The sequence below is a fragment of the Nocardia sp. NPDC102475 genome, from assembly GCF_055584605.1.
In genome coordinates this window covers 1-115343 of record NZ_JBVJLS010000003.1, presented here as the reverse complement: position 1 = coordinate 115343, position 115343 = coordinate 1, and the positions used below count along the sequence as shown (strand labels likewise).

The window sequence follows — 115343 nt, the reverse complement described above, 5'->3', positions numbered from 1 at the left end:
CCTCCCGACGTTCGGTGAGCGTCGTGCCGCCCCAGATCCGAGGACCGGCATCGTCAGCTGATTCCTGGCCTTTTTGCACCCGCCCACACTAATGCCTGGCCGTAATGACCGGCTCAGTGCTGGGCCACACCGATCGGGGATCAGCCGCCGCGTTCGAGTGCGAATCCGGCATCGCGCCAGGCGACGATTCCGCCGCCGAGGCTGCTGGCGTCGAAGCCCTCCTGGCGGGCGATGGCGGCGAAGCGCAGCGATAGTTCGCCGACCGGACAGACGAAGACCAGCGGGCGCGATCGGGAGAACGGGACGCCGTGGGTGAACATATCGTCGAGTTGGTCGTCGCGGATATTGATCGCGCCCGGCACATGGCCGATGCGATAGGCCATCGCGCCGCGGGTGTCCACGATGGTGGGCCGGGCGGTGCGGTCCAGTTCGGCCAATTCCTGCGGGGACACGGCCGGTGTCGCGGCGAGTTCGGCGGGGGTGGGTGCGCGGCGGCGATCGGCGCGGTCGAAGAGTTCCGGCCTGCGCTTCTTGATATAGGACAGGTACGGCTCGAGCCGATCACAGACGATGAAGACCGCAACGACGGGTTCGTTCGATGAAAGTGCGTGCTCACCAAGGGTTTCCAGCGCGGCGGCATAGCTCGCTCCGCTGGTCGGACCGGCCAGGATGCCGTACCCGGTGGCCAGCGCCAGGGTGGCGTCCACGGCGCGGGTGGAATCGATGGTGACGATGCGGTCGTAGAAATCGGGTTGGAACAGCCCGACATCCCACATCTCGCTCTCCGAGCGGATACCGGGTATGAAGTCCGACCGATCGGAAACCACGGCGATACAACGCAATTCGGGATTGTGCTTGCGCAGATAGGTCGCGGTCCCACGGGTGGAGCCGGTGGTGCCGAGCCCGCCGATCAGATAGTCGACGCGGGTGATGTCGTCGGCGGCCAGATCCTCATGGATCTCGCGGCCGGTGCCGTGGTGATGCGCCTCGATATTCTTCTCATTGGTGTACTGCGAGGCGTGATAGTAGGCACCCGGCTCCTTGGCCATGGTCGCCTCGATCACCGAATACACATCGTTCGGTGTGGTCGGATCCGGGCATTCGGACAGCCCGGGCAACTCCACGATCTCGGTGCCGAAGAGTTGCAGCAGATCTCGCACCTCGGCGACCTTGATCCGATTGGTCACCGCGCGCAGGCCGATGCCGTGTATCGCGCCGAGAATGCGCAGCGCCTTGGCGGTATTGCCGCTCGAAGCCTCGATGAGTGTCTGCCCGCCCGCGCGGATCTCGTCGAGATCGTCGCGGATCATGCCCCAGGCCACCCGGTCCTTGACCGAGCCGAAAGGATTGTGCGACTCCAGCTTGGCGTACAGCTCGACATTGGCCAGGCCGTGTACGGCCGGATCGAGGCGCAGCAGCGGCGTATTGCCGATCAGCTCGGTGATATGGTCGTAGCGCATTACGGCGCTCCGGAGGGTCGGCGCGGCAGCGGACGACGCGGGCCGCGCGGGGGAGTGCGGCGCGGTGGCGGCAGACCGACGGGTATGACCGGTTCGTAATCGGTATCGCGATAGACCTGGAAACTGTCCGCACGGTGCACGACAGCGAGTTTCGCGGGCAGTGCGTGCATCGACGCCGAGGCCGCGGACAGGTCCATGTGGTAGGCGCCGGTATTCGGGAACACCACCAGATCGCCCTGGCGCGGGCACTCGGGCAGCCACACCTTGTGATTGGTGATCAGATCGCGCTCCAGGCACAGGCGTCCGGCGAAATACACACCGACCGGCCCGGATTCGACGACCGGACGCAAGGTCGGCATGGGGTCGGCGGCACTGCGCAGCGGCGTCACGCCATCGCCTGGGACGGCGTTGCGGACAGGAGCGGTGCTCGGCATATGCGCGACACTCGGCAGGATCACCGGATCGACCATGACCTCCTGATCCGCCGGGGTCACCTGATCCCGGCTCAGATCCAGGTTCACCAGCACCGTGCCATCGGCGAGTTCCTTGACGAACTCCACCCGTGACACTGTCACCCCCGCATGATCGACCAGCGCCTTACCCGGCTCCAACCAGATATCGAGCATATTGTCACCGGCCACCTGGGCCATCGTGCGGCCACCGTGGCGCTCCAGCGCAGCGCCGAGCAGATCGTTCAACATCGCCGTCGCGGGCACCGTGTTCGCGTACTTGTGGAAGACCGGAATCCCGTGCACCGCACCGTCATCCACGTGATAGCCGAAGGTATTGTTCGACCAGCTCATCGATTCGCCACGACCGAGCAGCGATTCGCGCAGCGCCCGCACATACCCGTCGAAGCGGTCCGCATCGGCGGTGAACACCTGTCGGAAGCCGCCACCGATATTGAGCACCGATGGGCCGAGTCCGCAGTCGTAGGCGCGCTCGACCAGCTCGAGGCAGGCGTCGATGGCCCGGATGCGTTCCGCGGCGTCACCGGAGTCGATATGAAAGGCGAAGCCGAGGAACGCGATTCGCCGACGATTGGCCGACAGTAGATCCAGGGCCTGGTCTACATGGGCCAGCGGCACACCGAACCGGCTCACCGCCGTCTCGTCGAAACCGGAAACCCGCAGCAGCACCGGAACTCTCGCGCGGTCTCCGGCCAATTCGGTGATCCGCCGCAGCTCCCACAGATTGTCGACATTGATGGTGACGCCGCAGTCGATCAGATCACGCAGGAACGCTTCACCTTTCGGCCCGGTCACCTCGATCCGCATCGGGCCGAATCCGGCCCCGATGGCACTGGCCAACTCCTGCGGAGAAGCGACATCGATGGCGATACCGGCATGTTCGGCGGTTCGCGCCAAGGCACGGGATTGATTCACCTTGTGCGCGTAGCAGATTCGGTAGCGCGCGCCCCTGCTGTCGAGTACGGCGCGCAACCGCTTCAGGTTCTCCGCGTAGACCTGCGGAAACACCAGGTGGGTCGGTGATCCGAAGCGAATCAGCGTCTCCTCGACGGCATCGCGGGTATCGAGAAAGGCGCGTACCAGCGGATGGATCTTCGCGGGTAGCGCCGGTAGCGGTGCCGTCATACGACGGTTTCCGTGGGCTGGGACCGTGGCGACGCCAATGCGGTTCGCGCCGGTTTCTCGGCCACCGGGTTGTAGCCGCCGTCGCGGATCGACTCGAAGGCGCGGGCTCGATTGCGCGGACTGCGGAATTCGGCGACCACCCGTTTACTGGGCAGATCGATCTCGATCACCTTGATGCCCATCGTCTCCAGCACCCCGGTGATCGTGCGGACACAGTGCTGACAGCTCATATCCGGCACATAGAAGATCCGATCCTCGGCGCTGGCAGGCGCGTCGGCGGTCAGTTCGTCCAGTTCCGCACTCACCTCGGTGACCCGGATCCGCTCGGCGAGCTGTTCGAAGATCTCGACGAACTTGTCCACCACCAGCGGCAACAGGTTGTAGTGCGCGCCGCCGAGGTGATGGGGCATGGCGGCCAGGCAGGAAGGTCGGGTATTGGCGGGCAGCAGCGCGTACTGGCGGGAGATGAGATCGAGATCGTCGTGGTATTTCGCGATGGCCGCGTCGACGCTCAGGCCCTCGGCCCGGGTCGCTCGCCTCATCACCGTGTGCGCGTCCTCGATGGTGGTGTCCTTCATCGCGCGCAGTGTCGCCACCGTGTCGGCGGTATAGCGCACCGTGCCGTCCGGTTGGGCGGCCAGCGTCACCGGGATCATGCCGCGCCGGTAGGTGGAGGCCTGCAGTTCCCAGAACCAGCGGGTGGCGACCGCCGAGAAGATGCCGGAATTGTGTATGCCCCTGGCGAATTCGGCCGCACTGCGATATTGCGTCTGCCGCGCCAGCAGTGCGTGCTGGGCCAGTGCGCGTCCGGTGGCCTCGATGCCGACGCGGAAGATTTCGATCGGATCGTGATCGGTGGTGGTCCCGTCGAGCACCGCGTGTTCGCGCGGGCCGAGGCCGTCGACCCGCTGTGTCAGTGCGGAATTCGCGGCGAGGGCGTGCCACAGCACCAGCACGGCTTCGCGCATGGCGATGGGTACCAGCGGCCCGAGGCCGTCGGCGCGGAAGTGTCCGGTATTGGGGACGCCGTCGCTATCGGTCCAGGCGATGCGGTGCGTCGCGCTGGTGACCTGCGCGGGCTGGCACGGCCGCATGAACTGCTGCAGGTACAGCCGCTGCGAATAGGTGAGGTGGCTGTCGGGCTCGGGACGCAGTGCGGCGCAGGTGTATTCGATATGTCGACTCGACGGGACCGCGATCGGAGTGGCGAACAATCCGGGTTGGGCCAGGCCTGCCAGCACCCGGGACGCCGCCCGCCGGTCATAGCGCGGGGTGTCGTCCATTTTCATGTGACCTCCTCGGCAATCGTCTTGACGCAGGTCGCGAACCGGTCGATCTCCTCGACGGTGTTGTAGATGTGCGTGCTGACCCGTACCGAGTCCGTGGCGTCGTCGCCAGCCCGGGGTGAGCAGTGTAAGCCGGTGCGGACCAGAAAACCCAACTCGCTCAATACGAATCCGAGATCGGTCGTGGAAATGCCTGCGAGCGTGAAGGACACGATGCCGTAGCCGATCGCGCAGGGCGCATGCGCCGGACCGGGCAGGAACTCCAGCCCGGGCACCGGACGCAGATTGTCGATGAGCCGCAGCGTCAATTCGCGATTGTGCGCGGCGATCACACCGACATCCAGCGATTCCAGCACCTCCAGTGCGCTGCCGAGAGCCAGGATGCCCGGAATGTTCTGCGTGCCGCCCTCGAGCAGTTCCGGCATGCCGGTCGAGGTCAATCCGGCGTCGGTGAGGTCGACCCCGGTATTGCCACCGGGAAGGAAGGGCAGCAGCCGATCGTGAACTCTGCGGTGGCAGTACAGGATTCCGGTGCCGGGTGCGCCGAACATCTTGTGCGCGGCGAAGATCGCGAAGTCGGCGCCGAGTTCGGTCACATCCAGCGGCATATGCCCACCGCTCTGACTGCAGTCGAAGCACAGCAGAATCCGGGGATCGAGTTTGCCGCGCAACTCCTCGAGCGTGGTGAGTCCGCCGAAGACGTGGTGCAGATGGCTGGTGGTGATCAGCCGGGTGCGCGGCCCGACCTTGTCCAGGATGTCCGCGGTATCGGCTTCGCCGAGTTCGGTCGCCCGGTAGGGGACCAGTTCGATGCGCCGGCCGAAGCGCGCGAGCACCTGGCGCAGATGGTGCCACGGATGCACATTCGAGGCGTGATCGCGCGGGTTGTAGAGGATTTCGTCGCCGTCATCGAGTTCGGCCAGCCCCCAGGACAATGCGACGGCATTGAGCGCCGCGGTCGCGCCGCCGGTGAAGACCACCTCCGCGGGCGATTCGGCGCCGATGAAAGTGGCCATGCGATCCCGGACCCGGGCCAGGCGGGTGGTCAGGTTGGTAGCCCACGGGTAGGTTCCGCGACCGGCGTTGGCGGTACGCGAGGTGTGATAGCGGTGGATGGTCTCGATGACCGGCAGCGGCTTCTGCGTGGTGGCCGCGCTGTCCAGATAGGTCTCCGTGGATTCGGCCAGCGCCGGAAAGAGTTCGCGCACGGTCGCGAGGGGCGACGGCGCCGGAATCCGCGGTGCGGACCGGGTGGTGGCCGGTCGGGCTAGGTGCGTCCTGGACGCAGATGACCGCAAGGTGGCGCTCCCTCCGAGAACCGCGCTGGACGCCACCAACGATACGCACTTTCGGTGACGGCTTCGAAGGATTCTCGTAGCCAACGTCTTTCGACAAGTCGCAGCTACCAACGGTCCTGTCGCGGATATCCGCGACAGTTCAGTACTGCCCCTGTACGTACTCCACCAGATGCTGGCGTTCGGTGGCCAGTTCGGAGATCGCGCTCTTGACCACATCGCCGATGCTGACGATGCCGATCAGGCGGCCGTCGCGGACCACGGGCAGGTGCCGGACGCGGTGCTCGGTCATGGTGCCGCGCAGTCCGTCGACCAGGTCGTCGGGTGCGCAGGTGCGCACATCGACGGTCATGATCTCCGAGACCGGCGTATCCAGCAGCCCGGCGCCACGCGCGTGCAGACTGCGCACCACATCGCGCTCGGAGACAATGCCGACGATCCGGTTGCCGTCCGGCGATACCACCACCGCCCCGATATTGTGCTCGGCGAGCGTGCCGAGCAGGGTCCGTACCGTAGTCTCGGGCGCGACGGTCGCCACGTCGCTGCCCTTCCTGTGCAAGATCTCCGCTATTCGCATAATCCACCATCCAGAGGTCGCAGCACTACTAGGATGACGCCTTTGTGATCTCGTGACCAGCACAAATCCGCATCAGGCTGCAATCTACAGCCGTCGGGCGACGCTGCGGTCCAGATCGCGCGCGAGCAGGGCGATGGCGGCCTGTGAAATGCCTGCCGAGGTGGCCAGATCGATCGAGGTCAGCTGGGCGATGCGGCGTAGCCGGTAATCGACGGTATTCGGGTGGACATAGAGCTGGCGCGCGGTGAGCTGGCGATTCATATCGTTGCCCAGGTAGGCGCGCATGGTGTCGAACAGTTCGGGATGGGCGTCGAGCGGATCGAGAATGGTCGCGATGCGCCGAGTGGCCGGCCCGCCCCGAGTGAGCTGGTACTCCACGGCCAGGTCGGCCATCTGGTAGAGGCCAGGATTGCGTCCGCCGACCCGCACCAGATTGAGTAGTTCGTGGGCCTGATCGGCGGCGTCGGGTATCTGATCGGTCTCGCTGGTGACCAGCGTGGCAGTGAGCGCGACCTCGGCGGATTCGGCAAGCAGTTGCAGTGTTTCGGCGGTCAGGACCGGCGCATCGTCCTCGATCGGGACCAGTAGCGTGCCGCCCTTTGTGCTCAGCAGAGCGAGCACCCGGGATTTGAAGGCGGTGGCCAGTTCCGATTGCAGGCGGCGCAGTTTTCTGCGGGCGGCGACATGGCTGTCGACGCGTGGATCGCGCTCGTCCGGATGCTCGGGAATCGATAGCGCGACCACCTGGTACGAATCTGCGATCGGAATGCCGGCCTGGCGGGCGAGTGCGGAACTGCCGCGACCGCTCAGCAGCGCCGAAGCCAGCGTCTGCGTCGCGGTCTGGTGTTCGCGCGCGACGAGATGCTGTTCCTCGACGTAGGCGTCCGAAACCGCCGCGGTGATCGCCTCCAGGAGTTCGAGCATGAGGTCGGTGGCGACCAGCAGTTCATCGATATCGTCGGCCTTGGCGCGCGCGGTCACCAGCCCGAACGCGATGCGCAGGCCCTCGTGGTAGGCGCGCAGGATGGTGCCCAGCGGCACGGCCTCGCGGGCCCATTGCGCCGCCGCCTCCCTGACCTCGCCGAGCTGTTCCTCGCCGGGAACCGTGCGCTTATCGAACATTTCGGCGGCCAATGCCAGGCAGCTGCGGGTCAGCTTGGTGACATCGTCGCGTAGCTGCTCGCCGGGCAGCGTGCGACACGGCGCCATACAGGTCGCGAAGTAACCGACCATGCGCGAGGCGACGCGGTCGGTATTGAGTAGGGGAATCGACGCGGGCTGGCCGCCGATCTCTAGGACAGGGTCCGTCGGGTCGACGGACAGATCCAGCGCGGAGAAGGTCATACGCGTCGCTCCAGTGCCACATCGGACGTGATAGATCTGCGCCCGAATCGTTGCATCACTATACGAAATGGTTATGAACCAGGGAAGACTACGCGAAATCTATTGCGGCGCGGCAACGTTGTGCATTGCCCACATCCGGGCCATGTGCCGTGGTGGGAAGCTCCAGCGCTCGGCGCGAACTATCGAGAATCCGTGACCAGCCGTCTTAACGTTGGCCTCGGCCCGGCGTTTGCGTGCGATCGGCCTGCGCCGTCGCGCCGCGGGTCCAGACGCGACGGTGCACGACGTCACCCGCCAGGACGGCTGCGATCAGGACATGCCCGATCAGCTGACGACGATGTACTCGCCGCGCACGGTATCCATTGCGCTGCAAGCACTCGACCCGTCCGTACATCCGAACCTGTTGTGCGCCTTGAACGCCCGGTCCGTGGGCGGGGCGACCGAATTTAGGCCGCGCCTTGTTGATTCCGCAGGTCGGAATCGATTACTACTGCGCCGCTACGGATTTCGCGTTCGATCGCGATGGCGGCGTAGTGCTGGCCGCTGGCGCGCAGCTCGGCGATGCGCCGCTGCAATGCGTCGGTGCCGTAGGCCGCGGCGATATCGGCGATCCCGAGTCGACCGGCAGCGCGTGGTGGATTCATGCGAATGCCCCCTGTGGCTCTGGCGCCGAGAGATCCCGGTGGCGACAGCGGCACGGGCTCTCGGGTGCGAAACTCCCTTGTCGCGCATGAGTTTAGAGCCGCGTGTCGTGCAGATGCAAGTACATCTGTACGAACATCACTGCGTGCGAAGCGATTTGGGGCCGCGTTGGTGGAGCCGTTGGGGTCGAACGTTATTCGTCGTCCAGTCCGGCGGAGAGGTAGGCCGCGGCGGCAAGCCACTGGCGGCACTGCGGGCCGTGCACCTCGTGCAGGTGCAGGATCTCGCGGGCCTGCCGATAGGTGAGGCCGCGCGGTTCGACACCGCAATCGAGTGGCGCGTACTCCGGCGCCGAGCTTTGCCGCAGGGTGTCGATCCCGGATCCGCCGGCGATCGTGGCCCCGCGCGGAGTTCGGAATGGCGTACTCATCTCGACCGCCCCTCGCGTCTGCGGATGGGGAGGTGGATGTGGTGACGCCGGCGCGAACTCCCTGCGTACCTCCCCGATTCTGGTTCCGAGTTTAGGCCGTCGGCACTTACAGATGCAAGTACATTTGCACGAACGACCAACAGAAATATGAACGGCGGTCTTCGACCGGGTGGCCGATGACCGCCGTTGTGCCGCTTGCGCTTCAGGGCTTGCGCGCGACCGCGCCGTAGGCGGAGATCGGCCGGACCTCGCCGACCTCGGCGGCATCGGTGCGCCACTGGGTGATCGATACGCATCCGGGCTCGACCAGTTCCAAACCGTCGAATACGGCACGGATTTCGGCCTGGGGTCGGGGAACATAGGGTACGCCGCCGGTTCCGGTGTAGTTCTCACACAGCGTCACGTACTCCTTGCTGTCGTCGGTGCCGTCCCACATGACCAGGAAGCTGCCCGACGGCACTGCGGCGAGCACCGTGCGCACGATGCGCAGCAGCTCGTCGTAGGACTTGGCGTGGCCGAGGACGCCCATGAACATCACGCCGATCGGCTCGTTGAAATTGAGCACGTTGCGGGCGTCGGCGATGATCTGCTCCGGATCGTGGTAATCGCAATCGACGTAAGTGGTTACGCCCTCGGGGGTGGTGCTGGTGAGCAACGCCCGCGCCATGGTGAGGACCAGAGGATCGTTGTCGACATAGACGACCTTCGAGTCGGGCGCGACGCCCTGGGCGACCTCGTGGGTGTTCTGCATGGTCGGCAGGCCGGTGCCGATATCGAGAAACTGGCGGATGCCCTCCTCGCCCGCCAGGTAACGGACCGCGCGAATGAGGAACTGACGCGACTGCACGGCCATGGTGGTGATGTCCGGATCCACCTGGACGCCGGCATCACCGGCGATACGGTCGATTTCGTAATAGTCCTTACCGCCCATCCAGTAGTTCCAGATGCGCGCGGAATGCGGGATGTCGGTCCGGATGAGCGGGGTTTGATCGTCGGACATGGGGCTGGACTCCTCGGCGAGCTGATTAACGGTGAACCGGACTGCTCAGGCGGCGGGTGTCGCGATTGGCTGGCACGGCCGATGTGCACTGTGACAGTACAAGATTCGCGTCGGCTCGACCTGCGGGATCGAGGAGTCGATCACGCATTTCGGGCACGTCGCGCGCGGCCGCGTACAGCACTCGCGTAACGCGTTGAACAGGGGTCACGAAGGGGACCGGCAGGTCTGAATTCTTTTGTGCCGCATAGGGGAGCTTCGTGCTATCTTGCAGATGTAGGTGCAAATGCAAGAACGTTTGAGCGCACATCTGCAAAGCCGCTCGAGCGTACATCTCACACTGGAAGCAGCCGAGGAGTGGGGAAGATGTTCGACACCGGTACACCCAAGATCAAAGGCACCTGGCGTAAGAGCTCGTTCAGCGGTCCGTCGGGCGGTAACTGCGTCGAGGTCGCCGAGGCGTCGGATGGTTCGATCGCCGTTCGCAATTCACGCGACCCGGAAGGTGGCATCCTGTTCTACACTCGACCGGAGATCGACGCGTTCGTGCGCGGCGCGAAGGCCGGGGAGTTCGACGACCTGACTAGCTGAGCGGTAACATAGGCGATCGGTGCGGTGTGTTTTCAAACGTGGTATTTGTGACACACTGTGGTCAAACCCGAGTATCGGAGATGACTTCATGATCGCAGAACCCGATGACGACGGTCGTGTGCAATCGGTTGTAGTGGAACGTGGTCCGACCGTATTGCGGATCGCGCTGGGCGGGCAGTTGCGTGACCTGCGGGTGAAGAATGGCATCACCCGTGAGGCCGCAGGTGACGCCATCCGCGGTTCACACGCCAAGATCAGTCGTCTCGAGTTGGGTCGCACGGGATTCAAGGAACGCGATATCCGCGACCTGCTGACCCTCTACGGCGTCACCGACGCCGAGGAGCGGGAGCGTTTCCTGGATCTGGCCAGGCAGGCGAACGAACCAGGCTGGTGGCACCGCTACAGCGATCTGCTGCCGTCCTGGTTCGGCACCTATCTCGGCTTGGAGCAGGCCGCGACCAAGATCCGTACCTACGAGGCGCACCTGGTGCCCGGGTTGCTGCAGACGCCCGAATATGCCAGGGCCGTAATGTCACTCGGGTACGAGGATGCCGATATGGACCGCCGCGTGCAGGTCCGCATCCGCCGGCAGGAGGTGCTGCGTCGAGCCGAGCCGCCGATCATCTGGGCGATCATCGACGAGGCCGCGCTGCATCGGCCGGTCGGTGGGTCGCGGGTGCACCGCGAGCAGATGGAACACCTCATCGAGCTGGCGGAACTCCCGAATGTCACGGTGCAGGTCCTGCCGTACTCGGCAGGCGAACACGCCGCTGCGGGTAGCTCGTTCAGCATCTTGCGTTTCGCCGAGACCGAGCTGCCCGACATCGTCTATCTCGAACATCTGACCAGTGCGCTGTACCTGGATCGGAAACAGGATCTGGCGCTGTACCTCTCGGTCATGGACCGCCTGAGTGTGCAAGCCGAGGCGCCAGGCGAGTCGCTGAAGATCCTCGCCGAGTACGCCAAGAACGCCTGAATATCGCTATCGACCCGGCTTGTTCGGGTCGATAGTGCGTGTTTCGGCTGCGAACGCGTCCACCGCGGCGAGATCGAAATCGCCGTGGTCGCTGCCGAGTCCGCGGGCGACCAGTGCGGCGACCGCATTTCCGAGGATCGCGGCGGCACGCAGATTTCGGCCCAGTGCGATCGCACGGATGAAACCGGCGGAGAAGGCATCACCGCACCCGGTGGTGTCGACGACGTCGACGGCGAACGCGGGAATGTCCTGATAGTTGTCCGGGCCGACGAGTAGGGTGCCGTCGGCGCCCCGCGTAACCGCCAGGATGCAAGCGCCCGCGTCCTTCAGCACCTCGCAACCCGCCACCAGGTCGGTGGTGCCGGTGAAGCCGAGCACCTGTTCGTCATTCGGGAGGAAGTAGTCGGTATGCGGGAGGACTTCGGCGATGGCGTCGAGGCTACCGAGTGCGCCGGGCGCGATCAGATCGACCGAGGTGCTGACGCCATTGTCCTTGGCGTGGCGCAGGATTCGCGCCGCAGTTGCCGCACCGATCAGTTCCGGACCGCCGAGGTGCAGATGGTCGGCGGCGGCGATCGCGGCCCAATCGACATCGTCGAGGGTGTAGAACGGGTTGGCGCCCAACAGATGCAGGCTGGGACGCGCACCATTGGGACGGACCGGCAGCACCGACGACGAGGTCGGCTGATCTTCCTTGCGCACCACCAGTTTCGTATCGATGCCGGCCTTGGCGAGCAGCTCGAGCAGGATATCCCCGGAGGTGTCCGCGCCGATCGCACCCGCGGTCCGCACGCTCGCGCCGAGTTTGGCCAGTGTCAGCGCGGTACCCGCGGCCGTACCCGCCGCGGTGATGCGGATGTCCTCGACCAGCGCGGTCTGCTGCCCGTCCGGTATGGTCGCGACGGGTCGGACGAGGATATCCAAAACATGTGCCCCCAAAGCGATTACGTTCATTCGGTGTCCTTCTCCAGCGGTTTGCGAGTGCCGTATCCGGTGCGCAGTGCCACCTCGACGACCGCGGCTTGCTGCTGTTCGGTGAGTTCGCGCGGCCTGCCGATCGTCATCGCGTCCAGATACAGCGCGCAGGCCCATTCCAGCAGCAGTGCGGATTCGACGGCCTGGTTCAGCGATGCGCCGATGGTGACCGCACCGTGATTGGCCAGCAACGCGGACTGCCTGCCCTGCAACGCCGTTCGCACCGCATCCGCGAGTTCGACCGTGCCGAAGGGATGAAACGGGGCGACCCTCGTCGCACCGCCGAGCAGCAGCTGCTGGTAATGGATGACCGGCAGTTCGTCGAGCACACAGGCGATGGCCGTCGCCTTGGGCGCATGGGTGTGCACCACCGCCTGCGTGGCGTAGGTGCGATAGATATCGAGATGCAGACCCAATTCGGAGGTGGGCGCGTAGCGTCCCGCGACCACCTGACCCGCCAGGTCGACCACCGTGACATCGTCGGCGATGACCTCCGCCAGCACCGCGCCGGTGGCCGTGACGGCGACCAGATCACCGCAGCGCAGGCTCACATTGCCCGCGGTGCCGATCAGCAGCCCCTGTGCGGCCAGGCGCTGACAGACCGCCGCTACCTCAGCGCGTTCGGTTGGTGCGATGGTGGTCATCCGGATACTCTACCCAAACCTGAATATGATTCACATTACGTTCGGAGGTAATCCGTGCCGATCCGTGCACTACCCGAGGCGGGCCTGCGTCGCGTGCCGATTCAGGCGCGCAGCCGGGAGCGGTTGGCGCGGGTGCTCGAGGTGGCCGATCGCCTGATCGCCACGGAGGGCGTCGAGGCGCTGACCATGATCAGAGTGGCTGCGGAGGCACGGATTTCGGTCGGCTCGCTGTATCAGTACCTCCCGGATCGCGAGGCCGTCATCGAAACCCTCGCCGCCGCGTATATCGAGCAATTGGAGGCCAAGGCGGCCCTGCTGCTCGAGCTCGCGCGCACCGAGCGCTGGGCCGATCCGATCGGCGTGCTGGTGGACGCGTTCGCCCAGGTCTACCGGGACGAGCCCGGCTTCCGAGCGCTGTGGTTCGGCAAGGATTTCAACGAGGCCGCCCGGGCCGCCGATCGCGAGCACAAACGCCGGATGGCGGTGACGCTGCGGGAGGTCATGCTCGCCCAGGGCGCCGTCGCCGATATCGAAGGACTCGATATCGCCTGCCGCGCCGCCCATCTCATGGGCGATGCGGTCCTACAGGAGGCATTCCGATCCGATCCCGACGGTGACCCGAATCTGTTGCGCGAGGCCAAGGTCGCACTGCGGGCCTATACGGCACAGTGGGCATCGCCGACCGAGACGTAACGCAATTCGGTTGCGCTGCTACATCATTGGACGCAGTAGCCGGTGCTTGCCGGTCACTGCTTGATGAAGCTGGAGGCGATGCGCCAGAAGGTGGCCGGTTGCAGGGTTTCGAGGTCCCAGTCGTCGGCCATCGCGTGCGCGGTGGTGACGATCCGGTCGATATCGAAATCATGTCGAGTGGCCGCACCGGTTGACTCGACGGCATCGATGACGAAAGCGACTGCGGTTTCTCGCGAGTACGCGGTACTGCGCTGTCCGCTTCGGGTCGACGGTGTGCTCATAGTTGTTATACCGTTCGCTGGCTGGTCGGCCAGTGCGGCTTCGGCGATTCCGAGCCGGCCGCCGTGAAGTGGTTGGTCCATTCGAACGCCCCTGACGTCTGGCGGCAGCAAACCCCTGGCGACATCGGCCCTTGGTTCACCCACGCGGCCTCCCCTGGTTGTCCCCTGTAATGCCTTGCGGGACTGAGTTTAGGTCGGTGTGCCTTTCATTTGCAAGCACATCTGCACGATCGATTGTGCCTTCGCAGTTGGGTTTTCGCACCTGCTAATCATCCGCGAACCGGCGCGGATGCGGGGGCTAATTCGGCGCGATCTATTTCGCATTGATCACGACATCGGTGCTGTAGTGAACCTGAGTGCCCGGCTCCACATATCGGTCGGCCGCGCAGCGCCAGGCCAGGAAATGCTCGGTGAAACGGTGCGCTTCGGCGGCCTCCTCATCGATATAGACCTGGTAGAGGAAAAACCGGTGCGGATCAACCCGGTCGGCGCACACATCGAATCGCAGGCAACCGGGTTCCTCGCGCACCGATGCCGCGGCACTGCGACTGACCACATCGAGGAATTCACCGCGGGATCCGGGTCGCAGCTTCAGGGAAGTGATACGGCTGAACACGGTTATGTTCTCCAATCTAGCGGCGAAAAATGTCAATCGGTAACTGCGGCACCGCCTTCGGCGATCGGCTGGCTACCGATATTCGAGACCGCGCGCGTTACCGGAATGTCGCCTGTGATGAGCTCCAAAGTGGTGTGCGTGGTCTGTGGCGCGTGCAGAATTTCGGCGAGGACGGCGGCGACGTCGGCCCGAGGGATGCTGCCGAAGGGCAGTGGCGGCGTGCTCAGCAAGACCCGGCCGGTCGCGGCGGTATCGAGCAGCCGGCCGGGGCGCAGGATCGTCCAATCGAGATCGCGGGCGCGCAGATCTTCCTCGGCCTGGGTCTTGGCGTCGAGATAGGCGGCCCAGACCTCGTCGGTGCCTGGGGCGGGCGGCTTACCAGCGCCCATCGTGGAGATCTGCACGAACCGCCGGACACCGGCCGCCTCGGCGGCATCGGCCAACAGCACCGAACCGCCCTTGTCCACCGTGTACTTGCGGGCCGCCCCGCTGCCCGCACCGGCGCCCGCGGCGAAAATCACCGCATCGGAACCCTTTACGACGGTGGCGAGCTCGGCCACCGTGCCGTGCTCGAGGTCGAAGACGACCGGTCGTGCGCCGGTGGCGGCTACCTCGTCCGCATGGTCGGCATTGCGGATCAGGCTCACGACCTCGTCGCCGCGCCCGCTGAGTATTTCGCCGAGCAGTAGTGCGATCTTCCCGTGTCCGCCTGCGATGACGACGCGCATATGGGGTGTCCTTTCAGGCCGTAGCGATTGCTTGCAGATCGCTCGAAATGGTCAGCGTTCGGGTCCTCCGGGGTTACACGATGCCTGGACGGTGGCCTGATAGCCCACGGCCGGACGCCAGGGTTCCAGATTCCAGCTCTCCTTGTTGGGCTGCACCATGCGGGCCCAGACCCAGTGACAGACGAACTGGTCGCGCATACCGGGCGTATCGGCGTCGGGGGAGTGCGTGAGCACCTCCTGCCACGCCCGTTCTTCGGTATCGGGGAAGGCTTCGCGCCGCCCGGCCTCGGTGGGGTAGACCTTCAGGCGTGCACCGTCGACGCCCTCGGTCCAGGTGGTGTGGTCGATGAGCGGCATATCGGCGTAGGGATCGACGCTCGGCAGCGCGGCAAGGGCAGTGGTGGATACGGCTGCGGCCGTGGGTGTCGTCGTGGTTGTGGTTACGGCCGACGGTGCCTCGTCTGAGCCGCACGCCGCGGCGGCAGGGACCAGCGCACCGCAGCACAGCAGCACCGCACCCCACCGTGCCCATTCGGTATTCCGCTGGGTCAACGTCGATCCTCCCGGATGGTGTCCACCATCCGAGAGTAGTCATCCTGCGGCGGCGCAACAGCCATACCGGGATGTGGCCGCCCAGTTTTTACAGCAGCGAGGGTTTACGGCAGCGACGCCGCAGGCACGGTCAGTGCCACAGCGAGCGGCACGGCAGTCGGCGCAGTCCCGGTCGCACCTTGCTGTCGACCGTCACGGTGAGCCCGGCGTCGAGCGCGGCCGAGGTGAATTCCCAGGCCTCGGTTCGGGTGGCGGCGTACTCGAGCACGAGTGCGTCCTCGGCGGTCGGACCGTCGAAGTAGACGGTGACCCGGCGCGTCGGTGGATCCTGGATATCCATCGGATACACCGAGTTTCGCTCGGGGGAATCCGTTCCAGATTTCACAGTGCCGTCCATGCCACCGTCTCCTTCCGACCCGACTTGCCGCGTCGATAGGTCTGACGGTAGGTCGCGCACCATGGTGCGGAACATGGTCCGGCCGATGAGCTGGACATGTCACAGACACGACACCTCGCGATCGGAGACAGTCACGAAGGCGCCGGTCCGCCGACCACGGTTCGAGCGGCCGAGAGTTGTGATTTCTCAAAACATTTCGCTTGCCCGTTGCCTTCACGACAATCGCCGTCGACTATGTTCCCAACGTTGGACCAAACTCTCTCCCGGAGGCAATACGTCGATGAGACAGGCCCTGCGTAGACCGATGCGCGCAGTCGGCGCCGTGATTCGAGCGACCGGCAAACAGTCGCTGGCCATGACGATCGGTCTGCTGATGGTGCTGACGGCGGCTGGCGCCGCCCACACCACACCTCTGTATCCCGCCCCTGATCCCGACCCTTTTTACGCAAACCCGCCCGATCTGGCGGATAAGAAACCCGGTGATGTGATCGCGACGCGGGTGATGCCCCCGCTGGCGATCTTCCCGGATACCACCGTCACCGTCGTGCGCTTCCGTTCCACCAGCTCCGAAGGTCAGCCGATCGCGGCGACCACCACGGTGCTCACTCCGAAGGCACACGCCCCAGACGGCCCCTTGCTCTCCTATCAGCACATCATCAACGGGCTCGGTGCTGAGTGCTCGGTATCGCGTGTTCTCTACACCGGTGATCCGAACCTCATCGTCCGGGAGGCGCCGGGCTGGAATGTGCTGCTCTCGCGCGGCTGGAGTGTCGCACTGCCGGACCACCTCGGCCCGAATTTCGCCTACGGCGCGGCCAAATTGGGCGGCATGATCACCCTCGACGGCATCCGGGCGGTGAAGCAGGTCGCCGAATTGCAGGTGCGGAAGAGCCCGGTCTCGATGGTCGGGTACTCCGGAGGCGGCATGGCTACCGCATGGGCGGCCGCGCTGGCGCCGAAGTACGCGCCGGACGTGGAGATCGCCGGGGCCGCGATGGGCGGTGTGCCGATGAATCTGGTGACCATGCTGGAGACCCTCGGCCTCAACTCGCATCCGGTCTTCGGGCTCGCCCTGGCGGCCGGACTCGGCCTGGAGCGGGAGTATCCCGACCGCTTCCCGCTCAGCGACCAACTCAACGAGCGCGGCCTCGCCGCACGGACCGCGATCGCCAATAGCTGCACCAATGACATCCTGGCCGCTGGCGCGGGGCGCGGGGCGCTGGACTTCGCGAAGTCGACCTCGATGATGAACGATGCCACCGCACGCGCGGTGGTCGAGGAGAACAGCCTCGAACTCTACGACGGCGTGCCGAAAACGCCGATCTTCGAATGGCATTCGCCGATCGACGGACTCATTCCCGTCGATGCGGTGGTGAATACCGATAAGCGCTGGTGCGCGGCCGGGGCGCGGGTGCAGTCCGAGCAGATCCCGGTACCCGACCATCTCACCGCCGCGGTCCTGGGCATTCCGGCGGCGCTGAATTGGTTGGACGCGCGATTCCGAGGGGAGGTAGCGCCGAGCAACTGTTGAGAATCGGTGACCGAGCCGGATCCGAGTTGCTGGACAAGCGGATTCGGCTCGGATTGTTGCGATTCGGCGACGTGACACACACAACTCGGGCACGGCGGGGTATCCGCGCGAGTTCCCTCGGTTAGCCTGACTTTCTGGCCTCGGCACTCAGGGGCATTTCGGGGGTCGAAGGCACCAAAAAACCCGGGCGCCAGGGAAACCCGACGTCGCACCCTGGGGCGTGTGCCAATGAAGTGCCTGCGTGTCATCATTTTCGTGCTGTTGCTTGTGTGTCCGGTCGCGGTGGGGGAGGCGTCGGCCGAACCACCGCCCGCTGTTCCCGGCCTGCCCGCGTTGCCGATTCCGGCCGATGCCGGTTCGATACTGCCGGATCTGCAGCAGTGGATCGATAGCGTCATCCCGCCCCCACCGATCGCTGTCGGGCCGCATTTCACCGGTCCGATGCAGGAGGCAACCACCCTGTCCCCGGCGCTGGCCGCCCTGCGCCAGGCTTCGGCGCCGAGCGCCATCGGTGATCCGGCCTTCGACATATGGCCGGAGAATCTGGACGATTACGCGCCCGGCGAGCTCGTGGAGGTGCGCGATGTCAGCGCGACGGCCGCACCGCTGGTGTTGGTGCCGATTCGGCAGGCGCTGCTGCTGAAATACCGCACCACCGATTCGCGCGGCGCGGCCTCGTATGCCACTGCGACATTGATCATTCCGGCCACCGCATGGCCCGGTCCGGGCAGCCGACCGGTCGTGGTGAACAACCTCCCGATCGATGCGCTGGGCCGGGACTGCACCCCCGGCTACACCTTCTCGCACGGTTGGTCACGCAATACCAGCATCACCGACTTCCTTCCGCCCACAACGCAATTGGCGGCATTGCGCGGATACGCGGTGCTGATTCCGGATCACGAGGGACCGTGGATGGCCTACGCGGAGCCCTACGTCGCCGGACATGCCGTGCTCGATGCCATCCGCGCGGTGCGTGGATTGCGTCCCGGCGAATTCGGCGACAGCCGATTCGGTATGACCGGATACTCCGGCGGCGCCATCGCCACCAAGGGGGCGGTGAAGCTGATCGACAGCTACGCCCCGGAATTGGCCGGATCGATCGTCGGTGCCGCGCTCGGCGGGGTACCCGCCGACTACGAAATCCTCGGGCGCAGCATGAACGGCAACCTCGCCTCGGGGGTCTTCCTGGCCGCGACCTTCGGCGTCGGCCGGGAGCGTCCGGAGATCCTGGCCAGTATGAACAACCTGGCGCAGTGGGCGGCGACATCGCCGCTGAAAGACCTGTGCGGCAGCGTATTCGGTGCGGTCGGGTTGTTGATGCTGCCGATCGATATCGCCGCCAAGATTCCGGATCCGCTGCACTCCGAGGTCGCCACCGAGATCTATGACGTGACGCGCATGACGGGCATGAAGTCCGCGACACCGCTCTACATCTACAACGGTGAGCAGGAATTCTGGATTCCGGCCGAGGGCGCGCGCAACCTCTACCAGGAGCAGTGCGGCCTCGGTGTCTCGGCGGTGTATCGCAGCGTCCTCGGTGAACACATCATCGCAGGCGGGCTCGGCTATCCGGACGCGATGATCTGGCTGGATCAGCGCCTGCAGGGAGTGCCGGCGCCCGATGAATGTTGAGAGATTTATGGCGATCAGCTATTGGTGTTGCAACTCGCACCCGGGTCGCGATTTATGACACGTGACGGTTTTGAGTGGATCTGAACAAGCTAGCGCAATGGTGGGGCGCCACTATCGGATGTCCGACCATTACGAGGTCGGGCGCGAGAAGGTCCGCGAATTCGCCCGTGCGGTTCGCGGCGTCCATCCTGCGCACTATTACGAGGAGGCGGCGTGGGAGCTCGGCTACGACGGGCTCGTCGCACCGCCCACCTTCTCCGCGATCATCTGGCTGCTGCTCCAGCGCAAGATGTTCGATTCGGTGCTGACCGGCTACGACATCAGCCAGGTGCTGCATACCGAGCAGAGCATCCGGGCGCACCGGCCGCTCGTCGCCGGTGATCAACTGCGCTGCGACACCTGTGTCGAATCGTTCCGGCAGTTCGGCGACATGGACTTCATGGTCATCCGGAGTCTGCTCACCAACCAGTACAAGGAACTGCTGCAGACCGCGCACACCACCGTGGTGGCCCACACCGGCGCCGACGTCGCCACCGAACTGGTCACTGCGGTCGACGGCGTCATCATGAGCGGCGAGGCGCTGAGCCAACGGCAGGACGCCACCCGGCGGCCGGAGCATGCGTTGGACGGCGGTGTCGTCGAATGCTTCGACGAGATGTTGCCCGAGGACGGTGTGGACGAGCCACCGGTGCGGGTGCCGTGCGGCATCGAGTTCGACGAGGTGCAGGTCGGTACCGAACTGCCCGCCCGCGTCGTACCGCTCTCGCGCGGTGATCTGGTGAATTACGCTGGGGTATCGGGTGATTCGAATCCGATCCACTTCAGCGAGCATGTCGCGGTCGCCGCGGGACTGCCCGGTGTGGTCTCGCACGGCCTGCTGACCATGGGTCTGGGCGCGAGCTATCTCACCGACTGGCTCGGCGATCCGGCCGCGATCACCGAATACGGTGTGCGGTTCGCCGGATTCGCCCCGGTCTCGGCGACCCGGCAGTGCGAGATCGAATTCCGCGGGCGGGTCAAGGCATTGGATCCGGATCGCCGTGCGGCGACCATCGCGCTCACCGCGATCTGCGACGGTCGCAAGCTGTTCGGCCGGGCCAGTGCGGAGGTGCTGCTGCGCTGAACCGGAGCTGGGCCGAAGACATTGGGGAATGTCCTTGCAGATGTACGAATACTTGTGGAAATAGGGCATTTTGGATCTAGAGAGTCGCGGCTATTTCATGGCAGACTCATCGAATGCGTGCTTCGGAAGTGCGACATTCATTTTCCGGCAAGAACCCTGCTGCCGACGGTGGACCGACCGTGCTGCGGATGATGCTCGGCGGCCGGATGCGACGGTTGCGCGAGACTTGTGACATCTCCCGCGAGGATGCGGGCGAGGCGATCCGCGGCTCGCACTCCAAGATCAGCCGACTCGAATTGGGGCGCACCGGTTTCCGGGAACGCGATCTACTCGATCTGCTTACGCTCTACGGGGTCACCGACCCGGAAGAGCGCGAGGAGTTCAGGGAGCTCGCGCGCCAGGCCAACGCCTCGGGCTGGTGGCATCGCGACAGCGATTGGTTGCCGAAGTGGTTCGACACTTATCTCGGACTAGAGCAGGCCGCAAAGCTGATTCGCGGCTATGAGCCGAGGGCGGTACCGGAACTGCTGCAGACCGCGGACTATGCGCGGGCATTGCTGGCCATGGCGCATCCGGCCGAATCGGCGGAGGGGATCGCACGGCGGGTCGCGCTGCGGCTGCGCCGTCAAGAGATCTTGCGTCGCCCGCATCCGCCGCAGCTGTGGCTGATCGTCGAGGAGGCCGCGCTGCGCCGACCGATCGGCGGGTCGACGGTATGGCGGGCCCAGCTCGAGTATTTGCTGCGCATCGCCGAGGAGCCGCACATCACCGTGCAGGTGCTGCCCGATCATGTCGGTGGTCCGGCGTTGGCCGACGGTGCGTTCACCATGTTGCGCTTCGCCGAAGCCGATCTCCCCGACATCGTCTATCTGCAGCAACTCACCAGTGCGCTGTATCTGGACAAGACCGCCGACCTCGACGCGTATCGCGCGGTGGCCAATCAACTATCGGTGCATGCCGCGCCACCGGAGTACACCCCGGGGTTGCTGCGCGCCCTGTGCGATCGGCATCCGGAGACGCTCGATCACCCGGCCGCGCCCGGCGATTCGCGGTGATACGCCGAAAACAATAAGCGGGACAATCGAACTCGGCGTGGTGCGCTGCCATGCCGGGTTCGTCAAGTGCGTACGGTGTGATGCCGGGTCTCATACGATAGGAACCGCACAGGTCCCGTGGACGAAGGTGTTGACATGACCGACGATGCTGCGCCCCCGACTCGGCTCGATCGGGAAATCGATCAGAGCAAACCGAGTATCGCCAGGGTCTATGACTATCTGCTCGGCGGTAAGGACAACTACCTGGTCGACCAGGAGATCGGTGATCACTTCAAGCTGAACCTGCCCGGTTCGGTGGCGATCGCCTTCACCAGCAGGCAGGCGCTGATCCGCGGGGTGCGCGATATGGCCCGCGCGGGGATGCGGCAGTTCATCGACTTCGGCAGCGGTCTGCCGACCGCCGACAATGTGCATCAGGTCGCGAAGCGGCACACCGCCGACGCCCGGGTGGTCTACGTCGACAACGATCCGATCGTGCTCGCGCACGGTCGCGCGCTGCTGGCTACCGATAGGAACACCACGGTGATCCAGGCCGACGCCCGCGATCCCAAATCGATCCGCGATCATCCGGATGTTGTGCGGCTGATCGATTTCGACCAGCCCGTCGGCGTCATCTTCAGTTCGATCCTGCACCACTTCAACGACGACGAGGACCCGGCCGCCGTGGTGCGCTTCTGGAACGACCAGATTCCTTCCGGCAGTCACATACTGATCACGCACTTCCGATCCGGGCACAATCCGGAGACCACCGCGGCCGAACAGAAGCTGCAGGCCACCTTCGGGCGCGGCCGCTGGCGCGATACCGAGGAGATTCGCGACCTCTTCGGCGACCTCGAAGTCCTCGAACCCGATATCGTCCCGTCGGCGCAGTGGCGACCGGATGTGGCCGCCGGTGACGCGGCGTCGGTCGGCAGCTCCGGGCGCGAGCTCACCGTCTGGGAGCAGCTCATCGTCACCGCGCTGGCACGGAAGCCCTGATACGAATCACACCGAACTAATGTCCCAGTGAGACAATAGGGCGTAGACTGCGGATATGGGTATCGACGACGCGGTCGACCTCGACGGCCGCCGGCTGCGCACGCTGCGCAGTCGCGCGGCAATGTCGCGCGCCGCATTCGACCTGCTCAACGAGCGTGGGTTGGGTTCGGTGGCCGTCGAGGACATCGCGGAGCGCGCCGGGGTCACCCGGCGGACCTTCAGTCGTCATTTCTCCTCCATCGAGGATGCCGTACTCGGTGAAATCGACCAGGACGTGCACCTGTTCAACGAGGCGCTGTGCCGCCGCCCGGTGGGCGAGTCGCCGCTGGTCGCCTACCGCAATGCCTTGCACGACTGGCTGGCCACCGAACACACCGGTGCGAAGGCGGCGCGCCTGGCCCGACGCTGGGCGCTGTTCCAACTCTTCGAGGCGGAACCGACACTGGCCGCGGGCTATCAGCGCATCCGGCTCGACGGGCAGCGCGAATCCGTGCGGATCATCGCCGCCAGACTCGATGTCGATCCCGCGGTGGACCGGCGTCCGGAGGCGGCCGTCGCGGCCGGGACCGGACTGCTCATCGCAGCACTACAGGTCTGGGGCGCGGGCTCGGACACCGACGGACTCCCCGATCTCATCGACACATTCTTCGACACCCTTAACGGGCTGACAGCTGAATTCCAGAGCGAGGTGTCATCGTCATGACCGCAGCAACCGGGTCACCCAGCGTTGTCCGCCGTACCTGCCGCAGGGTCGGCCTGGATCGAAATCCGATGCGCCGCCGCGAGGATCGCCTGCAACTGGTGGTCGCCGCGGTGCTCACGCTGTTGTTCCTGATCATCGCCCCGCTGCTGTCGATGGCGGTCGGCGGCCGGATCTACCAGACCGAAGACCGCATTGCGCGGGCCGAGGCGGCGCAGTTACACGAGGTCGACGCGACCGTGCTCGAGGTCGGCAAAGCGCCGCTCTACGCGCCCATCACTCCGGCCCGGGTGCAATGGCGCGACGCCGACGGTGTCACGCATACCAGCGACTACCAGGCCACCGGAGTGATGAAAGCCGGTGCCACGGTGAAGATTTGGCTCGACGGCTCGGGCAAGGTCACCGAGCCGCCGTCGGACACCCGGGCACTGAGCAAGGCATTGCTGATCACCACCGGCATGGTCTTCGGGATCGCGGTCTGCTTCGGCTGCGGCTACGCACTGCTGCGCCGCGCGCTCGATCGGCGCAGGGCCCGCTTGTGGGAGACCGAATGGGCCACGGTGGAACGCATGTGGGGCAACCACGGGACGCGTCCGGATCAGGCCTAGTTTCAAGTGCGGCGCGCCCACCGGAGTGGGTAGGGACACCCTCGGTGGGCACGCCGCGTACCCGGCCGTCGTGCGGCGAACACGGGTCGGGCACGGATGACGTTATGGCACAGCGGTATCGGGCCGCGTGGCGAGCGAACGAACATCTGACATCACACGACCGATACCCGTTTGTGCTGTGACACAACACAAACGGGCCGACGACTAGACCGGGAAGAGGCTGTGCTTGCGCGGGTTGTGCTTCCTGACCGCGCCCTTCTCGCGCAGCAGGCGCAGCGCCCTGCGGATCTCGAGCCGGGTCTGCGACGGTTCGACGACGGCATCGATGTAGCCGCGTTCGGCCGCGGTCCACGGAGTGGCGACGGTGGCGTTGTAGAAGTCGATCATCTGCTGGCGCACGGTGGCGCGCTGGTCGGGCGGGGTCGCCTCCAGCTGCCTGCGGCCGATGATGCCGACCATGCTCTCGGCGCCCATGACCGCGATCTGTGCCGTCGGCCAGGCCAGCGCCAGGTCCGCGCCCAGCGGTTTGCAGCCCATCACCGCATAGCCGCCGCCGTAGGCCTTGCGTGTCACGATCGAGACGATCGGCACCGTGGCCTCGATGACCGCTCGGAAGAACCGGCCGCCGCGCTTGATGACGCCGTTGCGTTCCTCTTCGAGACCGGGCAGCACACCCGGGGTGTCGACGACGAAGATCAGCGGCAGGCCGAAGGCGTCGCACAGCCGGATGAAATATGCCGCCTTATCCGAGCACAGTCCGTCCAGCGCACCGCCGAGTACCTGCGGCTGATTGGCGACCACGCCCACACTGCGACCGTCGACCCTGGCGAATCCGGTGATCAAGTTCTGGGCGGTACCAGCGCTGATCTCGTGGAAATCGCCGTCGTCGAAGATGCGCAGCAGCACCTCGTGCATGTCGTAACCGGACCGGTCGGAATCCGGAATGATCGAGTTCAGCTCGAGGTCGTGTGACGTGGTTTCGGGTTCCAGTCCCGGATTCACCACCGGAGCCTGTTCGAGGCAGCTCGACGGCAGGTAGCTCAGATAGCTGCGGACCCAGTCGAAGGCGGCCTGCTCATCGGCGGCGACATGGTGCACCGTCCCATTGGCCTGCAGGGCGGCGGCGCCACCGAGATCATCGGCGCTGACCACCTCGCCCGTCACGCCCTTGATCACCTCCGGACCGGTGACGAACATGTACGACTTCTCGGTCGCGACCAGCACATCCATATTGATCGGGCCGTATACCGAACCGGCCGCGCATTTACCGAGCATGACCGCGATCATCGGCACGAAGCCGGACAGATCCTCCTGGCGTCGGCACATCAGCGCGTACCAGGCCAGCGAGGTCACCGCCTCCTGGATGCGGGCGCCGCCGGAATCGTTGATCGACACCACCGGGCAGGCGTTCTCCTGCGCGAATTCCATTGCGGCGGCGACCTTTCGGCCGAACATCTCGCCGACCGAACCGCCGTGCACGGTCTGGTCGTGGGCGATGACGACGACCGGCCGGCCGTCGATGTAGCCGCGGCCGGTCACCACACCGTCGCCGTACATGCCGTCGGTGCTGCCCGGCTGTCGAACCAGCGCCCCCATTTCCACGAAGGAGCCCTGGTCCAGCAGCATGCGCACGCGCTCGCGCGCACTTGGTATGCCCTTGTTCTTGCGTTTCGCGATGCCGGTCTCGCCAGCGGGTTCCTCGGCGAGCTCCAGGATGTCCCGGAGTTCCTCGAGCTTTTCTCGCGTTCCGCTCATATGGGGTATGCCATCCTTCGAACTAGTCGCCTGTACTGTCCGGGTCCACCGAACGGTACAAGGCGCTCGATGCTATCGGGTGGAGGACCCGCAGCACAGGGACTCAACTTTAGTCATGGGACGGCTCACCGGTCCGCTGGGTATGCCGTCCTCGGTGCCGTCGGTGGATCGTCGCCGGGCGTTACAGCCGTCGCACCGAAGTGTCGCACCCGCGTCAGTGTCCCCGTGGAGCACCCGGTCACGCCGACTATATCCGGTCATCCTAATGACCGGAAATATTGGACCGAGAATCGCTGCACTGCTTGTGATTTCGCCCAAGCTGGTCGGCATGGTGTGATGACTTTCCTAATTACCGGACCGGGTATGCGATTTCGGTCCGAACTCCACTAACCTTTCGAAGTCATGGCGGGCAAACAGGCTGGTTCGGGCAGCAAGAGCCTGGAATCGAAACTGGTCGAACATTTGACTTTTCAGGCCCGGCGCACGCGGCGCGGAGATCTCGGTACTATCACGCGCACCTGTTTGGCGGAGGCCGCGCAAGTGCTGGAACCGCAGTTGGTTCCGGCCCCTGAGCAGCCTGAGATGATCACCGGATCGGCCGCGCGGTGGGCCCGTGAGGGCGTGGCGCTGGAAACCGTGCTGGACGCCTATCACGACGGAGTGCGCGTGGGGCTGGAATTCCTCGCCGAACAGGCAGCGGATGAGGATGCCGATCAGGTGGCGGCCGCGGCCGGATTGATCGTGCGCGTGCTGGAAATGGTGACGACGGCGACGTCCACGGCCTATCTGGACGAACACCGCCAGGTCGCCCGCGAACAGCAGACCGCCGCGCAGACGCTGGTATCGGCGCTGCTCAGCGGGCACGGCGTCGCACGGCTGGCCGGTCGCGCCGGTATCAGCGTCGCCGCGTCTTATCAGGTCGTCGCCCTCGCGATTCCCGCACATCCGGACGAGCGAAGACGCGGTCTCGGTGCGCCGTCCGCGGCCCGCCGGAAGTTGCGCCGGGTCCAGGCGGCGCTGGCGATGCCGCTCGGTTCCCGGGCACTGTCGCTGTTGTCCGATGAGGGCGGCACGGTCCTGGTGCCGATCGACGAGGTATCCGCGATAACACCGCTCGCGCTCACTCCAGAGGTGCTCGATCTGGTCAGCGAGGCCGCCGAGGTACCGCTGACCGCGGTGGTGGCCTCCGGGGAGACCGCGCGGATTCCCGAATTGGCCGGCTCGGCACAGGAACGGCTCGCCCGACTTCTCGCCGAAGGCCGGGCGCCGGGGCTCTATCGGCTGGCCGATCTGCCGGGTTGTGACGGTTTCCAGCCAGGTCGTCGAGCTGTCGTCACCTCGCCCAATGATCGACGAATCACCCGTACGGCCTGAACGAGCCCGCTTATCGTCGATTCAGGGGTGAACAAAGGAGCACGTGTGACGACCACGTTGACCGACCTCGACATCTTGCGCGAACTGGAGCCCGTCGCCGAACGTCATCTCGACGAGCATCTGCGCAAGGCCAAGGCGTGGCACCCACACGATTATGTGCCGTGGGACGACGGCCGGAATTTCGCCGCCATGGGCGGTATCGATTGGGACCCGGAACAATCTCTGCTGTCGGAGGTCGCGCGGACCGCCATGGTGACCAACTTGCTCACCGAGGACAATCTGCCCTCCTATCACCGGGAGATCTCGGAGTCGTTCTCAGTGGACGGTGTCTGGGGCACCTGGGTCGGGCGCTGGACCGCGGAGGAAAACCGCCATGCGATCGTCATGCGCGATTATCTGGTGGTCACTCGTGCGGTGGATCCGGTGGCCCTGGAGCAGGCCAGAATGGCACATATGACGACGGGTGTCGCGAAACCGGAGAAGGGACCGCAGTTCCTGCGTTCGGTCGCATATGTGACATTGCAGGAGCTGGCGACCAGAATAAGTCACAGAAATACCGGCGCTGCCTGTAATGAGCCCATCGCCGAGCGTATGCTGCAACGGATTGCCGCCGACGAGAACCTGCATATGATCTTCTATCGCAACCTCAGTGCCGCCGCCCTCGACCTCGCACCCGACGAGGCCATGCGTGCGGTCACCGATATCGTCACGCGGTTCCAGATGCCCGGACTCACCCAGCCCAACTTCCGCCGAAACGCGGTGGTACTGGCCAAGAACGGCATCTACGACTTGCGCCAGCATCTGGATGTCGTACTGCGGCCGGTGTTGCGCGCCTGGAATGTCTTCGAGCGCACCGATCTGTCCGACGACGGCGAGCGCGCCCGCGACGAGCTCGGCGCCTACCTCGACGAATTGTCCGTCAAGGCAACACGTTTCGAGGAGCAGCGCGACCGGGCCGCGGCCAGACAGGCAGAGCGGGCCGCCGTCGTACTATGAGTTTTCGAGCACCGATCACCGCGGCGGCGATGGCCCTCATCGCCGCGCTGGCGACCGTGCCCGCGCTCGCGGATCCGCCCGCCGTCGATCCGGCCATGACGCGGACCGGAACGATCAGCATCGAGACGGTCGGGCCGCGGCACGAACGTTTCGCCATCGCCTCGGCCGCCATGCGCCGCGTCATTACGGTGGATGTGTTGCACGGCAGCGGTTCCGGACCGCGTCCGCTGCTGTATCTGCTCGATGGCGTCGATGGCGAGGCGGTCTCGGGGTGGCTGACCAAGGGGCGGGCGGCGGAGTTCTTCGCGGATAAACCGGTCGATGTGGTGTTGACCAGCGGCGGCACCGGGAGCATGTACAGCGATTGGCTGTGGCGCGACGCCACCCTCGGGGTCAACCGCTGGGAAACCTTTCTCACCGCCGAGCTGCCGCCGATTATCGAGTCGTATCTGAAAACCGATGAGCGGCGGGCGATCGCGGGTGTGTCCATGGGTGCGCAAGCGGCCATGATGCTGGCCCAGCGGAATCCAGGGCGCTACCGTGCGGTCGCGGGAATGAGTGGATGTTATTCCACCGCAGACGATCTGGGCCGGGCGGTCACCACGATCACCGTCGCGTCGCGCGGTGGCAATGTCGAAAACCTCTGGGGCCCACCCGGATCGCCGGAGTGGAGTGCGCACGACAGCCTGCTCGGCGCTCCGCAGCTGCGCGGCACCTCGATTTACCTTTCCGCGGCGACCGGCCTGCCGACCGATGCCGACCTTGTTGCGGTATCGCGCGCGTCCGACCTCGGCGAAGCCTTGAAAACGGCGGGCGGGGGTTTGGCCCTCGAAGCCGGTGCGCGCTCGTGTACCGAACGCTTCGCGGCACGACTGGCCGAGCTGAATATCCCGGCCACCGTCGACTACGCCCCGATGGGTATGCACACCTGGCCCGACTTCGAGGCCCAACTGCCGCGGGCCTGGCGCGTGCTGGCACCGGCGCTGGGTCTGCCCGACCCGCACTGATTCACTCGACACTCTGAGCTGGTGAGGCTTGTCTCGGGGGGCGCGTCGGTAGGGTTGGGGGAAATCGACGGAGGGGAGCTTCGATGCTGGAAGTTGCGCACCTGATGCGCCGTTTCGGGGACAAGGTGGCGGTGGACGACGTGTCGTTTCCGGTGCTGCCGGGGACACTGACCGGATTCGTCGGCGGCAATGGCGCGGGTAAGACCACGACGATGCGAATGATCATGGGGGTGCTGGCCATTCACGGCGGGGAGGTCAGGTGGCGGGGGCGGCCGGTGACCGTCGCGGATCGGCGTTCGTTCGGTTATATGCCCGAGGAACGCGGGCTGTATCCGAAGCAGCCGGTACTCGATCAGCTCGTCTATCTCGCGCGGCTGCGCGGACGATCCGTCGCCGAAGCCAAGCGGCATGCGGCCGACCTGCTGGACCGATTCGCGCTCGGGGATCGCGGGAAGGACAAGCTGGAGTCGCTTTCGCTCGGTAATCAGCAGCGGGTGCAGATCGCGGCGGCGGTGATCGCCGAGTCGGATGTGCTGATACTCGACGAACCGTTCTCCGGTCTGGATCCCGTTGCCGTCGATTCGATGGCGGAACTGCTGCGGGAGTACGCGGCACAGGGTGTGCCGGTGCTGTTCTCCTCGCATCAGCTCGATCTGGTGGAGCGGTTGTGCGATCAGTTGGTGATCCTGGCGGCCGGTCGAGTGGTCGGGCAGGGTGCGGTCGAGGAGTTGCGTGCGACGGGTGGGACGCGCTACCGGTTGGTGCTCGGCGGAGATTCCGGGTGGCTCGGTGAGTTCGCCGGGGCGAGCGTGTTCGAGCGCAATGGATCGGGTGTGCTGTTGGAACTGACCGGTGCGACAACCGATGAATTGCTGACCGAGGCATTGGCGCATGGTTCGGTGCGGGAGTTCGCCGAGGTGCGGCCGTCGGTGGCGGAGATCTATCGGGAGGTGACGGCATGAGCGTGAGCGAGGAATCCGTGCCGCGCGGGGTGTGGCGGATCGTCACCGAGCGTGAGGTCGTGGTGAAGCTACGCGACCGGAACTTTCTGATCTCCACCGTTATCACCATCGTTGCGATTGTCGCGTCGCTGGCCATCAGCGGATTCGTGAGCAGTCGCACCGACAAGGTCGAGGTGGCGATCACGGGTGCGGGTGCGGATCAGATCGTTACGACCGCGAACAGTCTTGCCGAAAGCGCCGATAAAAACGTCATTTTCACGGGGCATCCGGAGTCCGATGTGGGCGCCGTGGAGCGGCAGGTGCGTGACGACGCGGTCGATGTCGGGTTGATTCCCGCTGGGTCGGGCGAGTGGCGGCTGGTCGGTAAAGCGGGGCAGGACGATAATGCCGCGACATATCTGACGGCCGCGGTCCGGCAGATTACGGTGCAGCGCAATGCGATTTCCGCGGGTACATCGATGGAGGCGCTGAGTCGCGGTAGCGTGGTCGCGTACGATCTGCTCGATCCATCTGCCGTTGATCCCGGTCTGGCGAAGGTGGTGTCCTTCGTCTTCGCATTCCTGTTCTATATGGCCTCGTTCCTGTTCGGCATGTCGATCGCCCAGAGCGTGGTCGAGGAGAAGCAGAACCGCATCGTGGAAATCCTCGCCAGCGCGATTCCGTTGCGGCAGTTGTTGATCGGGAAGGTGATCGGCAATACGATCATGGCCTTCGGGCAGCTCGCGCTCTTCGTCGGCGCCGGGTTGGTCGGTTTGACGGTTACCGGCAAGGGGATCAGGTCGGCGAAATCGCCGGTGCCGCAGGCTGGTTCATCGTCTTCTTCGTCGTCGGTTTCCTGGCCCTCGCCAGCCTGTGGGCGGTCGCCGGTTCGCTCGCGACCCGCAGTGAGGACATCCAATCCACCGCGACACCGCTCTCGCTGCTCATCATGCTGGTGCTGTTCGCCGGGATCTTCCTCTCCGGTACCGCTCGAGTGGTCGCGTCCTATGTGCCCGTGCTGTCCATCGTCACCATGCCCGCCCGCCTGGCCGAAGGCACCGCATCCTGGTGGGAGCCGCTGATAGCGCTGGCCCTCATGGCGGTCGCGACCTACGGCATCGTCGTGATCGCGGAAAAGATCTACCGCCGCTCCCTGATGCAAACCCAAGGGCGACTGACGATCCGACAGGCGCTGAAGGTGGAGGACTAACCGGGAAGCGTCGTCGTGGTGGCACAGGCACTGTCGCGCAGGAGCTTCGGTGTGGTGTCGAGTGGAATGTCGTACCAAAGATCGAGTTCCAGCCGGTTCCCGGCACCGATGGTCACCTCGGTCGGTTGACGTTTGATGGCCATCGCATCGTTGCTGACCGGATGTGCGGTGCCCGCTGCGTCGTCGAGTTGATAGTCGGTGGTGCGGGTCGTATGGAATGTGTTGTCGGCGTTGGCAATCGCCACTCGAACGCGAACGAGCTGCCCCTTGGGCAGCCATTCGGCATGTGTGCCGAAGATATAGCCGTGCCCGGGCTCGACAACGAGCGCGGTGATTTCCAACTTGGTGCAATCCGCCGGTGTGCGGACGTATTCCGTGGTCGTAACGGTTGTTGCGCTCGGCGTCGGTGTCGGGTCGGTACAGGCTGCGAGTGGGAGAAACAGGAGCGAAAGCAACCGACGCATCCGTCTCATGCTAGGGCCCGACCGGGGGTGACGTGCCCGTATTGTGCACCGGAACTGACGGGAGTGCCCAGGAGTGCGGATCAGGTTCGGGGGCCGGTGATTTCGAGTTCTCGGAGGGTGGGATGGGGGGTTGGGGTTGTGAGTTCCAGGCGTATGTAGCGGGTTGATAGGGGAGTGGGGAGAGTGCCGGTGGTCGGGTCGGGGGTGATCGGGGTCCAGGTCTGATTGTCGAGGGAGGTGGTGAATGTGGTTGGGGTGGGGGCGGTCCAGTGCGGGAGGATTCGGGCGATATGGGTTTCCTGGCCCAGGTCGACGGTGAGGGTGGCGTTGGGAGCGTTGGGGGACCAGCTGGTGGCGGGGGTGCCGTCTACGGCGGCTTCGGCGTATTTGCCGGGTTCGTCGGAGCTGGTGGTGACCGGTTTGCAGCGGGCCAGGTTGTCGGTGGGAGCGCGGTCCGGGCGGCGGGTCGGGACGGTCAGTTCACTGTCGAGGCGGTGGGTTTCGGTATCGGTTCGGACCTGTAGCGGTTGTCCGTCGGTCAAGGTCAGTTCGGTTTTATCGGGGCCGATGGTGGCGTCGAAAGTTCGGCCCTGCCAGTGGATTCCACGGATGGTGAGGCCGTCGGGGAGTTCGGGCGGAAGGGTTGGGTCGATCCGGAGTTCGTCGGTGTCGAAGCGCAGGCCGAGCAGGCCGTTGGTGAAGGTCTGCAGGAAGCCGCCTGCCGCGGTGACGAATGTGAAGGCGGGCGCACCGGCGAGTGGGTCCTTCGCTCCGACCTTGGCGCCGCGGGCCTCGGCGAACTGGCCGAAGGGGGCGCGGACGAACGGGCGCGCGGCGCGCTCGAGGAAGGTGTCGGTGACGCAGCCGGGGACGCCGATTGTCGCCGCGTCGATGGCGTGCACCGAATCGGTCATCGCAGGACCGTCGGGATCGGTTCGCTCCGAATAATATTCGAGCACATTGGCCGCGACGTCCGGCGGCATCGGCCAGTCCAGGGGATAGATCAGTAGCACGGTGTCGGCCTGTTTGATGGGAGTGCCTGTATAGCCGTCGAATTGGACGAAGATCCGTTGATTGCGATCGAACGGCATGCGCAGCCCATCGGCGATCGCGGTCCACTCGGGCCGGTGCGGTTTGCCCAGAATCTCCGCCGCGCGGGTGGCATTGCGCAGGGCGAGGGCGGCGACAGCATTTGTGTAGACCGAGTCGTCAACCCCGTTGCTGTACTCGTCGGGACCCGCGACATTGCGAATCGAGTAGCTGCCGTCATCGTTGCGCGTCACCCGCGAGGCCCAGAATTCGGCGAGCGCGCGCAGCACTGGCCAGCCGCGTTCGCGCAGATAGCCGGTATCGCCGGTGGCCTCGTAGTACTGCCAGGCCGCCAGGGACGTATCGCCTTGCAGATGGATCTGGGTCAGGCAGTGCGGCGGATCCCAGCTGTGGCATTCGTCGAGATCGCCATGGCTCGCACTGGTCCACGGATAGAAAGCGCCGCGGTAGCCGAGCCGCTGGGCGTTGGCCTGAGCGGCGGGCAATGTCCGAAAGCGGTAGTCCACCACCGTTTTCGCCAATTCCGGTGCGAACTGTAGCAATCCGGGGAAGATCCAGATATCCGCATCCCAGAACACCGCGCCGCCATAGTTGTCGCTGCTGAGCCCGACCGGCGAAATGCTGTTGTCCTGTTGGGAGTTCGTGCTCGAATACAGCGAATACAGCGCACCGCGCGTCCAGGTCTGCACATCGGGTTGACCGGGCACCTCGATGTCACCGCGCCACCGCGCCCGCCAGGCCGCGGATGTTTCCGCGAGCAGGTTCGCCCACCCTGTCCGCACGGCCCGCTGTGCCGACTCGAGCGCGGTCGCCGCCGGATCGGGAGAGGTACGGGTGGTGTCGACCCCGACGAACTTCGTCAACTGATACGTGCCGCCGTCGCGCACCGGAAACCGGACATCCTGGCGCGCACTGAGCTCGCGGCCTAGTGGCATCGGCTGAATCGCGTTCGAAGCGATACCCGCCCCTGGCCGCAGCACAGAGACGATATCGCCGCCGACATCGGTGCCGTCAGCACGGAAGCCGACCCGAATCGTGTCGTCATCGCGAGCGCCCACCTCGGACCGGCCGACCCGACGCGCACCCGCGCCGTCGACGAGATCGGAGACGACCATCTCGCCCGACCAGTGCGGCAGCACCGTGACGTGCACCGCGCCGACATGCTGATCTGCCTGGTCGGTGAGCACGTCGTAGACCAGATCGGTGGCCTTGCCATCGGGCGCGCTCCAGGTCAGCCGGGTCCGCACCAGTCCACAGCGCAGGTGCAGCGTTTGCGTGAAGTTCGAGATCTGAGCAGCGGGTGTGGTCGGCGAGTAGGTGTGCTCGCCGACACCGACCAGCAATCCGGACCAGTTCGGAATGGCCGCCGCGACCTCGCGATTGTCGGCCACACCCGGAGTGTGCGCATAGAGGCCGGCGACGAAAGCGCCATCGTATGCGGGCGTGTAGAGCGGCCAGCCGGTCGTCTCATCGGTCGCGGTGTATCCCATGCCGCGCGGCGGCACACGCAATCCGAGATAGCCGTTCCCGACGAACGGATGTGCATCGATCGGCACGTCCACCTGATCGTTCGACGGCGCCCAGCCGGGAGCCGACGCCGATGGATCATCCGGACACGCACCACTGGCAACTCGATCGGTGTGACGCACCGCGACCAGCACCGCTGTTGCCGCCAGCATGATGACCGCCGCTAGCGCGATACCCAACAGAATGGTGGTGCGGCGGCTCACACGTTGGAACAACTGGCCGATCCGGGACATTCGCGCCTCCACGTCGAGCTCGACGTTCGTGCCGAGCCGCGATACGCGTCGACGACCGCAGGACCGGCTACCGGGTTACGCAGGTGTGATTTCCATTGTTCCATCCACAACGATCCGCGCGGTGGAATGCGGCGGGGCCCGGGGTGTTGACACAGATATGACTTCGGGACTCGATGAGGTGCGGTTTTCGATTCTGGATCGCTCGCGCGTCCGACGCGGACAGAGCCACCCGGAGGCACTGCGGGAGACCGTGGAGTTCGCGCGCTCGGCCGAGGATTGGGGATATCACCGGTTCTGGGTCTCGGAGCACCACAGCGTGCCCGGCGTCGCGGGCTCGGCGCCAACCGTGCTGGCCGCGGCCACCGCTGCGGTGACTTCGCGGATTCGAATCGGGACCGGCGGGGTGATGCTGCCGAACCATCAGCCATTGGTCGTGGCCGAGCAATTCGGTGTCCTGGAATCGCTGTACCCGGGGCGGATCGATATGGGGCTCGGGCGCTCGGTGGGTTTCACCGATGGGGTGCGACGGGAGCTCGGACACGGCAAGAGCGATGCCGACGATTTCGATCAGCAGCTCACCGATGTTCTCGAATACTTCACGCGCGGCAAGTCGGGTGTGCACGCTTGGCCTGCGGAGGGGTTACGGGTACCCGCATTCCTGCTGGCCACCGGCTCCGGTGCGGAGCGGGCTGCGCGTTTCGGCTTGCCGCTGGTCATCGCCTCGATCGCCGGAACGGACCGCATGGTCGAGGCAATCGACCGCTATCGCGCGGGATTCCATCCAACGCCCTGGGGATCCGAACCGTATGTCGTCGTATCCGGCGCGGTGGTGATCGCCGATTCGACCGAGGAAGCCCATCGGCTATTGCTGTCCGAGGCGTGGTCGAGCGCGTATTCCCGTACGCGCGGTGAGTTTCCGGTGCTGATTCCACCCGCGGAGATCGAATCCATGACGATGACCGACCGGGAACGCCGGATCTTCGACGAGGCGCTGCGCGACCACATCCACGGCACCGAGGACGAGGTCGCGCAGGCATTGGAAGCCTTGGTCACACGCACCGGCGCGGACGAAATCCTGGTCCACACCAGCACTTACGACCGCGCCGCGCGGCTGGACTCACATCGTAGACTCGCGCGGTTGACCGGACTTCAATCCCGCTTCGGGAATAGGACTTCCGCGGCGGCGTAGCCGAAAAGCCTACGGCCGTGCGACCTTGCGTCCAGTGCGACCGTGGCCTTACGGCGCTGCGAATCGAGTGAGGTTATCCGACCACGGAATTCGATGGCGCTGGCCTGTAGCGGCGGAATGTGCAGATAGTGCGTGTAATGCGCGAACTGGGCGCGGAATCGGGTGGCGGCCGCCGGGTCACCGAGCCAGCCACCGAGGTATCCGGCGGCCAGGCCGAGTTCGAGCATGCCGGGGGCGGCGATGGTCGGCAGACCGGTCGCGTTGGCGGCCTGCTCACTGAACAGCACCGGATTGGTATCACCGGTCACCCCGGCATAATTGACCAGGTCACCGCGCGACAGATGTACGACCCGGGCCGGCAACTCCGTACCGACCGAAAGAGAGTCGAAATCGACCGTGGTTCGCGGTGCGCGGGACGAGATCGGTGCCACGATCCCGTCGCCGTCGCCCGGAACAACGACGCCGGGCGTCCCCGGCGCATCAGGGGAGTGCATGGCGATCCGGCCGATCCGCTCCGCCGATCCCGCGCTCTCGGGCCCGGTGCGCGCCAGCAGAGCCGTCGACCCGGTCTGCACCACGTCGCCGTGCTGATCGGTCAATACGCTCTTGACCGCGAGCACGTCGTAATCGGCGAAATGCCGGAATGATTCGAAATAGACATCACAGGTGATCCGGTCGCCGTCGACCAGCGGCCTGCCGATATCGAGCACCTGGTCCGCGTGCAGAATCCGGTGCGAATCGTAGCCGGTGAGGTGGGTATCGAGTATTTCGCGATGGACCCGGAGCAGGATTATCGAGGCGAATGTGGGCGGGGCGATCAAACCGTCGAAGCCGAGCTGCGCGGCCGCCTCCTCACTCCAATGTGCGGGGTGGAAATCCTGTATCGCGCGGGCGAATTCACGGATCTTTTCCCGTCCGACCTCGTAGCTGATGGCGGATCGATATCGGTGGTCGACTAATGCGCGGGCCTGGTCGGCTGGGGCGGTGGCGGCATCGACGGCGCTCTCGTTCATATTCGCTCCTGTGTTGCGGGATGTGGTGCGGCTCAAGATCTCGGCCCGAACTCCCAAACGAGCGGCGGTACCTTTTCGGGAGTGACCGTGGCGACGACGGGTATTCCGGTATCGCCGAAAAGCGCTGCGGCCCGGTCGATATGGTCGGCGGAGGTCACCACGACAGCGTCGCGCATGCCGATATCGTGCAAGATCCGAGCGGTACGTTCGGCATTCTGGGCGGTCGACGCCGCCTCGGCCTCGATATGGACGCGCTCGGCCGGGATACCGTGTCCGATAAGCCAATCCGCCATCGCCTGCGCCTCGGTGACTCCGTTGCGCGGATTACCGCCGGTCACGATGATCGGTGACAGCGGAGCCAGCAGGGCCTGGACATATCCGGCGTGCAGTCGACTGATCAACTCCGGTTGCATTTCGCCGTCGGGGAGCAGTCCGTACCCGAGTACCACGATCGCGGTCTGCGGTCCGCGGAAGCCCAGCGTCCGTGCCGAGGGTGTGGGTTCGGTTGGCGGCCAACCGAACAGCATTCCCTGCGGCTGCTCGGCCGAGCAGCCCACATTCGCGATCGCAGGCGGGCTGTGCAGCAATGCCGCCGCCGTCGCGGTGCCGACCAGGGTCCCCGCGGTGATCCGCGTGATGCCGCGGCCGAAGCGGACGGTGGATTCGATCGGATCGAACATGGCAGCTCCACTCATTAGCCGTCGGGTGGCCGCCGACGGCGGGAAAGGTGGAACCATAGTCGTCCGAAATATGCAGAATTCCTCGTGATCCGTTGGTGATCTGGAGAATTCACCGAATTGGAGCGCGCGAATTGTGGCCGTCACTGCGGCACCGGAAAACCGTGATTGTGCCGCAACCCTAACGGAGACAAAGCCGTTTGGTGAGGTATCCAGTTACCTTGCCGTCCCATGGGTTTCACCGATACCCGGCTTTAGCGTTGGCGCAGTTTCAGTGCCGTCGACCGACATACCTCGGCGCTGCGACTCGAACGCTGTCGTTCTCCAGGAAGGCATGTCATGAAACCAAGTAGATGCGGTCGGTCGGTCAGCGCCGCGGTGATGATGGGCGTCTCGGTGCTCGCCATGAGTGTGACCGGGGTCGCGGCCAATGCGAATCCCGATCCGGCGCCCACGGAGCAGACTCTGGCCGACTACATCGCCGCGGGCCGGAAAGCGGCGCCGGTCGCCGATTCCGGCAGTGCGGGCAGTTCGGGTTCGGCCTGCACCTCGGGCAGCGGTGCGGGATCGGGCAACGGCTCCGGTGATTGCTACGGCGGCTCCGGCAGCAGCTCCGGGTCCTCGGGTGGATACGCCAGTGACACACAGGGTTACGGCCCGCCGATGACATCGTGGCTGGCCGCCTTCGGCTACGGCCTGCTGAATCCCGATGCCGCACCGCCCGGCACCAACGACTGGAACTGCAAGCCGACCGCCGAACATCCGCGCCCCGTGATCGCACTGCACGGCACATGGATGAACGCCTACAACGGATTTGCCTATATGGGCCAGCCGCTGAAGGATGCGGGCTTCTGCGTCTTCACCTTCAACTACGGTCGCTCGAACCTGCTGGAAGGCGGCGGTCTCGGCTCGGTGCTACCCGGTGTGATGGGCACCGGTTACATCCAGGATTCGGCCAAACAGGTCGCGGCCTTCGTCGATCGAGTGCTGGCCGCGACCGGCGCGTCCGAGGTCGATATCGTCGCCCACTCCCAGGGCGGTTCGATGGCCAACTGGTACACCAAGTTCGAGGGTGGTGCCGCCAAGGTGAAGAATCTGGTCACCTTCGGCGCCACCCACCACGGCACCAGCCTCGACGGCATCGGCGCATTGGGCCGGGCCATCAATAACTTCGGTATCGACATTCTCGGCTTCATCGAGATCTTCGTCGGTCATGCCGGCATCCAGCAGACCATCGGCTCGGATTTCGTGAACCAGCTCAACGCCAAGGGCGACACCATCCCCGGCGTCGACTACACCGTGGTCGGAACTCGCTACGACGAGGTCACCAACCCCTACGACCTGACCTTCCTGAAGGCGGGGCCAGGCGTGACCGTCCACAACATCACCCTGCAGGACGGTTGCGAACAGGACCTCTCCGACCATCTGACGATCATGTACTCGCCCCGCGCCCTGTCGATCGCGCTCAACGCGCTCGACCCGGCCGCCCATCCGAATCTGGAATGCGCCTTCAACCCGTGGCTGATCGGCGGTGGCGGCAAACTGTGACACCCGAGTAGACGTGCGCCGCAGCCGGACAGGACGAACCCTGACTCCCCGAGCCTGTTCGGCGGGTGCGCCCACCGCCGTGCGACCCCGTACCGGTGAAACGGATTCCTACCCCGCCTTCTGTTTCCCGGTTGGTGTAGGCGCGTGGCGGCGTGCCCACCGAGCCGATTCCGCACGATCGGCTCGGTGGGCATTCGGATGTCCGGACCCGGTGGCAGTAATCGTTCGGCGAACTCCAGGACACCCGCGGGAGATGCTGGTTCACTACAAGGAAGAAGTGTGATCGGCATCACCTCTGGTGGGATCGGTACGCCCACCTGCGACCGCTGGCAATCGACGAGTGAACGGAGATATTGATGCCTGTTCGAAGCACACCTTGGTCCGAAGGCACCCCGTGTTGGGTCGACTGCCAGGTCGACGACACGGTGAAGGCGAGCGAGTTCTACGCCGATCTGTTCGGCTGGACCATCGAGAGCGGCGGGGACGAGGCCGGCGGATACCTGATGGGGATGAAGGGCGGGCAGGCTGTCGCGGGGATCGGCCCCAAACCACAGGCCGGAATGCCCTCGGTGTGGACGACCTACCTCGCCGCCGACAATGCCGACGCGATCGCCGAGAAGGTGGGCGCGGCCGGTGGCCAAGTGGTTATGCCCCCGTTCGACGTGCTCGACGCCGGGCGCATGTTCATCGGAATCGACACCGTCGGCGCGGCATTCGGCATCTGGCAGGCCCGTGCGCACAACGGCGCCGCCGTCCACAACGAGCACGGCGCCTACTGCTGGAATGAGCTGCACACCCGGCAGCTCGACACCGCGAAGAAGTTCTACGCCGATGTCTTCGGTTTCACCTACACCGATGTCGGCGACGGCAAGAACATGATCTACGCGATGTTCACCCCGCGCGGCGGCGAACAGCCCGCAGGCGGCATGAACGACGACACCGTGATGCCGGGCGAACCCATGCCCAGCTACTGGCTGACCTGGTTCCAGTTCGACGACGTCGACGCCGGGTTGGCGCGGGCCGGCGAGCTCGGCGCGATGGTGCTGATGCCCGCCTCCGACTCGCCTGCCGGCCGGATGGCGATGGTCTCGGCGCCACAGGGCGAGGTGTTCGGAATCATCGACACCAACGTGCGGGTGGGGGAGATGCCGCAGTAAGCGACCGTCGCCGAACGTCTAACGAAATATTTGGGCGTCGCGCTTGGTGTGGGAGGCGATCGGTGTGGTTTCCATGCGTTCGATGCCGTCCAGTGTGGTGATCCGCTCGGTGAGGTAGGCATACAGCTCTGCGGAGTTGCGGAAGACCGCGATCACGATCAGATTGTGCTCGCCGGTGGTGGCGCCGATGAATGCTGCCGCGAAGTCGGAAGCCAAGGCTGTCGCCACAGTCTGGAGCTGATGCGGAACTACGCTCATCCAGATCACGCAGGAGACGGTGAAACCGAATGCGGCGGGGTCGATTTCGACGCTGAACCGCAGGATCCCGGCGCGTCGAAGCTCGTCGAGTCGACGCCGGATCGCTGTCTCGGACCAGCCGATGCGGCGGGCGAGGTCGGGGTAGGAGGTACGGCCGTCGAGCGATAGGGCGGCGAGTAGCCGGTGGTCGAGCTCGGTCAGCGATAGCGACTGTGTCGCGGCGGTATCCGGTGGTTGCAGTGCCTCGATTTGCGCGGTGGTCAGCGCGGAGGTGCGGCCGCGCCAGCGGCGTTGCATGAAGTGGTGCAGGAGCCGGTGTGCGGAGATATCGACGACATCGCCATGTCGGGCGAGTCCGGCCAGCGGTGCCGGGCCGTCGTCGGGAATGCGGAAGATGCACACGATTTCGGTACCGCTGTCCACCACCGTCACCCAGGCGGTGTCCGGTCGCTGGGCGAGGGCGCGCGCCAGCGTGCCGGCGGCACTGGCTCGTACCGTGATTCGGACGATCCACTCGGCGGTAGCGATCGGCCCCGGGGCCGCGACGCCGGTGACTCGGACGAGTCCGTCGGCGCGCAGACGGCCGTATCGACGGGCCACTGTGCGCGAGGAAACCCCCAGTACCTGGGCGATGGTGCTGTACGCGGCGCGGCCGTCGATCTGTAGTGCATGCAGCAGTTGCAGGTCGAGATCGTCGAGGGTGTCCGAATCCACCCGATCAGGGTAGATAGGCGTCCGAAAACGGCGTCGACCGCCCGATAAGCGGTCTACGGCGCTGTGGTCCAGCAGGCTCGTTCGCATGAACGACGACATGGGCCAGCAGTACATCGGAGCCATCCACCACACCGGTCTCAAGGGCAGTGACTTCGATGCGATGACGAGTAGATACCGGTCCTTCGGATTCACCTTGACCCCGCGGTCGCGGCACCTGATGAGCCAGCGGCCGGGTGAGCCGGCGATTCTGGGTTGCACCGCCAACGAATGCGCCGTGTTCGGCGACTCGTACATCGAATTGTTCGGCATCGTCGATGCCGCCGCGCCGGACCCGTGGCACGCGAAGCGGCTGCCGGATGGATTCCGGATTCTCAATCTGGAGACCGATGACGCCGCCGCGGTCAGCACGCGGCTCATCGACGCCGGGCTGCCCGCTTCCGGTGTGCTCGAGCTGGAACGTGACGTGGACACCGAGGACGGCGTGCGGACCATGCGCGCCCGCACGGTGCACATCGACCCGCGCAGCACGTCCGAGGGTCTGCTCGGCATCTCCCAGCACCTGACCCGCGAATATGTGCACCAGCCACGGTATCTCGACCATCCGAACGGGGCGCGCGGGATCGCGGCGGTGACGATCGTGGCCGCCGACACCGAGTTCGACGAGATCGTCGACACCTACCGTCGCATCGTCGCGGTCGATCCGACCACCGAGGGTTCGTTGACGGTGTTGGCGCACAAAGAGGTTCGACTGGAATTCGTTCGGATGTCGGACGCCGGCAGGCTGCTGCCCGGTGAGCCGGTGCCTGCGCCGTCGTACTTCGCGGCGATGACCATCCGGGTCGATGATGTCGAGCACGCGCGTCGGATTGTGGAAAGCACTGGTACGCCGACTCGCACCACTGCGACGGGGTTCTTTGTGTCCGCGCGCGACGCATACGGCGCCGGACTGACATTCGTCGCGCCATGATCGTCGAGACTGCCACGGGGAAGGTCAGGGGGAGTGCCGACGGTGCGGTAACCGCATTCCGCGGCATCCCTTTCGCGACTGCCGAGCGTTTCGGCGCTCCGCGCGCTCCGGAGCCGTGGCCGGGCATCCGCGACAGCGTCGAGAGCGGCCCGGCCGCACCGCAGTTGGCGTCACGGCTGGAGAGCGTCATGGGTCGGTTCACGGTTGCCCAGGCTGAAGACTGTCTGTCGCTGAATGTTTGGGCACCGGCCGGGTCCGGTCATCCGGTGCTGGTTTTCCTGCACGGCGGCGGATTCACCAGCGGCTCGGGCGGATTGGCCTGGTACGACGGTGCGGAGCTGGCCGAGCACGGCGACATCGTGGTCGTGACGATCAACTATCGACTCGGTGTGCTCGGATATCTGTGCCTGCCCGGGGTGAGCGAAGGCAATCTCGGATTGCTCGACCAAATGGCCGCACTGGAGTGGGTGCGGGACAACATCGCCGCGTTCGGCGGGGATCCGGCGCAGGTCACTGTTGCCGGGCAATCCGGCGGGGCGCTCTCGATTCTCGCGATGCCGGCCGGAACCGCCGGACTTTTCCGGCGTGCGATCCTGCAGAGCACCCCTGCCGGTATACCGCCCGCGTCGCCCGAGGACGCGGTGGCTGCCGGGCGAATGCTGTTGAGCGAGTTGGGTCTTGCGCCGGAGGAACAACGGCGATTGTTCGACCTTCCGGTGGCCGAGCTGCTCTCGGCGCAGTATGCGGTCGCGGCGCGCGTCGGTGGTGCGGTTCCGCCGTATCAACTGGTCGGCGACGGTGTTCTCGTCAGCGACGACTTGGTGCGATCGGTCTCCGCTTCGGGCATCGAGGTCCTGCTGGGAACGACAAAGGACGAGGCGGCGGCGATGGTCGCCGACGCAGCCGACACCGTGACCCACCGACTGTTCCGTGCTCCTACCTTGCGTTTGGCGGAAACCCTTGCCGCGCATGGAAATGCCGTATGGCTCTACCGGTTCGACTGGCATCCCGCAGCCAGCCCATTCGGCGCTTGTCACTGCCTGGACCTGCCGTTTCTGCTCGGGAATGCGGCAGCGTGGGCGCACGCACCGATGCTCATGGGCGAGCGACCGCAGGCCCTGGTCGAGGACGTGCGCGAGCGCTGGATCGGCTTCATCCGCCACGGCGACCCCGGCTGGTCCCGCGCCACCGAACACCACATAAACACCTGACGAGTTCCTGCCGAAGGACACGACATGACCGCCCTGCAATGGCATCGCCCACTGATGCTGCTCGCCATCGCGATGGCACTGCTTGTTTTCTTCTCGATCGGGGGGCTGATCGTCGACGATCGCGTCCTGACCGGACTACCGATCTGGGCCAAGGCGGTGAAATTCGCGCTCTCGGTGCTGATCTACGCGGTGACCTGGGCCTGGCTGATCGCCCAGCTCACCCGCTGGCGGCGGGTCGCCTGGTGGGCGGGCACGGTGGCGGCCGTCGGCCTCGGTGTGGAACTGGCCGTCATCGTGATCCAGATCGTGCGCGGCACCACCAGCCACTTCAACTTCACCACTCCGCTCAATGCGGCGCTGTGGGACACCATGGGGCTGTCCATAATCGTGGTGTGGGTCGCGACGCTGGTCGTATCGCTGGTCTTGTTCCGCAACCCGACGCCGGATCCCGCACGCAACGCGGCGATCCGCTACGGCGCCGCACTGTCGCTGATCGGCGCGGCACTGGGGATGCTCATGGTGATGCCGACCCCGGCCCAACGCGAGACCGGCAGCGCCATCCAAGGCGCGCACACCGTCGGCCTCCCCGACGGCGGACCGGGCCTGCCGATCCTCGGCTGGAGCGCCGCCGGTGGTGATCTACGTATCCCGCATTTTGTCGGAATGCATGCGGTGCAACTGCTTCCGCTGGTCGTCATCGCACTGGAACTCGGTGCCCGCCGAATCCCTGCCTTGCAATCGGCCCGATCCAGAGCAGCGCTCGTGACTGTCGCGGCAGCAACCTTCGGCGGCCTGCTCGCCGTGCTGACCTGGCAGGCGCTGCGCGGACAATCCGTGGTGCATCCGGACGCACCGACACTGCTGGCACTCGCCGTAATCGCCACTGCTGCAACCGGATCGGCCGCGATGATCATTCGGCGGCGACCGCGGTCCACGCATCCGTCGCCCGATCCGATGACCGCGATCGGAGCGACTCGATGACCCGTGCGCTATTCGACATCACCTTCTGGCTCGCCGCGCCCTTCTGGGCACTGATGATCCTGGCGCCGCGGTGGCACCGAACGCCGACCATCGTCGCGTCACCGCTGATCTGCGCACCGCCGCTGCTGATCTACGCGACGCTGGTGCTACCGGAGTTCGGGCCGTTTCTGTCCGCTCTTGCCAACCCGAATCTGCCTGGGCTGCAAACGATTCTCGCAAGCCGTACGGGCGCGGCCGCGGCGTGGGCGCACTTCGTCGGATTCGATCTGTTCCTCGGCCGCTGGATCTACTTCGACAGCCGCGAACGCGGCATCCATCCCGTGCCGATCGGCGCACTGCTGCTGTTCACGATCTTGTTCGCGCCGCTCGGCGTACTCGGCTACCTGATCATCCGATTCCTCCCGGCATACCGACCGATACCAAACCAACCCACCCATGCGGAGACATAAATGGAAATCCTGATCTTTCTGCTGATCGTGCTGCTCGGGCTGCGCCTGGCGGGTGTACTGGGAGCCACTCGATTCACCGACTGGCCGACGTGCGCGGCGTATGCGCTCGCGGCGATGCTGGTGCTCACCGGCACAACGCATTTCCTTCCCGACAGCCTCGCGAGCGGACCCGCTCCCACTCACGGTGATCTGCTGCCGATGGTGCCGCCATTCGTGCCGTTTCCGAGTTTCATGGTGTATCTGACCGGTGTGCTGGAACTGCTCGGCGCGCTCGGTCTCGTCCGCACCAGAACCCGTCGACCCGCCGGGATCGGCTTGGCCGCACTGTTCATCACCCTGCTGCCCGCCAACATCTACGCCGCCGTATCCGACATCCCGTTCAACGGTGCGCCCGCATCCCCGCTGTGGATTCGGATCCCTGAACAGGTGCTCTACATCGCCGTGGCGCTGTGGGCGGCCGGGCTGTACAGCCGGAGCCGTGCCGAACTCGTCGACGTGGCAGTGGAACACTGACCGGTATTGCCACACTGAACGTCGGGTCTTTGTGCTGGCCAGGGCAATATCGGATGCCGAGAATCGCGGGTTGTGCCGTATCCCTAGGGGTGTCGGACGCATTCGTGAGGTGTCCAGATCCGGCCGATGTCTGCGGAACATCGTTCTTCTCCGGTTCTAACGTTGGCGCAGTTTCTGTGCCGTTGACGAGCACAAACGTGCGCGTCGACGAACGTCAGGGTTCTGGAGGAAGTGAAAAATGAAACGAAGTTCCGCCGGACGAACGGCTGCGTCGGTTGCCGATTCGGGCCGACCGAGGGGTGAAATACGTTGCCGCCGTTGGGTGCACGCGTTCGCCGCGCTGGCTGCGGTGTTCACTGTAGTTGCGGTGCCGTCGGTCGCGAACGCCGACGCGCCGTCCTCGATCACCGGGTCGTGGGCCGAGGATGATCGTACGGTGCAGCTGCGGGTGTATTCCGCTGCTATGCGGCAGGACATCATGGTGAAGGTGTTGCGTCCGGCGGATCGGTCGTCGCCGCGGCCGACGTTGTATCTGCTGAATGGTGGTGGGGGTGGGCAGGACAGCGCGACCTGGCAGAAGAACACCGATGTGCTGGAGTTCCTCGCCGACAAAGACGTGAATGTGGTTCAGCCGGTGGGTGGCAAGTGGAGCTACTACACCGACTGGCGTGCGCCGGATCCGAAACTCGGTCTGTACAAATGGAAGACGTTCCTGACCGAGGAGTTGCCTCCGCTGATCGATGCCGAACTGGGAACCACCGGTGTCAATGCCATCGCGGGACTGTCCACCTCGGGCACCTCGGTTTTGCAGTTGCCGATCGCGAAACCCGCTCTGTATCAGGCGGTTGCGGCTTACAGCGGTTGCGCCCAGATCAGTGATCCGATCGGGCAGCAGTTCGTGAAGCTCGCGGTAGAGGGCTGGGGTGGGGGCGATACGGTGAATATGTATGGGCCGCCGAATGATCCGATGTGGGCGGCCAACGACCCATACCTACATGCCGAGCAGTTGCGCGGCATCCACCTGTTCATCTCGACGGGGACGGGTGTGCCTGGCATGTATGACCGCTACAACGGCGGTCACATGCAGCCCGGGCCGCGCGGGTTCTTCAATCAGCTGGTGATCGGCGGTGTCATCGAATCCGCGGTGAACTGGTGCACCCAGAACCTGCGCACCGAATTGGATCAGCTGGGGATCCCCGCCACCTACGACTTCCAGCCCACCGGGACACACTCGTGGGGCTATTGGCAAGAGGCGCTGAAGACTTCGTGGCCTGTGCTGGCGGAGGGGCTCGGCATTCCCTCCTGAGAGTGAAAGGCCCGCCCGATGATCGTCCGGCGGGCCTTTCACTATCAGGTGCGTGTCAGCTGCGATACGTGCGCGCGACCAAGGCGGAGCGCAGATACCAGAGCCCGGACGGCTGTGACGGATCGAAGCCGGTGAGTTGTCCGATGCGCTTGAGTCGGTAGTCGACAGTATTGGTGTGCACGTGCAGCACCCGGGCGGTGCGCTGGCGGTTGAGGTTATTGCCGATGTGGCGTTGCAGGGTCTCCAGCAGTTCGGGGTGTTCGTCCAGCGGATCCAGCAGCGAACCGAGGTATTCACGGCCCGGGCCCGGCCGGGTGAGCTGGTATTCGAGGGCGAGTTCGTCGAAGCGGTAGAGCCCGGCCACGGCCTGCAACCGCTGCACCATGTCCAGGAGTTCGTGCGCCTGGTCGGCGGCGTTCGGAATCTGTTCGGGCGTGGCCACCACCATGGTCGCCGTAATGCCGACCTGTGCGGCGTGCGAGAGCCTGGTCACCACCGCGTCGAACTCGTCGTTGTCGAATTGGGCCGAGGGGATCAGCACGGTGCCGCCGTCCACACTCAGCAGCGACAGTGCGCTCGCGCCGCATTGCGTGGCGAGTTCGGCCTGGAGCCGACGCAACTTGCGCCGGGCCACCACCTGGGCGTCGAGCATTGGGTTGTGCTCGTCGCGATGCGGTGGAATGGCAACGGCGAGAACGTCGTACGACTCCGCGATGGCGATACCGCATTCGCGCGCCATGGTCGAAGTGCTGTGCCCGCCCAGCAGCGCGGAGGTGAGGGTGTGCACGGCGGTGTGGTGCTCGCTGACGACGGCGCGCAGTTCGCGGATGTAGGCCACCGAGATCGCCGAGGTGAGCTTGTCGAGCAATTCGACGACCATCTTGGCGCCGTCGACGAGATTGTCGTAGTCCTTGATCGTCGCACTGGAAACCACCAGCTCGAGGCCCATCTGGAAGCCCTCGTGGATGGAATGCAGGATGGTGTCGATCGGCACGCCCTCGCGGGCCCAGCCCGCGGCATGGTCCTCGAGCCGCTGCACCTTCTCCGGGATGTCCTTGCCGTCGAGCATGCTGACCGCGATCTCGAGGCAGACGCGGGTGCTGGCGGTGAAGTCGCCGGTAATGGCTTCCCCCGGCATCGTCGCGCACGGGATGACGTTGTCCACGAAGTGGCCGACCATCTGCCGGGACAGCGCGCGGACGTCCTTGAGCGGGGACGACATCGGCTTGCCCGAAAGGGTCAGGGTCGGCCTGGTCGAGTGGTCGACGGACATTGGCGACTCCTTTTTGGCCACGGGTGTAGCTGTGTGGAGCATTCACAGTAACTGCCAGGGGTGGCATGTGGACAGGTTCGCTTGGTTCTGTGAGAGTGCGCTATCCGGGTGGTCGGGCGCTTGTGACCGGTCACAGCGCTTCAGAGGAGCTACCGGCGGGTAATGAGAGCCGTCACATCCGCCGCCGGGACCAGAAGTTAGCCGAGAGTTCGGGCGGTGCGTATGTCCGGCCGCACGACGTAAAAACGCCGTTACGCGACTTTGCATTCGACGCGGAATGTGTTAGCGCTCAATACAAAACAAAAGTACCGATAGGTCGGTTCGGAAACTCTGCTGTCCGCTCAGTGAACCGGGTATGAACAGCGCATTTATTGACAAATGATCCCGCGCTGCCACCGATGGTCGAATTGACGAATTGTCTGTGACCGTGAATCGTGGAATGAATTGTCTCAGACGCTGCTTCGTCACACCCCCTTTTCGGTGGGTGTAGCCGAGTTCTGTGCATGCCGACGAGCCGCATTAGCGAAATAGTTGCTGAAAGTTCGAACCGGCTCTGAGTCGCGGCTATTCACATTGCCAGTCGTAAATCATCGGTGTACAGATGTGTGCATGCACCGCTGTGATTGCTAACAGTTGTGCGCATGGACGAGATATTGGACGTGACAGTCCTGATTGCCGTATCGGAGGGCAAGTGATCGCAGTCTCGGCTGACGCTGGATTCCGCACTGAGCAGCCAAGATTAATGGTTTTCGCGACGGAGTCGATGTTCTGTACCCGCGTCGCGCGAGCAGCGGACGCGGCAGGTTCGAGCGCGCGGGAGGACGTGCGATGACCGGGTTGAACGATGTCGGAACACGGGTGTGCGAACTCTTTTCGCGGGGGTTACAGGTGCCGTCGATCGATGTGAATACGCCGTTGCTGGATTATGGCTTGGACTCGGTCCGCTCAGCGGAACTCGTCATAGAACTCGAGCGCGCGTTCGGGATCGAGATCTCCGATGCGGAGGCTGCGACACTGTACACCGCGCGTGACGTAATCGACTGTGTGGTCGCAAAGTCTGCCGCCGACCGGCACTCTGGTATTGGGGCATAGATCATGTCGGCAGGTGTTCTGTTTTCGGAACAAATAAATTCCTCCGCCATTGTTTCCGAAGACGAATTATTCGATGATTTCGCCCGGCACAACCGTCCCGGACTGGCCCGGCTGCTACGTGCGTGCCACCTGGATGTCGTGTATGCGGGTGCCGAAAGTGACTATCTGATCCGGTCGGACGGGACCCGGGTATTGGATCTTGTCGGCGGTTTCGGTGCGGCGCTGTTCGGGCACAACCATCCGGCGCTGGTGCGGGTGGCGACGGCCCGGCTGAATCAGCAGACGCCGTTCGTCTCCCAGGGCAGTGTCCGGCCCGGGGCTGCGCGACTAGCCCGAAGGCTTTCCGAAGCGGTGGCCGCCGAGAGCGGTCGCGAGTACGTGGTGACGTTCGGGTCCACCGGCGCCGATGCGGTGGAGGCGGCGATCCGGCATGCGGCGGTGGCGCACGCCCGTGTCCTCGCCGATCTCGAGACCGAACTGCGGCGCACCCTGCGCCGGGTTCGGCGCGACGGCCTGCACGATGTTCGCCCGATTGCCATGGGCGACAACGGTTCCGACGACGACGGCGGCCCGGTCGCGGAGATGCTCACCGAATCGCTGCGCGAGGTCGACGAATTGCGCCAGCGTGGACCGATTTTCGTCTCGCTGACCGGTGCCTTCCACGGCAAGACCGCCGGCGCGTTCGCCCTGACCGAGCACGCCGATACGCCGGCGGACCTGGTGGTGCCCGGTCCGGAGCGGCGCAGGCTCGACACCTGGGAACCGGACGCGGTGACGAATGCGTTCGCCGATGAACTGCGTCCGGTATGCCGGATCACCTTCGACGGCACGGGTCGGCCGGTGCGGTCATGGACCAGGATTTCGCCGATCGCCGCGGTATTCGCCGAGCCGATCCAGGGCGAGGGCGGGGTCCGCGAGGTTCCGGCCGCGACACTGCGGGCATTGCGGGAGTTGGCCGATCGGCACACGGCGGCCCTGGTATTCGACGAGATCCAGTCGGGCATGGGGCGCACCGGAACCTTCCTCGCCGCATCGCCGTCGCAGGTGAGCGCGGACTACTACCTGCTCTCGAAATCGCTGGGCGGCGGGCTGGTGAAGATCTCGGCCCTGCTGGTCGACCGGCAACGCTCGATCGCCGACTTCGGCCGGTACCACACCTCGACCTTCGCCGATGACGATCTGTCCTGCGCGGTCGCCGCCGCCGCACTGGACCTGCTGCGGGACAACCAGATCCGCATCCGCGATACCGGTGCGCGGCTGCGCTCCCGGCTCGACGCGGTGGCACGGCGCTGGCCCAGGGAGATCCTCGCCGTGCGGGGCCGCGGGCTGCTGCAGGGCATCGAACTGTCGCCACCGGAACCGACATCCGCGCTGCTGCGCGAAATATGCGATCCGGAGCTGTTCGGATACGTGGTGGCGGGGTATCTGCTGCACGTCCACCGGATTCGGATGCTGCCAACGCTTTCCGCGCCGACCACACTGCGCATCCAGCCCTCGGCCTTCCTCGCCGACGCGGAGCTGGATCGACTGACGGCAGCGCTCGACGATCTCGCCGCACTGCTGCACCGCGGCGACTACGTCCGGTTGCTCGCTCACTTGGCCGCACCGGTCACCACGAATTGGCCGGTGCCGGAACGCCGATCACCATCGCGGCGGCGCACCCGAGACGTCGCCCGCGATTGGAACGCTCCGACCAGAGTGGTGTTCCTGGCCAATCTGCCCGATGCCGCGGATCTGCGCAGATTCGCACCAGAGCTGGCCGAATGGTCCGATGGCCAATTCGCCGCACTGTTCGAACGGCTGCGCGGGGTGGCCGAACCCTTCGAACTGACCAGACAGCTCGTCACGTCGCCGACCGGCGCCACGGTCGAGGTATGTCTGATCGCGGTGCCGATTTCGGCCGAGCAGACCATCGAATGCCAGCGCGCCGGACATCGCGCCTGGCTGCGTGATCTGGTGCTGGAGGCGGTGGAGCAGGCAATCGCACTGGGCGCCAGCGTAATCGGGCTCGGCGGGTACACGTCCATCGTCACCGATGCCTCCCGTGATGTCGTGGAGGACACCGTCAAGGTGACCTCCGGCAATTCGCTCACCGCGGCCTGCGCCTACGAGGTGGTTCGAGCCGAACTCGCAAGTCTCGAACCGGGGCAGCGCCAGGTCGGCATACTCGGCGCGCTCGGCAACATCGGTGCGGTGATGGCGGAACTGCTTGCGCCGCTCGCGGATTCGGTGACCCTGGTCGGGCGCGCCGGATCGGCGTCCCGGCTCGAGCGGGTGGCCGCGGGCCTGCCCGGTGCGGTGACGGTCAGTGAGGACCTGACCGCCCTGCGTACCTGTCGCATCGTCCTCACCGCCACGAATTCGGCCGTGCCAGTGGTCACCGCCGATGTACTGGCCGACGACCATCCGGTGCTCGTGGTCGATCTCGCGGTCCCCGGCGATGTGGATCCTGCGGTGTCCCGGCAACCGAATGTCACCCTGGTCTCCGGCGGGCGCATGGCGCTGCCGCTGGGCCAGACACCCCCGTTTCCCGAAACCGGGCTGCCCGCCGGGGTCGTCTACGCGTGTATGGCCGAAACCGTTCTGCTCGGTTTCGAACCGCGCACGGCGAGTCCGTCCTACGGCGGCCTGACCGCGGCGGGCGTGCGCGCCGCCCGCGACCTGGCCGCTCGTCACGACGTGCGCCCGGTTCTGCTTCCGACAGGAGCTCCAACTGTGCTAGAAACTCCCACCGCAGCCACCCCCGTCCCGATGTACCTCGGCGCGGCCGATTTCGCAGCGGACCGCGCCGGTGGCAAGGCGGGCACCCTGCACGAATTGATCGTGGCCGGCTTCGAGGTGCCGCCCGGATTCGTCGTCACGGCCGATCTCGACCTGGCCGAGGTGTCCGACGAGGATCTGACCGGCTGGGTACGGGCGCTGGGCGGCTTCCCGGTCGCCGCGCGTTCGAGTGGTGTGCTCGAAGACCTCGACGACGCGAGTTTTGCCGGTCAGTACGAGTCGTACCTCGATATCACCGATGTCACGGCCCTGCGCGAACATATCGAGCAGTGCCGAGAATCGGTGCACAACGAGCGAGTTCGCACCTATCTGGCCCGGCGCGGCTATCACGAGGCCGGTGCTTCGGTCGCCGTTCTGGTGCAGCGGATGGTCGACGCGCGTTGTGCCGGTGTCGGTTTCAGCCTCGATGCGCTCACCGGCATCGAGGACCACGCGGTCGTCGAAGCCTGCCGGGGACTCGGCGAACGACTCGTCTCCGGACATGTCACACCGACCAGGTACACGCTGCGACTGTTCGACGGCACCGTGGTCGAGCGGGATGCGGGCGATGAGGATGTCGAGCTGAATGCCACCGCCACAGCCGAACTCGCCGCCCTCATGGTCGCGGTGCAGGCGCACCGGCACCGCCCGCAGGACATCGAATGGGCCATCGACGGCGACGGGAAACTGTGGCTGCTACAGGCGCGAGCCATTACCGCGATCAGCTGGCGCACCGATATCGACCAGTTCTCCGACGCGGATCTGCGCGACGGCGGCGTCTCGGCGCGGGTCTGCACACCGATGATGTTCTCGTTGTACGACAACGCCTTCCAGTACTCGATGCAGCAGTTCTTCGAACGGTTGAAGCTCACCGAACCCGGCGCGGAACCGGACTGGATGGCCATGTACTACGGCCGCGCCTACTGGAATGTCAGCGCGGTGAAGAAGTGCTTCTTCCGCATTCCCGGCTTCGACGAGCAGCATTTCGACGACGACCTCGGTGTGCTCAACGACTACGGGCCCGACGGTCCGCACCGCACCCCGACGAATGCCAAGACCATTGCCAGGGCGCTGCCCGCGGCGCTGGCCGTGCAGAAGAGCTACCGGGATCAACTCGCGGTGGTCGATGCGTTCGCGGCGGAGTGGCCCGCGAAATACGCGGTGTGGCGCGAGCGCGTACGCGAACTGCCGCACACCGATGAGGCCACCTTCGTCGCGGATCTGGCGGACTGCCTGCTCACCTTCCACGCCGCCACCGAGCGCACCTACTTCACCACCATCTACAACAACTCCAGCGTCCAGACCGACTTCAAGCAACTGCTCGACAAGGTGGATGCCGCGACCGACGGGACCACCTCGGCCATCGACTTGATGGGCGGGCTCGCCGATATCAGCCATATGCAGTTGCAGCGCGGCATCGTCGAATTGCACCGGGTGGCAGGCGATCACGGCCTGGACAGTCCCGAATGGGCCAAGGCGCTCGATGCCTTCCTCGACGAGCAGGGCTTCCACGCCGACGCGGAACTGGATCTCACCAGCCCGCGCTGGTCGGAGGCGCCGGAGCGGGTGCGCTCGATGATCGCGGTCATGCTCGAACACGGCACCGCGCCCGCGGATCCCGATGTGACGCTGGTGGATCAGCGCAAACGCTACGAAAACGAACTCGCCGCGGTGCGCACGCGGGTGCGGGCCAAGCCGCTGGCGCGGGTGAAACACGCCAAGGCATTGGATAAGCAGATCGAGCGGATGCGCCGGTATCTCGTTGCGCGCGAACGCATGCGGGAGTTTTCCTCGCAGTGCTACGCCATTGTGCGCGCATATGTCGTGGAGGCCGGGGTGCGCCTGACTGCGGCGGACACGCTCGAGCAGGCCGATGACGTGTTCCAGCTGTCGATCCACGAGCTGTGTGATCTCGCGGCCGGGCGGGTGGATATCTCGACGCTCGCACCGCAGATCGCTTATCGGCGTGCGGTTTACGCGGGCTACCGGGATCTCGTGCCACCGCATGAGCTGGGTGGTGGTGTCACCGTGGGCGCGGTTCGCGAGATCGGCGACGGTGATCTGACCGGGCTGGGTTGCAGTCCGGGCATTGCGGAGGGCACCGCTCGGGTGATCACTTCGCTGGCCGATATCGACCAGCTGCGCGAGGGCGACATCCTCGTCACCCGGTTCACCGATCCGGGGTGGACGCCTGCCCTCGGGCTGGTAGCAGCGGTGGTGACCGAGGTTGGCGGGATGCTCTCGCATGCGGCGGTCATCGGGCGCGAGTACGGAATTCCGGCGGTGCTGAATGTCGCGGGTGCGACGACGGCGGTCCGCTCGGGACAGCGGATCCGGGTCGATGGCGGTGCGGGGGTCATCAGCGTGCTGGAGACTGCGGTCTCGTCCGAGCCGGTTGCGCCGCCGTCCGGTTCGGACAACGGGCAGGGATTCGATGTCGTCACAGATCCCGAGCGGTCGCGGGAGCGTCTGCGGCCGGTCCTTGACGAGCGCCCGGTTCTTGACGAGCGCCCGGTTCTTGACGAGCGCCCGGTTCTTGACGAGCGGCAGGTCCCTGACGAGCGGCAGGTCCCCGACGAGCGGCAGGTCCCCGACGAGCGCCCGGTCCCCGACGAGCGGCAGGTCCCCGACGAGCGGCAGGTCCCCGACGAGCGGCAGGTCCCCGACGAGCGGCAGGTCCCCGACAAGCGCCCGGTCCCCGACAAGCGGCAGGTCCCCGACGAGCTGCCGATCAGCGAGCCGAATGAGCCCATCCCGCCGAAACCTGCAGTGCCATTGCGCCCCACCCAACCCAAGCAACCGCCCCCGGAGCACCCACGCCCGGCGGCCGCCAGAACGGATGAACCACTGACCACACGCAAACGCCTGATCTGCATCGCCGGTGCCGACGGATCGGGCAAGACCACCCAGGTGGCCCGCATCGCCGCGGAATTCGAGGCGCAGGGCCAAAGCGTTGCCGCCATGACCATTTGGGACGCATTCCTGGATCCGAAGGTCTCCTCGAAGCTGCCGTGGCGCAGTCCGTCCGAGATCTACGGCTATCTGAAACTGCTGTCCCCGCTGAGTCGCGCGCACTTCCTGTTCCACGCCATGCAGCTGTCCTTCGACCTCGCCGCCGAACGCGGCCCGGACATCCTGCTGGCAAATGCCTACTGGTACAAGTACTTCGCCACCGAGGTCGCACATGGCGGCGATCCGGCGGTGCTGCGCAAGCTGGCTTCGGGTTTCCCGGAACCCGATCGCACCTTCTACCTCGCGGTGAGTCCGCAGGATGCGTTGGGGCGCAAGCAGTTGCGCAGCGACTACGAGAGCGGCTATGGCGACGAGGAGACCTTCCTGGCCTTCCAGCGGCGCAGTCACGATGCGCTGGAGGTTCTGTCGGAGGAGTTCGGCTGGATCCGCTTGGACGGCACCGACACACCCGCCGACATCACGAAAGCTGTGCTGGCCCAACTGCGGGAGGACGACCGGTGACCCGTCGCGTCGCGATTGTCGGTATCGACGGTGCAGGCAAGTCCTCGGTCATGGCACGGTTGCGCGAATTGGCACCGGGCACAGGTTCTTTCGCCTCGATGACCTGCCCGGACTTCCACAACACCCGCAATGTGCCGCTGACGGACCTGTCCGAGCAGCTCAAGGCCTTCAGCGTCGGATGCGATGAAATCGGCAGCCTGGAAATGAAGGCCACCGCGATGTATCTGCAGATGACGCTGTTCGGTCCGGTGGAGCGGCTCATCCTGAGCACCTGGTCACCGGATGTGCTGGTATTCGAACGGCATCCGCTGATCGAATTGCTGGTCTACGGACCCCTGTATGTCGCGCTGGCCCGCCCGGAATGGAACGGTCACGATCGCGCCGACGAGATCGCGGCCGTGCTGGAGCGCCACCGGCCGGGCACCTTCGACGACATCCTCACTTGGCAGCGGTCGGAATCCACGCGTCTGGGCAGTTCCCCGGATATCTGGGAGCTGCTGTCGGAGATCGCGGATCTGGTGCGCCGGGATGTGACCGAATCCGTCCCCGGCTTCGCCGACCGCTTTCGCACGACATTGCCCGACGCGGTGCTCTGGCTGGACGCACCGCCGGAACAGGCCGCGGCACGGTGTGCGGAACGTTCGGGGAACGGGCCGAAGGAGGCCCATGAAACGGCAGAGCGGCTCGGAGCCCTGCGTGACGGATATCTACGGGTGCGCGACACCCTCGCGGTGGCCTTCCCCGAAGTGGGATTCCACCGCATCGACACCGGCGACGGCGTCGATCTCGAGGAGTCGGTCCGCGCCTGCGTGACGGAAGGGAAGTTACTCGGGTGAGTACACAGGCAGGTACCCCGGCCACCGAGATCGAGGCGCGGGTGCGCGCCGTTGTCGGTGAGGTGCTGTGGGTTTCGGCAGACGAGATCGACGCGTCCGCACAATTGATCGACTACGGACTGGATTCGCCGACCGCGATCGAGCTGACCATTCAGCTGGAGCAGGCATTCGGCATCGTCATACCGGAAGACGCCGCGGCACAGTTGAATACGGTCGGCGAGATCGTGCGGTACGTGCGGGGTGAGCAGTGACTGAATTGGTTCCCCAGCATCCGACGATCGTGCATGCGCTACTGGCCGACGCCGAGCGTGGTGCATCGGCGCCATCCACGATTTTCGTTCCGGAGCGCGGCGACGCCGACGGTGAAATCGCCTGGCGGCACGACGATCTCGCGGCCGCTGCCGGACGCACCGCCGCCGCGCTGGCCGCCGAGGGGGTCGGGCCGGGAGATCGGGTGATGCTCTGTCTGCCCACCTCCCCGGAGTTCGTCACGGCGTTCTTCGGTGCGCTGATGCTCGGCGCGGTGCCGACCGCGGTGGCGACGCCGGGCGGGTTCGGTTCGGCGGATATCTTCCGCGACAAGTTCACTCGGCTGCTCGGCTATCTGGAACCCGCTGCGGTTGTCGCGACGCGGTCGGTGCTCGCAGGGGGAGCACTGCCGGAAACCGTGGCCGCCATCGATGGCGATGTGCTGCACGCCTGGGCCTGTTCGCCGGACGCGCCGACGCTGGCGCCCAGACTTCCCGAACCGGGAGATCTGGCGTTCATCCAGGCGACCTCCGGTTCGACGGGAACACCGAAAGGTGTGCAGATCACCCACGCGAATCTGGCCGCCAACTGCGAACAGATCGCACAGGCCGCCGCGATGGGCGCGGGCGACACCTGGGTCGGCTGGCTGCCGCTGCACCACGATATGGGGCTGATCGGCGGATTCCTGACGCCGGTATTCCGTGGCATCGATGCGGTGCTCATGCCGCCGAGCCGATTCCTGCGCAGTCCGGGGGATTGGCTGCGTGCGGTCAGCCGATACCGCGGAACATATACGGCGGCACCGAATTTCGCATACGGATATGCGGCCGCCCGGGTTACCGACGCCGAACTCGATGGCGTCGATCTGTCGAGCTGGCGGTTCCTGTTCTGCGGCGCGGAGCCGATCCATCCGCCGACCGTGCAGAGTTTCGTCGACCGGTTCGCGGCCTGGGGACTGCCGAAGGATGCGTTGGTGCCCTGCTACGGAATGGCCGAGGCATCCCTCGCGGTCACCGTGAATCGCCCGCACGCGCCGGTCGCCTACGACTCGGTGTCGCGCCGGGCGCTCACCGGAAACGGTGTGGCCCTGGACATTCCGGAAGACGACCTCGATGTGATGCATATCGTCGACTGCGGCGCACCGCTGCCCGGTACCGAGGTACGCATTGTCGACGAGGACGGCGCGGTGTGCGGTTCGGACGTGGTCGGCCGCATCCAATTCCGCGGCCCATCGATGACCATCGGTTACTTCCGGCTGCCCGAAGAGACCGCGGCCGCCACTCGGGACGGCTGGTGGGATACCGGCGATATCGGCTACCTGCGCGAGGGCAGGCTGCGCATCACCGGCAGGCATAAGGACCTGATCATCATCCGCGGCGCGAACTACCTGCCCACCGATTTCGAGCTGGCCGCACAGGAAGTCGCGGGTGTGCGCCTCGGTGGTGTCGCGGCGGTCGGTCATGCCGATACCCGAGGGCTCTCGGAGGAGTTGCATCTCATTGTCGAATCCGGTGCGGAGGCGACCGAACACGATGCGTTGCGCCGAGCGGTGCGGGTCGCGGTGAGCAAGCGCACCGGTGTGCTGCCCGCCGGGGTTCGGGTGGTGCCGCCGCGCAGCATTCCGAAGACCACGAGCGGCAAGGTGCAGCGCGCTGAGGCCAGGCGGCTTTTCCTGGCCGAGGACGATCTGGTCGGGGCCGGAGGCGCGGCATGAGTGTGCAGCCGAAGTTCCGTGGCCGCAGGCTCGGCGGTCCGGCGCTGCGACATCCACTGGGTGCGTATCCGGATTACCGCGCCGACCCGCTCGCGCTGTTCTACGAGCAGGCCGTCGCGCACGGCGGCAGCGTCCGGCTGCGGCTGGTGCATCAGCAGATGCATCTGCTGGTCGAGCCGGAGCACATCAATCAGGTGCTGGTCACCAATGCGGCCAAGTACGAGAAGGGGATCAGCTATCAGAGCCTGAACTACTTGCTCGGCCCCGGACTCCTGACCAGCGGCGGCGAACTCTGGAAACGTCAGCGCGCCTTGATCAAACCCGCATTCTCCCGCCGTCACGTCGACACCGAGATTCCGCTCATGCTCGAGTGCGGACAGCGGATGCTCGATCGTCTCGATGCCTACGCCGCGACGGGCACGGTCTTCGACCTGGTCCCCGAGGTGATGGGTGTCGCGGCCGATGTGGTGTGCCGCGCGGTCATGGGCTCCGATATCGACGGTGTCCTGCCCCAGATCGAAGACGATGTGCGCGAGGGTGTTTCGTGGGTGATGCGGCATATGGCCGCACCCATCCAAGTCCCGCCGAATGTGCCGACCCCGGCCAATCGCCGCTTCCAGGGGGTTCGCGAACGACTACATCGCGTGGTGGACAGTGTCATCCAGCGTCACCGAGAAGCGGATGCCGAAGCGACGTCCCTGCTGGCCCGATTGCTCGCGGCCCGCGATGATGCCGGGCACGCCATGGATGACGCGCAACTGCGTCACGAGGTGCTCACCTTCCTGCTCGCCGGACACGAGACCACCGGCGGCGCGATGGCGTGGACCATCTACGAGTTGGCCCACAACCCGGCGGTGCTCGCGCGGGTACGCGACGAGATCGATATCGCCCTCGCGCTGACCGGCGGCGTCGACCGGGCCCTGCCAGCACTGGAGCTGACCGGGCGCGCGATCGACGAGGCCATGCGTCTGCACCCACCCGCGTGGGCATTCAGCCGGACCGCCGTGGAACCGGACAGCTTCGACCGCTTCGATCTGCAACCGGGCGCGATCGTGGTGATCAGCCCGTTCGTGAACCATCGCTTCCCCGAATTCTGGGATTCACCACTGACCTTCGATCCGGAGCGGTTCACCAAGGAGCAGACCAAGGCGCGCCCGCCGTACCGCTACTTCCCGTTCGGCTGGGGCGCACATCTGTGCGTCGGCCAGCATATGGCGCTGATGGAGGTACGGGTGGGCATCGCAATGCTGTTGGCGCGCTACGACATCGAACTCGTCAACGGGATGCGGGTGCGGGAGAACCCGGAGATCTCCAATACCCCCGATCCGGTACTCGTGCGGCTCACCCGGCGTGCGTCCGCGGTGCCGTCGGCCACGACCATGCAGGAGGCCGCGCAATGACCGGAACGACCGTCAGCGATACCGCACTGGCCGCCGATGTGACGATGGCGCCGCAAGTGGGCGCCAAGGCCGCGAATCTCGGCAGGCTCGTCGCGGCCGGCTACCGGGTGCCACCGTTCGTGGTGCTGAGTGCCGCCGCGTGTGCGCGCATCCTCGAACCGATCCGCGGATCCATCGCCGACGCGCTGGATTCGCTCGATCACACCCATCCGGCGTCGTTGCGTGCGGTGTCGGAGGAGATCCGCACGATCATCGGTGCTCAGCCGATCCCAGCGGATATCAGCACCGAGCTGGGCGTGCAGGTGCGCGAAATCGCTGAGCGCACAGCACAATCCGGTGCTCGCCTGGCTGTGCGTTCGTCGGTGAGCGGCGAGGATTCGGCGACGGACTCCTTCGCGGGCCAACTGGATACCCTGCTGAATGTCGCCCCGGCGGACGTATCGGCGGCGGTGCTGGAAGTGCTCGCCTCGGCCTACTCGGAGCGGTCACTTTTCTACCGAGCACATCGTGGACTGGACAATACCGAGATCGACTGCGCAGTCCTGGTTCAGGTGCTGATCGACGGTGCGGTCTCCGGTGTCGCCTTCAGCTGCAACCCGCAGACCGGCGACCCGGGCGAGGCCGTCGTCTCGGCGGCTCTCGGCCTGGGCGAAGGTGTGGTCGCCGGAACCGTGGAGTGCGATACCTACTTCGTCGACACCGCCGCGCGCACGATCGTTTCCCGTTCGGTGGCCGAGAAGCAGAGCCGGGTCGTGGTCGCGGCCGATGGTTCCGGCACGGTAATCGAGCAGATCGCCGCAGTCACCGATCAGACACTCACCGACACGCAGGTGGTCGAACTCGTCGATACCGCAACAGGATTGGCCGAGGCTTTCGGCGCGCCACAGGATGTCGAATGGGCCTATGACGCCCAGGGCGTGCTGTACCTGCTCCAAGCCCGCCCGATCACCGCGACCGGTGCCCGCGAAACTGTTTTCGACAATGTGAATGTCGCGGAGTCCTATCCCGGCCTGTCCAGCCCGCTGACCTTTTCGATCCTGCGGAATGCCTATGAGCAGGTGTTCCGGGCATGTCACAAGGATTTCGGCGCAACCGACGCCATCGTCGACCGCAATGCCGCGAGTCTGTACCCCTATTTGGTCGGTACCGCGCACGGCCGCATCTACTACAACATCAGCAACTGGTACCGGCTGTTCCTGCAGATCCCCGGCATGGAGTTCGCCATCGAAGGCTGGGAGGCGGCACTCAATATCGAGAACCGCTATCAGCGCCCGGCCGCGCCGAAACACGGGCTGGCACGGGCGAAGATGTATCTGCTGCGCTTGCGTATCGCCGCCATCATCACCGTTGGCTGGCTGCGGCTGCCGCGGCGGCTGCGCGCGTTCTTCACCGAACTCCAGGCCTTCACCGCCGATCTGGACCACCGGCTCGACCCGGAAACACCGGAGCGGGAACGTGATCCGGAAGCGCTACTGGAGTGGATGGAACGCTGCCTGCACGAACTCGTCCCCGCCTACGCGGTGCAGATCTTCAATGACTTTCTGGCCCAGCAGATGTTCCACGTCGTGGGTCTGCTGCTGGAACGCGAAGGCCTCACCGAAACAGCCGCCATCACTTTGCGCAATGAATTGTTCTGCGGCGAAGAAGGTGTCGACAGTGTCGACCCGGTCCGCTCGGTGCTCGCACTGACCGCGACGGTCCGGGCGGATGCCGGGCTGCGTGAGCTGTTCGAGGGGCCGCTGGAACCGCACGAAGTGTGGAAAGCCCTGGTACAAACGGAATTCGCCGATTTCCGCGGTGCATGCCTGCGGCATATCGCCCTGTTCGGCGACCGTACCGTCGATGAGCTCAAGCTGGAAACCGATCCGCTGGGCGAACATCCGGAGCGACTGGTTCCAATGCTGCGCAACTACCTGCGTGGCGGTCAGAACATCGACGAAATGGCGGCGCGCGAGAAGCAGATCCGCCGCGACGCGGAGCGCACCGCGGCGAGGCTGTTCCGTGGAAAGCTCCCACAACGCTTGGCATTCCGGTTCGCACTCGGCCGGGCGCGCGAGCATGTGAAACAGCGCGAGAATATGCGGCTGGGTCGCAGCCGCTCGTTCGGCCTGGTCAAACGGGTATTCCGAGAATACGGCAGGCAGATGTACGCGGCCGGACTGCTCGAGGATCCGCGCGATATCTTTTGGCTCACCTACGAGGAGATCGCGGCCCTTACCCGGGGCACCGCGGTCGATACCGATGCGGCGCGCACGGTCGCCACACGCAAGCGCGATCACGAGCGGTGGCGCACCGAGCAACTGCCGTCGAGGATCGTCACGGCCGGAATCGCGGCCGTCGGCATCAACGATCCGGCCTTCGACCACCCGGCTCCCGTCGGCGATTCCGGAAGTGTGCTGCACGGAATCGGTTGCGCGCCGGGCCGAGTCGAAGCTCCGGCACTGGTGTTGACCACCCCGGAACCGGATGTGGTGGTCGACGGTCAGATCCTCGTCGCAGCCAGTACCGATCCCGGTTGGGTCTTCCTGATGGTGGCCGCCGGGGGATTGGTCAGCGAGAAGGGCAGCCCGCTCTCCCATACCGCCATTATCGGCCGTGAACTCGGCATTCCCACCGTCGTCGGCGTTGCGGGCGTCACCCAGCTGGTCGCCAGCGGGGATGTGCTGATTCTCGACGGCAGGGCCGGAACCGCAACCATCGTTCAGGAACACAGCTCATGACATCCACCGCAGCCGCACCGCACGAGACCGCGCACGGCGAGAACTTCAGCCTCGAGCACTACCTCGATCCCGCCGCGCACACCTTCGAACAGCGCTTCGAGGAATTCCGGCCATACGTCGCGAACGCGCGCGGCACCGGATTCGTCCTCCGTGAGATCACCGGGCCGGCGGGTCCGGTCGTACAGGTCCGCGATCCCGACGGCGACGCGGTCCGCGACCTGATCATGTTGGGGTCGAACAACTACCTCGGCCTCGGCAACGAACCGGAGATCGTCGAAGCCGCCATCCGGGCCGTGCGCGAATTCGGTGTGGGCCACGGCGGACCGCCACTGCTGAACGGCACCACTTCGGTGCACCGGCGGCTGGAGGAACGCCTCGCCGAGACCAAGGGCTGCGAATCCGCGCTGGTGTTCTCCTCCGGCTACGCCGCCAATGTGGGCTGGGTGACCGGCCTGCTGCGCAAGGGCGACATCCTGCTCTACGACGAGCAGAGCCATGCCAGCCTCTATGACGGCATCCAACTCGGACGGGTCCGCTCGATGGCCTTCGAGCACAACGATCTTCGGCATCTACGGCACCGGCTCATGCAGATCCGCTGGCGCAATCCGGGCGCGAATATCGTGGTCGCCGTCGAGGGCGTGTATTCGATGGACGGCGATATCGCACCGCTGCCGGAGATTCGGGCGCTGTGCGATTCGTTCGGAGCCTGGCTGGCCATCGACGACGCGCACGGCACCGGTGTGCTCGGCGCGCACGGCCACGGCACCGCCGAATATTTCGGCATGGGGGCCGGATCGGTCGAGCTGTACATGGGCACCTTCTCGAAGGTGTTCGCCACCACCGGCGGTTTCGTGGCCGGGTCGAAGGATCTGGTGGACACGCTGCGGTTCTTCGCACGCTCGTACATGTTCTCGGCCTCGCTGGCCCCGGCGGTCGTCGCCTCGGTACTCGCCGCCATCGATTTCATCGATGCGCATCCGGAGCGGATCCGCCAATTGCACGACAATGTCGACTACTTCGTGCGGGAACTGCGTCGAATGGGCTTCGCGGTCGATCCGCAGACCGCGATCATCCCGATCCTGGTGCCACAGCACCTCGCCGTCGCCGAGGTCGTCGCGGCGCTGCACGCCGAGGGCGTGTTCGTCAACGGCGTCGAATTCCCGGCCGTCCCACGCGAACAGCAGCGACTGCGGGTCAGCATGATGGCCACGCTCAGTCGCGACCAGCTGGATTTCGCGCTGGAGAATATTTCGGCCGTTGCCCGCCGCTTCGCCTTCCATCCCGAGCAAATCGGTCCGACCGAAGAAGGGATCCGCTGATATGACCGGAACCGAAATCGCCGCGGGCGGTACGGCTTCCGAACGCCTGCTCGTGCACGCGGCACTTGCCGACCCGAGTCAGGACGAACGCGCCGTATTGGCGAAACTCGCCCACGAGATCACCGACTGGGCCGAGGTTTTCGAACTCGCCAAGCTCAATGCGACCGTCCCACTGGTGCAGCGCCGGTTGGCATCCGAGGAACTCTACGAGCTCGTTCCCGAACTGGTGCGAGCACATTTCGCCGACGTGACCGATCACATTGCCGCCGTGAACGATCGGCGCCTAGCCGGTGCCAGGGAACTGTTGCGCCGCTTCGACGAACGCGGCGTGCGCTGCGTGGTGCTCAAGGGCATGTTGTTCTCGGCGGAGATCTACCATGATCCGCGCTACAAGCGGATGAACGACCTGGACATCCTCATCGAACTCGATCAGGTGGACACCGTCATCGAGATCTACCGGGAGATGGGACTTTTCGCCACTTCCGAACTGCTGGGCAAGGCACCGAAGGTCCGCGCCGAACGCTCACACCACCTGCCGTCGTTCGTCTCCCGCGACGGATCCCTCGTCGTCGGCACGCACTGGGGCCTGATCACCCCGTTGGCTCCGTACACCGTCGACTACGCCGCGATCTGGAAGCGCGTGCGGCGCATCGACTTCTACGGTGTGCCCGCCTGGGCCATGTCGCACGAGGACAACCTGCACCACCTCGGCATCCACCTGCCCTACTACAAGACCGGTGTACGCGAACTCGCCGACATCTGGAACCTGGCCCGCTACGCCGATGACCTCGACTACGACCTGCTGGCCGGTGAAATCGCCAAGGCGGGCAGCGAAAGCCTGATGTACCACGCTCTTTCGCTGGCCGATCGGCTCGTGCCCGAACCGGAGTTCGCGGCCTTGATCAGCTGGATCGCGCCGAAGATCAATCGCTTCACCCGCTACGACACCGCGCGCAAAACCGCCGATATCCATGCGCTGCTCCGCAGCCGCTCCACCCACACCGCACGCATCGAAAAGGCCTACACCGAATTCAATATGACCGCCGTCGCGAGCGAAAAGCGTGACCGCTTCGGCCGCCTGTGGTCGGATCTGCTGCTGGTGCCCGGTGCCGAAGCACGCAAGATGAGTTCGCTGCGCGACCCAGCGCCGCTATCCGATCTCGGTGCGCGAATCTCGGCCCCCTACCGGCTTACTCGCGTTTTCCAGCGCGACCTGGGCCGCTGGCTGTTTCCGGCGGCTCTGGCCAAGACCGTCTTCGATCTCGGTGCCGCCTATGGTTCGGAGCTGGCTTGCCGGGCCGGAATCGGTACCGCTGCGACCGTACGTCCGGGCATCGACGAATACGTGGCCCAGCTGGGCCTGACCCGCGCCGATCTACAAGCGGTGCTGGACAGCCAGGAATGAACCGCACAGTGCTGTGGGACTTGGACGGCACCTTGGTGCGGTTGCATCGACGCCGGTTCAAGGCGCTGATGCCGCTGGCGGCCGCGCAGGCATTTCGCGAGTTGACCCCACCGCATCGTTTTCTGCGTGTCCTGCCCGGCGTGCTGAAGCAGGTGCGGGCCAACGACACCGCGCACACCAACACCGACCTGATGGTCGGACTGCTCGCCGAGCGGCTGCGGGTCACACCTGATGCGGTGGCCAGTCAACTGAAGAGCCTGGCCGAGACGGGTTTTCCGCGTCTGCGTGGTTGCTTTGCGCCGGAGCCGTCGGCACTGGATACGGTGACCCGGCTCCAGGAAGCGGGCACGGTACAGGTCGTTGCGACCAACCCGCTGTGGCCGGACAGCACCGTCACCACCCGGCTCGGCTGGGGCGGCTACGACCCGTCCGCGTTCACCTTCCGCACCAGCGGCGAGAACATGCGCCGCTCGAAACCACGCATCGAGTTCTACCGCGAACTGCTCGACCGGCTCGGCGCGGAACCGGGGGAGTGCGTGATGATCGGCAACGATATTGCCAACGACGCGCCGGCGGCACTTCTCGGGATCCCCGTATTCCTCGTGAACGTGCCGGAATCCGCTGTTCCACAGAAATATTCGGGTCTTGTAAATACGGGGGATTGGCCTCGGCTGCGCGAGTGGCTGGGTATCGAGGAGAAATCATGCTCGTCGTCCTAAATCCACAGTCCAATGCCGGGACCGCGCTGCAGCGGTGGCGTCCGGTAGAAGACGTGCTACGCGAACGGAACACCGATCTCACTGTCGAAATGCCCAGTGACGCAGAACAAGCCATGAAACTGGTCCAGGCGAGCCTAGAAGCGGATCCACCCGAGGTGATCGTGGCGGCGGGCGGCGACGGCATGGTCAACCTGGTCCTCAATTCGATCATGGACCCGGCGACCGACCGACCGCGACAAGGCGCGGAATCGGTCGCACTCGGCGCGATCGGTCTCGGCAGTTCCAACGACTTCCACAAACCAGGGCGATCGAGCATCGCCGATATCCCGGTCCGGCTCGGCACACCCGAGCTCATCGATGTCGGTAAGGCCACCATGCTGCTCCCGGACGGCACCCGAACAGTCCGATACTTCCTGCTCAATGCGAGCATGGGACTCGTTGCGGCAGGCAATCATTCGTTCAACAACGCGCGCGGGCTGATCGGCTGGCTGAAATCCCGCAATGTCGAGGCGGCCATTATCGCCACCGCACTGACCAATATCGCCACCCACAAGCCACTGGCCGTACAGCTGCGCGGATCCGACTGGGTGCACACCGCACCGATCACGAATGTCGGTGTGCTCAAGAGCGTGCACTTCGCCGGTGGCATGTACTACGACACGCCGGTCACCCGTGCGGACGGCATGTTCGACGTGAATATCTGGGAAGCCGCCGGACGGGCACGGATTCTGGGGCTCATCGCAGGTCTCTACCGCGGCAAGTTCCGGGGTTCGGCGCTGGCCACCTGCCGTCGCGACACCGCGGTGGAACTGCGGCCCGGCGCACCCGCACCGCTCGAATTGGACGGCGAGATCACGATTGTGGAATCGGCCCGGTTAGAGGTGCTGCCGCGCGTATTGCAGGTGTGTGCGCTGTGACCGTTGTCCTGGTGACCGGGGCCGCCAACGGTATGGGCGCGGCGACCGTCGAATACCTTGCGCGCGTCGGCTATACGGTCGAGGGCAGCGACAAGATCGTGCGGGATGACGTGCGTGCGGTCGATGTCCGCGATACCGAGGCAGTGCGCAGTTGGGTGAAATCCGTGCACGCACGGCACGGCCGCATCGATGCGGTCGTCACCTTCGCCGCCTACGGCATTGTCGGTTCGGTGGAGGAGACCGATCCGGACGAGGCGGCCGCACTCATCGACACCAATGTGATCGGCACCCACCGCGTGCTGCGCGAAGTTCTGCCGATCATGCGTGCGCAAGGCCACGGCCGGGTGATCGTGGTGAGCTCCGGTGCGGGCGCGATCGCCGAGCCCTACGGCGGCTGGTATTCGGCCACCAAGGCGGCCGTCGAACGTCTCGGTGAGGCGATGCGGATGGAGACCGCGGGCTTCGGCATCCACGTGTCGGTTCTCGCGCCGGGGTGGACAGTCACCCCGATCATCGATTCGGCTGCGCGCGTTGCCGATCCGATCGAGGCATACACGCCGGATCGCACTTCGGTGCTGTCGCGCGTCACCGGATATCTGGAGCACGGACAGTCCGCGGAGATGGTAGCCAGAAAGGTGCGGACAATCCTGGAAGCGCCCGAACCGCGCCAAACCTATCTGTGCGGCAGTGACGTTCGGCTCTCGTTCTGGACCCGGCGATTCACGCCCGCTCGGGTCTACGAACGGCTCGTTCGCCGCTACTACGGCCTTCGACAGGAGCATGCACGGGCAGTACCGGTAGTATCACCTCGGCCGCACGGGCTCCCAAGAAAGCGGGGGCTTGTCCGGTACGTGCCGTTCGCTGGATGGTTTTCGCAGTAGCCCATCTGCCGACGACACGGCAGGAGAGGCAGCGATGACCAACCGATAGGGGCAGGCGATGGCACCGGCTCTGAGATGTCTTGTCTGGGAACTGGACAACACCCTCTGGGATGGTGTCGTCTGCGACGCGACCAGCAGCGCACCACGCCCCGCCGCCCTGCGCACGCTGCTGAAGCTCAGCGAGCGCGGCATCTGGCACGCCGTAGCCAGCCGCAGCGACCGCGACCTCACCCTCAAAAAGCTCTACCGCCACGGGCTCTACGACATGTTCTCGGCCATCGAGATCGGCTGGGGCCGCAAATCGGCGTCGCTAGTACGGATCGCGCACACCCTCGGCCTGGACCTGGACACCATCGGTTTCATCGATGCCGAACCAGTGGAGCGAGCGGAGGTCACCCGCGCACTCCCGCGCGTACGCTGCTACGCCGCCCGCAACGCCGATGTGCTACCCGCACTTCCCGACTTCCGCCCGGTACTGCGCACCGGGCCATCGCCCACGCCGCCCATGGGTTTCGCGAGCATCCGGGGATAACCCCCGCGAACGGGATCAAGATCAGGTGGAAGCTGTGGCGGCACGCCATCCTTGGTCCCGAACCAGATAGATGTCCTTGTCTGCTTGTTCCCGGCTTGTCTTGCCGGAGATCTGGCCGGACTTGTATTCGGTGAAACGTTTGTCGGCCGGGTCGATTTCCCGCAGTTCTGTCGCCGGTACGGGCTCGATATCCGGGAATGGCCGGGGTACGCATGGCTGCGAGACCTTCGGGAACTACGCATGATCACCACCAACGCCCGCAAGTCGGCTCCAGGCTCAACCACCGCCGCCGAGGTTCTGCGACGGATCGAGGCGTTACGGGCGGATGTCCCAACCACGTGGCACATTCTGTGAGCGTGTTCTGACAGAAGCTGAGTGTGGTAGGGACGCAGCGCGCCGAGCTACTTCTGTGTCGGGACCTTGTCGTGCTGGGTGTCAGCGGCCAGGTATTTCTCCCCGCTGGCGGCCAGCGGGTCTAACACATTGGCGGACAGTGGATTTCCCCAGCTCTTCTGGTTGCGGATGGTCAGTTGGTGTGGCCGGTGGGGGTTTGCTCGATGAGGGTGGTGGTGGCGCGGTCGAGGAATTCGCAGAACTGTTTGTGCTCCTCGGGGGTGAATCGGTCGGTGAGGGCGCGTTCGAGCACGATGACCTCGCGGTAGGCACGGTCGAGCAGGCCACGACCGGCCGGGGTGAGGGTGGCCATCATGACCTTGGCGTGCACCGGTGACGGGGTGCGGTCGATGAGGTTCTTGTTCTGCATGCCGGTCAGGACGGTGGCCATGCTCTGCTGGGTGACTCCGCAGGCGCGGGCCAGCTGGGCGCCGGACATGGCGTCGCCGCGGGACAGGGTCAACAGCACCGTGTATTGGGTCATGGTCAGCCCGTAGCCGCGCAGCACCGCCTCGTGGTGGGCCATCAGTGCCTGTTCGGCACGGCGGATGCGGGTGCACACGTATTCCTCGACCGGCATGTCGACCATGTCACAACTCCCTAAGTTGACTCAGCTATCTGATATTGCTTAAGTTCCTGAGTATCAGGATACTGAGTCAACACAGAAAGTTGTATGTGATGAAGGCTGTAGTGCTGGACACCGATGACAGGTTCACGATCTCCGAGATCGACGAGCCCGTGGCCGGGCCGGGTGAGGTCGCGATCCGTGTCGCCTACGCGGGGGTGCAGTACGGTGACGTGCTAGTGCGCGACGCGCATTTCCCGATCCCGCGCCCGTTCGTGCCGGGTTTCGAAGCCGCCGGCGAGATCATTGCCGTGGGCGAGGGCGTGGACGATAACCGCATCGGTGAGCAGGTCGTCGCTTTGGTCGGCGGGGGTGCCTACGCCGAAGTGGTGACCGCACCGTCGGTGCTGGCGATCGATGCCTCCAGCGTCGACCAGCGCACGGCGGCAGGGTTCGGATGGGTGACACCCACCGCCTACGACCTGATCAACACCGTCGGCGGGGTCCGTGCCGAGGACAGTGTGCTGATCCATGCCGCGGCCGGTGGTGTCGGGTCGCTGGCCGGGCAGTTCGCCGCTGCGGCGGGCGCGCAGCGAATCGTCGGGGTGGTCAGCAATCCCGGCCGGGTCGAGTACGCCCGCCAATTCGGATACCACGAGATCCTGACCCGCGACCAGTTCCCGGATGCCGTGAGTGAGGAGACCTTCGACGTGATCCTGGACCCGATCGGTGGGCCCACCAGGGTCGCGAGCCTGGCCCGGCTGGCCGCGCACGGGCGGATCGTGGTCTACGGCAACATCGCCACCTTCGAACCGGTCACCGTCTCGGCCAACGATCTGCTGATGCACGGCCAGTCGCTACTGACCTACAACAGCAACCTGGCCAGCCAGACCCGGCCACACCGGTTGGCCGACAGCGCTGCCCGCGCGATGGCGGCGGTCGCCGACGGGTCGGTGCGGGTCGATGTCACCGCCGAATACGCCCTCGCCGATGTCGAGACCGCGATCGCGAACCTGGCCGGCGGCGTGACGCGCGGCAAGAGCATCGTCCGCATCGGATGAAGCCTCCTCGGCGATCCGGCCGCGACACCTCCTGCGTCGCGGGCCGGATCGCCGAGGTGCTGGCAGTGATGAAAACCGACGAGGAGATCATGGAGATCCTGGCCGCCTACGACCTGACCGGCAGCTATCGGCGTGCTGCGGAACTGATCGGCTGCGACCACCACACCGTGCGCCGCTACGTCCAGTTACGCAGCGGCGGAACCGATCCGACACAACCCGCTGCCCGGGTGAGACTGATCGACGAGTTCATGCCCAAGATCGAGGAACTCGTCGAGGCATCTGCCGGGAAGATCGGCGCCGACCATATACACAAGCGGCTGCTCGCGCTGGGATTCGGCGGCAGCGAGCGCACCACCCGCCGCGCAGTCGCTGCCGTCAAGGACTCCTACCGGACCGGGCACCGGCGAATCCACCGCCCGTGGGTCGCCGAGCCTGGACTGTGGATTCAGTACGACTGGGGCCCGCATCGGTGACCGTCGCACCTCGTTGTGGTGCGCATGGCTTGCCTGGTCCCGCTTCCGGGTGGTGATCCCGGTGCTGGACAAGACCGTCCCAACGATCTTGGCCTGCCTGGACACCACGTTCCGCACGATCGGCGGGGTCCCCACCTATCTGCTGACCGACAACGAAAAGACTGTCACTACAACCCATATCGCCGGGCTCGCGGTCCGCAACCCCGACATCGTCGCGCTCGGCCGTCACTACGGCACCACCATCCGCACCTGCCGGCCGGCGGATCCGGCCTCCAAGGGCGGGGTGCATAAGCCTGCTGGGTCGGCGGATCGTCGCTATTCTCTGAGCGTGTCGGCGGTCGTGCCCAGGCCCGCGGCGATGAGTCCATGGCGGTTCGTCGTCGGATTCGGTGTGGTCAGTCTGCTCGCCGATATCGTGTACGAGGGCGCTCGGGCGGTCATCGGTCCGTATCTGGCCTCGCTCGGTGCGAGCGCTGTTCTGGTGGGTGTGATCACCGGGGCAGGGGAGGCATTCGCGCTCGCCGGTCGTTTGGTGAGCGGTCCGCTGACCGATCGGACGCGCGCCTACTGGCCGATTGCCTTCGGCGGCTACACACTGACCGTCGCCTCGGTTCCGCTGCTCGGGTTCGCGACTGGGTTGTGGTCGGCGGGGGTGCTCGTGATCGCGGAGCGGGCGGGTAAGGCGGTGCGCAGTCCCGCGAAGGATGTGCTGCTGTCGCATGCGGCGGGTGCCGTCGGTCGCGGTCGTGGGTTCGCGGTGCACGAGGCACTCGATCAGATCGGCGCGTTGGTCGGGCCGCTTGTCGTCGCGGGGATACTCGTGCTTTCGGCAGGTGACTACCGCCCAGCGTTCTTCGCACTGGCAGTACCCGGTGTCGCCGTCCTAGTGGTGTTGGGGAGGTTGTGGGCGCGCGTGCCGAATCCGGCCGCGTACGAACCGACGGTGCCAACCGAAACCGCAACGGTCCCAACCAGATTGCCGTCGCAGTTCTGGACCTACCTCGCCTTCGCCGCCGCAACCACCGCTGGCTTCGCCGGGTTCGGCTTGCTCGCCTTCCATCTCGCCACCCGCGAACTCCTGCCGGTGGCGGTGATCCCGGTCGTCTATGCCGCGGCAATGGTCGTCGATGCCCTCGCCGCCCTGCTCACCGGATGGTGCTACGACCGCATCGGTGCCCGAATCCTCATTGTGGTGCCCCTACTCTCGGCTTTCATCCCGCCACTTGCCTTTCAGGACAATGCGATTCCCGCAGTCATCGGTGCACTGCTGTGGGGTGCGGTGCTCGGCGTCCAGGAATCGACACTCCGCGCGACGGTCGCCGACTTGGTCCCGGCGCACCGCCGCGGTACCGCCTACGGTATTTTCGCCGCCGGTTCGGGCCTGGCCGCGTTCGCCGGATCCGCGCTCCTCGGTCTGCTCTACGCCCGGTCTCTGACCGCCGTGGTCAGCGTTACTGCTGCCATCCAGCTCATAGCGCTGCTCGTCTTCGTAACCAGCCGGCTTCGCCTCGGCACGTCGAGTCGACGCGTGTGACCGATCCGCTACCGCACTGACCAGAGGAATCCGTCGATCTGGTCGAATGTGGCCTCCGGCTGTTCCAGTTGGGGCAAATGCCCTGCCGCACGGATGATTTCGAAGCGGGCATCGGCATAGGCCGCGCCGTAGGCCGGGGTGACGATGCGATCGCTTTCACCCCAGAGCAGCAGGGTGGGGGTGGTGACGGCGGCGAGTCGGGGGAGCAGTCGGGGATTGTGCATGTACGGGTCGGCCGCATAAGTCCGTAGTGCGGCCATATTCCCTTGGCGCATAGCCGATTGTGCGGCGGGAACATCAGCGGGATCTTGGTAGAAGCGCGCGGGGTCGTGGAAGGAGTGCTCGGCCACGCCGCGGGCGTCGAGGGCGAAGAAGTCGGCGATCGGTTCGTCGTCGAACCATACGCCGGTCGCATCGATCAGCACGAGTCCGCCGATCCGGCGGTCGTGATCACGGACGGCCATTTCGGCGGCGATCCAGCCGCCGATCGAGGAGCCGACGACGAAAACGTCCTGCAGATCGCGATCGTGGAGCAGGTCCAGGTAGGCGCGTGAAAGATCGCCGATGCTGTCGAATGTCAATGGTGTGCCATTCCAACCCGGATGGGTCGGTGCAATGACATGCGACGAGCGGGACAGGTGCTCGGCGACACCGGCCACCGAGGCCGGTCCTGCGCCGCCGTGCAGGACGAGAACTGTTGGGCCGCTGCCTGATTCGGCGATGGTGAGCGGGGGTTGTGGCCGGGTTTCTGCGGGCATCGTCGAGCTCCTCGATCCATTGACTAAACATGTTGATATAAACAAGCTTAGTCATACTGTTAGGGTCATGTCCATGCCTGGTGATCTGCAAGCCCTGGGACGCGCCGTCAAACAGGCGCAGTACCGCCACCACCGTGCGTTGGACAATCGGCTCGCGACCGTAGGAACCACCCTCGCCCAGTGGGACGCCTTGCGCGCCATCGACCGCAATCCCGGTTCCACCGCACGCGCCTTGGCCGAGGAGACATTCCAGAGCGAGCAGGCCTTCGGTACCCTCGCCAACCGGCTCGTGACACGCGGTCTCATCGACCGCACCCCCGGTCGCGGTCGAGCCATCGAACACCGGTTGACCGTCGCAGGCGAGGAGGTCCTGCGCGCCGGTCATCAGGTCGCGAACGAGGTATTGACCGAATCCTTCGCCGCATTGTCCGCCGGCGAACGCGCGACCCTGCTCGATCTGCTCCAGCGAATCGGCACGCACGGATAGTCACCCTGATCGGCGTGGTCGACAGCGGTGTGGGTGCGGGCGGGGAATGATGTGGCCATGGTCAATGATCCGAACGGTCCCGATATCAAGCCGCGTAGTCGCGATGTCACCGATGGTCTGGAGAAGACGGCCGCGCGTGGCATGTTGCGGGCGGTTGGCATGGACGACGGTGACTGGGGGAAGTCGCAGATCGGGGTGGCCTCCTCGTGGAACGAGATCACGCCGTGCAATCTGTCGCTGGACCGGCTTGCCAAGGCGTGCAAGGAGGGGGTGTTCGCGGGCGGCGGGTATCCGATGGAATTCGGGACCATTTCGGTCTCCGACGGCATCTCCATGGGACATGAGGGCATGCATTTCTCCCTGGTATCGCGGGAGGTGATCGCCGACAGCGTGGAAACCGTGATGCAGGCCGAGCGGCTCGACGGTTCGGTGCTGCTGGCCGGATGCGATAAATCCCTACCCGGCATGCTGATGGCGGCGGCGCGGCTCAACCTGGCGAGTGTGTTCCTGTACGCGGGCTCGATCCTGCCCGGTATCGCGAAACTCAGCGATGGCAGCGAGCGCGAAGTGACGATCATCGATGCGTTCGAGGCGGTCGGCGCCTGCTCGCGCGGTTTGATGAGTCGCGAGGATGTGGACGCCATCGAGCGCGCCATCTGTCCTGGTGAGGGCGCCTGTGGTGGCATGTACACCGCGAACACCATGGCGAGCGCGGCCGAGGCATTGGGTATGTCGCTGCCCGGCAGTGCGGCACCGCCCGCGACCGATCGGCGTCGCGACGGTTATGCGCGGCGCAGCGGTGAGGCGGTGGTGGAATTGCTGCGGCGGGGCATCACGACGGCGGACATCCTCACCAAGGAGGCCTTCGAGAACGCGATTGCGGTGGTCATGGCTTTCGGAGGCTCGACCAATGCCGTACTGCATCTGCTGGCGATCGCCCACGACGCGAAAGTCGATCTGGCACTCGAGGACTTCGCGCGCATCGGCCGCCGGGTGCCGCACCTCGCCGATGTGAAACCCTTCGGGCGACATGTGATGACCGATGTCGACCGGATCGGCGGCGTGCCGGTGATGATGAAGGCGCTGCTCGATGCCGGACTGCTACACGGCGACTGCCTGACCGTCACTGGGCGCACGGTCGCGGAGAACCTCGCCACCATCTCCCCGCCGGATCCCGACGGAAAAGTGGTGCGGGCCATGGCATCTCCGATCCACCCGACCGGAGGCATCACCATCCTCGCCGGATCGCTCGCGCCCGGCGGCGCGGTGGTCAAGTCGGCAGGCTTCGATTCCGACGTATTCACCGGTACGGCGCGGGTTTTCGATCGCGAGCGGGCGGCGATGGACGCGCTCGAGGACGGCACGATCACCGCGGGCGATGTGGTGGTCATCCGCTACGAGGGGCCCAAGGGTGGCCCCGGCATGCGCGAGATGCTCGCGATCACCGCGGCCATCAAGGGGGCGGGCCTCGGCAAGGACGTGCTGCTGCTCACCGACGGACGCTTCTCCGGCGGCACCACCGGTCTCTGTGTCGGCCATGTCGCTCCCGAGGCGGTCGATGCCGGGCCGATCGCCTTTGTCCACGACGGCGACCAGATCCGCCTCGACGTCGCAGCAGGCACCCTCGACCTTCTCATCGCCCCCGAAGAACTCGACCGCCGCCGCGAAGGCTGGAAACCGCTGCCGTCGCGCTACACACGCGGCGTGCTCGCCAAATACTCGAAGTTGGTGGGCTCGGCGTCCTTCGGTGCCGTCTGCGACTGACCGTGGGAGTCGTCGGCTGCCGATGCCGTTGGTCCGATCGACCGCCGAGGCGAATCGTAATGGGCTCGGAGGCATTCCGTAAGCGACCATTCGGCTCGGGTTTTCGATGGCGGTGATTCGGGGCTCGGGTTGGATCCGTCCGATGTGTTTCATCAAGGGGTAGCCGGGGGGCGATGGGCAGCCGAGGGCCTCCCGGCCGGACCGGGGCTCTTGTTGCCTTTGTGATGCGTTGCGGCTGATGCTCGACGGCCTGAATTTCCTCTGGCTCAGGGCAATTCAGGAAGCACGGCGATGTCGAATTGCCGCAGGCGGGTCGGATCGGCGATCACCTCGTAGCCCGCGATCCGGTCGTCCTGGACCGTAACCGCCAGCGCGAGTAGCAGTTTGCCGCGCGGCGCGACAATGATGCCGACCGCTCCGTCGACCAGCGCGAGCGTGGCGACCTGAGAGCGGCGGCGCAGGATGACGGTTTCGCGGGCCACCGCCTGCGCACCCCGCGCGACAGGCGCCATACCCGAGGGCAGTGCGGCCGGATCGGCCGTACGCACCACATCGGGCGCGAGGACCGCGAGCAGTGCGTCGAGATCACCACTGCGGGCGGCGGCGAGGAAGGCATCCACGACGTGCCGCTGCTGTGCGAGTTCGGCGGTGGACGCGGTCGCATCGCCGTGCGCGCGTGTGCGGGCCCGGCTGGCGAGCTTCTTGGTAGCGGCGCTGGTGCGCCCGACGATCGGCGCGATCTGATCGAAGGGAACGGCGAACATATCGTGCAGCACGAATGCCACCCGCTCATCGGGACCGAGCGTATCCAGCACCACCAGTAGCGCGCGCCCGACCGAATCGATCAGCACCGCTTCGCTTTCCGGATCGCGGTCGTAGGCGGCGTCGCCGAGTTCGACGATCCGATCGATCGGATCCTCGCGGCGGGCGGTCCGCGAGCGCAGCATATCGAGACAGATCCGGGAGACCACCGTGGTCAACCACCCCGCCAGATTCTCGACCTCGCTCGTGTCGGAGCGGTCCAGCCGCAGCCAGGCCTCCTGCACCGCGTCCTCGGCTTCACTGGCCGATCCGAGCATCCGGTAGGCGACCGCGTGCAGGTGATCGCGGTGCGTCTCGAATCGTCGCGCCAACAATTCCTGTGCGTGCATCGGTCACCTTTCGCGGTCGGCATCCGTCACGTGGATAGGGCGATCGGGTGTCCCACCCACGATCGCAGACCCGCAGAACCCAGCTAACCGGAGGGTAGTTCCCATGTCTGTCGCATATGTCGTCGTCACCATCCTCGCCGCCGTAGCCGCATTCGCCGCCACCGGCTTCGACATCGTCAAGGCGGAGCAGGTGCGCGAGACCATGCTCGGCTACGGCCTCCCACAATGGACCCTCAACCCACTGGCCATCCTGAAAGCCCTCGGCGGCCTCGGCCTCCTGATCGGCCTGGCCATCCCGCCACTGGGCCTCACCGCCGCGCTCTGCCTGGTCCTGTATTTCCTCGGCGCAGAAATCACCATCATCCGAGCGAAGCTGTACGCCGACATCGCTTATCCCATGCCCTACCTGCTGCTGTCCGCAGCGTCCCTGGCCCTATTCGCCTACGCCTGACTCCGCCCCGTGCCCGCGATCGAGCCCGCCGCGCTGCCGGGTGCCGTTGCGCTGCTGGATGCCACTGCGCTGCCGGATGCCGTTGCGCTGCTGGGTGCCGTTGCGCTGCTGGGTGCCGTTGCGCTGCTGGATGCCACTGCGCTGCTGGATGCCGTTGCGCTGCTGGATGCCACTGCGCTGCCGGGTGCCGTTGCGCTGCTGGATGCCACTGCGCTATCGGGTGTCGATGTGCGGCTGGAGGTTGTTGTACTGCCGGGTGTCATCGCCCTGCTGGGTGTTGTCGTGCTGCTGCGCTCCCGGATATCGGCGCGCCGCCGGACGCCGCTGTCCTGCTGGGTGTCATTGTCCTGCGCGGTGCTGCCGCACCACTTTCGACGGAGCCCAGAAGACTCGCCTCGACGAGGCGAGCCACTGCGGCACAACACCAATCGGTCAGGCGGGCGCTTGACATTCGGTGCGGCACAGCGCGTTATGCACACAAGCATGCAATGCGATATTGCATTGCATGCCATTTCGAGCCCGATCTGCGGCACGAACCCGGGGACCACTGATTCCCTTGCCACCCGGCACATTCCGCCGCCGCGGAGAGTCCTGCGGGCCCGACCGGCAACAAGCTCAATGGTGGTTTATCGATTCCCCTCGCCTGCGGCAGCGTGCTAACCATGCAGGATGAACTGAGCTGCCTGCTCACCGATGAACACACTCGGCGCATGGGTGTGCCCGCGGATCAGCAACGGCATCACCGAGGCGTCCGCAACGCGGAGTCCTTGCACCCCACGCACTTCCAGTCGCGGCGTGACGACACTGCCCGCATCGGTACCCATCCGACAGGTGCCGACCGGGTGATACAGGGTGTGCGAGTAGCCGTTCAGCGTCAATTCCATCGCGGCCTCGAGCTCGGCCGGGGCCTGCGGAGGATAGATCAGTGGCCCGAGTGCCGCCTTCAGAGGCGGAGCCGCGGCCAGTTCGGCGCACACGCGTAAACCAGACATGATCGCGGCCCGGTCCGCGCCACCGCTATCGGAGAGATAGCGTGGGTCGATGATCGGTTTGGTGGTGGGATCACCGGAACCCAGTGAGATCCGGCCGCGGCTGTGCGGCCGCAACAGCACCGTCGCCAGCACGACCCCGTGCTCGGTCGGATCCACAAGACCCTCGTAGAAGAACGGCGCGGGCGCGAAAATCAGCTCCAGATCGGGCAATTCGAGATCGGACCGGCTGCGGATGAAACCGTAGGCCTCACCGACATTGGAGGTGAGCATGCCGCGGTGCCGGATCAGATAGTCGAGCAGCTGACGTGGCTTTTCCGCAGTGAACAGCGAATCGGATTCGACACCGTAGCCGAGCGCCGCAACCAGGTGGTCCTGCAGATTGGCACCCACCTCGGGCGCATGGTGCACAAGCGGAATGTGATGGCGCGCCAGCTCGTCCTCATCGCCGATACCCGAGAGCATGAGCAGCTGCGGGCTGTTGATCGCACCACCGCAGAGCAACACCTCGCGCCTGGCGGACACAGTCTGTGTGACGCCGTCCTTGCGGTACTCCACACCGGTCGCGCGCGGCCTTCCGGTCGGCGAAGTCTCGAAGATGATCCGCGACGCGAGCGTTTCGGCAAGCACGGTGAGATTCGCGCGGCGCATCGCGGGCTTCAGATACCCATCGGCTGTACTCCACCGCCTGCCGCCGCGCTGGGTGACCATGGTCTCGCTGAACCCCTCGGGCTGCGGCCGGTTCGGTGGCTCCACAAGGAATCCGGATTCTTTGACCGCGGCCAAATATGCTGCGGTCAATGGGCGCGGACTGCGCTGCCGCGAAATATGCAGCGGCCCGGTCGCGCCCTCATCCGGATACTGTGCGTCCTCGACGGACTCGATCTTGCGGAACTGCTCGACCGCCGCCGAGAACCCCCACTCGTCCCCGGCCAGCAATGCCCACTCGTCGTAGTCGGCACGGAATCCGCGCACCCACATCATCGCGTTCATCGACGACGATCCGCCGAACATTTTGCCGCGCGGCCAGTAGATCTGCCGATTCTTCAGCTCGGGCTGCGGTTCGGTGAGGTAGTCCCAATCCACCTCCGAGCGGAACAGCTTCGCGAATGCCGCCGGAATATGGGCGAACTTGTTCTTATCCGCCGGTCCGGCTTCCAGCACCACCACCGACACATCCGGATCGTCGCTGAGCCGGTTGGCCAGGACCGCGCCGGCCGATCCGGAGCCGACGATCACATAATCCGCGGTAACCCCTGCTTGCACTGTCCACTCCGATCTGCACTGCGTATGGCAAACATACGAGTAAGACGCGGCCCCGGGTTCGGTTTCCTGACAAACCGGCCATGTTTCGACAAACCGGTCATGTTTCGCGGATCGGACCTGGTTATCTGCGCCTGGTCAGCGGCGGTCGCAGCCCGAGATGTTCGCGCAGGGTGGTGCCTGTGTAGGCGGTGCGATACGTTCCGCGCTCCTGCAATTCCGGAATCAGCCAGTCGACGATCTCGTCGATTCCGGTCGGCACCAGATACGGCGAGATATTGAACCCGTGGGTCGCGCCGTGGCGGACCCAGCGGGTGAGTTCGTCGGCGACCTGGCTCGGTGTTCCGGCGAATCCGGACCGCTGCGAGGTCTCGATGGCGACCTGGCGCAGCGACAGATTCTTGGCCTCGGCCAGCGCCCGCCACTGTCGGGCGATCGCCACCGGATCCTGACCGTCGCGCTGTGCGCCGCGCTCGCCCGAAATCACTCGGGGCTGTGGGTCGTCCGCGGGCAGCGGACCGTCCGGATCGAGATCCGACAGATCACGACCCCACACCTGCCCGACCAGGGAAAGCGCGGTCTGTCCGGTGAATTGGCCCTCCAGCACCCAGCGCGCCTTCTCCTCGACCTCCGATTCCCTTTCCGCCAACACGATCTGGGTGCCGGGCAGGATCTTGATGTCATCGGCCGGTCGGCCCGCGCCTTCCAGGCGTGCCCGAATATCGTTCGCGAATGCGAGCGCGGCGTCGAAATGTGTTCCGTGCCTGGAGAAGATGACCTCGGCATGCGCCGCTGCGAAGTCGCGGCCCGCGGGTGAATCACCGGCCTGGAAGATCACCGGATGGCCCTGGGCGCTGGGCGGCACGGTCGGTGTGATCGAGACTTGGAAGTGCTCGTTGTCGCGGGTCACTGTCCGCACCGAATCCGATGCGGCCCAATCGGTATCGTGGCGCGAGGTCGCGATCGCATTATCGGCCCAGGCATCCCAGATCTCGCGGGCCGTCCGAATGAATTCGCCCGCGCGCTCGTAGCGCTGCGCGTGGTCGAGGAAGCCGCCGCGCCGGAAATTCGCACCGGTCCAGGCATTGTCGGTGGTGACCGCGTTCCAGCCCGCACGGCCCCCGGACAGCAGATCCAGACCCGCGAGTCGGCGGGCGAGATCGGCGGGTTCGTTGTAGGTGGTGTTCTGGGTGGCGACCAGACCGATCCGGCTGGTGATCCCGGCCAGCGCCGCCAACTGGGCAATGGCGTCGGGACGCCCGGCGATATCGGTATCGAGCAGCTTTCCGTTCTGCTCGCGCAGGCGCAGGCCCTCGCCGAGGAAGAATGCGTCGAAGAGTCCGCGCTCTGCCGTGGTGACGATATGGCGGAAGGTTTCGAAGTCGATCTGCGAGCCGCTGCTCGAATCCGACCAGATGGTGCTGTGGTTGACGCCCTGGAAGAAGACGCCGAAATGAACCTGTGCGTCGGGGAAAGGAACCTCGGACATCAGTGCTGATCCTTCGCGTAACGGTTGATCGGCCGCTCCAGGCCGAGATTGGCGCGCAGGGTCGAACCCGGCACTGGGCGGTGGGCGGTACCGGCGCGGAACAGGGCGGGCAGGACGAAGCGCGCCAGCGCCGGGAGGTCTTCGTCGATAACGGCCGGATGCAGGCGCACGCCGTCGACGTGGCGTGCGAGTTCGGTGATGAGGCGGACGAGTTCGGTCGGGGAGCCCGAGAACGTCAGGCGCTCGGTGCGGTTCGCGGCCGCGTGTTTGCCCAGGTCGGCGAGGCGTTCAGCGGCCGTCGCGTGCGGAATGTCCAGGGCGACATCGAGTTCCGCGAACACCAGTGCGCCGGTGGCTCGCGCGTGGTCGGCGGCGGCGAGGGTCTGAGCGAGGTCGGTTCCGGTGACCAGGATGACGTCGGCATCACCGGTGTCATGTGCGAAGACGACCACCTGCCCCTGCGGCGGCCGCGGCACGATCGCCGGACCCTTCACCGAGAACGTTTCACCGCTGAAGTCGATGTAGTGCAGCTTGTCTCGATCCAGGAATCGGCTCGCCGCATAGTCGCGTACCACGGCGTCGTCTTCCCATGAATCCCATAGCCGACGCGCGACCTCGATCGAATCCCGTTGTTCGCGTGCGAGTTCCGCTTCAGTTGGGCGCGGCTGTCGTCCCCAGGCGGTGGCGGCCGCGGGGTCGGTCGTGGCGATCCATCCGCCGCGCCCACGCGAAGCGTAATCGAGCGTGGCCAGTTGTGACGACGTGTGGAACGGCTCCGCGTAAGTGGTCGCGACCGTGGCCACCAGCCCGATCGTGCTGGTTGTCGCCGCGACGAACGAAGCCCGCGTCACCCCGTCGATCCGTCCCGCCGGATGCCCTGTGGGCGGCAGGATCGAATCGTCGAAGGTGGCGAGGGTGAAGCCGGCATTCTCGGCCGCGCTTACCCGTTTGCGCAGCGTATTGCCGGTGAGCAACTGATCGGGCGCATGTGCGGCCCGCCGCCACGCGGCCGGGTGATATCCCTCGCCATCCAATTCGATGCCCACCGCGAAGACATTTCCACTCATTGGTATGACGATCGTCAAACTCGACCGCCACCGCCATGATTTGCGTCGCGATGATCCGAATCGACGATCGCGAGATAGGCGGTGATCCCGGATTCGCCGTCGAGCGAATCCGGGATCGGTTGTCCTTACCGTGCGGCGCGCGCAGACAGCGCCGCGGCAACCAATACCGTGACACCTTCCGCAATAGCGGTGCCGCCCAACGCATGTGCGGCCGAGAGCACCGTACTGCCCGCAAGGCCGAGGAATACCGACCCGAAGCAGGCGATCCCGACCACGATGCCGAGCTGCACACTGGTCACCAGAATGCCGCTGGCATCGGCCGCAAGAGCCATCGGAATCCTGGCCAGGGTGCGGGTCATCAACGGACTGAAGGCCAGACCGAAACCGATGCCTTGGATCCCGAAGACGACCAGCGGCAGCGGACCGAAGTCGGCGCCGTTGCGCAGCATCATGCCCAGCGTCACCATGGTGGCCGCGCCGACCACCAGACCGAACGGAATCATGGTGGCGTGCAGGCGATGTGGGATGCGCTCCCAGTTCAAACTGGCCAGCGCGAAGGTCACGCCCATCGGGATGAACAGCAGACCCGCGTGCAGCGCGGTATAGCCGAGGGTGCTCTGCAGGTGGATCGCCATGACGAACATCCAGCCACCGAAGGTCGCCATGATCGTGAACAGCGTGCCCGCGGTGAGCGCCAGGCCCGGCGACTTCAGCACTCGCTGCGCGAACAGCGGTTCGCCGTCGCGTGCCGCGACCGCCCGCTCGATCGCCACGAACAATCCGACCCCGATCACGCTGGTGCCCAACATGATCCATGTCCACACCGGCCAGTCCTGCTCATGCCCCAGCACCAGCGGCAACACGAGCAGCAGCACCGAGACGGTGAGCATGGTCAGACCCGCGAGATCGAGTTTCCGATCGAATCGCGCGGTGGCCCTGGGCAATACCCGCGGCGCAATCAGCAGAAGCACCGCGCCGATCGGCACATTCACCAGGAATACGCCGCGCCAACTACTCCCGAAAAGGTCGGCATTGACGATCAATCCGCCCGCCACCTGACCGACGACCATCCCGCCGGAAATGATCGCCGAGTACGCACTGAGCGCCTTGGCCCTGGCATTGCCGGTGAAATTCCGCTGGATCATGGTCATGATCTGCGGAATCATCGCCGCGGCCCCCGCCCCTTGCAGGAAGCGGAATACGATGAGCGAGAACTCATTCCATGCCAACCCGCAGACCAGCGAGGCGACGGTGAACACCGCGAGCCCCGTGATGAAGGTATGGCGCTGAGTGAACCGATCACCCAATCGCGCACCGGTCACGAGCAGCACGGCATAGGCGATCACATACCCCGCGACGATCAACTGCAGCGCGGATCCACTGGTATGCAACGAAGTACGAATAGAAGGAATGGCGACATTCACGATCGAGGCATCGAGTACCGCCATGAACTGCCCGGTGAGCAACACCGCGAGCACCGCGATAGTTCGCCGCGCACCGAACGCGGCGGGTTGAACTGCCGATCCCGTAACGGCCGACGTGGCCGCAGCGTTACCCGGCTGCAAGGTCTGAGTCATCTCATGAGCTTGCAACCGAACCGACACCAGTAACAGGAGTCCGATAACACTGGTACTGGCAACACCTGGATACCGACCGGTGGCCGCTGCGAATGCCGTCGAAGCGCGGCGAGATGTATACCGACGATATCGCTTTCGATCTCGAGCTCTGTGGTGCCGGGATATGTTCGTCCGAGTACAGAGAGAGGGACCATGACTGCAGGTGGTTCGAGCGCTGTCGCTCGATTCGGCTCGGCGCATGCGCGGATCTGCACGACCACAGGTCAGGTCGTCGGCGCGGGGTTCCTGGTAGGCCCGAATATCGTCGCGACGTGCGCGCATGTGGTCGCCTACGCGACCGGTGCCGATCCGAATGATGTACAGCCGCCGGACTCGGTTGTGGCGGTGGACTTTCCGTTGCTGCCGTCGGCCGGGCCGCAGCGCGCGCGAGTGCGCCGGTGGTCACCGATCGCCGAGGACGGCCGGGGTGATATCGCGATCCTGGAGCTGGACGACGCCGTAAGCGATTCGGCTGGGCCGCCGCCGTTTTGGCGCGCCAATGACCCGTGGGGGCGCGAGTTCCGGATGTTCGGCTTTCCGGCGGAGTTGCCCGATGGCGTCTGGGCGTCGGGTGAGTTCCGGGAACGCCAGGGCACCGGCTGGCTGCAGCTGCAGCGGGTCGGCGGTCAGCCGATCACGCGAGGGTTCAGCGGTGCGCCGGTGTGGGACAGCGGAACAGACGCGGTAGTGGGGATGGCGGCGGTTGCCGACCCGCGCGGGTACACCGGGACAGCGTTCATGATCCCGATTGCCGACGTGCTCGGTTTCGACCCCTCGTTCGTCCCCAATCCTTATCGTGGGCTGGAGCCGTTCGACGAGGAACATGCGGACTACTTCTACGGTCGAGACGACGACATCGAGCGGGTGTCGGCAGCACTGCGGCAGCGACGGCTCGTCGCGGTGGCCGGACCGTCGGGCACCGGCAAATCGTCGCTCATCCGCGCGGGGGTCATCCCCCGGCTCCGGGGGCAGGGGCGGCAGATCGCGACCTTCCGGCTCGCCGGCGAGGTGTCGCCGGGCGATGCGGCCACGCCGGTCGTCCGAGCGGTGGCGCCACGATTCGATTTTCCGGACGACGGCGAGCTCTCGACACTGCTGGCGGAACAGGCGGCGCGGGAGTCGGGTACCGTCGACGACTCGGTGGCGCGACTGCTCGAGCGCGTGCCGCCGGAGGGCCTGGTGCTCTTCGCGGATCAATTCGAGGATCTGGCCGCGACCGCGCCGGAGCGGGCACGTGCGGTCCTGCAATGGCTGATGGAGCTCACCCGCGCCGATACCGAGGGGCGCATCCGAATTCTGCTCACGTTGCGGTGGGATGCGCTGAACAACCTGATCGACGCGGAAGTCGCCAGCTTTCTCGACGGGGCGACGGTGGCGCTGGCGCCGATGGGGCGTGACCAGCTCCGCGACGCCATCCAGCGGCCCGCGGCCCGTGCGCCTGGCGTCGATCTGCAGCCGGCGCTGGTCGAGCGTCTCGTCGACGACACGGTGGGCGAGCCGGGTGCGCTGCCACTGCTCGAGTCGACTCTGACGCAACTGTGGGATCGGCGCGGCAGCGCATCTCTGACCATCGATGATTACGAAAAGGTCGGCCGCGCAACGGGTTTCTTCACCGACCGCGCTGAGCAGGTGCTGGACCAGTTCACCGATCCGGTCGAGCAATTCGACGTGCGGCGCCTGCTGAAGCTGCTTGCCGCACCCGCGTCCAGCGGAGCGGGTTTCGTCCGGTCCGTGGTGTCGATCGGTGATTTCCCCGAACTACGCAGTGTCGCTGGACGATTGGCGCGTGACCGGCTGGTCGTCGTCGGCCGGGACGCGCAGGGAACCGACATCGTAGAACTGGCGCACCAGGCCCTCATCGACAACTGGTCGCGACTGCGCGGCTGGCTGCAGGACGACCGCGACTTCCGCACCTGGCAACAGCAACTCGAGCAGGACCGACAGAAGTGGGAGCTGTCCGCACACGACAACGGCGCGCTGTTGCACGGCAAGACGCTGGAGGATGCGCTCGAATGGGTCGACAAGCGCAAACCCGAAATCCCTGCAGCGCATCGACTGTACATCGCCGCGTCCCGCCGCCTCCGCCGACGCGAGGTGCGGCGATTGTGGACCGTCACCGCGGTGGTCACCGTACTCGCCCTGGTCGCCTCCGGCACCGCAGTCGTCGCCTATCGGACCAGCCAGGAACGGACCAGGGAGTTGCGCGAGCAGGCGGGCATCAACCTCGCACAGCAATCAGAAGTACTCGGCGATACCGAGTCGGACCAAGCGCTCCAATTCGCCGAGGCCGCAGGAAAATTTGCCCCGGGAGAACCCGAGGTCCGTTCGGCTCAGCTCGGTGCGCAGGTTCGGCTCGGCTCCCTGGAATCGGTTCGCAACGGATTGTGGTCTGGTATGAGGTCGACTGACTTCAGTAGAGATGCTTCGGTAGCTGCAGTCACCGAAGCGAATGGCCGGGTATCTGTATGGACCGGGCTTATGACAAACGAGCCCTCGTCTTGGCAGGTTACGACGATTCCGAACCTGATGTATGCCCAGCTCAGCCCAGACGGGCGACGGATGGCGGTATTGACTGATCGTGGCGGTATCGAAGTGTGGGACGTACAGACTCGAACCGGCCCCTTCACCGCACGACCGGAAGGTTCAGATGTCATCTCACCGTACGCGCTGCTCGCGGCTTTCTCCGAAAACGGTACCCAGCTATTTGTTTCGGTCGATCTGAAACGAAACGAAACCGGTGAGGAATTGGGTGATGCCGATGTGGTCGAGCGTTACGACATCTCAGGGCAACCTCGTCAGTTGCCGGGGATTCCGGCCGACGGAACATTGACTCGCGTTCCCCAGTATGTCGATCCCGACGGAGCACGCGTATGGCTCACGGAATCGAACGGAAATTCTGAGCGCGGCGTTGTACGCGAGGTCGGAACCGGGCGGGTCGTAGGTGAATGGCAGGGCAGGGAGATGACAACGGGCGGCTCGATTCTGAGCTGCTCGGACGAAACCGGAGAGTGGGTCGTCAGAGAGTTGAGTGGTGCGGAACGATATCGCAGGAATTTCGGTGGCTGCCCGACGCGAATACTGGATAGAACCGGACAATTCGTAGTCGCTCTCGTGGGCCAAAGTCGCGCGCCATTTTGGATCGCCAGGCTCCTCGAGATAGCAACTGGGAATATGTACTATGTTCAAGTTCGACACGACGACAGTTACGGTGCATACGCTGTCGCATCGACGCCAGCGGGACCGGTGTTGATGCGGGCGACAACCCACGGCCTCGAGCGATATGCGCCGGCGCAGACAATCGAGCCGAAACCGGAAATCGTCTCGGACGCCGCCGCAGCCTCGTGGAGCCTCGACGGACGGTACGTGCAGGTTACGAGAGACGGCGGTCCAAAGATCGTAGAGGCGAGGACATTACGTCGGGTCGATGGTCGCTCGGGCACTGATCTCGGAGACCTCACGGGTAACCCCCGGTCAACCGTCGTATTCACGCCCGACAACCGGCACGCGCTTGCGACTACCGCAGGGAACGATCTTCTCGTATTGGCGGTCCCCGAGTTCACCGTGGAACGCCGAATTACACTCCCGACTCCAGCAGGCGCTGTAGCGACAAATCGCGAAGGTGAGTGGGCGACATCGGTCGTCGCTCGCGATAACGATGAGATCGCCGTTCTGCACGCTGGCGGAATTACGCGTTGGCGAATCAAAGATGGCAATCAGATCGGCGATCAAGTGGTGATAAGCCAATCGCTCGACGATCTGCGTCTCAGTCAACGGCAGTCGTCATTGGTCGGTTATTCACCCACGGGCGACTCAGTTGTCGTTTGGGTAAACGGAACGGGCGGATCGTCGGTGCAATTATGGGACCTGACCACAAGTCAGCGTGTCCGCGCATTCTCGCCTGCTGCCGCCACAGAGCAACTTACCGGTATAGCTATGAATGCCGGGCAGGCAGACGTTCTTATTCGAACCCGTTCAGGGCCTTTGTATCGGTGGAACTCGACCGACGGCGAGAGCTCGAAGCTGGATATTCCCAATATTCCCGATGATGTCACCGTCTCCTGGTCGGTGAGTGGCCTACTAGCTCTCGGCGGGAAGTCGGATGTTGAGGTGTGGGATATACGCACCGGTACCAGCACCAAGTTCGCCACGCCGGGATCTACAAAGATATGGAAGCTCATCGGAACGACGCTGATCGGTCTGTCCGACCAGGGGCCGATCCAAATCAACCTCGACCGCAACAATATTCAGCAACATCTGTGTGCGGTCAGCGATCGTGACTACACCGACGCCGAACGTGAGAAGCTTCCGCGTGGCGTCGACAGCAAGCCGCCATGCGAGAGCGACTGACACGCACGCGTTGAATTCGATTGTGTATCAAGCTGCTTCGATGTTCGCACGGAGCCGTTGGAGTGCGGTATGCACATAGGCCTTCACGGTCCCGTCGCCCACGCCCATGATCGCGGCTGTTTCGGCATAGGTGTTTCCCTCGAATGCGCGAACGACCACTGCCTCGCGTTCGCGGGCTGGTATGGCATTCAGGGCCGCGATAAGCATGTGCCGCAGCGCGATGAGATCGTCGAAGGCGAGTCCGGCGCCGTCTACCAGCTGCGCGATCCTGGCCTCGCCATCGGGATCGACACGGTCGCGTTCGTTCGCGGCTCGCCGCCACGTATCGCGGGTCAGGTTCTTCGCGGCGGTCCAGATGTAGCGGCGCAATTCCTCGGCGTCGGAGATATCGGGACGCGCGGCGTAGACGCGCATGAACGCGGTCTGGACGATGTCTTCCGCGTCGGTGCGGCTCCCGACCTGTTTTGTCACTGAAGCCAGCAGCATGTCCTTGGTCGATTCGTATGCCTCGATCAGCAGGTCGTCGAATGACCGCCCCGAATCAATGCCGCCACGGCCGATTCGAATCACCGACGTCTCAGGAGCGTTCGCGAGCAATGACAGCGGTTCCCTCGCGCAGTCCCGCAGCACCGCGCCGAGCAGCGCGATGAGCGCAACGTCGCGTACCCAATCGCCATCGCCTGTCGTGCTCATCTGAACCGCCTTTCCGTGCTCTTACCGAACTACAACTGGTCGGTGCCCCAAAAAGTTGGGCACGAAACGTGGGCAACCGTTTGCCCCTTCACGGAGTTGAGGGATGCATGAAACCGTATCCTGATAGTCGGCAGAATCCGCCGTACGAACACCGGACGAGTGGCGGGACCGCAATCGCGGCGGGTGTGCTCGCCTTGTTCGGCGCGGTCCATCGGCTGCTGAGCGCAGTGCTTGCGGTCGGTCTGTTCATATTCCTCGACACGGGCAGTGAACTGTTTCGCGAGGCGGATCGCCCAATGCGGACGACCATGCTGATCTCCGCCCCGATCTTCCTGGTGATCGGCGTGCTGCTGCTCGTCGGCGGCATTCAGCTGCTCCGCCGGAGACAGGCGGGCCGGACGTTCGTCGTCACTGCCTGTGCGGCCGACATCGCTTATGGGATAGTCGAATTCGCGATCGTAAAGGCAGTTTCCGCGAGCAACGACGATCTGATCCTGATCGGCAGTCCGGTGCTGGTGACGGTCGGTGTCATCTTCCCGGTCATTACGATCGGATTGACTGTGGCCGCCGCCACGACGCGGTGGCTCGATTACGACGACTCGCGGAATTCGGCGAGCCTTCAGGCAGAACCTGAGCAGAATCAGGGCCCGTTGCCTCCGTGGACCACTCCCGGCGCCGTGCTCGCCCGGCCGTCGGCTGTCCGACCGATCGATGCGCTCGGGCGTTGGTCGATCGGTTTGATCGGCTGCACAACGGCCGCACTGCTCGTCTTTGTGAGCACCGAGGCGCTGGGCTATCGAGCGCTCGACAGATATCACGGCAAGTACCCAAATGCTCAGGTCCGCAATGAGTTTCACGATTGGTCCATGGTCGTCGGTCCGGCCATGATCACTATGCTCATGGCGTTGCTCGGCACGGGGATCGTATTTATGGCGTGGCTGCGGCAGGCCAGGAGCAACGCCGACGCGCTGTGTGCGGCGCGGCATCGGCTGCAGATCGGGTGGGTGGTCGGCGGCTGGTTCTGCCCCGTGGTCAACCTGTGGTTTCCCGCGACGATCCTGACCGATGTGCTGCGCGCCAGCGATCCGCGGACACCGACGGATGCACCGGACCTGCGTGGACGTCCGGGCGGGTTGTTGGTCGGTGTGTGGTGGTCGGCGTGGTTGGCCACGTGGGCCGTGCTTTTCTGGCCGGTCGATTCCGACTTCATATCGCCGGCGCGGGCCACTGTCGTGGCGCTATCGATGGTGGTTGCCGCGGCGTGCGCGGCGGTGATCATTACTCGCATCGACAGCTGGCAGCGGCCTCGGGTTCTGCCTGGCGATCCGAGTGGCACCTTCGATCGTCGATGACGACACGGTAGTGATGGACGAGGTTCGAGGTGACTCGATGAGCCGAACGACCGAGCTCGGGTACGAGACTGGCCTGCGCCGTGTCGTCGGCCCGGAAATATACCAGTGCAATAGTTTTCGCGTGATCGGACTGGATGTCACGGCATCGGCTCGTGAAGTCCGGCGACGCGCCGAGGAGGCGCAAGCTGACGAGCGGATTGCCGAGGCCTGTCGGCAACTGGGCGACCCGATGTGCCGGATCATCGACGAATTCTTTTGGCACTGGCCAGGTTACGACGCGCACAATCGCGCGGTTGATGCGCATGCAAAGGCCCTGGCTGATCCAGCGGGCGAGGTCGACTGGGCGGGTGTGCGGTTGCGGTGGCGCGAAGCCGCCGGCGACGAGGCCGGCTGGGACTATGTGCGTGATCGGATTCTGCTGTTGGACGAGCCGGAGATTCGCCCCGACTTCGCCGACCAGCTGCGGCGGCTGCTTCCGGCGCTGCTGGTTTCGGTCAACGCGGCTCTGCTCGCCCGCGCGGTCGAACGCGGGGACGATTCGGCGGCTGCGGATCAGGTGCGCGCGGCAATGCTGATGGCATCCGGCGACGAGCGGCTGGCCGGGGCGGAGATCGCAACAGCGGTGCGGCCCATACTCGACGACATCGGGCGACGCGCGGCTGGGTCACAGGATCAGGTCACGGCGGACCATCGCCGAGGATTGGTGGTCGCGCAGCAGTTGATCGCGCAGGCCGAACGCTTGGCCCGGGTTATCGGCAATGCGCCCGGCGGCGCGGCGGCAGCGACGCTTTGCGACGAGATCGCCGCCGCCGCGCGACTGTGTATCGCCGCATACGGCAACGAAACGGGCGACTCCAGTTCGTGCGCGCGGCTGCTCGTGCGGGCGCGGTCACTCACCAACAATGTCGTGGTGATTCGCGATATCGACAGGGACAGAGCCACTTTCCTGAGCAATGCGCTCGGCGTGATCTGTGACCGGATGCGCGCGCCCGTCGGTACCCATACCGATCACGAGTTGAGTGATGTTGTGATGCTGCTGGATTCGGCGGAAGACGTGCTCGACCTGCTCGCTGAAATTCCCGGTCTGCCGCCGGGTGTGTTCCGCCAGAGCCGCGAGGACGTCGCGCTGGCCATCGTCACCGCTGTTTCGTTGCGCGTGGCGGCGATGTGCGATTCCCGCAGCGCAGAGGAGTTGTTGCGCCGCGCGGAGGCACTCGCGGCGACCGACGATACGCAGTTTCTCATCTATGCGGCTCTCATGGCTGCGGCGATCGGGTATGAAGTGCGCCAGTTCTGCTGGTTCTGCGGGCAGCCGAGCGCACCGGAATCCACCGCACGGGTGCGGCTGATAGGAAAGCGCACGACGACTGAGCAGATGATGGTGGACATCGAACGATGTCCGTCGTGTCATCAGGCATGGAATCGCGGATGCCGGGTCCTCGGTGCGATGAGCCTGATCGTGTTCATGATGCTCGCGTCCCTGGTGATCGTCTTTCCGGTGCTGGGGCTGCTCGGCGTAATCGATTGGGGCTTGTATCTTTCCGCGCTCGGTGTCTACGTCGTCGCTGATGTCGGAAGGTGGATTGCCGGGGGCAGCGCGCGACGGAGCGACGCGCGCATGCGAGAACATCCGGCTGTCGCACGGGAACTCGTGGACACTCGTATGCGAGCGATCATGGAAGTGCGAAAATGATACGCGAAGTCGTGGTTTCGGCGGTCCGCGGATTGATCGCGCCGCTGCACGCACGCCTGAATCCGCCTGCGCCCGAACCGGAGCACCGCTGCGGCGTGTTGACCCCCGACGTTGTCGCAGCGATCGCGACCGCACAGTGGCGGGCGCACCGAAGGTGCGATGAGGCCGAACTGCGGCCGTTGCGGCGCCAGATCCGTACGACGCTCGAATACCTCGCCGAGGCCGGTGTCGCCGTGCAAGATCACGACGGCGTCGAGTTCGTCGATGGCCAGCGGCTGGAAGTGGTTGCCGCGCAAGAGCTGCCGGGCATCGAGCGGGCGACGGTGGAGGAGACTCTGCGCCCGAGCGTGTATCTGCACGGCGAACTCATCCAGACCGGCGAGGTGATCGTCGGCATGCCCGCGGGAGGCACGTCATGAATGCAATCAACTTCGGTATCGACCTCGGTACCACCAACAGTGCGATCGCCATGCTGCACGGCGTCGACACCGAGATCGTCAAGAACAACGAAGACGGTGACATAACGCCGTCGGCGGTCTGGCTCAGCAGGCACGGCTCGTTGCATGTCGGTCGGGCGGCGAAGGACAAGACGGAAATCGACCCGGACAACACGGCGGTGGAGTTCAAGCGGCACATGGGACTTGCCGGCACCGTCAAGCACTTCGCCGGTTCCGACCGGAGCCTCGGTGCGGAGGAATTGTCGGCCGAGGTGCTGAAGTCGCTGCGAGCGGACGTGACGCAGCGACTCGGTGACGACGTGGACGCCGCGGTGATCACGGTGCCCGCCGCGTTCGATCTGAATGCCTGCCACGCGACCCGCCGTGCGGCCGAACTCGCCGGACTGCGGCAGGTTCCGTTGTTGCAGGAGCCGGCCGCCGCGGCGATGGCCCACGGGTTTCAGTCGAGCGCGGACGGCGTGCGCTGGTTGGTATACGACCTCGGTGGCGGCACGTTCGACGCGGCCGTCGTCCGGCTGCGGGACGGCGAGTTCAGCATAGTCACGCATGCCGGCGATAATCATCTGGGCGGCAAGGACATCGATTGGCGAGTCGTCGAGGAGTTGCTGCTGCCTGCCTTCGCGAAGCGGCACGGACTCGACGTGCGACGCGGCGACGCCCGCTGGCGGGCGACCTTGAATACGCTCAAGCTCGAGGCGGAGCGCGCAAAAATCCGCCTGTCTCGTCAGGCCGAAACCGAGATCGTCGCCGACCTTGTCGGCCCGGATGGCCGGCGCCGCTACGAGTTCGAGTTCGACTTGCGCCGCGCCGATCTCGAGCGCCTCGCTGCCCCGGTGCTCGCGCGCACGGTCGAGTTGTGTCGACGAGGGCTGGCCGAGAAGAACCTGGGCCGCGGCGACATCGAACGCGTGATCCTCGTCGGGGGGCCGACGCTGTCGCCGTTTGTTCGGGACTACCTCGCCGATTCGGACTCGGGGCTGGGTATCGCACTGGATCACACCGCGGATCCGCTCACGGTCGTCGCCCGCGGTGCCGCGATCTTCGCGGGAACGCAGCGCTACGAAGCTGTTTCGGTGCCGCCCGTCGCGCACGGCGGCTTTGCGCTCACACTGGACTACCACCCGGCCGGGCCGGACCCCGACCCGCTGATCCGCGGCAGCATCGAACCTGCCGACCATGGTCTGTCCATCGAGTTCGGCAATCCCGAGTCCCGTCCGCCGTGGCACAGCGGCCGCCTACCGATCGCGCCGGACGGTACTTTCGCCACGCGGCTCCTCGCGGAGCGTGGGCGGCTCAACACATTTCAAGTGTGGTTGCGCGATGCGCTGGGTAACCGCCGCCAGGTCGGCCCCGAGACGTTCACCTACACCGTCGGGGCTGTGCAGACCGAGCAACCGCTGATCCATTCCGTCGGAATCGGCCTCGCGGACAACACGTTGCTGCCGCTGGCTCCTAAAGGTGCTACTTTGCCGGTGCGCTGCCGCGCCAAGCTGCGCACCACGACGACCGTAGCGCCCGGCGTCGTAGGCGGCGTGATCCGTATCCCGATTCTCGAAGGCGAACAGCCAAGGGCGGATCGGAATCGGCGGGTCGGCTGCCTCGAGGTGCGTGCACAGCAGGTCTCGCGCCCGCTGCCCCTCGGCTCGGACATAGAGTTCCTGGTGGAGATCGATTCGTCGCGGCTCGTGACCGCCCGCGCCTATGTGCCGATGCTGGACGAGGAGTTCGACCAGGCTGCCGATCTCGAATCCGAGACTGTGCCCACCCACACCGAACTCGCCGACCGAGTCAGTGATGTCCGGGAAAGATTGGCGTCGTTGCGATCTCGTCAGGTGCAGGCCGGCGATCCGGTCGCCGGCATGGTGCTCGTGCAGGTCGACGAGGCAGGCCGAACCGAGACGGTCGAACAGCGGCTCGCCGCCGCACTCGACGACACCGACGCCGCACAAGGTTGCGACGCCCTGGTGCGCGAGTTGCACGTCGCGCTCGACGAAGTCGAGGATGCGCTGCTATGGCCCGAACTTGTCGCCGAAGCTCGCTCGGCCTGCATCGATGCTACCGATATCGTTGCCGCGCACGGGAATACCGACGATGCCGCTGCGATGCGGATAGCGACGTCCGCGATCGAAGAATCGATCGGCACACGTGACTCGACGTCGCTGCGCCGGCACATGAACGACCTCGGCCGCCTCATCGGTCAGGTGCTCGATCGCGCAGGTGTCCTGCAGGTCGAGCTCTTTCACCAGCTGGCCGCCCGCCGAGCCGAGATGAGCAGCCCGCCACACGCCGATCGCCTCATCGCGCAGGGCCGCGCTGCCTTGGACCGCGACGACACCGCGCCACTGCGATCGATCAACAGCCAGCTCTTCGCCCTGCTGCCCGCAGCGTCGCAGGCAGCGGGCGATCCGTTCAGCACCGTTCGGCCGTCGTACTGACTTCGAGCTGGACCTGCGCTGTTCGCTCGGCCACCGGCCCATGCAGCTCAGACGATTGCGCCGCGCTACGACCGAATGAGCTCGTCGAGGAATCGCGAACTCAGGGCAAGTCGAAGCCCATGGCCTCGGCCGCGGCCGAAGGGGTTGGTTGGGGCCAGCGGTCGATCAGGTTCTGGGCGGAGGTCAGGGAGCGGGTGATGGCGCGATCGATGTAGAGGGTGCCGTCGAGGTGGTCGGTTTCGTGTTGGACGATGCGGGCGGGCCAGCCGCAGACTTCCTCGTCCAGCTCGCGGCCGCGTTCGTCTTGGCCGCGCAGGTGCACGTGGGCGTGGCGCGCGACGACGGCCTGCCAGCCCGGAACGCTCAGGCAGCCCTCGAAGAATGCCGCGCGGGCGTCGCCGATGGGTCCGTAGGTCGGGTTGACCAGAACTCGGAAGGGTAGTGGCACCTGTCCGCGAACCGCGCGCACCTCCTCGGTCACTTCGGCCGGATCCTCCAGCACGGCCAGCCGCAGCGGTATCCCGACCTGTGGGGCGGCCAGTCCGACACCCGGCGCGGCACGCATCGTCTCCCGCATAGCCCGCACCAAGCGGTCCAATTGACCCTGCGTCAGCTGTCCGTCGTAGCGGGCGGCGGGTGTGCGCAGCACCGGATCGCCCGCGGTAACAATGGAGAGTGGACCACCGAGCAGCGTCTCGACAAGATCGGGAAGCGGGATCGTCATGGTTTCAGCATCGCAAAGTGCCGCGCGGCGCAATGATATGGCCAGGCCCGTTGTCGAATATGGACCGCCCTGGAATATTTAGCCAGGCTAACGTGTTAGTGGATACAGGCGTCTTCAATCTGAACAGAACAACCGACGGTCGGCATGCGACCGAAGGAGGCTGGCCATGATTATTGATACGCGGATGGAACAGGTCATGAATCGCATCGCCGACCTGTACGCCACCTATCCGGACATTCGCAATGCGCGACCGAAACCGGAGACTTTCGCCGCGATCCGAGAACCCGGAATGCGGCCATCGCAGATCGTGGCGACGGTCGCGGCGGCTTACGCCGATCGCCCAGCGCTCGGGCACCGGGTCCTCGAACCCATCGCGGACGAGTCCGGGCGGCGCACGCTGCGACCGCTGCCCGAATTCGCCACCATCACTTACGGCGAGTTGTGGGCGCGCGTCAGTGCGATCGCCGCAGCCTGGCATCACAATCCCGACGACCCCATCAAAGCAGGCGACTTCATCGCGACACTGGGCTTCACCAGCAGCGACTACGCCACGCTCGATCTGGCCTGTCTGTACCTCGGCGCGGTCGCCGTGCCGCTGCAGGCAGGTGCGGCACCGAAGCAATTGTCGGCGATCATTGCCGAGACCGAACCACGCATCCTAGCCGCGACCCCCGAAACCCTCACTGCCGCAGTGGAATGCGTCCTCGCGGGCCCGACGCCGGAACGCCTCGTGGTCTTCGATTACCACCCCGAGGACGATGATCAGCGCGACGCATTCGAATCCGCCCGTGACCGTCTGGCGAACACTCCGATAGTGGTGGAATCGCTGGAGTCGGTACTCGAACGCGGCCGTACCCTGCCGCCCGCGCCGCTGTTCGTACCCGACGACGACGCTTTGGAACTGCTGATCTACACCTCAGGCAGCACCGGAACCCCCAAGGGCGCGATGTACACCAGCCGGTTGGTAACCGCGATGTGGTTGGCCCAGCCGGAGGTCGGTGGGATCGGCCTGAACTACATGCCGATGAGCCATATGGCCGGACGTATGTCGCTCTACGGCATGCTGGCCCGCGGCGGCACCGCGTATTTCACGGCCAAGAGCGATATATCGACGCTTTTCGAGGATATCGGCCTCGTCCGGCCGACCGAGATGTTCTTCGTGCCACGCGTGTGCGATATGGTCTTCCAGCGCTATCAGAGCGAAATGGAACGTCGCGCCGAACCGGATATCGACCGTGCTGAACTCGACCGTGCGGTGAAAACCGAACTGCGCGAAAATTTCCTGGGCGGCCGATTCCTATCGCCCGTCGTCGGCAGTGCGCCACTGGCCACCGAGATGAAGACATTCATGGAATCGGTCCTCGAGATGGACCTGCACGATGGCTACGGTTCGACCGAGGCGGGCGGCGCCATCATGGTCGACAATGTGATCCACCGTCCACCTGTACTCGACTACAAGCTGGTGGACGTGCCGGAGCTGGGATATTTCGGTACCGACCAGCCGCATCCGCGCGGTGAGCTGCTGCTGAAGACCAGCACCATGATTCCCGGGTACTACAAGCGTCCCGAGGTCACCGCGGAAATCTTCGACGCGGACGGGTTCTACCGGACCGGTGACATCGTGGCCGAACTCGGACCCGATGAACTCGTCTACCTCGACCGTCGCAATAATGTGCTGAAGCTTTCCCAAGGCGAATTCGTCGCGGTCGCACACCTGGAAGCCGTATATGCCAGCAGCCCGCTGCTCGAGCAGATCTTCGTTTACGGCAGCAGTGAGCGCGCCTACCTGCTCGCGGTGATCGTCCCGACCGAAGAGACGCTGCGCAGCGCGGATCCCAAAGCGGCACTGAGTGATTCGCTGCAGCGCATCGCCACCGAGGCCGATCTCCAGTCGTACGAGATCCCGCGCGATTTCCTCATCGAAACCGAACGTTTCACCACCGAAAACGGTCTGCTTTCCGGTATCGGCAAGTTGTTGCGTCCCAAGCTGATCGAGCGCTACGGCGAGCGGCTGCAACAGCTGTACACCGAACTGGCCGAAGGGCAGGCGAACGAACTTCTCGCACTGCGCCGCGAAGCCGCCGACCTGCCGGTTCTGGAAACCGTGAACCGAGCCGCACAGGCATTGCTCGGTTGTGCGACAACGGATCTGCGACCGGATGCGCATTTCACCGATCTGGGCGGCGATTCCCTGTCGGCGCTGTCGTTTTCGAATCTGCTGCGCGATATTTTCGCCGTCGAGGTACCGGTGGGCGTTATCGTCAGCCCGGCCAACGGATTACGTGAGTTGGCGGAGTATGTCGAATCGGCGCAGGGGTCCGGCGCGATCCGGCCCACCTTCGCCGCGGTCCATACACACGGCGGCGTCGCGCGTGCGGATGAACTGACACTGGACAAGTTCATCGACGCGCAAACACTGTCCGCCGCAACGACTCTCCCGCACACGACCGAGACACAGACGGTGCTGCTGACCGGTGCCAACGGCTACCTCGGCCGCTTCCTGTGCCTGGAATGGCTCGAGCGACTCGACAAGACGGATGGCGCACTCATCTGCATCATCCGCGGCAAAGACGCCGTGGCAGCGCGGAAACGGCTCGACGATGCCTTCGACAGCGGTGATCCGGACCTGCTGCGGCGCTACCGCGAGCTGGCGGCCCGCCGCCTCGAAGTGCTGCCCGGTGATATCGGCGAGCCGAATCTCGGCCTGGACGATGCGACCTGGCATCGGCTGGCCGACACCGTCGATCTGATCGTGCATCCCGCCGCGCTGGTCAACCACGTCCTGCCCTACGACCAGCTGTTCGGCCCCAATGTCGTCGGTACCGCTGAACTCATCCGCCTGGCCATCACCACGCGGATCAAGCCCGTCACGTATCTGTCCACGGTGGCTGTCGCCGCCCAGATCGAGCCATCGTCCTTCGAGGAGGACGGCGACATCCGCGAAATAAGCCCCACGCGTGCCATCGACGACAGCTACGCCAACGGCTACGGCAACAGCAAATGGGCGGGAGAGGTCCTGCTGCGGGAAGCACACGATCTGTGCGGACTTCCGGTCGCCGTCTTCCGATCCGACATGATCCTGGCGCACAGTCGATTCGGCGGCCAGCTCAATATTCCGGATATGTTCACCCGGCTACTGCTGAGTCTGGTGGCCACCGGCATCGCCCCGTACTCCTTCTACGAGACCGATGCCGACGGCAAGCGCCAACGCGCACACTACGACGGCCTGCCCGTCGACTTCACCGCCGAATCGATCACCGCCATCGGCGACCGGGCGCGCACCGATTTCCACACCTTCGATGTCCTCAACCCGCACGACGACGGCATCTCCCTCGACGAATTCGTCGACTGGCTCATCGAATCCGGCAACCCCATCCGGCGGATCGACGACTATCAGGAATGGTTGAGCCGGTTCGAAACCGCACTGCGCGGCCTCCCCGAGAAACAGCGCCAAGCCTCGCTGCTACCGCTGCTGCACGCCTATACCCGACCCGCTCGGCCGATCCATGGCGCCGTCATCCCGGCAAAGGGGTTCACTGCTGCCGTACAAGCCGCCGAAGTCGGTGTCGAACAAGATATTCCGCATCTGACTCCCGCGCTCATCGACAAGTACGTCAGCGATCTGCGGTTGCGTGGACTGCTGTAGTCAGGTGAGCTCGAGAATGGTGATGGTGAGTCGAGTGGCGTAGTCGACCACCTCGTCGCGATTTGCCTCGACATCGCCGTCGAGCCAATCGAGGAACAGTGCGACGAGTGCGCCGGATATCGCGCTGACCGGCAGTGGAATCCGGCCCGATGCGGCAGTGAAGCGCGCGGCCTGCCCCGGTGCAAGTTGCGCGGCGACGAGCGTGACGAAGGCGGGGAGTGCGTCGGCGCCGCGTGCCCGCAGGGTGTCATCGGCGAGGGTTTCGCGGAACATGATCCGGCCGCGGCGCGGATCGTCCGCGAAATACTGCGCCGCCGCGTCGAAAGCCGCACGGGTACGGGCGGTTTCGTCGTCGGGTGCGTCGGCCAGCCGCGTGCTGACGGCGTCGATGAGCCCGTGTGCGGTCTGGTCGTAGATCTCGATGAGCAGGGCTTCGCGATCGGCGAAGTTCTCGTAGAAGTAGCGCAGGCTCAGGCCCGCTGCACGGCACACCGCCCGCATGGTGGTCGCCGCCGCGCCCTCGCCGCCGAGCAGCGCGTAACCGGCGCGCACGAGTTGTTCGCGGCGCTCGGCGGCGCGGCTGGCCATGGTGCTGCCGCGCCAAGTGGGGGCTGACGAAATCACGGGTTGGATCATGTCATGCGTGGTCGGACCCGCTGCGCGGGCGTTGTTCCAGCTTGCGGAGCAGGACCCGCAGCTGTTCGTCGGTGCTGAGGTACTGGTCCATCAGCACGTTGACGGCACCGCGCAGCAGGGAATAGGGCTCCCAGACGCGGGGTGCGATGGTACGCGGGGCGCGCCGGGCGATGCCGTCGGCGACGGCCAGCGCGGCCTGGGCAGCGCTGATGCGCTGGTTGAGCGGCCAGGGCAGCATGGCATCGGCCGCGCGGCCGAATTCGTCATCGTCGAGTGTGTGGTGGGTCATGGCGGTGTCGACGATGCCGAAATAGGCGACTCCGGCGGTGGCGCCGGATGCGGCGAGTTCGACCCGCAGCGCGCGGCCCAGCTGTTCGACCCCGGCCTTGCTGATCATGTATGGGGAGCCGCCCATGCCGGGCGCGAACGCCGCACAGGAGGAGACCACCACGACGTGGCCGCCGGTGGCGACGATATCGTCGAGGGCCGGTCGTACGGTGTTGAAGACACCGGTCAGATTGACCCCGATGACCCGGTCGAAATCGGCGGGGTCCATCGTGCGCAGGGTGGCGGGCGTCGGGGTGATACCAGCATTGGCGACCACGAGATCGATACGGCCGAAGCGGTCACGGACCGTCGCCATGGCGGCCACCATGCTGTCGCGGTCGGCGACATCGGCGCGCAGCGGGACCGCCCGTGACCCCAATCGGGACGCGGCGGTGCGTACTTTGTCCTCGTCCAGATCGAGCATGACGACCCGCGCGCGGCGGCGGTGCAGGATTTGCGCCAGTTCCGCACCGATGCCGCGTCCGGCGCCGGTGATCACCACCACCTTGTCGGCCACATCGAAGGTGTCGTTGGTGGGCAGCAGGCGCAGCAGGTTCATGATGCCTCGATCAGGTAGGCGTCGGAATCGAATCGCATGGTGCGCCTGGCGTATTCGAAGCTCCAGTTCGGATACAGCCCGGCATTGTGATGGCCGTCGGCGGTCTGATAGTAGCTGCGGCAGCCACCGGTCACCCACACCGTGTCGCGGCTGCGCTGCTCCATCTCCTCGACGAAGTCCCGCTGCACCTGCGGTCGCACCTCGATACGGCGAAGTCCGTTGTCGCGCATATGCTTTACCGCGTCCACGATATAGCGGATCTGCGCCTCGATCATGAAGATCGCCGACTGGTTCCCGGCCGCGCCGAACGGGCCGAGGGTGGTGAAGAAGTTCGGAAATCCGGTGACGGTGGTGCCGAGATAGCTGCGCGGGCGTTCGCGATACAGCTGTGCGAGTGTGCGTCCCCCGGTGTCGTGGATGGCCTCGAATATCCGTGGCGGCACACCGAAACCGGTGCCCCAGATGATCGTGTCGACCTCGTGTTCGGTGCCGTCCACGGTGACGATCGATCGCGACCGGACCTCGGCGATCCCGGCGGTCTCCACCTCGACATTGGGCTTGGACAGCGCGGGATAGTAGGCGTCGGAGAAGATCGCGCGTTTGCAGCCGATCATGTAGTCGGGCGTCAGCTTTCGGCGCAGTCGCGGATCGGGAACCTGGCGGCGCAGCTGCAATCGGCCCAGCGCCTCGAACGGATGGCGGAACCGCTTGTCCACGAACCCGACCAGTCCGAATCCCTCGATGCCGGTGAAGTACGCGGCGCGGATCGTCTTGCCGAGCAAGGGCATCCGACGCAAGAGTGTGCGCTCGACCGTGCTGGTCGCCCAATCCATGCGCGGGACGATCCACGGCGCGGAACGCTGGAAAACCGTGAGCCGTGCCACCACGGGCTGGATCTCCGGAATGAACTGCACCGCGGACGCGCCGGTGCCGATCACCGCGACCCGCTCACCGGTCAGATCGTGGTCGTGATCCCAGTGCAGGGAATGGAACTGAGTGCCGGTGAAATTCGCGGAACCGGGCAGGCGGGGGATCTGTGCCTCGCTGAACGGACCGATCGCCGAAACCAGCACATCGGCGGTCAATGACCCCTGCCCGGTACGGATGCGCCACCGTCCAGCGGCTTCGTCCCACGCGGCGTCGAGTACCTCCGTGCCGTACCGAATGTGTTGCGGCACATCGTATTTGTTCGCCACCCCTCGCAAATAGTCGAGGATCTCCGGCTGGGTGCCGTAGCGGCGGGACCAATTCGGGTTCGGGGCGAAGGAATACGAATACAGCATCGAAGGCACGTCGCACGCGCAGCCGGGGTATGTGTTGGCGCTCCAGGTGCCACCGAGGTCGGAGCCGCGTTCGAGGATGACGAAGTCACGGAAACCGGCTTCGCGCAGCTTCACGGCCAATCCGATACCCGCGAACCCGGCACCTATTACAACGATCGGTACATGGTCGGCTCGCGTCGTCGGCTGATCCATCTGCACCCCTCCGAACGAGTCCACACTCATTGGAATCAGTTGATTCCAATGGAATCAGATGATTCCTTTATGGTTGTCATGTGTCAAGGATGTTCGGTGTTATCGCAGTTCAACGGGCTGAAGCGAGGGCTGCGGCGATCACTGCCGTGGCTGCCCGCACCTTGCCGGATAGCCTGTGGGTATCCGCTGGTAACCGCTATATCTGCAGATCAGTAGCCATTTGCAACGCGCGCATCGGTGGTTGATGTGCCGAGAGTGTGCCAACTTGCGGGAAACCGGCTCATTGCTCGAACAGGGCCGCGCCCGCCGCTCGCAGATCGTCCGGTTGCGCATCGGCGTAGACCCTCACCAACACCGCCGGATCGTGCCCGTGCCAGGCGGCGACGATGTGCACCGGGATGGACGACTTCAACATCAGCGACACCGATGTGTTTCCGCAGGCCCCGCAATTGGATGCGGCGAAGCCCGGCATCTTCGCGAAGACTGTGGAACCTGCGGGTATGTCCAGCCTCCTGTGCAATCGCGCACGCGAGGTGTACCCGCGAGTCGGATACACCCCCTTGTTCTATCCGGAATTTGGCGCGAATTCGCCCCACAAAGTGAATCGGAACGAACCAACCCGACCGAATGGAACCGAACCGGACGATTCGGCACCGAACGGCACGAAACCGACCCAACAAGACTGAACGCACTCAAAAGGCACGCTAGAGCGACGGAAAATAGGTGAGGTGGTTTCCATCACACATGCGGCATGTTCCCCCAGGGCCACACCAGTGGTTGACCGAAAAGCGGCCCCCAGCATCGAAGTTGGGGGCCGTTTCGGCTTCAGGGCAATGGGCCGCACTTAGAAGTAGTCTTTCAGCATCTCGGTTGACCATGGAGCCTGGTGGATCTCGCCACGTGGCCCGAACTCCGCAAACCACGGCTTGATGTCCAGCACGGGAGTACCGTCCACCGCGTCCAGCTCAGCTACGTGCAGGTCTAAGCCGTCTACGCGAAGCAGTCGAGTACGGGAAACCCCAAGCCAGTTGACGCGCCGCATATTCCGATGCCCAAAGATGCCGACCTTGGGCCATGCGGGGTTGTCGCGGGCACTGCGTGCACCGAAGTGCAGGTCCGTTGGATCGGTCAAGTGGAACCGGAAGATGATTTCGAGGTGGCTGAACGCTTCCAAGCCCTGCACGGACTCTTCGGTGAACCGAGGGTCATCTATGCGGATGATTGTCTCGGTGCCTCCCCAGTGATCGTCTGTCGGTTCGCTTCGGCCACCGATCACATGCGCGACCGGCACGACTTCGAACACTTCGTCTGTCATACGACCCCTGTCCTACATTCCACTGGCGGCTAGATATTCCGCTGCCCGCTCATCGATCTCGCTTACACCCGCAATATGCCGATACGGTGCCACGGTTGCGCGTATATCGCGGGCAACATTCCTGGTGCGCCCCGACTGGACGCCGTCCATTGCATCGAGCGCGGATGTCCATGTTGTGCACGCCTGTCGAGTTCGCCGCTTCGGGCCTGGACGGTACCGAGGTAGCCGAGAGTTACCGCATGGGTACGGGGACAGCCAGGTGCCGGGCGATTCGAGCGAGCGACCAGTCGAGACCGTAAAGCTCGACCGCCTCGTCAACCTTCTGCGAAGACAAGCCCCACCGCCGCAGCGGAATGTTGTGCCGATGCAGGATCGCGCTGACGGTCCGACGGTCGACACCGAACCTGTCTGCGAGCTCATAGGTCGACTCGCCCGCGGTGTAGCCCTCTATCAAGGCCATGACTTCGTCGTGATCGAGCCGCCTCACCCGCCGTCGCGCGAGCTTGTCAGCCGGCGCCGGCCCTGAAGTCTTGCCGCCGACCACGGCTGGATCGCCGCGGGCACCCGTATTCCCAGCCTTCTGCTGTCGCGCGAGCCCGACAAGCACTGCAGCGATCTTCCCGACGTCGAGCGGATCACGACGAACACCAGGTACACGAATCCCACCCCACCGCGTCACGCCCCCATACGAAGTCGTCATAAGGCCAGCCTCGACCTATTGCGCAGCGACGGCCACGCCCTCGACGGCTCCGGTGGACGGTACCTCAGTGCTGGGTCCGGCAAGGTCGACGCAAACCGGGTGTACTACCCGGGAAACCATATGCTGCCCAACAGCATCACGAAAGGGGCTGGTGCAGGTCAAACTGTCACCGGATCCTGCATCAGTCCCCTTCGGCGCGCATGGGGCCGATGCGACGACGATGGGCATGTCGATGCATTGCGTCCCGGCGCCTAAGCGGTAGACGTCCTGCCGGACCACGGGCAGTCAGATCCGACATTCCGCCTATAGCGGCATCGGCTTCAGCTGTACGGCCGGTCGGGGATGGATTTACTCGGAACGCGTTGACATGGGCAAATGGGGCCGTCACGCTTATTGAGGCAGCGTGTTGCTCGCGCTGGCTGAGCAGTTCATCGATGTGCCGTGAGACGCACCCAGACCGGGGTGCGACGAATCGCAACGGAGGTTTCGATGTCTGGTAGTAGCAAGAGCAGTGACAACACCGGCAAGCCGAAGGCCAAGGTAGCGAAGGCCCAGCCGATGAAGCAGCAACAGCAGCAGCAGCACGCAGTTCAGAGTGACGTGAAGAAGGGTACGTTACCTCCCTTACCCGAGATCACGCCGGCGACAACCAGAGTGCACCTCACCGACAAGTACCGGCTGTGCAACGACACGGACACGGATGTCACTGTGGTTGCGGTACGGGGCGGCTATGCCGAGCCGATCCGGGTCATCACCATCGGGCGGGAAGGCTACAGCGACGTCTACGAAAACTGCGACCTCGGCGACTTTCTCATCGTCAGACGCTCAAATGCTGGCTGGATAACGGCCTATGAAGGTCAAGGCAGCGGCACCTACGTCGCGGACTGGTGCGGGTACCCGGGGCCCGGGATAACCAGTATCAGCGAATTGAAATAACCCGGACGACATAGGCGACGGATCCAGCATTTGCCATATGCTATTAACGCCACTTTGAGTGGCGGATGCGCAATATTCGAAGCTGCGATATTCGTCCCGGTCGAGAGTGGTTGCATCGCAACATGTTTGGTGAATCTACCTCCCCGGTGACCGACTCGATGCGCTTCGCGCTGGCGCGCACGGAGGCCGCCGGGCGCCGGCGGCGGACTCTGGCTGCGGGCCGCGCCGGCCGTACCGCGCGGTTCGCAGCACAGTTGCGCACGGCGAAGAATCCGCAACGGACGCGGTCTGATTCGCGTTCCGATCCGCTGGGTTCGGTGAACCTGTGGACTGGCAAGCCGTCGCTGGACACCCAGTCAGCGATGAACTGCCTGTAGCCGGCCATGGCCCGCCTGACGTGCCCCGAGAGCGGACCGCCCCCGAGGTTCACCCAAAGAGCGGAACCTCGGGGGCGGTCCGACGCGGATCGCCCGCAGCTCTGCCGAGCCGAGCAGCTCGAAGGCATCGACGTAGAGAAACCGACGCTTTGGCGATGAGCGATAGATCCGCGTTTGTCAGTGTGTCCGCAATACCCTGCTCGTCGTTGCCAATCTCGTTGGAGATGAGGGGGACCGGCGCTCCCATAGAAGCGAGTACCGCGTGTCCATGTCTTATGTTTCCTGCCGGGGAACCGAACGTGCGGCGGCCGTCTACTTGGCTCACGTGCGGGGGCGGCCGTGAGTGTCTCGGGTGGGGACGCCACGCTCACGCAGCTTGGCCAGGACCGTGGAATGCTCGACACAAAGATGCCGACCGACCCGAGCCAAAGACCAACCCAGCCCGTAGAGGTGGACGGCATCGTCCACCTGCTCGGGAGACAACCCACGGCGACGCATCGGCACACCATGACGACCGAGTATCTGGCTGACCGTGCGACGTTCGATACCGAACCGGTCGCCCAGCTCGTACACCGTCGCTCCATCCTGATATCCCGCGATCAGCTCCTGTGTCTGATCGGTATCGAGCTGTCGCGCCCGTCCGGGCGTGGTCCGATCGGTCGCCGGTGGCACGGGTGTATCCCGGTCCGGCAGCTTCCGGAGCAGGGCTTCCAGTGCTTCTACCTGCGTATTTGTGTTGTAGTAGGTTCCCCCAAGGTGTGTTCTCGTTCCGGCTCGGTGTTGATTAAGTCGGAAGGCACTCTGTCACCACCGCGTTCGCGAGCCATGCCGGTCACAAGTGGGAGCCTGGTCGTTGTGGGCTGATGTCATGATCAAGCCCGACCGTGTGTGTCGCGGGTGCGGACACCACGCTCGCGCAGGCGGTTCAAGACAGTGGTGGGATCGACAGCGAAGTGCTTGCCGACGCGCGCCAGTGACCAGCCGAGACGGTAGAGCCGGATCGCCTCGTCGGTCTGATCGGGGGACAAGCCGCGTCGACGCATCGGTATGCCGTAGCGGTGCAGGATTGCGCTGATGGTACGGCGGTCGACACCGAATTGGTCGCCCAGCTCATAGGTCGTCGCACCGGCAACATAGTCCTGTATCAGCCGGTGGACTTGGCCGGGATCAAGTGATCACGGCCACCGTGGTGTGGCCTGGTTGGCCCGCGAGGGCAGCAACCGGGGACTCTCGCCACCGCTTGCGGTGCGGTCGTCACGACGATCTGGATTGTCAGCCAACTGCTCTCGCGCGAGTTCGATGAGTACCTTCGTGATCTTCTCGGCATCGGGGCGATCACGACGGACGCCGTGAATCCTGAGTTCACCCCACCGGGTAGTGGTGTTGATCGGCGTTTCCATGCGTCCACTCTCCCGCCTGAACACGCTGCCGGTCTGTAAGTCGGACCTGTTCGACGTCGCGTTCCAGCTCATCACGAGTATGGCCGCCAACCTGGTACGCCCGACCCACGGGCACGACACGATATTCGCACCGGCCACCATTTCGGTGACGTCGAGATCGGCGGCGATCGCTACCGAACGCCTTTGACTGCGACAGCGTGAGATACGCTGCTGTACAGCACTTTTCGGGCTGCCGGAACAACCGATATGCGGCAATATAGTGCATTGGACTTCCGTGGACATGGCCGCTGCTCTGCGCTCTGCGGCCGTGTCGTTAAGCAGTCTTGTCGTGTATGTCAACCGTTGGTGCCGTACCGGAGAATCGCACTTCTCCGATTCGCGGATCACCGATCGCCGATCGGTGTCACACCGACAGGGCCGCCCTCACCCAGTTTTGTTCGGGCACAGACCATCTCGCGTTCACTGCCTCGCTCAGAGCGTCTTTTCGAGTAGGATTCAGCGATGCGCTGCCTTGTCATGAAGCCCGCGTCGCTCGAGACGGGCGTGCTCGATGAAATTCTGTCCAAGAACAACCTTGAAACAGTACTTACATCGGAAGTCGGCGCCGGAGTCGATCTCGTCGAAGTTCCACAACTCGACGATATTCAGTGCGGGATTGCCGTACTACCACCCGGATCTTCAAACAACGGCGCAAGGACAGCAATCTTCGTAGAAATTGGGATCACGACAGCTCGACAGATCCCAATTCTGGTAATCGCCGATCCCAGCGAGCCGCCCTTGCCAGCGCTCGGCGATCTGATGATTATCAGGACAACCCTGGACAACGACGTCGTGTCCGCCGCCAAGCGAACGCGGAACAATGTGATCCAGTGTCGCACCGAGCCGATCTAGCATCGGATCAAGATCCGGATCGACTGGCTCAAAGCACAGTTGGCATATCCATTTGTCACGAGGATGTTCAGTGCGGCAGTCGATCTCGCGCCCTGTTCGACCGATATGCGGCATTTGAGGATGTTCATCGGACCACCTGCCTGACAGTTCCCCTGCCGGGGCCGTTCTTGGGGGCTGGTCAAGATAGCATCGGGGCTGGTACATCCCACGAATGGCGCTGCCGCCGTGCCACGCGTTCTTCCAGTTCTACGTCGCCGACGGCCGGCTATCCTGCCTCCTCGGCGTCTTCGCCCAGCCGCAGGCAACAGTCCGGGCCTGTCCGCCGGCGTACAGGCCCGGCCCATGTCGGCGAAGCCATACACGGCACTGGCCATTTTCGGCTCGGACTGGCCGCGCAAGGCCCGGGCCTTGCGGTTCCCCAACCGAGGACGACCGGGGCAGGACCATCGGCAACAACGGCTCAGACCGCGCCCACAACTCGTCGACACGATCCACGGCGGCTGCAGTCCCCTCCGCACGATCATGAGGACAACGCTTCACTGTGGTTCGATAGTGTGTTCCGTCGTGAACTCAGTCCTCCGGCTTGGCTTTCGCCGATCCTGGCGTACGACCGGTCACTCGCTTGTAGGCGCGGGCGAACGCCGCAGCCGAGTGATACCCGACGCGGACGGACACAGCAGCGGGCGTGAGGCCGTGGTCGCGCATGAGTGCGGTCGCGTGCCGCATCCGCAGCTGGGTCAGGTACTCCATCGGGGCGGCACCGAGGTTCTCGGTGAACCTGCGGGCGAACAGCGAGCGGGACATCCGCGCCTCGGCGGCCAGCGAGGCGACAGTCCAACCGCGCTCCGGGGCTTGGTGCATCAGAGTGAGAGCACGGCCGAGATGCGTGTCATGAAGTGCGCCAAGCCAGCCCTGCCGGGCCAGCGGGCTGGTCTCCAACCACGTACGGATCGTGTGCATGACCAGCACGTCCGACAGCCGGGTGACGATCACCTCTGACCCGGCACTCGGCTGTGCCGCTTCACTTTCCAGCACGGGTAGAACACCTCTCATGTGGCCTGTTGGCGTGCCGACCATGACCTCGGGCAGCGCACTGACCAGAGGGTGATCAGCGGGAACGAACACCGATCCGCCGCACAGCAGAAGCGTGCCGTCACCTCCGCCACCGTGCTGCAGGACGGTGGACTGCGGGCCCAGGCGCCGTTTTGGCAGCGGCGTCACCGGGTGGGTCGGCTGGCCGGGCGCCGACAGCAGGCAATGCCCCTTGCCATGGGGGAACACGACGAACTGGCCGGGTTCCAGCCAACGATCCGCACCCGCACCGGTGAGTAGGCAGCGGCCCCGCGCCACGAAATGGAACGTGACGGTCGGGCACGGCTCCATCTCCAGCCCCCAGGGAGCCGACAGCTCCGTTCGGCAGTACCGCGTGTCGGCGATGCGCACGCCGCGCAGCGCTTCGTCGATGGACGATCGATCAACGATCATGGATCCCAGAGCATAGACCGTCCACACGTCCCGTGGTCGAATCAACGGTGACCGGAAGGATCATCCAAGTGACCAGTCCACACGACGTGTCGTTCACCGTCGAAGGCATCAAGATCGCGGGGCATCTGCACGTGCCGGACGCGACGGCATCCGGCCCGGCCGTGCTGATCGCCGGGCCGTCTCCGCAAGTCAAGGAACAAGTACCGGACACCTACGCGGCTCGCCTGGCCACGATGGGTTTCCATGTCCTGACCATCGACTACCGCAACTTCGGCGCATCCGGCGGCGAGCCACGGTTGCGGGAGGATCCGGCCGGGAAGCTGGCCGATCTGCGGGCCGCGGTCAGCTTCCTGTCCAACCTTGCGGAGGTCGACCCGCACCACATTGCCATCGTGGGCGTATGTGCCGGAGCTGGATACGCGCTCACGGCGGCAGCGCGTGACCCAAGAATCCGCGCATTCGTGGGGATCGCGGGCTTCTACCCAGATCTCGCCGTGCTCCGGCAGACGATGGGTCCGCAGGCGTACCAGGAGGCGCTCCGTGAAGCGATCGGCGTGCTGGAACGCGAGGACCAAGGCGGTCCGGTGCAGTACATACCGCATGTGGCGCCGGACGGTGGCACAGCGTTGCTGACTGGTGGCGAGGTGTACGAGTACTACGGCACCGCGCGTGGGCATGCGGCCAATTACCGCAACGAGATCACAGCGGACACCGGCTACACGATGTTGACTCTCGACCTCGCGAACGCGGCGACCCTGCTCGGCCCAACCCCCACCTTGCTTGTGCACGGCGAAAAGGATGCCTACTGCACCCCGGAGCAAGCCCAGGCGGTCCACGAACGGCTCAACGGCCCAAAAGAGATCCTCTGGCTACCCACCAACACCCACATCGGCTACTACGACGACTCCGCCTACATCACCCCGGCCGTCGACTCGGCAGTCGCTTTCCTGGAGTCGTCATTTCACTGAATTTCGCGGGGAAGTCGCGTCCGACAGCCCATCGCGCGACTCCACTCGTTTCGCCAAGACGCCGGGATCCGGCACTGCCAACAAACGTCCCCTCGTCGGCATTACAGGGCGTTCATGGAGCGATAGGTGCCTACCTGAGTCATGGGGATTAGAAGTGCGACTCTGGCGTCCACGCGACATGCGGTCGTGTGTGCTACCAGGAGAAAGCACATCCCGCTGCGTCACCGGACTTCCTGTACTGCAGTCGATCTCTCTACGAGGTCGTAAGTCGTTGCGATGAAGGTGGAGGCGTATTCCTTTGCGCCGCTGGGTTTTCCAGTAGTCGGTGAGGGCGGGATCATCCCATCGGCAGGGCCCTCTTTACGGACATCGACGAAGGTACACGCGATTCACCCGTCCGGCCTGCCCCTGACAACCGAAACCGAATTCGGCCCTCCTATCTGCGAGTTCACTCGCATCGTGCGGTTTCGTGTCGCAACGGCAATACAGGATGTTGCTGGTGTGCGGGAGTGGGTTCGGCGAGTCGTGGGATGCGAACGCACAGTTCGTCGGTCGCGGGGCGGGCAGTCAACTAGAGTCTGGCGTGTGTCAGGCTGTCGCTCGATCCTCAGTGTCGACATCGCATGAGGGCCATCGTGTATGACCGCTACGGCGGCCCTGAGGTGCTGTCGCTCGCGGAAGTCCCGGTACCTTCCCCGGGGCCGAAACAAGTGCTCGTCCAGGTGCATGCGACGTCGGTCAACCTCTCCGATTGGGAGACCCTGCGGGGGACACCGCTGTATTCGCGCATCGGCGGGCTCCGGGCACCCGGACGCCCCGTTCTGGGATCCGACATCGCTGGACGGGTCGAGGCCGTTGGCTCCGAGGTCACTTTGTTCGCGCCGGGTGAGGAGGTCTACGGCGACAATCTCACGCTCAAGGGCGGGTTCGCGGAATATGCCGTGGCTCCCGAATCAGCGCTGGCCCGCAAACCGGCGTCGCTGAGCTTCGCCGAGGCGTCGACCCTGCCGCAAGCCGGGGCGATCGCACTGTAGGGCACGGCCGGTATCACCGCCGGTATGTCGGTGTTGATCAACGGCGCGGGCGGGGGCTCGGGAGCGTTTGCGATCCAGTTGGCTAAAAGCGCAGGCGCGCACGTGACCGGGGTGGACAACGCCGCCAAACTCGCGTTCATGCGCATGCTCGGCGCCGACGAGGTCATCGACTATCGCGCCGAGGACTTCACCCGAACCGGGCCGTACGACCGGGTACTCGATCTCGTCGCCCACCGATCGATCTTCGCGTATCGCAGGTCGGTCGCACGCGGCGGCCGCTACCGCTGCGTCGGCGGCACCACACGCGCGTTGCTGCGGATGACGACGGTCGGCGTGGTCGCGGGGATGGTGACCGGCCGCGGGCTCGGGGTCCTCGCGGTGAAGGAAGGGCCCGCGCACTTCACACCCCTAGCGGAGTTGTGTGTCGCGGGCCGAATCGCTATCCACACCGACCGCAGTTTCACGCTCGACGAGACCGCGGCCGCGCTGGCCCATGTCGGCGCGGGCCGCGCCCTCGGCAAAGTGGTGGTCGAGATCCGCTAATCGGCACCACCAAATGCTGAGCCCGCAGGCATACAGTGTGCTCGCTGTAATGGGTGCCTTCGATATGCTCCAGCGCCGATCCGATCGCGCCCAGCACTTGGTGCGGCGTGGTCGTGTGGCGCACATACCGGGCCGCCGGCCGGGCACCGGCACGGTGAAAGTCCTTCTCCCACAGTCGGAGTTATCGCCCGGGCGTTGACACATTTTCAAAGTTCAGGCGTGCTCCACCATACCGAAACGCGAGGTTGATACTCTACATGTCGCGAATTGAAATCCATTGCAAGCCAGTACAACTGGGGGCAATGCCCGATTGACTCGATCCATCGCAGACCCACCCCAATCCGATCTTAAGGCTCGCGCTCTTCGGCATGTGGGTGCGTTGAGTTGTCATGTCCCAGAGGCCATATAGGCGGCAAGGACGTAGTTGGCGTGCCGATCCAGGTTGGTGCGTGCGCGGTCATACCGCATCGTCGTGCGTGGGTCGGGATGGTGTCCATGCCGAGAGTGCCGACCGCGCGCACGACCATGGCGTCGTCGAGAACCGTAGGCGGACAGGGTTTTCGAATCGAGATGCATGGGTCCCGCACGTGCTGAACAATGAGGTATGTCGGCCCGGGGCAGTGGGTGCGGGCAGCGTGGAAGGGGTTCGGATGCGCAGACCGATATTGGTTGTGATCGTGGCTGCGTGCCTCGTGGCACTCGCTGGTTGTGACAACGTCACGCCGTCCTCGCCGGATGGCCGGCCTGGCGACACGGGTCCGGGCAACCCTGGTGAATCCGACGATGGCGTTGAGGGGAAAGGGATCCCGGTCGATATCGGGCCACAGAACTTCACCCCAGGACAACCCATCGAGGACGTCGTCGACCAGCTCGAGGACCAGATCAACGACGGTTGCAGGGCAGTCCGCCTAGCGAACGGCTGCGTCACGGTCGTCACGCAAAAAGACGACAAGGCAGATACTCCGCCCTGCCGGCCCTCTCCCGACGACCCGAAGACCGGCAGTTTCAACGCCTACGTTCATCTGGACCGTGAACTGCCATCCGGAGGCATTGGGCCGAAAGCAACAGAAAATGCCGGCGGACACGTGACCGTCTTCATGAAACGCTGCAAGCCGGACGAGAGCTCCGCAGAATCCACACCGCCGACGACGACGAAATCCACGACGACGAAATCCACGTCGAAGACCACTGCTCCCGTACCGACGACAACGACGAGGCCCGGTGGCTGATACTGATCCACCGGGCCGCCGGGAAGATGGCCGGACCTCGGTCGCCGACCTGTCGCAACTTGCGCAGCTCGTCGCGCAGTTCGTCGCGCCCGCAACTCTGTTGGCGGGTCTGCTGTACTACTGGGGTTACTTCCACGCGCGCGGATTCTGCGCCTACCTGGGTGTGGATTCGACATCGCTTGGGCTCACCACCACGGACTACGTCATGCGCAGCGCGGATGGATTGTTCGTTCCGGTCGCGACCATCGCGGCCGTTGCGCTGGCCCTGATCTGGGGCCGCGTGGCATTGCCGGAGCGAATGCTGTCCGGCCATCGACCCGGGTGGTTGTTGATCGCCACCACGATCGTGGCTTCGCTGTTGTTGCTCAACGGATTGTCGCAATTCTGGGTCGAAACACCGCTGAATCGGCGATTGGGTGTCGGGCCGATCTGCGTGATCGTCGGCGTACTGCTGCTGTGGACGGTGGTCAGGACACGACGTCGCCAGGTCGCTGCCGCGGCAGGAACACCAGCGCCCGCCACCAAGCTCGGCGAATGGGGCCTGGTCTTACTGCTCATCGCCGGCAGCTTCTTCTGGGGGGCCACCGCCTACTCCATGGCCGTCGGCAAAAGCCGCGCCATCCGATTCGAGCACACCCTCCCCACCGCCGCAGGCTTAACCCTGTACACCGAGAAAGCGCTCGAACTCAACATCCAGAACATCACTCGAACTCCGTGCGCCGACCCGGGCGCGGCCTATCGCTACCGTTACGACGGCCTCGTCCTGGTCATGACCACCAACGAAAATTTCGTCATCCTCCCGCGGACCTGGAGCTACAAACAGGGCACCGCAATCGTGTTGCCCCGCAACGGCCCTGGGGCCGTGCGCCTGGAATTCAGTAGATCACCCACACCCGTCACACCCACACCGGCGTGCTGAAGCGGCGGCGACCGACATCACCTCCAGCATGCTCATCACGGCCCCGCTGGGCCGTACGAACGAAGTTAGCCCATCGCCCAGCAGCCAAGCCATCGACGCTCGAGCGCGACGGCGTCATCACTCGCACGGTGACGCCGACGGTGCCGGTCACAGTTACCTACGAACTGACCGACCTGGGACTTTCGCTCCGGTGGTCGACCCAGGTGGTGACAGACCGTCGGCAACCACCCACGCCTGGGTACCTTTTCGCTTCCTATCAGCGGCTGTGTTTCGGGCGTGCACCACTCTCAGCGGAGGACAGCCATGGACTCGAGCAACCCAACGATCTTGAGCATGATCGACGACACGATCCGAGACATCTACCGAGTCGACGTGAAAGACACTGAAGCGGTGTTGCTGTCGGGATGGAACGGCTTCACGATGGCGAAGTCCGCCAACTGCCTCACCGGCTCATGTTCCCCTCTGAGCCTGGGGCTGCGGAAGATCTGCACGCACTGTTCGGGCACTTCGATGACGACCCGGGGTAGGGCGCGGGGCATGAAGAAGCCGGATCGATCACCCGAGGCGGGCCCCTTGCGGTGGAGGGATGGCCATGCGCTGGTTACTGAGGTCTTCCGTGGGTGTCTCGGGTGGGTATTCCGTGTTGGCGGAGTGCGGTCAGGATGGTGGTGTGGGCTACGCCGAGACGCTGTCCGACCCGGGTGAGTGACCAGCCGAGCTGGTAGAGGTGGGCGGCGCTCTGGACCTGGTCGGGGGACAGTCCGCGGCGGCGCATGGGTACATGGTGCCGGTGGAGGATAGTGCTGACCGTGCGTCGTTCGATACCGAATCGGGCGGCGAGTTCGTACACAGTGGATCCGGTCTGGTATCCGGTGATCAGTTCCGCGACTTGGTCGGCGTCGAGTTGCCGTGCCCGTCGCGGTTCGGGCCGCTTCACGGGCGGTTGTCGTGGTGTTGGGCAGCTTCTGGATCAGGGTCTCCAGGGCTTCTACCTGCGTTTTCGTGTTGTAGTAACCTCCCCCGAGGTCCACCATATGTTCGATCTTGCGCTCTGACCTGCGCGTTTGTGGTTCTGCTAGATCTCTCGTTCACCACCCGCCGAGGAAGAGGGCCGTGAGGAATCGACGACGGTCGGCCCGGACCCTGCGCCGGCCGATTCCGATGATAGAAGTGACACGCCTATGGGGCCATCTCGGCGAGGCCTGCGGCGAATTCGGCGGCTGGCGGAACAGGCCACAGGTACTTGATACTGGCTCCGGCAACGACTTCCATTGTGTGGAAGTCGTCGGCACGGGTGTTGGGCCGCGCTGCGCTGCTGAGATCGCCACGTGCGCTGTAGATCTGGTTGCAGATTTGGTGTCCTTTGATCGCGAGATCGGCATCGGAGATACCACCTCGGTCCATATGTCGGCGTCACTACGTGATGGCTCCGCCACCCTTGACTAGCCCTGCCGTCAGTGCAGAGATGGCCGGTATGAGGAAGCAGGGGGAACGGTAGGCGGTGCGCTGTCAATCGCCGCTCACTGCCAGAGATCTGACGAGCCAACGCTGTGGCAGTGGATGTTTCGCGGGAACCGGAGGATTCGTCTGTGCGGCGAGAGGCCGTGCTGTTTGATATCTGGATGGATCCGATTGCGCTGTCCATAGCAACGGTGGCCGTGGCGGCTACATCCGCAGGCATAGCTGGAACCGCATGGCTCGCTCTCAAAGACGCAATGTCGCGGTTCGTCCGAGGCGTTAGGACGATCCAATCCGACGTCGATGCCGAGCGTGCCCGGCTGGTGAATGAGCACATTCAGGTATCGGCGGATCTACTGGACCGCACAGTGCAGGCAGCCGAAGTGGCGGACTTGGCCGAAATTCTGCGCAGCATGTTCGCCGAGACCGAAGGTACTGAGCCAACTGGGGAATCTACTCCGACAAGTAGTGCTGACTGGCGGGCGAATCTTGCCAGGGTTGAGGAGATCCTCACCAAGCTGGAGCAGAGCAGCGCCGTACATCAAACCGCCACTGCCGAAACCGTATCCATCTCTCGGGACGCTCTGTTCAATCAGTATCACGCCAGGAGTCTGCTTCAGTCTCAGATCAGCTTCTTCTTCTCTCTTGGCGCCGCGGTGATCGGCTTCGGCTTCATCATCGCGGCTGTGGCGATGTTGGGCTTGGGCGGAAAGGATCAAACCACTGTTGCGTTGGTGCAGTTGCTCGCGGCGACGATAATCGAAACGGTCGCGGCCTTGTTTTTCCGGCTCTCAAATCAGAGTCGCGCATTGTTGATCGACTTCTTTGACAAATTGCGGAACGATCGACAAGCCGAGGAGGCGCTTAGCCTCGCCGCGACGATGTCAGTAAGCGGCCAGATCAAAGACCGGCTCACAGCGGCGCTGGCGATACACCTCGCCGGGGCCAGCCATCAAGCACTTACTGAGATACTCGCTATCCCAACTGATGCCAGCGCCGCCCGCCAGGGGTGACGCAAGAGCCATGCATACTTTTCGGGTAACGAAGCAATGAATCCCCTGTAAGTGTTGGTGGTGGCTGGCCTGGGGCCGGCTGGCAGGGTGGTGCTGGTTCTTCAGACCGCGGTGTGACTCGTGAATCTCCTG

General features: G+C 65.1%; 104 protein-coding genes and 3 pseudogenes (1 of these 107 running past the window's edge). 62 read left to right on the top strand and 45 right to left on the bottom strand.

The features are described from left to right. From ACZ60G_RS06305 to ACZ60G_RS06260, 10 genes are all read right to left on the bottom strand, one after another. Positions 1-79 carry the 5' end (the start) of a TetR/AcrR family transcriptional regulator gene (locus ACZ60G_RS06305; protein WP_051181995.1) on the bottom strand. It extends 548 nt beyond the left edge of the window, so the window shows 79 of its 627 coding nt (coding positions 1-79); it begins with the start codon at positions 77-79; the stop codon falls past the left edge of the window. A 61-nt stretch (positions 80-140) separates the two neighbouring features. Next, a complete protein-coding gene (locus ACZ60G_RS06300; RefSeq protein ID WP_465807784.1) occupies positions 141-1460 on the bottom strand; it encodes a pyridoxal-phosphate dependent enzyme in 1320 nt (439 codons plus the stop codon). Next, positions 1460-3055: a type III PLP-dependent enzyme domain-containing protein gene (locus tag ACZ60G_RS06295; protein WP_465807782.1), complete on the bottom strand. Its 1596-nt coding sequence runs from the start codon at positions 3053-3055 to the stop codon at positions 1460-1462. Before ACZ60G_RS06295 ends, ACZ60G_RS06300 begins: the two co-directional genes overlap by 1 nt. Continuing rightward, positions 3052-4344, bottom strand: coding sequence for a heavy-metal-associated domain-containing protein (locus ACZ60G_RS06290; protein ID WP_465807781.1), 1293 nt, complete (start codon positions 4342-4344; stop codon positions 3052-3054). The genes ACZ60G_RS06295 and ACZ60G_RS06290 overlap by 4 nt, the downstream gene beginning before the upstream one ends. Beyond that, a complete protein-coding gene (locus ACZ60G_RS06285; RefSeq protein ID WP_465807779.1) occupies positions 4341-5549 on the bottom strand; it encodes an aminotransferase class V-fold PLP-dependent enzyme in 1209 nt (402 codons plus the stop codon). Before ACZ60G_RS06285 ends, ACZ60G_RS06290 begins: the two co-directional genes overlap by 4 nt. A 229-nt stretch (positions 5550-5778) precedes the next feature. After that, complete coding sequence (locus ACZ60G_RS06280) at positions 5779-6213, bottom strand: CBS domain-containing protein (RefSeq protein WP_465807778.1); 435 nt, start codon at positions 6211-6213, stop codon at positions 5779-5781. A gap of 84 nt (positions 6214-6297) precedes the next feature. Then, positions 6298-7557 carry a PucR family transcriptional regulator gene (locus ACZ60G_RS06275; protein WP_465807777.1) on the bottom strand — a complete coding sequence of 420 codons (1260 nt, stop codon included), beginning with the start codon at positions 7555-7557 and terminating at the stop codon, positions 6298-6300. A 446-nt stretch (positions 7558-8003) separates the two neighbouring features. Continuing rightward, a complete protein-coding gene (locus ACZ60G_RS06270) occupies positions 8004-8201 on the bottom strand; it encodes a hypothetical protein (protein WP_465807775.1) in 198 nt (65 codons plus the stop codon). Between the two features lie 191 nt (positions 8202-8392). After that, a complete protein-coding gene (locus ACZ60G_RS06265; RefSeq protein ID WP_465807774.1) occupies positions 8393-8629 on the bottom strand; it encodes a hypothetical protein in 237 nt (78 codons plus the stop codon). A gap of 202 nt (positions 8630-8831) precedes the next feature. Continuing rightward, positions 8832-9629 (bottom strand): SAM-dependent methyltransferase, encoded by a 798-nt coding sequence (locus ACZ60G_RS06260; RefSeq protein ID WP_465807772.1) that lies wholly within the window; start codon positions 9627-9629, stop codon positions 8832-8834. 363 nt (positions 9630-9992) lie between these two features. Here ACZ60G_RS06260 and ACZ60G_RS06255 point away from each other — a divergent pair, with 363 nt between their 5' ends. Both ACZ60G_RS06255 and ACZ60G_RS06250 read left to right on the top strand, forming a co-directional pair. After that, positions 9993-10217: a DUF397 domain-containing protein gene (locus ACZ60G_RS06255; RefSeq protein ID WP_387284239.1), complete on the top strand. Its 225-nt coding sequence runs from the start codon at positions 9993-9995 to the stop codon at positions 10215-10217. Positions 10218-10305: 88 nt separating this feature from the next. Then, complete coding sequence (locus tag ACZ60G_RS06250; protein WP_387284237.1) at positions 10306-11193, top strand: helix-turn-helix domain-containing protein; 888 nt, start codon at positions 10306-10308, stop codon at positions 11191-11193. A gap of 6 nt (positions 11194-11199) precedes the next feature. Here the strand turns inward: ACZ60G_RS06250 and ACZ60G_RS06245 are convergent, their stop codons facing one another. Together ACZ60G_RS06245 and ACZ60G_RS06240 are read right to left on the bottom strand one after the other, a co-directional pair. After that, on the bottom strand, positions 11200-12147 hold the full coding sequence (locus ACZ60G_RS06245) for a carbohydrate kinase family protein (protein WP_465807770.1): 948 nt from the start codon (positions 12145-12147) through the stop codon (positions 11200-11202). Beyond that, positions 12144-12812, bottom strand: coding sequence for a class II aldolase/adducin family protein (locus ACZ60G_RS06240; protein ID WP_465807769.1), 669 nt, complete (start codon positions 12810-12812; stop codon positions 12144-12146). Before ACZ60G_RS06240 ends, ACZ60G_RS06245 begins: the two co-directional genes overlap by 4 nt. A gap of 54 nt (positions 12813-12866) precedes the next feature. On the opposite strand from ACZ60G_RS06240, the gene ACZ60G_RS06235 reads away from it, so the two are divergent. Then, positions 12867-13505 (top strand): TetR family transcriptional regulator, encoded by a 639-nt coding sequence (locus tag ACZ60G_RS06235; RefSeq protein ID WP_465807767.1) that lies wholly within the window; start codon positions 12867-12869, stop codon positions 13503-13505. 53 nt (positions 13506-13558) lie between these two features. Here ACZ60G_RS06235 and ACZ60G_RS06230 read toward each other — a convergent pair whose 3' ends face one another. The 5 genes from ACZ60G_RS06230 to ACZ60G_RS06210 form a co-directional block, all read right to left on the bottom strand. Continuing rightward, positions 13559-13786, bottom strand: a complete 228-nt coding sequence (locus ACZ60G_RS06230; RefSeq protein ID WP_364379944.1) for a hypothetical protein — start codon at positions 13784-13786, stop codon at positions 13559-13561. Between the two features lie 313 nt (positions 13787-14099). Continuing rightward, a complete protein-coding gene (locus tag ACZ60G_RS06225) occupies positions 14100-14402 on the bottom strand; it encodes a putative quinol monooxygenase (protein ID WP_040700936.1) in 303 nt (100 codons plus the stop codon). Positions 14403-14434: 32 nt separating this feature from the next. Next, on the bottom strand, positions 14435-15130 hold the full coding sequence (locus ACZ60G_RS06220; protein ID WP_465807766.1) for an SDR family oxidoreductase: 696 nt from the start codon (positions 15128-15130) through the stop codon (positions 14435-14437). Between the two features lie 51 nt (positions 15131-15181). Beyond that, positions 15182-15682 carry a DUF2599 domain-containing protein gene (locus tag ACZ60G_RS06215; RefSeq protein WP_465807764.1) on the bottom strand — a complete coding sequence of 167 codons (501 nt, stop codon included), beginning with the start codon at positions 15680-15682 and terminating at the stop codon, positions 15182-15184. 130 nt (positions 15683-15812) lie between these two features. Next, complete coding sequence (locus ACZ60G_RS06210) at positions 15813-16079, bottom strand: hypothetical protein (RefSeq protein ID WP_465807762.1); 267 nt, start codon at positions 16077-16079, stop codon at positions 15813-15815. A 355-nt stretch (positions 16080-16434) separates the two neighbouring features. Between ACZ60G_RS06210 and ACZ60G_RS06205 the strand changes: the two genes are divergently transcribed. The 7 genes from ACZ60G_RS06205 (at position 16435) to ACZ60G_RS06175 (ending at position 23706) form a co-directional block, all read left to right on the top strand. Further along, complete coding sequence (locus tag ACZ60G_RS06205; RefSeq protein WP_465808369.1) at positions 16435-17610, top strand: lipase family protein; 1176 nt, start codon at positions 16435-16437, stop codon at positions 17608-17610. A gap of 228 nt (positions 17611-17838) precedes the next feature. After that, positions 17839-19242 carry a lipase family protein gene (locus tag ACZ60G_RS06200; protein ID WP_465807760.1) on the top strand — a complete coding sequence of 468 codons (1404 nt, stop codon included), beginning with the start codon at positions 17839-17841 and terminating at the stop codon, positions 19240-19242. A gap of 97 nt (positions 19243-19339) precedes the next feature. Next, positions 19340-20365: a fused (3R)-hydroxyacyl-ACP dehydratase subunits HadA/HadB gene (locus ACZ60G_RS06195; protein ID WP_465807759.1), complete on the top strand. Its 1026-nt coding sequence runs from the start codon at positions 19340-19342 to the stop codon at positions 20363-20365. A gap of 113 nt (positions 20366-20478) precedes the next feature. Then, positions 20479-21420, top strand: a complete 942-nt coding sequence (locus ACZ60G_RS06190) for a helix-turn-helix domain-containing protein (RefSeq protein WP_465807757.1) — start codon at positions 20479-20481, stop codon at positions 21418-21420. Positions 21421-21555: 135 nt separating this feature from the next. Next, on the top strand, positions 21556-22398 hold the full coding sequence (locus ACZ60G_RS06185) for an SAM-dependent methyltransferase (protein ID WP_465807756.1): 843 nt from the start codon (positions 21556-21558) through the stop codon (positions 22396-22398). A 55-nt stretch (positions 22399-22453) separates the two neighbouring features. Further along, the gene (locus tag ACZ60G_RS06180; RefSeq protein WP_465807755.1) at positions 22454-23101 is read left to right on the top strand and encodes a TetR/AcrR family transcriptional regulator; all 648 of its coding nucleotides are present in this window, start codon (positions 22454-22456) and stop codon (positions 23099-23101) included. Continuing rightward, positions 23098-23706 (top strand): Rv1733c family protein, encoded by a 609-nt coding sequence (locus ACZ60G_RS06175; RefSeq protein ID WP_465807754.1) that lies wholly within the window; start codon positions 23098-23100, stop codon positions 23704-23706. The genes ACZ60G_RS06180 and ACZ60G_RS06175 overlap by 4 nt, the downstream gene beginning before the upstream one ends. Positions 23707-23910: 204 nt before the next feature. Here ACZ60G_RS06175 and ACZ60G_RS06170 read toward each other — a convergent pair whose 3' ends face one another. Continuing rightward, positions 23911-25461: an acyl-CoA carboxylase subunit beta gene (locus tag ACZ60G_RS06170; protein WP_465807752.1), complete on the bottom strand. Its 1551-nt coding sequence runs from the start codon at positions 25459-25461 to the stop codon at positions 23911-23913. Positions 25462-25863: 402 nt separating this feature from the next. Here ACZ60G_RS06170 and ACZ60G_RS06165 point away from each other — a divergent pair, with 402 nt between their 5' ends. The 6 genes and pseudogenes from ACZ60G_RS06165 (at position 25864) to ACZ60G_RS06140 (ending at position 30989) form a co-directional block, all read left to right on the top strand. Further along, entirely contained in the window at positions 25864-26835 is a 972-nt protein-coding gene (locus ACZ60G_RS06165) for an RsbRD N-terminal domain-containing protein (RefSeq protein WP_465807750.1), read from the top strand. Between the two features lie 45 nt (positions 26836-26880). Next, entirely contained in the window at positions 26881-27831 is a 951-nt protein-coding gene (locus ACZ60G_RS06160; RefSeq protein WP_465807748.1) for an acyl-ACP desaturase, read from the top strand. After that, entirely contained in the window at positions 27828-28838 is a 1011-nt protein-coding gene (locus tag ACZ60G_RS06155) for an alpha/beta hydrolase (protein WP_465807746.1), read from the top strand. Before ACZ60G_RS06160 ends, ACZ60G_RS06155 begins: the two co-directional genes overlap by 4 nt. 83 nt (positions 28839-28921) lie before the next feature. Further along, positions 28922-29800 carry an ABC transporter ATP-binding protein gene (locus ACZ60G_RS06150; RefSeq protein WP_465807744.1) on the top strand — a complete coding sequence of 293 codons (879 nt, stop codon included), beginning with the start codon at positions 28922-28924 and terminating at the stop codon, positions 29798-29800. Next, a pseudogene (locus tag ACZ60G_RS06145) lies at positions 29797-30495 on the top strand (ABC transporter permease); the annotation flags it as partial. The gene ACZ60G_RS06150 and the pseudogene ACZ60G_RS06145, both read left to right, overlap by 4 nt. A 92-nt stretch (positions 30496-30587) precedes the next feature. Next, a complete protein-coding gene (locus ACZ60G_RS06140) occupies positions 30588-30989 on the top strand; it encodes an ABC transporter permease (RefSeq protein ID WP_465808367.1) in 402 nt (133 codons plus the stop codon). Here the strand turns inward: ACZ60G_RS06140 and ACZ60G_RS06135 are convergent. Together ACZ60G_RS06135 and ACZ60G_RS06130 are read right to left on the bottom strand one after the other, a co-directional pair. Further along, positions 30986-31453, bottom strand: coding sequence for a hypothetical protein (locus ACZ60G_RS06135; protein ID WP_465807742.1), 468 nt, complete (start codon positions 31451-31453; stop codon positions 30986-30988). The genes ACZ60G_RS06140 and ACZ60G_RS06135 overlap by 4 nt on opposite strands. Before the next feature lie 80 nt (positions 31454-31533). After that, entirely contained in the window at positions 31534-34263 is a 2730-nt protein-coding gene (locus ACZ60G_RS06130; protein ID WP_465807740.1) for a discoidin domain-containing protein, read from the bottom strand. 157 nt (positions 34264-34420) lie between these two features. Here ACZ60G_RS06130 and ACZ60G_RS06125 point away from each other — a divergent pair, with 157 nt between their 5' ends. Then, positions 34421-35452 carry an LLM class flavin-dependent oxidoreductase gene (locus ACZ60G_RS06125; RefSeq protein WP_465807738.1) on the top strand — a complete coding sequence of 344 codons (1032 nt, stop codon included), beginning with the start codon at positions 34421-34423 and terminating at the stop codon, positions 35450-35452. Here ACZ60G_RS06125 and ACZ60G_RS06120 read toward each other — a convergent pair. Both ACZ60G_RS06120 and ACZ60G_RS06115 read right to left on the bottom strand, forming a co-directional pair. After that, positions 35413-36465, bottom strand: a complete 1053-nt coding sequence (locus ACZ60G_RS06120; protein WP_465807736.1) for a fused (3R)-hydroxyacyl-ACP dehydratase subunits HadA/HadB — start codon at positions 36463-36465, stop codon at positions 35413-35415. The two genes, ACZ60G_RS06125 and ACZ60G_RS06120, sit on opposite strands and share 40 nt — an antisense overlap. A gap of 32 nt (positions 36466-36497) precedes the next feature. Next, positions 36498-37145 (bottom strand): YdcF family protein, encoded by a 648-nt coding sequence (locus ACZ60G_RS06115; RefSeq protein ID WP_465807734.1) that lies wholly within the window; start codon positions 37143-37145, stop codon positions 36498-36500. A gap of 336 nt (positions 37146-37481) precedes the next feature. On the opposite strand from ACZ60G_RS06115, the gene ACZ60G_RS06110 reads away from it, so the two are divergent. Both ACZ60G_RS06110 and ACZ60G_RS06105 read left to right on the top strand, forming a co-directional pair. Beyond that, entirely contained in the window at positions 37482-38690 is a 1209-nt protein-coding gene (locus tag ACZ60G_RS06110) for an esterase/lipase family protein (protein WP_465807732.1), read from the top strand. A 356-nt stretch (positions 38691-39046) separates the two neighbouring features. Then, positions 39047-39847 (top strand): VOC family protein, encoded by an 801-nt coding sequence (locus ACZ60G_RS06105; protein WP_465807730.1) that lies wholly within the window; start codon positions 39047-39049, stop codon positions 39845-39847. An 18-nt stretch (positions 39848-39865) separates the two neighbouring features. Here the strand turns inward: ACZ60G_RS06105 and ACZ60G_RS06100 are convergent, their stop codons facing one another. After that, positions 39866-40819 carry an Lrp/AsnC family transcriptional regulator gene (locus ACZ60G_RS06100; RefSeq protein WP_465807728.1) on the bottom strand — a complete coding sequence of 318 codons (954 nt, stop codon included), beginning with the start codon at positions 40817-40819 and terminating at the stop codon, positions 39866-39868. 85 nt (positions 40820-40904) lie between these two features. On the opposite strand from ACZ60G_RS06100, the gene ACZ60G_RS06095 reads away from it, so the two are divergent. The 6 genes from ACZ60G_RS06095 (at position 40905) to ACZ60G_RS06070 (ending at position 46246) form a co-directional block, all read left to right on the top strand. Then, entirely contained in the window at positions 40905-41786 is an 882-nt protein-coding gene (locus tag ACZ60G_RS06095; protein WP_465807726.1) for a VOC family protein, read from the top strand. Then, positions 41783-42997 carry a carboxylesterase/lipase family protein gene (locus tag ACZ60G_RS06090; RefSeq protein ID WP_465807724.1) on the top strand — a complete coding sequence of 405 codons (1215 nt, stop codon included), beginning with the start codon at positions 41783-41785 and terminating at the stop codon, positions 42995-42997. The genes ACZ60G_RS06095 and ACZ60G_RS06090 overlap by 4 nt, the downstream gene beginning before the upstream one ends. Positions 42998-43021: 24 nt before the next feature. Further along, entirely contained in the window at positions 43022-43978 is a 957-nt protein-coding gene (locus ACZ60G_RS06085; RefSeq protein ID WP_465807722.1) for a hypothetical protein, read from the top strand. Further along, on the top strand, positions 43975-44427 hold the full coding sequence (locus ACZ60G_RS06080) for an ABA4-like family protein (RefSeq protein ID WP_465807720.1): 453 nt from the start codon (positions 43975-43977) through the stop codon (positions 44425-44427). Before ACZ60G_RS06085 ends, ACZ60G_RS06080 begins: the two co-directional genes overlap by 4 nt. After that, positions 44428-44940 carry a DoxX family protein gene (locus ACZ60G_RS06075; RefSeq protein WP_465807718.1) on the top strand — a complete coding sequence of 171 codons (513 nt, stop codon included), beginning with the start codon at positions 44428-44430 and terminating at the stop codon, positions 44938-44940. A 349-nt stretch (positions 44941-45289) separates the two neighbouring features. Beyond that, positions 45290-46246, top strand: a complete 957-nt coding sequence (locus tag ACZ60G_RS06070) for an alpha/beta hydrolase (protein ID WP_465807716.1) — start codon at positions 45290-45292, stop codon at positions 46244-46246. Positions 46247-46301: 55 nt separating this feature from the next. On the opposite strand, the gene ACZ60G_RS06065 is transcribed toward ACZ60G_RS06070, so the two are convergent. Next, positions 46302-47519, bottom strand: a complete 1218-nt coding sequence (locus ACZ60G_RS06065; RefSeq protein ID WP_465807715.1) for a PucR family transcriptional regulator — start codon at positions 47517-47519, stop codon at positions 46302-46304. Between the two features lie 828 nt (positions 47520-48347). Between ACZ60G_RS06065 and ACZ60G_RS06060 the strand changes: the two genes are divergently transcribed. Genes ACZ60G_RS06060 through ACZ60G_RS06000 form a run of 13 tightly spaced genes read left to right on the top strand, consistent with a single transcriptional unit; the run spans position 48348 to position 67537 of the window. Continuing rightward, on the top strand, positions 48348-48611 hold the full coding sequence (locus ACZ60G_RS06060; protein ID WP_465807713.1) for an acyl carrier protein: 264 nt from the start codon (positions 48348-48350) through the stop codon (positions 48609-48611). 3 nt (positions 48612-48614) lie between these two features. Continuing rightward, positions 48615-54845, top strand: a complete 6231-nt coding sequence (locus ACZ60G_RS06055) for an aminotransferase class III-fold pyridoxal phosphate-dependent enzyme (protein ID WP_465807711.1) — start codon at positions 48615-48617, stop codon at positions 54843-54845. Further along, a complete protein-coding gene (locus tag ACZ60G_RS06050; protein WP_465807710.1) occupies positions 54842-55681 on the top strand; it encodes a nucleoside/nucleotide kinase family protein in 840 nt (279 codons plus the stop codon). Before ACZ60G_RS06055 ends, ACZ60G_RS06050 begins: the two co-directional genes overlap by 4 nt. Beyond that, positions 55678-55932, top strand: coding sequence for an acyl carrier protein (locus tag ACZ60G_RS06045; RefSeq protein WP_465807708.1), 255 nt, complete (start codon positions 55678-55680; stop codon positions 55930-55932). Before ACZ60G_RS06050 ends, ACZ60G_RS06045 begins: the two co-directional genes overlap by 4 nt. Continuing rightward, positions 55929-57644 carry a fatty acyl-AMP ligase gene (locus tag ACZ60G_RS06040; RefSeq protein ID WP_465807707.1) on the top strand — a complete coding sequence of 572 codons (1716 nt, stop codon included), beginning with the start codon at positions 55929-55931 and terminating at the stop codon, positions 57642-57644. The genes ACZ60G_RS06045 and ACZ60G_RS06040 overlap by 4 nt, the downstream gene beginning before the upstream one ends. Beyond that, positions 57641-59044: a cytochrome P450 gene (locus ACZ60G_RS06035; RefSeq protein ID WP_465807705.1), complete on the top strand. Its 1404-nt coding sequence runs from the start codon at positions 57641-57643 to the stop codon at positions 59042-59044. Before ACZ60G_RS06040 ends, ACZ60G_RS06035 begins: the two co-directional genes overlap by 4 nt. After that, on the top strand, positions 59041-61764 hold the full coding sequence (locus ACZ60G_RS06030) for a PEP/pyruvate-binding domain-containing protein (protein WP_465807703.1): 2724 nt from the start codon (positions 59041-59043) through the stop codon (positions 61762-61764). The genes ACZ60G_RS06035 and ACZ60G_RS06030 overlap by 4 nt, the downstream gene beginning before the upstream one ends. Then, positions 61761-63083 carry an aminotransferase class I/II-fold pyridoxal phosphate-dependent enzyme gene (locus ACZ60G_RS06025; protein ID WP_465807701.1) on the top strand — a complete coding sequence of 441 codons (1323 nt, stop codon included), beginning with the start codon at positions 61761-61763 and terminating at the stop codon, positions 63081-63083. Before ACZ60G_RS06030 ends, ACZ60G_RS06025 begins: the two co-directional genes overlap by 4 nt. A 1-nt stretch (position 63084) precedes the next feature. After that, positions 63085-64488, top strand: a complete 1404-nt coding sequence (locus tag ACZ60G_RS06020) for a nucleotidyltransferase domain-containing protein (RefSeq protein ID WP_465807699.1) — start codon at positions 63085-63087, stop codon at positions 64486-64488. After that, on the top strand, positions 64485-65207 hold the full coding sequence (locus ACZ60G_RS06015) for an HAD family hydrolase (RefSeq protein WP_465807697.1): 723 nt from the start codon (positions 64485-64487) through the stop codon (positions 65205-65207). The genes ACZ60G_RS06020 and ACZ60G_RS06015 overlap by 4 nt, the downstream gene beginning before the upstream one ends. Beyond that, entirely contained in the window at positions 65192-66124 is a 933-nt protein-coding gene (locus ACZ60G_RS06010; RefSeq protein ID WP_465807695.1) for a diacylglycerol/lipid kinase family protein, read from the top strand. Before ACZ60G_RS06015 ends, ACZ60G_RS06010 begins: the two co-directional genes overlap by 16 nt. After that, the gene (locus tag ACZ60G_RS06005) at positions 66121-67005 is read left to right on the top strand and encodes an SDR family NAD(P)-dependent oxidoreductase (RefSeq protein ID WP_465807693.1); all 885 of its coding nucleotides are present in this window, start codon (positions 66121-66123) and stop codon (positions 67003-67005) included. The genes ACZ60G_RS06010 and ACZ60G_RS06005 overlap by 4 nt, the downstream gene beginning before the upstream one ends. A gap of 58 nt (positions 67006-67063) precedes the next feature. Next, positions 67064-67537: an HAD-IIIC family phosphatase gene (locus tag ACZ60G_RS06000; RefSeq protein ID WP_465807692.1), complete on the top strand. Its 474-nt coding sequence runs from the start codon at positions 67064-67066 to the stop codon at positions 67535-67537. Between the two features lie 526 nt (positions 67538-68063). On the opposite strand, the gene ACZ60G_RS05995 is transcribed toward ACZ60G_RS06000, so the two are convergent. Further along, a complete protein-coding gene (locus ACZ60G_RS05995) occupies positions 68064-68519 on the bottom strand; it encodes a MarR family winged helix-turn-helix transcriptional regulator (protein ID WP_465807690.1) in 456 nt (151 codons plus the stop codon). An 89-nt stretch (positions 68520-68608) separates the two neighbouring features. On the opposite strand from ACZ60G_RS05995, the gene ACZ60G_RS05990 reads away from it, so the two are divergent. From ACZ60G_RS05990 to ACZ60G_RS05980, 3 genes are all read left to right on the top strand, one after another. Next, entirely contained in the window at positions 68609-69556 is a 948-nt protein-coding gene (locus ACZ60G_RS05990; RefSeq protein ID WP_465807688.1) for a quinone oxidoreductase family protein, read from the top strand. Next, positions 69553-70029 carry a hypothetical protein gene (locus ACZ60G_RS05985; RefSeq protein WP_465807687.1) on the top strand — a complete coding sequence of 159 codons (477 nt, stop codon included), beginning with the start codon at positions 69553-69555 and terminating at the stop codon, positions 70027-70029. Before ACZ60G_RS05990 ends, ACZ60G_RS05985 begins: the two co-directional genes overlap by 4 nt. Positions 70030-70387: 358 nt before the next feature. Next, positions 70388-71563: an MFS transporter gene (locus tag ACZ60G_RS05980; protein WP_465808365.1), complete on the top strand. Its 1176-nt coding sequence runs from the start codon at positions 70388-70390 to the stop codon at positions 71561-71563. Positions 71564-71571: 8 nt separating this feature from the next. Here the strand turns inward: ACZ60G_RS05980 and ACZ60G_RS05975 are convergent, their stop codons facing one another. Next, entirely contained in the window at positions 71572-72321 is a 750-nt protein-coding gene (locus ACZ60G_RS05975; RefSeq protein ID WP_465807685.1) for an alpha/beta fold hydrolase, read from the bottom strand. A gap of 67 nt (positions 72322-72388) precedes the next feature. Between ACZ60G_RS05975 and ACZ60G_RS05970 the strand changes: the two genes are divergently transcribed. Both ACZ60G_RS05970 and ilvD read left to right on the top strand, forming a co-directional pair. Continuing rightward, positions 72389-72808 carry a MarR family winged helix-turn-helix transcriptional regulator gene (locus ACZ60G_RS05970; RefSeq protein WP_465807683.1) on the top strand — a complete coding sequence of 140 codons (420 nt, stop codon included), beginning with the start codon at positions 72389-72391 and terminating at the stop codon, positions 72806-72808. Between the two features lie 57 nt (positions 72809-72865). Continuing rightward, entirely contained in the window at positions 72866-74572 is a 1707-nt protein-coding gene (ilvD, locus tag ACZ60G_RS05965) for a dihydroxy-acid dehydratase (RefSeq protein WP_465807681.1), read from the top strand. A 266-nt stretch (positions 74573-74838) separates the two neighbouring features. On the opposite strand, the gene ACZ60G_RS05960 is transcribed toward ilvD, so the two are convergent. Then, entirely contained in the window at positions 74839-75723 is an 885-nt protein-coding gene (locus ACZ60G_RS05960; protein WP_465807679.1) for a sigma-70 family RNA polymerase sigma factor, read from the bottom strand. Between the two features lie 103 nt (positions 75724-75826). On the opposite strand from ACZ60G_RS05960, the gene ACZ60G_RS05955 reads away from it, so the two are divergent. After that, positions 75827-76174 (top strand): DoxX family protein, encoded by a 348-nt coding sequence (locus ACZ60G_RS05955; protein WP_465807677.1) that lies wholly within the window; start codon positions 75827-75829, stop codon positions 76172-76174. 9 nt (positions 76175-76183) lie between these two features. Continuing rightward, the gene (locus ACZ60G_RS05950) at positions 76184-76834 is read left to right on the top strand and encodes a hypothetical protein (RefSeq protein ID WP_465807676.1); all 651 of its coding nucleotides are present in this window, start codon (positions 76184-76186) and stop codon (positions 76832-76834) included. Here ACZ60G_RS05950 and ACZ60G_RS05945 read toward each other — a convergent pair. The 4 genes from ACZ60G_RS05945 to ACZ60G_RS05930 all read right to left on the bottom strand — a co-directional run bounded on the left by ACZ60G_RS05945 (position 76831) and on the right by ACZ60G_RS05930 (position 82559). Next, positions 76831-78429: a GMC family oxidoreductase gene (locus tag ACZ60G_RS05945; RefSeq protein WP_465807674.1), complete on the bottom strand. Its 1599-nt coding sequence runs from the start codon at positions 78427-78429 to the stop codon at positions 76831-76833. The genes ACZ60G_RS05950 and ACZ60G_RS05945 overlap by 4 nt on opposite strands. A gap of 121 nt (positions 78430-78550) precedes the next feature. Then, complete coding sequence (locus ACZ60G_RS05940; RefSeq protein WP_465807672.1) at positions 78551-79915, bottom strand: NtaA/DmoA family FMN-dependent monooxygenase; 1365 nt, start codon at positions 79913-79915, stop codon at positions 78551-78553. After that, on the bottom strand, positions 79915-80982 hold the full coding sequence (locus tag ACZ60G_RS05935; RefSeq protein WP_465807670.1) for an LLM class flavin-dependent oxidoreductase: 1068 nt from the start codon (positions 80980-80982) through the stop codon (positions 79915-79917). The genes ACZ60G_RS05940 and ACZ60G_RS05935 overlap by 1 nt, the downstream gene beginning before the upstream one ends. A 125-nt stretch (positions 80983-81107) precedes the next feature. Next, on the bottom strand, positions 81108-82559 hold the full coding sequence (locus ACZ60G_RS05930; RefSeq protein WP_465807669.1) for an MFS transporter: 1452 nt from the start codon (positions 82557-82559) through the stop codon (positions 81108-81110). A 192-nt stretch (positions 82560-82751) separates the two neighbouring features. Between ACZ60G_RS05930 and ACZ60G_RS05925 the strand changes: the two genes are divergently transcribed. Continuing rightward, positions 82752-86945, top strand: coding sequence for an nSTAND1 domain-containing NTPase (locus tag ACZ60G_RS05925; protein ID WP_465807667.1), 4194 nt, complete (start codon positions 82752-82754; stop codon positions 86943-86945). A 27-nt stretch (positions 86946-86972) separates the two neighbouring features. Here ACZ60G_RS05925 and ACZ60G_RS05920 read toward each other — a convergent pair whose 3' ends face one another. Next, positions 86973-87638, bottom strand: a complete 666-nt coding sequence (locus ACZ60G_RS05920; RefSeq protein WP_465807666.1) for an RNA polymerase sigma factor — start codon at positions 87636-87638, stop codon at positions 86973-86975. 107 nt (positions 87639-87745) lie between these two features. Between ACZ60G_RS05920 and ACZ60G_RS05915 the strand changes: the two genes are divergently transcribed. From ACZ60G_RS05915 to ACZ60G_RS05900, 4 genes are read left to right on the top strand one after another with little or no spacing between them, the layout of a single operon-like run. Further along, positions 87746-88990: a DUF4328 domain-containing protein gene (locus tag ACZ60G_RS05915; RefSeq protein WP_465807665.1), complete on the top strand. Its 1245-nt coding sequence runs from the start codon at positions 87746-87748 to the stop codon at positions 88988-88990. A gap of 37 nt (positions 88991-89027) precedes the next feature. Then, positions 89028-90683: a hypothetical protein gene (locus tag ACZ60G_RS05910; protein ID WP_465807664.1), complete on the top strand. Its 1656-nt coding sequence runs from the start codon at positions 89028-89030 to the stop codon at positions 90681-90683. Then, a complete protein-coding gene (locus ACZ60G_RS05905) occupies positions 90680-91102 on the top strand; it encodes a hypothetical protein (protein WP_465807663.1) in 423 nt (140 codons plus the stop codon). The genes ACZ60G_RS05910 and ACZ60G_RS05905 overlap by 4 nt, the downstream gene beginning before the upstream one ends. Continuing rightward, a complete protein-coding gene (locus ACZ60G_RS05900; protein WP_465807662.1) occupies positions 91099-93576 on the top strand; it encodes an Hsp70 family protein in 2478 nt (825 codons plus the stop codon). The genes ACZ60G_RS05905 and ACZ60G_RS05900 overlap by 4 nt, the downstream gene beginning before the upstream one ends. A gap of 100 nt (positions 93577-93676) precedes the next feature. On the opposite strand, the gene ACZ60G_RS05895 is transcribed toward ACZ60G_RS05900, so the two are convergent. Beyond that, positions 93677-94300: a peptide deformylase gene (locus tag ACZ60G_RS05895; RefSeq protein ID WP_465807661.1), complete on the bottom strand. Its 624-nt coding sequence runs from the start codon at positions 94298-94300 to the stop codon at positions 93677-93679. A 166-nt stretch (positions 94301-94466) separates the two neighbouring features. Here ACZ60G_RS05895 and car point away from each other — a divergent pair, with 166 nt between their 5' ends. Next, positions 94467-97946 carry a carboxylic acid reductase gene (gene car / locus ACZ60G_RS05890; protein WP_465807660.1) on the top strand — a complete coding sequence of 1160 codons (3480 nt, stop codon included), beginning with the start codon at positions 94467-94469 and terminating at the stop codon, positions 97944-97946. Here the strand turns inward: car and ACZ60G_RS05885 are convergent, their stop codons facing one another. From ACZ60G_RS05885 to ACZ60G_RS05860, 6 genes are all read right to left on the bottom strand, one after another. After that, on the bottom strand, positions 97947-98570 hold the full coding sequence (locus ACZ60G_RS05885) for a TetR/AcrR family transcriptional regulator (protein ID WP_465807659.1): 624 nt from the start codon (positions 98568-98570) through the stop codon (positions 97947-97949). A gap of 13 nt (positions 98571-98583) precedes the next feature. Further along, complete coding sequence (locus tag ACZ60G_RS05880) at positions 98584-99468, bottom strand: SDR family oxidoreductase (protein WP_465807658.1); 885 nt, start codon at positions 99466-99468, stop codon at positions 98584-98586. Beyond that, on the bottom strand, positions 99465-100943 hold the full coding sequence (locus ACZ60G_RS05875) for a flavin-containing monooxygenase (RefSeq protein ID WP_465807657.1): 1479 nt from the start codon (positions 100941-100943) through the stop codon (positions 99465-99467). Before ACZ60G_RS05875 ends, ACZ60G_RS05880 begins: the two co-directional genes overlap by 4 nt. Positions 100944-101223: 280 nt before the next feature. Further along, positions 101224-101358 (bottom strand): recombinase XerD, encoded by a 135-nt coding sequence (locus tag ACZ60G_RS05870; RefSeq protein ID WP_465807656.1) that lies wholly within the window; start codon positions 101356-101358, stop codon positions 101224-101226. Between the two features lie 429 nt (positions 101359-101787). Beyond that, a complete protein-coding gene (locus tag ACZ60G_RS05865) occupies positions 101788-102258 on the bottom strand; it encodes an SAM-dependent methyltransferase (RefSeq protein WP_465807655.1) in 471 nt (156 codons plus the stop codon). A gap of 232 nt (positions 102259-102490) precedes the next feature. Continuing rightward, positions 102491-102937: a hypothetical protein gene (locus ACZ60G_RS05860; RefSeq protein WP_465807654.1), complete on the bottom strand. Its 447-nt coding sequence runs from the start codon at positions 102935-102937 to the stop codon at positions 102491-102493. A 510-nt stretch (positions 102938-103447) separates the two neighbouring features. Between ACZ60G_RS05860 and ACZ60G_RS05855 the strand changes: the two genes are divergently transcribed. Beyond that, entirely contained in the window at positions 103448-103894 is a 447-nt protein-coding gene (locus ACZ60G_RS05855; protein WP_465807653.1) for a hypothetical protein, read from the top strand. A 698-nt stretch (positions 103895-104592) separates the two neighbouring features. On the opposite strand, the gene ACZ60G_RS05850 is transcribed toward ACZ60G_RS05855, so the two are convergent. The 3 genes from ACZ60G_RS05850 to ACZ60G_RS05840 form a co-directional block, all read right to left on the bottom strand. After that, a complete protein-coding gene (locus tag ACZ60G_RS05850; RefSeq protein WP_465807652.1) occupies positions 104593-104943 on the bottom strand; it encodes a hypothetical protein in 351 nt (116 codons plus the stop codon). A 200-nt stretch (positions 104944-105143) separates the two neighbouring features. Continuing rightward, positions 105144-105314: a hypothetical protein gene (locus ACZ60G_RS05845; RefSeq protein ID WP_465807651.1), complete on the bottom strand. Its 171-nt coding sequence runs from the start codon at positions 105312-105314 to the stop codon at positions 105144-105146. 132 nt (positions 105315-105446) lie between these two features. After that, positions 105447-105671 carry a hypothetical protein gene (locus ACZ60G_RS05840; RefSeq protein ID WP_465807650.1) on the bottom strand — a complete coding sequence of 75 codons (225 nt, stop codon included), beginning with the start codon at positions 105669-105671 and terminating at the stop codon, positions 105447-105449. Here ACZ60G_RS05840 and ACZ60G_RS05835 point away from each other — a divergent pair. The 3 genes and pseudogenes from ACZ60G_RS05835 to ACZ60G_RS05825 form a co-directional block, all read left to right on the top strand. Further along, on the top strand, positions 105670-105858 hold the full coding sequence (locus ACZ60G_RS05835) for a hypothetical protein (protein WP_465807649.1): 189 nt from the start codon (positions 105670-105672) through the stop codon (positions 105856-105858). The two genes, ACZ60G_RS05840 and ACZ60G_RS05835, sit on opposite strands and share 2 nt — an antisense overlap. Positions 105859-106187: 329 nt before the next feature. After that, positions 106188-106562: a hypothetical protein gene (locus ACZ60G_RS05830; protein WP_465807648.1), complete on the top strand. Its 375-nt coding sequence runs from the start codon at positions 106188-106190 to the stop codon at positions 106560-106562. 202 nt (positions 106563-106764) lie between these two features. Then, positions 106765-106842: pseudogene (locus ACZ60G_RS05825) on the top strand (thymidylate synthase); the annotation flags it as partial. Positions 106843-107132: 290 nt separating this feature from the next. Here the strand turns inward: ACZ60G_RS05825 and ACZ60G_RS05820 are convergent. Further along, positions 107133-108047, bottom strand: coding sequence for an AraC family transcriptional regulator (locus ACZ60G_RS05820; protein WP_465807647.1), 915 nt, complete (start codon positions 108045-108047; stop codon positions 107133-107135). Between the two features lie 68 nt (positions 108048-108115). On the opposite strand from ACZ60G_RS05820, the gene ACZ60G_RS05815 reads away from it, so the two are divergent. From ACZ60G_RS05815 to ACZ60G_RS05790, 6 genes and pseudogenes are all read left to right on the top strand, one after another. Continuing rightward, entirely contained in the window at positions 108116-109015 is a 900-nt protein-coding gene (locus ACZ60G_RS05815) for an alpha/beta hydrolase (protein ID WP_465807646.1), read from the top strand. A gap of 623 nt (positions 109016-109638) precedes the next feature. Next, positions 109639-110049: an alcohol dehydrogenase catalytic domain-containing protein gene (locus tag ACZ60G_RS05810; RefSeq protein ID WP_465807645.1), complete on the top strand. Its 411-nt coding sequence runs from the start codon at positions 109639-109641 to the stop codon at positions 110047-110049. Between the two features lie 24 nt (positions 110050-110073). Beyond that, entirely contained in the window at positions 110074-110592 is a 519-nt protein-coding gene (locus ACZ60G_RS05805; protein ID WP_465807644.1) for a zinc-binding dehydrogenase, read from the top strand. A gap of 650 nt (positions 110593-111242) precedes the next feature. Then, on the top strand, positions 111243-111821 hold the full coding sequence (locus ACZ60G_RS05800) for a hypothetical protein (protein WP_465807643.1): 579 nt from the start codon (positions 111243-111245) through the stop codon (positions 111819-111821). Then, positions 111814-112740 carry a hypothetical protein gene (locus tag ACZ60G_RS05795; protein WP_465807642.1) on the top strand — a complete coding sequence of 309 codons (927 nt, stop codon included), beginning with the start codon at positions 111814-111816 and terminating at the stop codon, positions 112738-112740. The genes ACZ60G_RS05800 and ACZ60G_RS05795 overlap by 8 nt, the downstream gene beginning before the upstream one ends. Positions 112741-112835: 95 nt before the next feature. Further along, a pseudogene (locus ACZ60G_RS05790) lies at positions 112836-112928 on the top strand (winged helix-turn-helix transcriptional regulator); the annotation flags it as partial. A 413-nt stretch (positions 112929-113341) separates the two neighbouring features. On the opposite strand, the gene ACZ60G_RS05785 reads toward ACZ60G_RS05790, so the two are convergent. Together ACZ60G_RS05785 and ACZ60G_RS05780 are read right to left on the bottom strand one after the other, a co-directional pair. Continuing rightward, positions 113342-113677, bottom strand: a complete 336-nt coding sequence (locus ACZ60G_RS05785; protein ID WP_465807641.1) for a helix-turn-helix domain-containing protein — start codon at positions 113675-113677, stop codon at positions 113342-113344. A 242-nt stretch (positions 113678-113919) separates the two neighbouring features. After that, the gene (locus ACZ60G_RS05780; RefSeq protein ID WP_465807640.1) at positions 113920-114144 is read right to left on the bottom strand and encodes a hypothetical protein; all 225 of its coding nucleotides are present in this window, start codon (positions 114142-114144) and stop codon (positions 113920-113922) included. Between the two features lie 200 nt (positions 114145-114344). Between ACZ60G_RS05780 and ACZ60G_RS05775 the strand changes: the two genes are divergently transcribed. Further along, complete coding sequence (locus ACZ60G_RS05775; protein WP_465807639.1) at positions 114345-115211, top strand: TRADD-N-associated membrane domain-containing protein; 867 nt, start codon at positions 114345-114347, stop codon at positions 115209-115211. Positions 115212-115343: the final 132 nt, after the last annotated feature.

Excerpts from the sequence above, each read along its gene's own strand:
- ACZ60G_RS06300 (WP_465807784.1), bottom strand. The coding sequence starts at position 1,460 with ATGCGCTACGACCATATCACCGAGCTGATCGGCAATACGCCGCTGCTG.
- ACZ60G_RS06295 (WP_465807782.1), bottom strand. The coding sequence starts at position 3,055 with ATGACGGCACCGCTACCGGCGCTACCCGCGAAGATCCATCCGCTGGTA.
- ACZ60G_RS06290 (WP_465807781.1), bottom strand. The coding sequence starts at position 4,344 with ATGAAAATGGACGACACCCCGCGCTATGACCGGCGGGCGGCGTCCCGG.
- ACZ60G_RS06280 (WP_465807778.1), bottom strand. The coding sequence starts at position 6,213 with ATGCGAATAGCGGAGATCTTGCACAGGAAGGGCAGCGACGTGGCGACC.
- ACZ60G_RS06275 (WP_465807777.1), bottom strand. The coding sequence starts at position 7,557 with ATGACCTTCTCCGCGCTGGATCTGTCCGTCGACCCGACGGACCCTGTC.
- ACZ60G_RS06270 (WP_465807775.1), bottom strand. The coding sequence starts at position 8,201 with ATGAATCCACCACGCGCTGCCGGTCGACTCGGGATCGCCGATATCGCC.
- ACZ60G_RS06265 (WP_465807774.1), bottom strand. The coding sequence starts at position 8,629 with ATGAGTACGCCATTCCGAACTCCGCGCGGGGCCACGATCGCCGGCGGA.
- ACZ60G_RS06260 (WP_465807772.1), bottom strand. The coding sequence starts at position 9,629 with ATGTCCGACGATCAAACCCCGCTCATCCGGACCGACATCCCGCATTCC.
- ACZ60G_RS06255 (WP_387284239.1), top strand. The coding sequence starts at position 9,993 with ATGTTCGACACCGGTACACCCAAGATCAAAGGCACCTGGCGTAAGAGC.
- ACZ60G_RS06250 (WP_387284237.1), top strand. The coding sequence starts at position 10,306 with ATGATCGCAGAACCCGATGACGACGGTCGTGTGCAATCGGTTGTAGTG.
- ACZ60G_RS06245 (WP_465807770.1), bottom strand. The coding sequence starts at position 12,147 with ATGAACGTAATCGCTTTGGGGGCACATGTTTTGGATATCCTCGTCCGA.
- ACZ60G_RS06240 (WP_465807769.1), bottom strand. The coding sequence starts at position 12,812 with ATGACCACCATCGCACCAACCGAACGCGCTGAGGTAGCGGCGGTCTGT.
- ACZ60G_RS06230 (WP_364379944.1), bottom strand. The coding sequence starts at position 13,786 with ATGAGCACACCGTCGACCCGAAGCGGACAGCGCAGTACCGCGTACTCG.
- ACZ60G_RS06220 (WP_465807766.1), bottom strand. The coding sequence starts at position 15,130 with ATGCGCGTCGTCATCGCAGGCGGACACGGGAAGATCGCACTACTGCTC.
- ACZ60G_RS06210 (WP_465807762.1), bottom strand. The coding sequence starts at position 16,079 with ATGGACGGCACTGTGAAATCTGGAACGGATTCCCCCGAGCGAAACTCG.
- ACZ60G_RS06205 (WP_465808369.1), top strand. The coding sequence starts at position 16,435 with ATGACGATCGGTCTGCTGATGGTGCTGACGGCGGCTGGCGCCGCCCAC.
- ACZ60G_RS06200 (WP_465807760.1), top strand. The coding sequence starts at position 17,839 with ATGAAGTGCCTGCGTGTCATCATTTTCGTGCTGTTGCTTGTGTGTCCG.
- ACZ60G_RS06195 (WP_465807759.1), top strand. The coding sequence starts at position 19,340 with ATGGTGGGGCGCCACTATCGGATGTCCGACCATTACGAGGTCGGGCGC.
- ACZ60G_RS06190 (WP_465807757.1), top strand. The coding sequence starts at position 20,479 with ATGCGTGCTTCGGAAGTGCGACATTCATTTTCCGGCAAGAACCCTGCT.
- ACZ60G_RS06185 (WP_465807756.1), top strand. The coding sequence starts at position 21,556 with ATGACCGACGATGCTGCGCCCCCGACTCGGCTCGATCGGGAAATCGAT.
- ACZ60G_RS06180 (WP_465807755.1), top strand. The coding sequence starts at position 22,454 with ATGGGTATCGACGACGCGGTCGACCTCGACGGCCGCCGGCTGCGCACG.
- ACZ60G_RS06175 (WP_465807754.1), top strand. The coding sequence starts at position 23,098 with ATGACCGCAGCAACCGGGTCACCCAGCGTTGTCCGCCGTACCTGCCGC.
- ACZ60G_RS06170 (WP_465807752.1), bottom strand. The coding sequence starts at position 25,461 with ATGAGCGGAACGCGAGAAAAGCTCGAGGAACTCCGGGACATCCTGGAG.
- ACZ60G_RS06165 (WP_465807750.1), top strand. The coding sequence starts at position 25,864 with ATGGCGGGCAAACAGGCTGGTTCGGGCAGCAAGAGCCTGGAATCGAAA.
- ACZ60G_RS06155 (WP_465807746.1), top strand. The coding sequence starts at position 27,828 with ATGAGTTTTCGAGCACCGATCACCGCGGCGGCGATGGCCCTCATCGCC.
- ACZ60G_RS06150 (WP_465807744.1), top strand. The coding sequence starts at position 28,922 with ATGCTGGAAGTTGCGCACCTGATGCGCCGTTTCGGGGACAAGGTGGCG.
- ACZ60G_RS06135 (WP_465807742.1), bottom strand. The coding sequence starts at position 31,453 with ATGCGTCGGTTGCTTTCGCTCCTGTTTCTCCCACTCGCAGCCTGTACC.
- ACZ60G_RS06130 (WP_465807740.1), bottom strand. The coding sequence starts at position 34,263 with ATGTCCCGGATCGGCCAGTTGTTCCAACGTGTGAGCCGCCGCACCACC.
- ACZ60G_RS06125 (WP_465807738.1), top strand. The coding sequence starts at position 34,421 with ATGACTTCGGGACTCGATGAGGTGCGGTTTTCGATTCTGGATCGCTCG.
- ACZ60G_RS06120 (WP_465807736.1), bottom strand. The coding sequence starts at position 36,465 with ATGAACGAGAGCGCCGTCGATGCCGCCACCGCCCCAGCCGACCAGGCC.
- ACZ60G_RS06115 (WP_465807734.1), bottom strand. The coding sequence starts at position 37,145 with ATGTTCGATCCGATCGAATCCACCGTCCGCTTCGGCCGCGGCATCACG.
- ACZ60G_RS06110 (WP_465807732.1), top strand. The coding sequence starts at position 37,482 with ATGAAACCAAGTAGATGCGGTCGGTCGGTCAGCGCCGCGGTGATGATG.
- ACZ60G_RS06105 (WP_465807730.1), top strand. The coding sequence starts at position 39,047 with ATGCCTGTTCGAAGCACACCTTGGTCCGAAGGCACCCCGTGTTGGGTC.
- ACZ60G_RS06095 (WP_465807726.1), top strand. The coding sequence starts at position 40,905 with ATGAACGACGACATGGGCCAGCAGTACATCGGAGCCATCCACCACACC.
- ACZ60G_RS06090 (WP_465807724.1), top strand. The coding sequence starts at position 41,783 with ATGATCGTCGAGACTGCCACGGGGAAGGTCAGGGGGAGTGCCGACGGT.
- ACZ60G_RS06085 (WP_465807722.1), top strand. The coding sequence starts at position 43,022 with ATGACCGCCCTGCAATGGCATCGCCCACTGATGCTGCTCGCCATCGCG.
- ACZ60G_RS06080 (WP_465807720.1), top strand. The coding sequence starts at position 43,975 with ATGACCCGTGCGCTATTCGACATCACCTTCTGGCTCGCCGCGCCCTTC.
- ACZ60G_RS06075 (WP_465807718.1), top strand. The coding sequence starts at position 44,428 with ATGGAAATCCTGATCTTTCTGCTGATCGTGCTGCTCGGGCTGCGCCTG.
- ACZ60G_RS06065 (WP_465807715.1), bottom strand. The coding sequence starts at position 47,519 with ATGTCCGTCGACCACTCGACCAGGCCGACCCTGACCCTTTCGGGCAAG.
- ACZ60G_RS06060 (WP_465807713.1), top strand. The coding sequence starts at position 48,348 with ATGACCGGGTTGAACGATGTCGGAACACGGGTGTGCGAACTCTTTTCG.
- ACZ60G_RS06055 (WP_465807711.1), top strand. The coding sequence starts at position 48,615 with ATGTCGGCAGGTGTTCTGTTTTCGGAACAAATAAATTCCTCCGCCATT.
- ACZ60G_RS06035 (WP_465807705.1), top strand. The coding sequence starts at position 57,641 with ATGAGTGTGCAGCCGAAGTTCCGTGGCCGCAGGCTCGGCGGTCCGGCG.
- ACZ60G_RS06030 (WP_465807703.1), top strand. The coding sequence starts at position 59,041 with ATGACCGGAACGACCGTCAGCGATACCGCACTGGCCGCCGATGTGACG.
- ACZ60G_RS06025 (WP_465807701.1), top strand. The coding sequence starts at position 61,761 with ATGACATCCACCGCAGCCGCACCGCACGAGACCGCGCACGGCGAGAAC.
- ACZ60G_RS06020 (WP_465807699.1), top strand. The coding sequence starts at position 63,085 with ATGACCGGAACCGAAATCGCCGCGGGCGGTACGGCTTCCGAACGCCTG.
- ACZ60G_RS06015 (WP_465807697.1), top strand. The coding sequence starts at position 64,485 with ATGAACCGCACAGTGCTGTGGGACTTGGACGGCACCTTGGTGCGGTTG.
- ACZ60G_RS06010 (WP_465807695.1), top strand. The coding sequence starts at position 65,192 with ATGCTCGTCGTCCTAAATCCACAGTCCAATGCCGGGACCGCGCTGCAG.
- ACZ60G_RS06000 (WP_465807692.1), top strand. The coding sequence starts at position 67,064 with ATGGCACCGGCTCTGAGATGTCTTGTCTGGGAACTGGACAACACCCTC.
- ACZ60G_RS05995 (WP_465807690.1), bottom strand. The coding sequence starts at position 68,519 with ATGGTCGACATGCCGGTCGAGGAATACGTGTGCACCCGCATCCGCCGT.
- ACZ60G_RS05990 (WP_465807688.1), top strand. The coding sequence starts at position 68,609 with ATGAAGGCTGTAGTGCTGGACACCGATGACAGGTTCACGATCTCCGAG.
- ACZ60G_RS05985 (WP_465807687.1), top strand. The coding sequence starts at position 69,553 with ATGAAGCCTCCTCGGCGATCCGGCCGCGACACCTCCTGCGTCGCGGGC.
- ACZ60G_RS05980 (WP_465808365.1), top strand. The coding sequence starts at position 70,388 with ATGAGTCCATGGCGGTTCGTCGTCGGATTCGGTGTGGTCAGTCTGCTC.
- ACZ60G_RS05975 (WP_465807685.1), bottom strand. The coding sequence starts at position 72,321 with ATGCCCGCAGAAACCCGGCCACAACCCCCGCTCACCATCGCCGAATCA.
- ACZ60G_RS05970 (WP_465807683.1), top strand. The coding sequence starts at position 72,389 with ATGTCCATGCCTGGTGATCTGCAAGCCCTGGGACGCGCCGTCAAACAG.
- ilvD (WP_465807681.1), top strand. The coding sequence starts at position 72,866 with ATGGTCAATGATCCGAACGGTCCCGATATCAAGCCGCGTAGTCGCGAT.
- ACZ60G_RS05960 (WP_465807679.1), bottom strand. The coding sequence starts at position 75,723 with ATGCACGCACAGGAATTGTTGGCGCGACGATTCGAGACGCACCGCGAT.
- ACZ60G_RS05955 (WP_465807677.1), top strand. The coding sequence starts at position 75,827 with ATGTCTGTCGCATATGTCGTCGTCACCATCCTCGCCGCCGTAGCCGCA.
- ACZ60G_RS05940 (WP_465807672.1), bottom strand. The coding sequence starts at position 79,915 with ATGTCCGAGGTTCCTTTCCCCGACGCACAGGTTCATTTCGGCGTCTTC.
- ACZ60G_RS05935 (WP_465807670.1), bottom strand. The coding sequence starts at position 80,982 with ATGAGTGGAAATGTCTTCGCGGTGGGCATCGAATTGGATGGCGAGGGA.
- ACZ60G_RS05930 (WP_465807669.1), bottom strand. The coding sequence starts at position 82,559 with ATGACTCAGACCTTGCAGCCGGGTAACGCTGCGGCCACGTCGGCCGTT.
- ACZ60G_RS05925 (WP_465807667.1), top strand. The coding sequence starts at position 82,752 with ATGACTGCAGGTGGTTCGAGCGCTGTCGCTCGATTCGGCTCGGCGCAT.
- ACZ60G_RS05920 (WP_465807666.1), bottom strand. The coding sequence starts at position 87,638 with ATGAGCACGACAGGCGATGGCGATTGGGTACGCGACGTTGCGCTCATC.
- ACZ60G_RS05915 (WP_465807665.1), top strand. The coding sequence starts at position 87,746 with ATGAAACCGTATCCTGATAGTCGGCAGAATCCGCCGTACGAACACCGG.
- ACZ60G_RS05910 (WP_465807664.1), top strand. The coding sequence starts at position 89,028 with ATGAGCCGAACGACCGAGCTCGGGTACGAGACTGGCCTGCGCCGTGTC.
- ACZ60G_RS05905 (WP_465807663.1), top strand. The coding sequence starts at position 90,680 with ATGATACGCGAAGTCGTGGTTTCGGCGGTCCGCGGATTGATCGCGCCG.
- ACZ60G_RS05900 (WP_465807662.1), top strand. The coding sequence starts at position 91,099 with ATGAATGCAATCAACTTCGGTATCGACCTCGGTACCACCAACAGTGCG.
- ACZ60G_RS05895 (WP_465807661.1), bottom strand. The coding sequence starts at position 94,300 with ATGACGATCCCGCTTCCCGATCTTGTCGAGACGCTGCTCGGTGGTCCA.
- car (WP_465807660.1), top strand. The coding sequence starts at position 94,467 with ATGATTATTGATACGCGGATGGAACAGGTCATGAATCGCATCGCCGAC.
- ACZ60G_RS05880 (WP_465807658.1), bottom strand. The coding sequence starts at position 99,468 with ATGAACCTGCTGCGCCTGCTGCCCACCAACGACACCTTCGATGTGGCC.
- ACZ60G_RS05875 (WP_465807657.1), bottom strand. The coding sequence starts at position 100,943 with ATGGATCAGCCGACGACGCGAGCCGACCATGTACCGATCGTTGTAATA.
- ACZ60G_RS05870 (WP_465807656.1), bottom strand. The coding sequence starts at position 101,358 with ATGTTGAAGTCGTCCATCCCGGTGCACATCGTCGCCGCCTGGCACGGG.
- ACZ60G_RS05865 (WP_465807655.1), bottom strand. The coding sequence starts at position 102,258 with ATGACAGACGAAGTGTTCGAAGTCGTGCCGGTCGCGCATGTGATCGGT.
- ACZ60G_RS05855 (WP_465807653.1), top strand. The coding sequence starts at position 103,448 with ATGTCTGGTAGTAGCAAGAGCAGTGACAACACCGGCAAGCCGAAGGCC.
- ACZ60G_RS05845 (WP_465807651.1), bottom strand. The coding sequence starts at position 105,314 with ATGCGTCGACGCGGCTTGTCCCCCGATCAGACCGACGAGGCGATCCGG.
- ACZ60G_RS05835 (WP_465807649.1), top strand. The coding sequence starts at position 105,670 with ATGCGTCCACTCTCCCGCCTGAACACGCTGCCGGTCTGTAAGTCGGAC.
- ACZ60G_RS05840 (WP_465807650.1), bottom strand. The coding sequence starts at position 105,671 with ATGGAAACGCCGATCAACACCACTACCCGGTGGGGTGAACTCAGGATT.
- ACZ60G_RS05830 (WP_465807648.1), top strand. The coding sequence starts at position 106,188 with ATGAAGCCCGCGTCGCTCGAGACGGGCGTGCTCGATGAAATTCTGTCC.
- ACZ60G_RS05820 (WP_465807647.1), bottom strand. The coding sequence starts at position 108,047 with ATGATCGTTGATCGATCGTCCATCGACGAAGCGCTGCGCGGCGTGCGC.
- ACZ60G_RS05810 (WP_465807645.1), top strand. The coding sequence starts at position 109,639 with ATGAGGGCCATCGTGTATGACCGCTACGGCGGCCCTGAGGTGCTGTCG.
- ACZ60G_RS05805 (WP_465807644.1), top strand. The coding sequence starts at position 110,074 with ATGTCGGTGTTGATCAACGGCGCGGGCGGGGGCTCGGGAGCGTTTGCG.
- ACZ60G_RS05800 (WP_465807643.1), top strand. The coding sequence starts at position 111,243 with ATGCGCAGACCGATATTGGTTGTGATCGTGGCTGCGTGCCTCGTGGCA.
- ACZ60G_RS05780 (WP_465807640.1), bottom strand. The coding sequence starts at position 114,144 with ATGGACCGAGGTGGTATCTCCGATGCCGATCTCGCGATCAAAGGACAC.